This is a genomic window from Pseudomonas sp. ASL9 (genome assembly GCF_056680335.1).
In genome coordinates, this window is sequence record NZ_CM155277.1 from 755,172 (window position 1) to 865,078 (window position 109,907).

Consider the following 109,907-nt stretch of genomic DNA (forward strand, 5'->3'; position numbering starts at 1 on the left):
TTCTCGACAATCGCAGCAAACGCAGATTTTTCGTTCACTGCCAGATCAGCCAGAACCTTACGGTCGATCTCAATGGACGCTTTTTTCAAACCGGCGATGAAACGGCTGTAGGACAGACCGTTAATACGAGCACCAGCGTTGATACGAGCGATCCACAAAGCGCGGAACTGACGTTTTTTCTGACGACGGTCACGGTAGGCATACTGGCCTGCCTTGATTACCGCTTGCTTGGCTACACGGAATACGCGTGAACGCGCGCCGTAGTAACCTTTAGCCAGTTTCAGAATTTTTTTGTGACGTTTACGGGCAACTACGCCACGCTTTACACGAGCCATGAGTTATTTCCTCTATTCTTGACCAAAATTAGCAAAGGCGCAGCATGCGCTTCACTTTTTTAACGTCCGACGGATGCAGCAAGCTGCTACCGCGCAATTGACGCTTACGCTTGGTGGACATTTTGGTCAGGATGTGGCTCTTGAAAGCGTGCTTGTGCTTGATGCCATTAGCGGTTTTCAAAAACCGTTTAGCTGCACCACTCTTCGTTTTCATCTTTGGCATGTTCGGTACTCCGCATTCAGTTGATAAACATAACCGTAAGGCCTGCCGTGCCCTGGTGGTTACTTCTTCTTTTTCGGGGCGATGACCATAATCAGTTGGCGTCCTTCCATCTTAGGATGCTGTTCGACCGAACCGTATTCAAGCAAGTCACCTTCAACCCGCTTCAACAGTTCCATCCCCAGCTCCTGGTGGGCCATCTCACGACCACGGAATCTTAACGATACCTTGGCCCTGTCCCCATCACTCAGGAAACGTACCAGGTTGCGCAGTTTTACCTGGTAATCCCCTTCCTCCGTCCCTGGACGAAACTTAATTTCTTTGACCTGAATTTGCTTCTGGTTTTTCTTCGCCGCAGCCACCTGCTTCTTCTTTTCGAAGATAGATTTGCCGTAGTCCATCACGCGGCAAACAGGCGGTATTGCGTCGGCAGAAATCTCCACCAAATCCAGTTTGGCTTCTTCAGCAATACGAAGCGCTTCATCAATCGAGACGATGCCAATCTGCTCGCCGTCAGCGCCAATTAACCGAACCTCGCGTGCCGAGATATTCTCGTTGATCGGGGCCTTCGGTGCAGCTCGTTTATCTTGTCTCATTTCACGCTTAATAATAATTACTCCGAATCATGGCGACCACGCCGGGAAACCGCTTGAGCGAGAAATTCAGCGAATTGTGCAACCGGCATCGAGCCTAGGTCAGCACCTTCACGTGTACGCACAGCGACAGTCTGCATTTCGACTTCCCGATCTCCGATAACCAAGAGATAAGGAACCTTGAGCAAAGTATGCTCGCGGATTTTAAAGCCGATCTTTTCATTTCTCAAGTCAGACTTGGCACGAAACCCGCTTTGAGAGAGAGTTTTTTCCACTTCAAGGGCAAAATCTGCCTGTTTATCAGTGATATTGAGGATCACTGCCTGAGTGGGCGCCAACCAGGCCGGGAAAGCGCCTTCGTAATGCTCGATCAAAATACCGATGAAACGCTCAAAAGAACCGAGAATTGCACGGTGCAGCATGACCGGATGCTTGCGGCTGTTATCTTCCGAGACGTACTCGGCGCCCAAGCGGATCGGCAGGTTGAAATCGAGTTGCAATGTACCGCATTGCCATACCCGACCCAGACAATCTTTTAGCGAAAATTCAATCTTGGGACCATAAAAGGCACCCTCGCCCGGCTGCAGATCATACGCCAATCCGGCGCTGTCGAGTGCGGCAGCCAATGCGCTTTCTGCGCGATCCCACAATTCGTCGGAACCTACGCGCTTCTCGGGACGAGTCGACAGCTTGAGCTCGATGTCCTTGAAGCCAAAATCAGCGTACACAGCCAGCGTCAGCTTGATGAACGCGGCGGACTCAGCCTGCATCTGCTCTTCAGTGCAGAAGATGTGGGCATCGTCCTGAGTGAAAGCACGTACACGCATGATCCCGTGCAATGCACCTGATGGCTCATTGCGGTGACAGGCACCGAACTCCGCCAGACGCATCGGCAACTCGCGATAGCTTTTCAGGCCCTGATTGAACACCTGCACGTGACACGGGCAGTTCATCGGCTTGATGGCGTAGTCGCGGTTCTCGGACTCGGTGGTGAACATGTTGTCGGCATAGTTAGCCCAGTGACCGGATTTTTCCCACAGGGAACGATCGACCACTTGTGGAGTTTTGATCTCCAGATACCCGTTCTCATGCTGAACCTTGCGCATGTACTGCTCAAGCACCTGATACAGGGTCCAGCCATTCGGATGCCAGAATACCATGCCCGGCGCTTCTTCCTGGGTGTGGAACAGCCCCAGACGCTTGCCAAGCTTGCGATGATCGCGCTTTTCAGCTTCTTCGATCCGCTGGATATAGGCAGCCAATTGTTTCTTGTCTGCCCAGGCAGTGCCGTAGATCCGCTGCAACTGCTCGTTCTTCGCATCACCGCGCCAGTAAGCGCCAGACAGCTTGGTCAGCTTGAACGATTTGAGGAAGCGAGTATTGGGCACGTGCGGGCCGCGGCACATGTCGACGTATTCTTCGTGGTAGTACAGGCCCATGGTCTGTTGATCGGGCATGTCCTCGACCAGACGCAGCTTATAGTCTTCATGGCGAGCAGTGAACACTTCGATCACTTCGGCGCGCGGAGTGACTTTCTTGATGACGTCGTAATCTTTTTCGATCAGCTGCTGCATGCGCTGTTCGATCGCCGACAAATCGTCGAGCGTGAACGGCCGCTCATAAGCGATATCGTAATAAAAGCCTTCGTCAATGACTGGCCCGATGACCATTTTGGCGGTCGGAAACAGCTGCTTGACGGCATGACCGACCACGTGAGCGCAAGAATGGCGAATGATCTCCAGCCCTTCTTGATCCTTGGGCGTGATGATTTGCAGGCTGACGTCGCCTTCGATCAGATCACTGGCATCGACCAGTTGACCATTGACCTTGCCGGCCACGGTGGCTTTGGCCAGGCCCGCACCAATGGATAGTGCGACATCGGCTACGGAAACCGGATGATCGAATGAACGCTGACTGCCGTCGGGAAGAGTAATGGTGGGCATGGCGCCTCCTCTCCTAGTGGTGACCCCTACCAAAGGTCACGTGGGTTGGGATGAGCCAGTACAAGATCCGGTGGTATGCCTGCCTCACAGTGGCAGGAGCCCTAGGGCCAACCGTTTAACCGAACCAGAGTGACTGGAGTGAAAATAAAATAGCTACTGGCGCGAACGTTCGAGAACTGCTCGACAGCATCGCTGATGCTCAGGCGCCGCATGCTATCACAGATGTTCGACAAGGACGCCTCGACTTGAGCCAAATCTGTTACCGCGGACAAATGAAACGGCTCAGTGAACTTGAGACAGCCAATGCCCCTCAAATGGTGAGTGGAAGTTGTGACACAGCCCCCTCATCACAAGGAGCATTCAAACATGCGTCTCTATCGCTTACTCACTCTGGCTGCCCCCATCGCACTGCTGTTACCCCTGAGCGCCCAAGCCGCTTGGCCCGCCGGTGCGCGCGACCAGTACATGAACGAGTGCGTCGCTACTGCGAGTCAAAATGTTGATCAGGCCACTGCCCAGGCGCACTGCACCTGCGGCGCGAATGTCATCGCGAAAAAATTCAGTACGGCGGAGACACAGGATCTGAACAGCCAGACTGCAGAAGGCGGCGCCCTGCGTGCAAGGCTGCTGAAAGAAATCGATGCGTCCTGTCGAGCAAAAAAATAAGCCGGACGCTCGGGCAAAATTCAAAATACTCGGTCGATTTTCGGTCTTTTCTCACAATCCAAACGGCAAAAATGGATTTTTTTAAGAGCGCCTTAAAATGGCTGTAAGCAAGACAAATCAAGGCCTTCGGGCACGTTGGCGGGTGGTGGGGGTGTATTGTTTTCGCAAACAGTCTTGCGAAACACTTCTACATCCAAACATTTCGACTATGATAGCTCGGTGTGCCCAGTTGGCCTGAGCAGCACAGTACTACTGAAAAATTATGTTCTTGGAGATACACCATGTCTAATCGCCAAACCGGCACCGTAAAATGGTTCAACGATGAAAAAGGCTTCGGCTTTATCACTCCTAATGGTGGCGGTGACGACCTGTTCGTACACTTTAAAGCTATCGAAAGCGACGGTTTCAAAAGCCTGAAAGAAGGCCAAGCCGTTTCCTTCGTAGCCGAGAAAGGCCAGAAGGGCATGCAAGCTGCTCAGGTTCGCGCGGAGTAATTTCCCCGAACTAAAAAAACCCCGTCCATGTGACGGGGTTTTTTATGGGCGAGACAAAAGTCTCGGCGCTCTCAGCCGCAGTTGATGCGGGTGATGGTCAAGCTGTCATCTGTGTTCAAATTCAAGCGATCCGATCGGTATTCCATTGTCACCATGTCGCTGGGTTTGAGAACGCGCGCATTGTGTGCGCCCGATTTGACGCGAGCCTGCTCCAGCAGCGCTGCGGAGGCCTTCTGACCAATGGCAAATGCTGCCGCGGCCGCGTTACAACGGCCATACCCTGCGTCGGCCACCGGAGCTACAGGCGTCTTGGGCTCAGAGGTACTGGTGCATCCAGCCAGCACGAGTGCAGCTACAACGGAACCCAATGATGCAAACTTCCAAGGCATATACTGCCTCCTCACTAAATAAACATTAACCAGAACATATGCGACAACGGTGCGATGCTTTTGTTGCAACGGTTACCTGCCGCCCCGCTCCGGCGCTAGGGCATCAGGAGTCTGCCCCAGGCCATTGACAGGCGCGCAGCCAAATCGTGTCAAAACGTTTTCAGTACACATCTACATAATCAAAGCGTGGGTTAGCCCAGTTCTCGCTAAGTGCGTTGAATATCTGCATGACCCAGACGCTGTCGCTGGCGGCTACAGGACCGACGCAACCCGAGCCTGCCGACCAGGTTTCCAAACGAAACAGCAGACCGTCGATGGCAACGCCGCCCACGTGCGCAGAAGAAATCCAGGCGATACCCGCTTTGGTCACGCGCAACTGGTTGTGGACATCATCGTCGGCCGACGCGATCAGTTGGCGCACGGCATCAAGGGTGAAACTAATAGGGTTGTTCAGATCAATTTGCACGTCAGCATCCTCGGGAAATGGCGGGCAAGTTTGGCATGAGCGCGGTGTCATGCCTAAGTAGCAGTGCCAAATGATGGCCAAAATGGTTTACTACTCTCGCTCAGCGCAACCGCTCAACGGCGGACATCAAACGCGCGTGGGCTTTTTTTTCGGACAAGACGAGACAGGAATGGCAACCGTATCCATTGATGCTGACATCAAGGCCAAGTGGCCTCAAGGACACTGCTCTTACAGCCCTGGGAGCCCGGAAGAACTGGCAATCATTGCTATAGACTTGCTGTTCAAGGAATTGGGCACTGCAGGCGCCCAGGCATTCATCAGCCAGGTTTTCGAAAGATACCCGCATGATCATTCCGTTGCCGATAGCAGCAAGTGAAGCCGTAGGGTTGCCCACGAACACCGCCTGTTGTGGCGAACAATCCTGGCAAAGCGACGGCCTCACCAGGATGGAATGACACTGGCGGGATTTACTTCAAGCGACCCAAACGCTCGGTCAGCAGGTCGAAGAATCCTTGGGCATCGCCGTTTTCGATCCAGAACACGTTCTTGTCTTGCTTGAGCGTGCCGTACCAATCGGCAACGGTCTGACCGAACGTGACACCTTCGCGACTATCAACGACCACGTTGATCTGCTTGCCGGTAAACAGTGCGGGCTTGAGCAGGTAAGCGATCACACTGGCATCATGTACTGGCCCGCCGGGCAGGCCGTAATTCACCATATCCGCCTTGACATACTCATTGAGAATGTCACCGACCAGCTTGCCCGCCTGATTATTCAAGCCCTCAATCTGCTTGAGCCGTTGCTCGCTGGTGAGGATTTTATGGGTCACATCCAGCGGAACGTAGGTTAGTTTGACGCCACTGGCCAGTACTACTTGAGCGGCATGGGGATCGGCGTAGATGTTGAACTCGGCCACGGGGGTTATGTTGCCGCCGTTGAAATGCGCGCCCCCCATGACAACGACTTCTTTGATGCCTTGAGTGATTTCTGGCGCCTGCACCAGTGCCAACGCCAGGTTAGTCTGCGGTCCAAGCAGCGCAAGGGTGATGCTGTGCGGAGCGGCCTTGCTCAACGTTTCGATCAGATAATCCACCGCATTACCCTTGGCCAAGCCCACCTTGGGTTCATGCACGGCAATACCCGGCAAACCCTCTTGGCCGTGCACGCTCTCGGCATAAATCGGGGTACGCACCAAAGGCTTTGGCGCCCCGGCGTATACCGGCACTTCTTCACGCCCTGCCCATTCACGGGCCAGCCGGGCGTTGCGCGAGGTTTTATCAAGGCGCACATTGCCGGCCACGGTCGTGATTGCCAGCACGTTCAGCTCTTCAGGTGACGCAAGGGCCAGCAGCAGCGCCACCACGTCATCAGCTCCCGGATCGGTGTCGATGATCAGATCACGCTTTTCGCCGGCCTGAACGACAGTGGCACTGAGTAAAGACACAAGCATCACGCTCCGAAGTAGTTGTAGGTAATAGGTATAGCCGTGCATGGAAAATTCCCTGTTCCGAAAGTGATGCCTTTAAAAAGTCACGCCGGCGATCAAAGCAATATTGGTGTAGGGCTGACATTCGCCCGTACGCACAATGGCTCGGGCCTTGCGGCTCAGGCGCTTGAGCTCGTCATGACTGACAAGGCGCTGCTGGCCCAGCTCGCCTTGCAAGCTCAAACCTTCAATGGCCACCAATGCAGGGGGCTGTTTGAGCAGCATTTCCTCCGCCAGCACATAACTCTCGACTTGCATTTCCGTGAGCACCACGCGAAGCACGCTGATGAAGTCTGGGGTTCCCTGTGTGAGCGCAAGATCAATTAGCTCGACGCCGGGCGGCACGGGCATTCCGGCGTCGACGATCATGACGATATCGCCATGCCCAAGGGAGGCAATCACGCGTGACAGGGCGATATTAAGCAACGGTGTCTTTTTCATGGCTGATGGAAGCCCCGCACATCGTTAAGAGTAGGAATAGAGGGCTGAGCACCGGCACGCGTGACGGATAACGCGCCTGCAATCTGACCAAACCGAATCGCTTCAACCTCACTCTTGCCTTGCGCCAAGGCTGCGGCAAACCCACCCACAAAGGTATCTCCGGCAGCCGTGGTATCCACCGGCTGAACCTTGGGTGCAGGAAAATGCTCGACGCGCTGACCGTCAGCGAACAGCGAACCCTGGGCACCCAGCGTAATGATGATTTTTGCGGCGCCCGCTGCCAGCAGCTTGGTCGCGGCCGCTTCTGCCGAAGCCAGCGAATCGACAGGCAAACCGCTCAAGGTGGCCGCTTCGCTTTCGTTGGGAATCAGATAGTCGATCAGCGCATACCAGGCGGCCGGCAACGGTGCATTGGCGGGCGCAGGGTTAAGGATGACAATTTTACCCAGCTCGCGACCGCGCTTGAGGGTGTAAGCGACGGTGTCCATCGGCACCTCGAGCTGACAGATGATCACATCGGCTTCAGCCAGTTTCGTATCAAACGCTGCAACGACGTCAGGCGTCAGCCGACCATTGCCCCCCGCCACGATGACAATCGCGTTCTGACTGCTGGCGTCCACCACGATCAGCGCAACACCGCTGGAAACGCCGGCCACCGTGGTCACGGCCTGACAATCAATGTGCTCGGCCAACAGGCCAGCACGCAATTGCTCGCCATAAGCGTCATCGCCAACGCAACCGATCATGGCAACACTCGCCCCCAGACGCGCGGCAGCCACGGCCTGATTAGCGCCCTTGCCTCCAGGCACGGTCGCGAACGAGTCGCCTGCCAACGTTTCTCCGGCCCGAGGCAAACGCTCGGCACGGGTGACCAGGTCCATATTCAAGCTGCCCACTACCACTACTGTTGCTTGCATATCTCAGTACTCTTTAATCTGTTTCAGCGAAAAGCATTGAATACAGTGGTCGGGGGCGCAGTGGATTCGCGCAGGACAATACTGGGCTTGACGATCCGTTGCTCGACAGCCCTGCCAGCGGGTGCAGCGATGCGTCGTAACAACACCTCGGCGGCCATTTCGCCCAGTTGCAGGATCGACTGACCCACCGTGGTCAGCGCCGGATACACGTAGCGACTCATCTGGATATCGTCGAAGCCAATGACCGACAAGTCGCTGGGTACGCGGATGTTACGCTCGGCGGCGGCGCGCAAAACGCCGATACCAATCATGTCATTACCAGCAAATATCGCAGTCGGTGCGTCCTGCTCAAGCAGCCCTATTGCAGCCTGATAACCACCGGGGCTGGTGAAATCACTTTCTACCACCCACTCAGCCGGCACAGGTACCTGAGCCTCGCGCATGGCGCGGCGATAACCTGCCAAACGCATCTGGGCGACGCTCGTTTTTGCCGGCCCGCAAATGCAGGCGATATGCCGATGACCCAGCGCAAGCAAGTGACAGGTCGCCAGATACGCGCCCAGTTCGTGGTCGATACGCACCAAATCGGCAACGATACCTTCCAGATCGCGGTCGACAATGACCATCGGCGTACGCACGGCGGCCAACCCACCCGCCAACCCAACATCGCCGCCCACTGACGAGACGATCAGGCCATCGACACGTTTCTCCAGGAGCACGCGCAAGTAGCTGCGCTGTTTTTCCGGGTTGTCATCGGAGTTGCACAAAATCACGCAAAACCCGTTGCGCTCGCAGTAGTCCTCGATGCCCCGCGCCAACTCGGCAAAATACGGGTTGATGCCGTTGGGAATCAGGAGGCCGATGGTTGAGGTCGCCTTGGCTTTAAGGGATCGCGCCACAGCACTGGGCACATAGTCGAGCTGAATGATCGCAGCCTCGACCTTTCGCCGCACTTCGTCACTGACTGGGCGCGTCTTGTTCAATACATGGGACACCGTCGTGTAGGAGATCCCTGCCAACGCGGCTACATCCTTGATCGTGGACATATCAAGCCTTCCGACGCGCGCGATTGCTGCGATAGGTGTCGAGCACCACTGCGACAACGATTACCGCGCCGGTGATGATGCGTTTGGTCGGTTCAGTCGCCCCGATCTGTGCCAGTCCGGCGGCGAGTACCGAAATAATCAGGACACCAAAAAATGTACTGATCACTGAGCCACGCCCGCCCATCAGGCTGGTACCCCCGATAACGACCGCCGCGATCACCTGCAATTCCAGACCAGAGCCGGCGTTAGGATCTGCCGCCTCCAGGCGCGAGATCTGAAACAGTGCCGCGACCCCGGCCAACAGCCCCATCAGCGAAAACACCAGAATCTTGTAAGGCTTGGGATTGATGCCAGCCAGACGAACCGCTTCTTCATTGGTGCCAATGCCAATCAGGTAACGACCGAATACGGTGCGGGTCAGTACGGCTTGGGCAATGAAGATGATCAGCAGCGCAATGATGAAGGATGGCGATATCCCAAAAGCAATGGGGTCCGATAACCACGCGAAAGCGTCACCGATATAAGCGGTGCGCGATCCGGTCATCTGATAGGCCACACCCCGGGCCATTTCCAGCACGCCCAGGGAAACGATGAACGAGGGAATACGCCAGGCTACCGTGATCGAACCTGTGATGGTGCCGGCCACGGCCGCGCAGCCCATGCCAAGCAAAGAGGCCGGCACGATGCCCCAGCCCCAGCCCAGGATCGCCACGCTGACCCCCGACGCTGCCAGCGCCAGAACAGAACCCACCGACAAGTCGATGCCGCCGATGATCAGGACGAAGGTCATGCCCACCGCCAGCACCATCAAGTCTGGAATCTGGTTGGCCAGGGTGCTGAACGTTTCGTAGGACAGGAAGTGGTCACTGAGCGCAGAAAACAACGCAATCATTGCGAGTAATGTACCGGCAAGTCCCAGATAGGTGCCAAGGCCGAAATAATTGCTGCTGCGCTTGCCCGATGCAGGCAAGGTTTGAGCGGTGACGGTTTTCATGAGTCGTTCCTGGGCGCGGCAGCAGTCAGCAGCGCATCACGTTTTTGGTAGCCGGCAAACGCGGCGGCAAGCAATTCATCCTGGGTCCAGGTGTCGCGCTCGAAGGTGTCGATCAAGCGCCCGGCCGATAACACGCCGATGCGATCGCAGATCAACATCAGTTCACGCAGATCACTGGACACAACGACCAGCGCCCTGCCCTGGCGCGTCAACTCACCAAGCAGTGCATAAATATCGAATTTTGCGCCGACATCAATACCTCGGGTCGGCTCATCGAACAGCATCACCGTGCAGTCACGCTCGAGCCAACGGCCGATGACGACTTTTTGCTGATTGCCACCGGACAGTTCGGAGACACATTGCGTAGGGCTGGAACTGCGAATGCGCATGGCATCGACTTGGCGTTGGGCCAGGCGCATTTCATCACGGCCATTGACTACGCCGCCTTTGGAAATCGCCGACATATTGCCCAGCGCGATATTGGCGCTGATCGATTGCGTCAGGAGCAACCCTTCGCCCTTGCGGTCCTCGGTGATCAGCGCAATCCCATGACTGACCGCATCGACTGGCGAGCGAATGGTCACTGGCCGCAACGGACTGCCCATCTCGATGCCGCCCGTATCGGCGATGTCGGCACCATAGATCAGGCGCAGAAGCTCGGTGCGCCCGGCACCGATCAATCCGGAAATCCCAAAAATCTCGCCGCTACGCACCTCGAACGAAACATCACACACCTTATCTGTGCGGCCCAGCCCTTTGACCGCCAGGGAAACGTCGCCAATCTGACGTGGACCGAGGTCGATCTGCTCGCCCAATTCGCGTCCGACCATCAGCGTGACCAGTTGCTCGCTGTTGTAATTGGCCATCGGCTCGACGCACACCAACTGACCATCCCGCAGCACAGCAATGCGCTGCGCGACCCGGGCCAGCTCTTCCAGCCGGTGGGAGATATAAATGATCGACACCCCACGGGCTTGCAGGCGAGTGATCTGCTCGAACAGCATCTCGACTTCCCGCGACGTCAACATCGCGGTGGGTTCGTCGAGAATCAGTACATGGCAGTCGCCGATCAGGTTACGAGCAATCTCAATCATCTGTTGATGCCCGATCCCCAGTTCGCTGACCAGTGTGTCTGGGTCAATAGCATCCAGACCGACCTGGGCCATGGCCCTGATCGCATCAGCGCGCAGTTGCTTACGATTGATCCAGCCCGCGCGACTGGGCAGGTTATCCAGGAACAGATTTTCCGCCACCGACAACGTGGGCAGTAGATTCAACTCCTGCATGACCATGCGAATACCCAGTTTTTCTGCCTGGGTTCGACTGCCGGGTTCGTAAGCGCTCCCCTGAAATTGCATCTGCCCGGTCGTGGGTGAGACCAGGCCGCCGATAATTTTCGACAGGGTGCTTTTACCTGCGCCATTTTCGCCTGTCAGGGCCAGCACTTCACCGCGCAGAAGCGTCAGGTCGATGCCGCTGAGCACCGGTTGGGCGTAGGTTTTACCGATGCCGCTGACAGATAGAACCGCCGTTTGAGCAGGCACTGACATAACATTCTCCAGGCGCCCGCCGCCATGTGCGGGCACTGCAATACAGAAAAACTACTTCTTGGTGACCAGTTGTACCGGCGTTTCGATCACGCCATTGGCGGCGCCTTCGACAGTTTCACCCTTGAGCATTTTCAGCGCAGTCTGGATACCGAACACGGCCTGCTTGGCCGCGAACTGATCGGCAGTGGCCACTATACGGCCGTCCTGCAGCATGGGCTTGATGGCGTTGATGTTGTCGTAGCCAACCACTTTCACTTTGCCCGCCTTACCTGCCGCACGCACTGCCGAGACCGCGCCCAGCGCCATACTGTCGTTACCGGCCAGCAATGCCTTGAGGTTCGGGTATTCGTTAAGCATGGCCGAGGCTACGGCGTTGCCTTTATCGATTTCCCAATTGCCCGACTGCGTAGAGACAATCTTCATCTGCGCAGCATCCATGGCATCTTTGAAGCCGGCCGTGCGTTGCTGAGCATTAGTGGTGGTCGATACACCTTCGATAATGCCGACCTCATCGCCAGCCACTAACTGCTTGGCCAGGTAATCGCCCACCAGACGTGCACCTTTACGGTTGTCCGGGCCTACGAATGGCACGCTGATACCTTTGCTTTTCAATACATCAGCATCGAGTTGGTTGTCGATGTTAACCACGATAATACCGGCATCCCTGGCCCGCTTGATCACTGTTACCAGAGCCTTCGAGTCCGCAGGTGCAATGACCAGCGCGTTGACCTTCTGCACGATCATCTGATCGACGATGGCAATCTGGGCGCTGGTGTCTGACTCATTCTTGATGCCATTGGAGATGAGATCAAAATCAGCCGAATGCTCTTTCTGGTAGGCCTTGGCGCCGTCTTCCATGGTCAGGAAGAATTCATTGGCCAACGACTTCATCACCAGAGCGACTTTGGGTTTTTCCGTGGTTTGGGCGTGTGCAGCAGAAAGCGGCAGGATGGCAGAGGCAGCGGTGAGCATGGCGACAGCGAGAAGACGTGCAGCAAATGGCAGCTTCATGAGTTCACTCCGATCTTATGATTATTTTTTGCATCGCTTGCAGTCGCGCAAACGTTTGCGTGAAGGAACTATGAGAACGGTCACGGCTTTTGTCAACCGCATGCGCCATCGCCCCATTCATTTGAGCGGGCAACCGCTCTCCCCCCTTCCGGCTTTCGGATAGCCGAACAGCAAAACCGTCGATAGTCGGAAAACCGAATATCGATACGCTCTTTATTATAAATAATTCTATAAAAATCAGTAGGTTGGAGTAATTCAGAAGAATCTATTTTGTTGGTACAGATCATGCTGCTATTGAATGCGGCCAAGGTCAGGTGAGCCTGTCTCTGGTCCTTCAAGGTGTAAGCATTCGGCACCGTCATAACAAGAGAGATCAAAACATTGAGAACTGCATTCCAGAGCTTCGTACCGGGCGCCCTTGCCCTGATGCTGCTGTTGCCGACAGGCGTTTCTGCCAAAGAAGCAGAGCAACAACAAAAGCTGGCTAACGTCGTCATTCTTGCCACAGGCGGCACCATTGCCGGCGCGGGCGCCAGTGCGGCCAATAGTGCAACATACCAGGCGGCCAAGGTCGGCATTGATCAACTGATTGCTGGCGTACCGGAGCTAAGCACATTGGCCAATGTGCGTGGCGAACAAGTCATGCAAATCGCCTCGGAAAGCATCACCAACGACAACTTGCTACAACTGGGCAGACGCGTCGCCGAACTCGCCGACAGCAAAGACGTGGACGGCATCGTGATCACCCACGGCACTGACACCCTGGAAGAAACGGCCTACTTCCTCAATCTGGTAGAGAAGACCGACAAGCCCATCGTCGTCGTAGGCTCCATGCGTCCAGGCACAGCAATGTCTGCTGATGGCATGTTGAACCTGTACAACGCAGTTGCCGTTGCGAGCAGCAAAGAGTCGCGTGGCAAGGGTGTTCTGGTCACCATGAACGACGAGATCCAGTCGGGTCGCGATGTCAGCAAAATGATCAATATCAAGACCGAAGCGTTTAAGAGCCCGTGGGGCCCGTTAGGCATGGTGGTCGAAGGCAAGTCCTACTGGTTCCGCTTGCCCGCCAAGCGTCACACCATGGATTCTGAGTTCGACATCAAGCAGATCAAGACACTGCCTCAGGTGGATATTGCCTACTCGTACGGAAATGTCTCGGACACTGCTTACAAAGCACTGGCTCAGGCAGGTGCAAAAGCAATCATCCATGCTGGCACGGGCAACGGCTCGGTATCGTCTAACGTAGTGCCTACTCTGCAGGCCTTGCGTAAAGAGGGTATTCAGATCATCCGCTCATCCCACGTCAACGCTGGCGGTTTCGTACTGCGCAACGCGGAACAGCCCGATGACAAATACGACTGGGTCGTAGCCCACGACCTGAACCCACAAAAAGCCCGCATTCTTGCGATGGTTGCCTTGACCAAGACCAACGACAGCAAAGAACTGCAGCGGATTTTCTGGGAGTATTGATCGTTCCTGCACCTGCCCACTCTGCTCGCGCGGACCCGCGCAGCACTTAGAGTGAGCAGGTGCTACTCAATCTTGCTGCTTGACTGTGGCGACCTCATCAGGCCGTACGCGCACCTGCTTTCCAGAAATATCCTCGAACTCGTAAAAGCCATCCTTGGTGTGGGTCTTCGGCGCATCTTTGGTCACGTATTGAGTACCATTTTGCAGCGTCACAACCGCCGGTGAGGAACATCCCGCCAACGCCATGAATGCCGCCAGCACCAGCGGAACCCCCACTAATTTGATGCTCATATATGTTCGTCCTTAATCAGCTTCAGCCATAAACAGGGTTGAGGCCCTTGAGCCCATACTGTTCCGACACACCGTCGCGCGCTTCGTTCCGACACATTGGGAACGGCTATTCAACAGACAGTTGCGAAAAATACCACGGTGAAATACTGTATGCACGTACAGCAAACCAAGGATCCCCTCCGTGGCAAAGAATTCTGCAGCAGCACCTTCATCCCCCAGCGCCTATGAACGACTCGGCGTCCGGGTTCAGAAAATCATCAACTCACCTACCGCGCAAAAGGCACGGGCGGCACTGATTTTTCGCTTGGCCGATGAGGTCGAAGACGAATGGAGTCAGTTACTGGAAGAAATAGCCGAGAACGACAACGTCACCCTCGCCTACCGCGATGACGGTGGCGTGCAAATATTCTGGACCGTGCCGCAGGAAGATTGACGGCATGATTGTTCGAGTAATTGCCCTTCTGATCCTGAGCTTCTGCATCACAGCCCAGGCCGGCGCACCCCGCACCTTCAGTGAAGCGAAAAAAGTTGCCTGGGGCCTGTATGCGCCACAGTCGACGGAGTTCTATTGCGGCTGCAAATACCGCGGCAACCAGGTCAATCTCGCTGATTGCGGTTATGTTCCGCGCAAAAATGCCAAGCGCGCCAAGCGTATCGAGTGGGAGCACATCGTACCTGCCTGGCAAATCGGCCACTTACGCCAATGTTGGCAAAACGGCGGCCGTAAAAACTGCACGAGAACCGACCCGATCTACAAACGTGCCGAGGCTGATCTGCATAATCTGGTGCCCAGCATTGGCGAGGTAAATGGTGACCGGAATAACTTCAGTTTTGGCTGGCTTCCGGTTCAGACCGGTCAGTATGGTTCTTGCCTGACGCAGGTGGACTTCAAGGCAAAGAAAGTGATGCCGCGTCCGGCAATTCGCGGAATGATCGCCAGAACCTATTTTTATATGAGCAAGCAATACAACCTGCCTTTGTCCAGGCAGGAGCGCCAGCTCTATGAAGCCTGGAACAAGACTTACCCTGTCGAGGCGTGGGAGAGTCAGCGCAATCAACGCGTATCGTGTGTGATGGGGCGAGGCAATGACTTCGTCGGCCCCGTCAATCTGAAAACCTGCAGATAGCACTTACAACAAAGCCCGGCACGTGCCGGGCTTTGTGCTGGCGCTTGACAACGTTTTATGACGCGTCAGCAGCACTCTCTTCAGCCTGGATACGCAAAGAACGCTGGATCATCAACTCAGACGCATAATCGGCTGCCAGCTCGGCCGCATCAAGCGGCTCGATTGCACCACGACTGATCAACCCGGTCAGAGCGGAGGCCGCAAACATATCCCAAATGTCTTGTTCATCATCAAGCAGTGACATGTGTACTTCCTCATTTGAATGTAGATGACACTGTAACACCGGATGCCCGGCTTCACCGTCTGGCCTCACTCATCGAAATGCCAAGCCCCATCAGCAACGCAACCGATTCAGCAAAGCGCGGGCATAATGCCACTCATCGGAGAGGTGCTCAAAACGATACAAAACAGTGTAATTCTTTTGGCCAAAGCTGGACGCACTCCAGGCAGGACAACCACACACCCAGCACTGGGGAAAATGCGCCATCAAGCAATGGCATCCACGCCGTAGTCGCTTGAAGTTATTTTGCATGCTTACATCGACGTAGAGATGAAAAGTAGTGCGTCACGCCTTCCGCGCTGATGCCCTATGTGTACATGGAAATGTACTTATTTTCAGAGTGACGTAATACGCCCAACGAGCGGAGGGGCAAGATGGATCAGATGAAAGCATATGAAATTAACTATCACTTCAAGGGGCAGCAGCGACACTTCTTTCATGAAGCCCTGCATCTGTGTGACAGCGATGCATTGCACTTCGCGACCTTGCATGCAGGCGTGGGGAGCGTCAATGGCAATATAGCTACCAGACCGGTTCGACTGGCAGCACTGCAAGCCGAAGGTCTGGGCGTTACCAAGGTCCAATGGAAGCAAGCCAAGTAGATGAGATGCCCTCCCTGCGCGATGCGGTTCTGATCATCCATGAGCCGGTCAGAACTGCATCCCATCAGAGGAGCGGAACGCAGGCTACAACGGCTATCAATATTCCGTCATCAACAGATCTGCCGGCACGCATGAAGCCGTGGAGCGGTCAGACAGGCGCATACTCACCCGTGCCTTCAGGCCATGGCGTCAGCAGTTCAAAGCCGGTCTCCGTGACAGCGACCATGTGCTCCCATTGGGCAGAAAGGGATTGATCGCGGGTCAACACCGTCCAGCCATCAGGCAGCACCTTGGTCCCGGGTTTACCGGCATTGATCATCGGCTCGATGGTAAACACCATGCCCGGCTTGAGCTTCAGCCCTTGCCGCGGACTACCGTAATGCAGCACCTGTGGTTCTTCATGATAGGTACGACCAATGCCATGCCCGCAGTACTCACGCACCACGCTGAAACCTTCCCGGTGCGCTACCGTCTGAATGGCATGACCGATATCGCCCAAGGTCGCTCCGGGCCGGACCGCGTGAATCCCTGCAAGGGTTGCCTCGTAAGTGGTGTTTACCAGGCGCTTCGCGGCCGGACTGACATCCCCCACTAAATACATCCGGCTGGTATCACCAAACCAGCCGTCCTTGATCACGGCCACATCGATATTGACGATATCCCCATCTTTGAGAATGTCCGACGCCGATGGAATCCCATGGCAGACCACGGTGTTTGGCGAAATGCAGGTAGATTTGGTAAAACCGTGATAACCGACATTCGCCGGAATGACCTTCAACTCATGAACGATGTAGTCGTGACAAATCTTATCAAGCGCCTCGGTGCTGACGCCGGCTTTGACATGACTGCCAATCATGGCCAGCACATCCGCAGCCAGCCTCCCAGCTATCCGCAGCTTGACCAGGTCTTCTTCCGTCTTAATGCTGACACCCGCCCTCATTGCACCGCCTCCTGCGTATTACCCGCCGAAGGCGAGAGATCGAATGGCATTACCGTCAAAACGGTGCCACCCGCATTCTCGGCGCGAATGAGCAATTGGCAGATGTCACTGTAATTAAGTGCCGGATGCAGCTCAGCCATCATGCCAACCTTCATCCAGTGTTCGGCTTGAGCGTTGATGGAGCGACTTAACGCTACGCTCGCGGCCCGAGCATTGGCGTGCATATGTTCCGAAATTTTCACCAGGCCCACGACTTCACCTCAAAATATTCAATATACGAAGCATATACGTTTCATATATCAACGATCAAGGGCGAGGAGCTAATGGGGAAATAATTGGAAGGGATACGGGAGGTGACGGCAAGGTAAACGACTGAGTAACTATTCGGTCAGGCATTCCGATAACGACAGCGCCAGTTGGCTGATCGCATGCTGGTCTGCTTCTGTCAGTGCACGGTAGTGAATGATCACATTTCTTTCCGCATCAGTCAGGCTTTCGATTCGCAAGGGTGTCCGGCGACCGGAAAGGAGATAAAGCACATCGACGCCCTTGAAACCCAGCGCCGCCAAATAGCTTGAGCGCGGGCTACGCTCACCGCTTTCATACTTACCTTGTGCATTGGCCTCCACACCACCAATTGCAGCAAATTCCTGCTGAGAAAGCCCTAAGGTTTTCCGCTCTTCTTTCAACCGAGAACCAAGATGATTCATTTGGGTTTGCCTAAAGAGGAATTATATTCATAACGATACGCTCACTTTACCTGTGATGTTGGACAATCAGGTCGGCGCGAGTGCGCAGCTATCGGCCAGGCAGACGACATCGCCAGCCAGTACTTGGCCATCCCCCCAAGCCACAGTCAGTGGTCTCCTTGGTATGAGCGCGCAATCAGCGCTGAGCTAACACTCGGCCAGCAATCCGACCAATGGATTTTTTGATTGCCCCCTTGGAGCGACCAGCCCCCCAATAGTCGATTTTCGGCGTTTTGATCGTTTTAACACCCTCACTGTGGCGAATACTGGATCGTCAAGACATAACCAAGTCATTTTCAGAGGAGTCAATCATCGGCACGTCGTTGATATTGACGTGACGCTGCCCTTCGAGCCAACCCCGCGCTTTCTCAACATCAAAGGACTGTTTTCTCGTTTTCATTTCAGCGAAAAATGTCCCATTCACTCGATAGTGGCCGCACCCAGGGCAGCGCAATTCCACCCAATCACTCATGGTCTGGATGCGTTCGACGCCCGCGTTGCAAATCAAGCAATTCATACCGAACATCCTTATTCGTAAACTATTAACTGTAGATGGAAATTACCGACGATGCATCTCAGGGCTTGCGCAAAAAAACGTGCCCCGTCCCCAGAACCCTGCAGTGAGCTGCCTACAGCCTCGCGCTTAAAACGGGACTCTCGGGTTGCCCCCCTTCCCCGCCGCTGGTCCTGGAGCGCGGCACATTCATGTCGAGCGTGGCCAAATTCACCAGCGTGAAATAGCCGCTGTCATCAAAACGCCAACCACCCGTGTCGATGTGAAGAACGTTGCCCAATCGCTCCGGCCGACTCAACGGCGAGTGGCCCACGACTATGGCGCGCACATCAGGGATTGGCCTGCAATCTCCGGAATGAAGGCGCTCACGTGACCATTGGCAATACGCCTCGACGCCCTCCGAACCGGGCAACTGTTCAAGCAGTGTTTTACGAAGCAATTCCCAAGTGGGTGTCGGACAGTCGGCGTGCACCATGCCGATCAACCCAGACGGTGTATCAACCTCGATAGCAATGGGCATATTCGAAAAATGCGAGGCAAACTTCTGCTGTTCGCGTTGAGCAAGTCTGAGGAACCAGCTGCCGCCACTGGCCCTGTACATCCGGTAATCAAGATCCTTGTGCTGGACATGCTGAATCGCCAGTGCTTCATGATTACCCTGCACCGCAAAAAACCAGGGTTTGGCCAGCCAATCGAGGGACCGTTCACTTTCCGGACCACGATCAACCAAATCACCTACGCTGAACAATCGATCGGCCGTCGGATCGAAACCGATACCGTCCAAGGCAGCTTGCAGCCGACTGAAATGCCCATGGATATCGCCCACGGCAAAATCGCGGCCCTGCGTGTTTCTTTCAAAGTGTTTGAGTTTGCTCATGCAACTTCCCTCCCTTCGCCGACCAACATGACCAGGGATCATCAGAAGGGCCTGGATATTCGCGGTGCTTGCACCGCTCCAATCCGAGTTCATAACGACCTTTCAGGGTTTAAGCGGTAACTCTTCATCCAGCTCTGACAGGCTTTTCCCGTCATCTGGATGCTTCCAGTCTTGCGGAGGAGGACTTTCATCCTCCTCAGGGATGTCATCGTCCTGATCGGGCAAATTCGTACCCACATCAGAGGCGTCAGAGCCGGCTATCGGAGCCAACCGATCAGGAAATTGAGCACCGCCCTGGCTTCTTCTATCAGTATCCATACGCACCTCTCTATCGACCATCAAGGTAATGGCCCTGATTGAATATTAGCGCGTTCGACTCGGGGAAGGCCTCATATATAGTGGATGTCCGGTGCCAAGGCTGCGGAACTCATATCCCAGCATTTCGTGCAAACAACCCTCACGGCGCATCTATTTTCGAGACCTCCGTGCGGTAGGCAAGCCGAAAAAAAAATTATGTCGAGACACCATTTGATGATTCGCGCAATGTGTCGCATAACCACGAACGCATCGTGGCCTAATTTTTCATCTGGACGTCAAATGACCCCTAACGCAGAACTCTACAATCCATCCACCGAATACGCTGACAAACTGGTCACGCGCATCGGACAAACCCCCGCATGGATCGCAAAACGCATCGGCGTCACCGATCGGCGCATACGCTACATCCTTGATGGCTCGCGAACCGTCAAAGGGGTAACCAGCCCTATCCAGATGACCTACACAGAACAGTTTGCCCTTGAGTGCCTTGTGGCAGAAGTTAAAGCCAAAAATAAATAGCCTGCTGGTTTCCGGTGAGCTGGAGCCTGCGTTCCAGCCTGGAAAACACAATACCCCTCTAGTCGTAGTGAATATCCGTTGAGTCGCTGATAGCCTCGCCGCACGTTCACCTGGCATTAAGGGATGCAGGAGAAAACAGAAGCCCCGGGGCCGCGAACCTTTGGGGCTTTGCCTTTACTGACCCACAGCACCCACTCAAACCAATACTCGACACACTGCCAGTACTCGGCAAAATCCTCTCCTTTCCTCCGCTTTCGCCCCACCACGTCCGGGCGAGTAGAGGCGCTGTTCAACCAAGAAATACCCCGTGCGCGCCAGATTATTTCAAATTGTTACCGGACGCCCCAGCATGGCGTAAATCCCTGCTTCGGTAACAGCTGCGAGCGCGTCTCAAGAACCTTCGATATATTTTATTTCGCCTCGAAAACCTCGTTCCAGACGGCCTCCAGCTATTTTCAACACTTTCTTGAACACCCAATCAACGAGTTGGCCGCTCGATTGCATATGCTTGTACGTACAAGTAGGCGCGTGTGTATATGCGTCAACATCAGAAGGACATACCAATGCACGGACCTGCTCGAGACTTTGGTTCGGGAATTTCTACTTTCATAGCGTCATACGCGTTCCAGTAAAAGTACTTATGGCGCCACAAGCGCTCTTTTGATTGCGAGGGTCTGACCGATGTTCGAAAACCTGTTACAGACTCTGGGGCTTTCTGTCTTCAGCCTTCAGGGCTTTGGCCCGCTGCTGATGCAAGGCAGCTGGATGACCGTCAAATTGTCGATACTGTCGCTGTTGTTGAGCGTTGTGCTCGGCCTGATCGGCGCCAGTGCCAAGCTGTCCAGCTCGTCTCTGTTGCGCATTCCAGCGCAGCTCTACACCACCCTGATTCGCGGGGTGCCGGATCTGGTGCTGATGCTGCTGATTTTCTACAGCCTGCAAACCTGGCTGACCAATCTCACCGTGGCGCTGGACTGGGACTATATCGAGATCGACCCGTTCAGCGCTGGCATCATTACCCTGGGGTTCATCTACGGCGCGTATTTCACCGAGACCTTTCGCGGCGCGATCCTCGCTGTGCCTCGCGGGCAAATGGAAGCCGCAACAGCCTACGGCTTGAGCCGCAGCCAGCGCTTTCGCTTCGTGGTGTTCCCGCAAATGATGCGCTTCGCCCTGCCAGGCATCGGCAATAACTGGATGGTGATCCTCAAGGCCACCGCACTGGTCTCGATCATCGGCCTGGCCGATCTGGTCAAGGCGGCCCAGGATGCCGGTAAAAGCACCTATCAACTGTTCTACTTTCTGGTACTCGCCGCCTTGATCTATCTGCTGATTACCAGCGCTTCGAACTACATCCTGCGCAGGCTGGAATGCCGTTATGCCGCAGGCTCCAGGGAGGCCGTACGATGATCGAACTTCTGCAGGAATACTGGAAACCTTTCCTTTACAACGACGGTTATCACATCACCGGGCTGGCCATGACCCTCTGGCTGCTCAGCGCCTCGATCTTCATCGGCTTTGTGATGTCGATCCCGCTGTCGATTGCCCGGGTGTCACCCAATGCATGGGTACGCTGGCCGGTTCAGTTCTACACCTATCTGTTTCGCGGTACGCCGCTGTATATCCAACTGCTGATTTGCTATACGGGCATCTATGGCATCGCCGCCGTTCGCGCTCAACCGGTGCTCGACGCGTTCTTTCGCGATGCGATGAACTGCACCATTCTCGCCTTTGCCCTGAACACCTGCGCCTACACCACGGAGATTTTCGCCGGGGCAATCCGCAGCATGTCCCACGGTGAAGTCGAGGCGGCCAAGGCCTATGGTCTGACCGGCTGGAAGCTCTATGCCTACGTGATCATGCCGTCAGCACTGCGCCGTTCGTTGCCGTACTACAGCAACGAAGTGATTCTGATGCTGCACTCGACCACTGTGGCCTTCACCGCCACCGTGCCGGACATACTCAAGGTCGCACGCGATGCCAACTCGGCAACCTTTATGACCTTCCAGTCGTTCGGCATTGCCGCGCTTATCTACCTGACCGTCACCTTTACACTGGTCGGTTTGTTCCGTCTGGCCGAACGCCGTTGGTTGTCTTTCCTTGGCCCGGCTCACTAATTCAGGATTTGCGCACATGTACAAATTGACCGTTGATAACCTGCATAAAAGCTATGGCAACCACGAAGTCCTCAAGGGCGTCTCGCTGAAAGCCAAAACCGGCGATGTGATCAGCCTGATTGGCGCCAGCGGTTCAGGCAAGAGCACCTTTCTGCGCTGCATCAATTTCCTCGAAACACCCAACAACGGCACCATGAGCCTGGACGACAAGCAGATTCGCATGATCAGTGATCGGCACGGCATGCGCGTGGCCGACGACGCTGAACTGCAACGAATCCGCACCCGCTTGGCGATGGTGTTCCAACACTTCAACCTGTGGAGCCACATGACGGTGCTGGAAAACATCACCATGGCCCCGCGCCGGGTGCTGGGTGTCAGCAAGAAAGATGCAGAGGATCGGGCTCGACGCTATCTGGACAAGGTCGGCCTGCCGGCCCGCGTCGCTGATCAATATCCGGCGTTCCTCTCTGGCGGTCAGCAACAGCGCGTGGCGATTGCTCGGGCCTTGTCCATGGAACCGGAAGTCATGCTGTTCGACGAACCGACCTCGGCACTCGACCCAGAACTAGTGGGCGAGGTGCTCAAGGTCATTCAGGGGCTGGCCGAAGAAGGCCGTACCATGATCATGGTCACCCACGAAATGAGCTTCGCTCGCAAAGTGTCAAACCAGGTGCTGTTCCTGCATCAGGGACTGGTCGAAGAACAAGGCGCACCCGAGGACGTACTGGGCAACCCCCAGAGCGGACGGCTGCAGCAGTTCCTCAGTGGCAACCTGAAGTAAGCCCCATCATCCTCGCAACTCACCTGACATGAACGAAGGCTTCGCAAAGAAGTGCACAGTCATTGTTGAAGCGGAGGATCGGTTGGTTTATCTCGTGACGACCTCACCGCCCGAGGTAAACATTACCGCGATAAGCCTTTACTGGTCAGGCATATGAACTCATTTAGATTGCAAATCGATAAAACAGCATCCTTATAGATTGAATTGATCTGTACAACCCTACACGCGACTGAAAATAGCTGTACATGAATATATGTCTTGTACAATATAGAACTATTCTATATGCATGATGCGTCGTACCTATGGGCAGTCTACGTGAAGGTCGGTACAGCCTTGGCGTGATAACGGACAAATCGGTCTTGCATCTGAAGAGCAGGAACACCCGCCATGAACATACCTGTAAGCAGAATCGGTTTTCGACTTCGTAAAGAACGAGAACGTTTACAGATGTCTCAGTACACCTTTGGCCAGATAGGTGGCGTGGAGGTCAACGCTCAAGGCAAATACGAAAGTGGATGCCGTCTCCCTAAAGCCGACTATCTTGTCGCTGTTGCGGCCGCTGGCGTAGACATACTGTTCGTACTCACAGGCACAGCGACCCCGATGCCTCTCAACAATCTCAGTGTGACCGAAGAGGACGTACTGTCTAATTTTAGAGCCCTTCATCCAAGAGATCAGGACACCATCGGGCAACTAACGATCTCCATGGCTGAATTGCAGTCTTCATACCTGACCAACGTCAAGCTGAATGACTCGATCACTCAAAAACACTCCGCGCAGCGCAGACCAGAACATGAACACGAGTGGCAGGCCAACAAATAGTCTAGCGCAAGGTCACTGAGCATGCCGGAGCACGCTCAGATTTTGTAATCCTTGAAAAGCTCTTCTTTGATGATCAGCAACACGTCATCGTAGTAGCGTTCACCGCGAGCCTCACTTAGCGGTACGGATCTGACGCTTCCCTCGCCATCGCGCGGCCGGTGCTCGCAGGTGATGAAGAACTCAGCTGTTTCTGCCTTGAACTCCAAATAGTAGAACAGCTCCCTACCCTCCCGGTCCCAGTAACCAATCTCTCTTCGCATCAGTTGCCACCGCCATTGCTTATGGAAGGCAATCAAGCCAGCTTGATCATATCGCCCTGCAACTCATCTCTGACATGGTGCAGTTCCTCTGCATCCAGATTCAAGCGGCGAACCACTTCAAGCAGGCGCTGGCATAATACTTCATCACCCAACTGATCAATCGTGCGCATCACGTCAAGCGCAGCGGACTGATTATTAGCTGCAACGGAATCCAGGGTTTTGCGTAGGTTTCTTGCTGGTTTTGTCACTTGATGGGTCCTCATGAATCAGGCGAGAACTCTATGACAGCAATGCTTCCTTTTAATTTCAGCCTGGCGAAGCAGTCTTATGCAATATGGCATCCATCCGGGGTAAGCATCCGGCGATCCCGCCGTGCTTGATTAAGCCGGTTGCCACCTGTGCGGCAGCAGTTCCGCAATTTCACTCGCTCGCTGCGCAGGCAGCCGCGTCAGAACATCCTTCAAACAGGCATACGGATCCTGCCCATTGCAAGGACGCCTTCTTACGGCCCAACCCAGCTACATACGACGTGCAATTTATAAAGGAGCCTTTGTAGTTTCCTTTGTACATGCTAAGGTTGCCCGATGAAAAAACAAACTGACGCACGCACGCAAAACCCAAACGCCTCTGCCCTGTCCGGAGAGCTGCGGGTGGTGCTGGGAAAATTAATCCGGCGCCTGCGCGAGCAAGCCGACGTTGGCGACTTATCCTCGTCGCAAAAGTCGGTGCTGCTGCATCTCGAGCAGCAGGGCCCAGGAACGGTAACGAGCCTGGCAGATGCGCTTGGAGTCCGCCCGCAGTCCATGGGCGCTACTGTCGCGGCGCTTGAAGCAATGGGCTTGATCATCCGCACCGCAGACCCAAGTGACGGACGGCGCAAACTTCTGAGCCTCAGTCCCGAGTTCCAGGAATTAGTCCGCGCCGGCAGGGCCGCGCGAGAAGACTGGCTCTCTAGCGCCATCCAGCAAAAATTCTCGACCACGGAGCAGAAACAACTAGCCGCCAGCGTCGAACTGCTCAAGCGCCTGCTCGATTAATTCAATCCCGATAGGACCTTGTCATGCCCATTATGCTTATCGATCCGAGAACCGCGCTTGTTGTCATCGACCTACAACGAGGTATCGCTGCGCTCCCCACGGTGCACCCAATTGCCGCTGTCACTCAGCAGGCGGCACTTCTCGCCGACGCTTTCCGTTGGGCCAGATTACCTGTCGTCTTGGTCAACGTGACTGGCCGGGCAACCGGGCGATGCGACCTCGCTGCGCCATTAGCGACACCGCCCGCAGGTTGGGACGAACCGTTGCCTGAGCTGAATCGCCAGCCCACTGACCACCTCCTCACCAAGCGCGCCTGGGGCGCCTTTACCGATACGAACCTCGGCGAATACTTGGCCTCCCACGGGGTGACCCAGGTGGTGCTCGCTGGGGTCGCCACCAGCATAGGTGTCGAGTCTACTGCTCGTGCAGCGCATGAATTGGGCCTCAACGTCACTCTGGCCATTGACGCCATGACCGACATGACCGACATGAGCGCCGAGGCTCATGGAAACAGTGTCTCCAGGATTTTTCCACGATTGGGCGAGACGGGTACGACGCAGGACATCCTTGACCGCCTCCCGACCTTGCAACCATGAGCGTGAAAGCGCCCAAAGTGCTCGATTCGCGCATCTGGAAAGTCGCCTGCGTGGTGTTCATCGGCCCCTTCATGGCGCAACTTGATTCAACGGTGGTCAACGTGTCGCTGTCGACTATTCGGGACCAGTTGCACGCCTCGATCGGGTCCGCGCAATGGATCATCAGCGGTTACTTGCTCGCTCTAGTACTCATGCTGCCGCTCAATGGCTGGCTAGTTGACCGTTTGGGAGCCAAGCGGCTCTATTTAGGCTGTTTTACACTGTTCACACTGGCCTCAATGCTCTGTGGCGCTTCGAACACCATCAACGAACTAATCATGACGCGGCTGATACAGGGCATGGCCGGAGGATTGATGGCGCCACTGACGCAGATGATGATTGCGCGGGTCGCGGGTGACAATCTAGCAAAGGTCATGGGGTACATGGCCGTGCCCGTGCTGATCGCTCCGATCCTCGGTCCGGTGGTGGCCGGCGCAATAGTGACGTACGCAAGCTGGCCATGGTTGTTCTACCTCAACTTGCCGACCGGGATCATCGGTGTCGGGCTTGCCTTTTTCCTGCTTCCGCCTGACAACGACATTGGCACCAGGAGGCCTTTCGACTTGCTGGGCTTCCTGCTCATCTCTCCTTCTTTGACGCTACTGCTGTATGGCTTGCAGAACACGACCGATCAGTATGGTGTCACGGCGTTGTCCATCGGCATCCTGTTGATGGCTGGCTATCTACTCCATGCGCGGCTCAAGGGCAGTGACGCCCTGCTAGACCTACGGCTGTTCGGTAACCGTGTTTTCGCGACGTCGGCGATGACCCAATTTCTCTCCAACGGGGTCTTTTACGCCCGACAATTCGTTATCCCGCTGTTTTTGGTGATCTGTTGTCATTTGTCTGCTAACAGGGTCGGCTGGCTGATGGCATGCATGGGCGTCGGCATGATGTGCACCTTTCCACTAATGGGCTTTCTCACTGAGCGCTTCGGTTGCCGCAAGGTATCGGCCGGCGGTGCACTGCTGGCGCTACTGGGCATGCTCCCCTTCGTGTTGATGGACCCGGACTCCGCCCCTACGCCACTGATACTGGTGAGCCTGTTAGCCATGGGCGCCGGTCAAGGGGCCATCAACATCCCGTCCATGGCGGCTGCCTACGCCACGGTATCCCGTGAACATCTAGCGCTCGCGACCACCGCGATCAATATCGCCCAGCGACTCGGCGGCCCCTTGATGACCACACTGGTTGCCATGAGCATGGCCATCGCCGCTTCCCAGCCATCGCTTCCCGAACCCCGCTCGTTCACAACGGCCTTTGTGTTGCTAATCGTCCTGCAGGCGCTGACGCTGGGCTCTGCGTTGCGCCTTCCGCTACGAATCGCGACCAAACGGGCTGGTCTCTGAGCCCCCACAGCGGCGTCTAAGGATTCTCCGAACACGTCCTCAAATGCGCTGAAATACACTGGCAACAGGCGACTGTGGATTTGAGGATGTTGTCGAAATGACGACTTATCACATCGATTTGCACCGCTATATGCCACTGTTCAGAAGCGTGAAGGATAAAGTCTTTCCAAGGAACACCTGTGCATGGACATGCGTAGGAGTCAGCGAACTCGCCAAGCCGGGCCTGCTTGTAGAGATCAAGTGCATCGCAGTGCAGCGATGAGTGCTTGTAAGCGAGCGGATCTGAGATCTTGCGGAATCAGTCAGGTCGCCACCGCTGCGGTAGCAACGCGCTGATCTGACTCGCTCAGGATTGCTAAGCTGATGAACGCATAAAAGGGATCGGCCGCTCGTCGCCCACCCGGCACGAATCCCCTCAGCGAAGTGCCCAACATAAGGTAACGACTCTACAAATGGAGATAGCCATGATGAAGTCAACACCGATTGCTTTAATGATGGTTGCATTGCTTTCTATAGCGTCAGCACCCGTACTTGCCGCTTCGAACGCACCAGATCCCTATAACACCCCCCCTTTACCCACGGGGACAAACCCAAGCAGCCCAAGTAACGACATCCAGGGCACGAAAGGTTATGACGGCAGTAATAAGAAACCAGCTGCTGGCGTGGAAAAAAAAGGCATCCCGGCTGCTACGGACGGGGCCAACTCCGTGAGCCCTGCGGGGTCAGATATCGACAACTCCGGCTCGTACAACAACTCGAAATCCGGGGGTGAAACACCGAAACCCTAAGCCTGACGTTGCATTGTAATGTTGTTCACTTAAGCGGTAGATCGAACGCTTTCAGTTTCCGGCCCTACCCGATAATCCAAGAAAACACCGCTTTCCCCTATAGGGGTAAGCGGCGTTTTCCTTAGTTAACCAGCATTGGGCTCAGCGCCGGGTTTTCCGTATCTGATTAGACGTGATGATCCAGATACTCGCTCAGCGCCTTTCGGGTCAGGTCATTCAGGGAAATGCTTTGCCGAGTAGTGACAACGCTGGCAGCCAAGTGTAGGTCGTGCCCTACCCTCACGTTGAACGATCCCTTGCATGGGATCTCAGGCTCTTGGCTCAAAGAGGCGCAGGTGCTGAGGTAATCATCCACCGCATCGTGGAATGCCTGGGTTAGCTCGCTCACCGTTTCACCCTCATAGCTCACCAGCGCACGGATGAATTGCAGCTTGCCAAACAGGCAATTATCTTCGGGACTGGCCTCGATGGAGCCGTAATAGCTCCGGTGTTGCAGTAGCGTACTCATTAAATCAATCCTCCTGCCTTCAGGTGCTCGACAACCTGACGTTTGACGTAGGCTTTCAGCTCGTTACCGGGTGCGGCTTGTGCAGGTTGATCATCGCCTGCGGATTGCCGTTGCTGAACTTCACTCGGCGGCCTTCACCCTCGATCTGACCGAATCCCAGCCCCTTTAACAGCGAGACCAATTCCGGCCAAGTGAACCCGGCCTGCTTGCTCAGTAGCTTGGCGAGCAGCTTTTCTTGATTGGACATTTGAGCTCCTTCTATGCGACTAAATTTAGTCGCATAGAATCTGCAGATCAATCACCCTCCCCCTGACCTGATCCATGAGCCCGTCGACTGGGCAGGCTTTTTGTCGCTCAGAACGGTGGCGGCTCCTCCATTACCTCGACGTCAAGCACCTCTATTGGCCGGGCATCATCGGCCTGACTCTCCCACTCCCACTTTAGCGTCACCGTCTCGTCGTCATTGAGCGTCATTTCCAGCTCGTCCGTTTCGGATAGGCCAGCTCGACGTGCTGGCCGAGGAATATCTGGATGGATTCAGCAACAACGCCTACACCAAGCACCGTGGGTTGCTGGTGCAGGTTTTCTCCTTCGCTGTGGCCAAGGGCCTGGCTGAACGCAATGTCGCCGAGTTGACACTGGTGAAGCAGGAGGCAGAAAAGAAGCGCCAGCGGCACACGCTCGAAGGCTTGATGAAGATTGTCGAAGCAAAGACCACGCCGACTGACTGAAACGAGCAATTCGCCTTGGGCTGGCCAGCCTGCAACGTCGGGAGGACATCGTGTCCTGGCTGAAGACATCCGTTGACATGGAGGCCAACACCATCATGGTTTCGCCCGGGAAGACGCAAGGGTACGAAAATCCGATTCACCTGCGCATCAAGATGGGCCAGGCCTTACGGGAAGTTGTGAGCGAGTGCGTTCGATCCCCTATCGCCCCCCCCTACTTGATCCACTACAAGCCAAGGGCACGCCGCCAAGAACAGATCGCCAGCAAAGACCATTGGACGTCTGTTACACCGAACTATCTAACGAAGGAATTCAGCAAGGCCCGCGACCTGGCTAAAGCTTACGAGAGCATTCCGGCGGGTGAGCGCCCCACTTTTCATGAGATCCGCGCTTTAGGCGCTTGGCTTTACGAGCAACAGAAATTCCCACAGGACTACATTCAAGCGCTGACGGGGCACTCTGACGTGAAGATAACGAAGCACTATCAGGAAGGCCATACCGACAAGGTGATTGAGTACGTGGATGTGGGTGCGGATTTGGCATTTTGAGGTGGGGGTTTTGCAAAACTTTTGCAAATCGCCAACCACAAAAAAGGGCCAACCTTTCGGTTGACCCTTCTAGACCGCCCAGCAGAGCGGATTTTGTTTGGTAGGCGCGACTGGACTCGAACCAGCGACCCCCACCATGTCAAGGTGGTGCTCTAACCAACTGAGCTACGTGCCTGCTGTGGATCGGCATTCTACGGATATCTGGAGGTGTGTCAACACCTTATTAGCGCTAACCCCATGAATATGCGTATTTTTTATGAATCGTCCCGGACCCGTGATTTCATAGCTTACTGGTGGAGGTTTTTGTTCTCAGGTAGGATCTTGGCATCCGTAAAGAATATTAAACAGAGGTTGCAGGATGGCGAACACTCCTTACCCACAGTCTTACTACGCTGCGTCTGCGAACGCGGTGCCTGAACGTCCACGGCTGGAGGGTGAGGTGGAAACGGACGTCTGCGTGATCGGCGCAGGTTATACCGGGCTTTCCAGCGCGCTGTTTTTGTTGGAGCACGGGTTTCGTGTAACGGTGCTTGAAGCCGCCAAGGTCGGCTTTGGTGCATCGGGACGCAATGGCGGGCAGATCGTCAACAGTTATAGCCGTGACATTGATGTGATCGAACGCACGGTCGGGCCCAAGCAAGCGCAGTTGCTGGGGCAGATGGCATTTGAAGGTGCCGCGATCATTCGTGATCGGGTGGCCAAGTATCAGATTCAATGCGACCTGAAGGATGGTGGGGTGTTCGCGGCCATCACCAGCAAGCAAATGGGCCATCTGGAAGCCCAGAAAAAACTCTGGGAGCGATACGGACACACTCAACTGGAGCTGATGGACAAGCGCCGTATTCGTGAGGCAGTAGCCTGCGAAGAATATATCGGCGGCATGCTCGATATGAGTGGCGGCCATGTCCATCCGTTGAATCTGGCGCTGGGCGAGGCTGCTGCGGTGGAGTCGCTGGGCGGCGTGATTTATGAGCAGTCTGCAGCGGTGCGAATCGAGCGCGGCGCCAATCCGGTCGTGCATACCGAACACGGTAGGGTTCGGGCCAAATTTGTGATTGTCGCTGGCAACGCGTATCTGGGCAACCTGGTGCCGGAACTGGCCGCCAAGTCGATGCCTTGCGGCACTCAGGTCATCACCACCGAGCCGCTGGGTGAAGCGCTTGCCAAGACGCTGTTACCACAGGATTACTGCGTCGAAGACTGTAACTATCTGCTCGACTACTACCGACTCTCTGCTGACAAACGCCTCATTTTCGGGGGTGGCGTGGTGTACGGCGCACGGGATCCGGCCAACATCGAAGCGATTATTCGCCCGAAGATGCTCAAGGCGTTTCCACAGCTCAAGGACGTGAAGATTGATTACGCCTGGACCGGAAACTTCTTGCTGACGCTGTCGCGCTTGCCACAAGTCGGTCGCCTGGGCGACAACATCTATTACTCGCAAGGCTGCAGCGGCCACGGTGTGACCTATACCCACCTGGCGGGCAAGGTATTGGCCGAAGCATTGCGTGGTCAGGCGGAGCGTTTTGATGCCTTTGCCGACCTGCCCCACTACCCCTTCCCTGGCGGGCAGTTGTTACGCACCCCGCTCACTGCACTGGGTGCGTGGTATTACGCCCTGCGGGACACCTTTGGTTTTTGAGTGCACTCAATAAAAACGGCGCCAAGGGCGCCATTTTTATTGTTTCATTCGGTTGCGATCATTGTGCCTTAAGCGCCTTGGTCGCCTCGCCTGCCGCTTGTTCTTGCCCAGCCCCGACGAGATCATGCGCCGCCTTCAACCAACGCTGCTGATCGACTTGCACGGGGATCTGTCGCGCCCCCTGCACCAACACGGCCCAACTGCCAGCGTCTTTCCAGGCGGAGGTGAAACTGCTGAAACTCATGACTAAACGGCGATTCATGCCCGAGTGCAACAGGACAGTCTGTTTGTTGCGGTTATAACCCACCAGCACCGCATAACGGGGTTGCGCCCACCAAGCCGAGCCTTCGGTGTAACGCAACATGACGGGGTATCCCGCAGAAACCTGAGTCAACAGCGCCTGTAACTCACCGTCCAGGGGGTAGACCACAAATCCGTACTCACGCGCCAAGGCCGGCATGCTTTGCTCAAGCTTGGCTTCGCCGCCCGGCAAATCCAGGGGTTTGTCGAGCAATCCTGGCGTGATGATCACCCCCTGTTGCGACAACATGCTGGCGAGTACACCAGGCCCGCTTTGGTAAATATTGCCCCTGAAGAACGGCACAGAATTGAGTTCAACCCGATCTGGCAAGCGCTGAATCCCTGGCGCCACGCTGCCAGCGCACGCCGTAAGGGTCGATAAAAGAACAAACGCCAGGCACATCCGCTTCGAACGAGAGGCAAGAAATCGAGGTATTACCGGCAGCATTTTCACTCACTTCAACAAGCGCCGGGCAACCCACGACCCAGCTCGGACCCTGATAATAGGTCGGCTCAAGGCTTCGGCATAGCTCATTTAGCGCAGTTTTCTGCTGTGCATAGATCAAATCGATTGTGCACGGCAGGCCACTGGTCAATTGTTGGAAACATGAGCAGTACTAGACTGTCCATTAGCTGGACAGCGACAGCAAGAGCAGCGGAGGCACCTATGAGCCCGGAAATAACCATCATGATGCTGGTAGCCGCTTGGCTGACGGCCGCAGCAGCCATGTTGTGGGGGGTGATGCGCATAGCTCGCCGGCATCATCATCGCGAAGTCGAACACGACACACCCATGAAGACCGAGGCCCAACCCAATCACCCGGCTTCACTGCACTAGCTCATTGCACTGATATTGAAAAAGGCCGGCAATGGATCACTCCATGCCGACCACTGAACGTTCAGACGTCACAAACCTTCACACTCAGGCCGCTACTTTCTTCAGCTTCGCCTTACGCGACAACATGTTCAAACCTTCGATTACCGCTGAGAAGGTCATCGCCGCATAGACATAACCCTTGGGTACATGCACACCAAACCCTTCGGCGATCAGTGTCATACCAATCATGATCAAGAAGCCCAGCGCCAGCATCACCACGGTCGGGTTGTTATTGATGAACCTGGCCAGCGGTTCGGCCGCGACCAGCATCACAACAACGGCAGCTATCACAGCAATCACCATGATCGGCAAGTGTTCCGTCATGCCCACGGCGGTAATAATGCTGTCGATGGAGAACACCATGTCGAGCATCAAAATCTGCCCGATGGCGGCGGCGAAGCCCAGTGTTACGCCTGAAGAGGTCACCTTCTCGTCTTCGCTTCTGGCTTCGACGTTATGGTGAATTTCGGTAGTCGCTTTCCATAACAGGAACAGACCACCCGCAATCAGGATCATGTCTTTCCAGGAGAACACCTGACCGAACAGCTCGATCACTGGCTCAGTCAATTGCACGATATAAGCAATGGTGCTGAGCAAGCCCAGACGCAGGAACAGGGCCATGCTGATCCCCAGACGCCGCGCTTTGGCACGCTGATGCTCCGGCAGTTTATTGGTCAGGATCGAAATAAAGATCAGATTATCGATACCCAGCACGATTTCCATCACCACCAGTGTCGCCAAAGCAATCCAGGCGGTGGGGCTTGCAGCCAGTTGTAGAAGATATTCCATGTGAGCGAACCCTGATTCAGCCTTAAACATTGATTGGATAGCCCGGTACATAAGAAGGCCCGGCGCCTGGGCTGCATTCTAGGGAGACAAACACATCAGAAAAATTCGTATTTTTGCCATGTATACTTCGGTTTTTACGAATCGGCCTTGTCATGCTTAATTATCGACAGCTGCACTACTTCTGGGTCGTGGCCAAAACGGGCAGCATCGTGCGGGCGGGCGAGCAACTGAACCTGACACCGCAAACCATCAGCGGGCAGATCAGCCTGCTGGAGCAAACCTTTGGTGTGGATTTGTTTCGTCGGGTGGGTCGGCAATTGGAGCTGACCGAAGCCGGTCGTCTCGCCCTGCCCTATGCGGAGCAAATGTTTCAGCTCGGCGATGAACTCGAAGCCCTGCTTCGCGCGCAACCCGATGAGCAGCAGATCCTGTTTCGCATCGGGGTCGCGGATGTGGTGCCCAAGTCGATTGTGTACCGGCTGATTGCACCGACCATGGCGCTGGCTGAGCCAATTCGCATCACCTGCCGCGAAGACAAACTTGAGCGTTTGCTGGCCGATCTGGCTATCCAGCGATTGGATCTAGTGATCTCGGACAGCCCGATGCCTCCGCATCTGGATATCAAAGGCTACAGCCAGAAACTGGGGGAATGCGGTATCAGCTTTTTCGCAACCCAGGCACTGGCCGAGCGCTATGGGCAGAATTTCCCACACGGGCTGCAAGGTGCGCCGCTGTTGGTGCCGGGGCAGGAAACGGTAATCCGCAGTCGCCTGATGCGCTGGTTCGCCGAACAAAAAGTGCAGCCACGGATTGTCGGGGAGTTCGATGACAGTGCGCTGATGAAGGCATTCGGAAAATCCGGTAGCGGGATTTTCATCACACCCAGTGTGATTGCCGACGAAGTACAGGCGCAATACGGCGTACAAATGATCGGCCAGACTGATGCCGTCACCGAATATTTTTACGCGATATCCGTCGAACGCAAGATCAAGCACCCTGGCATCGTTGCCATTACCGAAGGCGCTCGACGCGGGCTATTCACCGCACCCGATTAAGCGCAAATGGGCGCAGGCTTGGCGGACATCATCAGCAGCGCCAACAGCACCGACAGCAAAATAATGCCCGCCGCTGCAAACCCCAGGCTACCCAACCCCAGGTGGTCAATTACCCGACCACCGATGATCGCGCCAATGCCAATCCCCAGGTTCGCCCCGGCGATGTTCAACGAGGCCGCAAAAGCTGGCGCCTGGGGGGCCGCCTTCATCAACCGAACATGGCTGACCAGAAACAACGCTGCCTGAGTAATGCCCCAGACGGCCAACGCCAGTGCAAGGCCTAGCGTCGAATGCATGCTTGGCACCACAGCCACCATGCCGGTGATCATGAACGCGCTGAAGAACAAACTGGCAATCAATGGATGGTGGTCAACCATGCGCCCACCCAGCGAGTTACCCAGCAAGCCGACCGCACCAAAGCCCATCAGGCACCAGCCCACCACGGTGCCATTGAACCCCGCCAGACGTTCGAGCATGTCCGCCAGGTAGGTATAGGCCGTAAACATGCCGCTGAACACCAACACTGACAGCAGCACATGACCGAGCATCAATGGGCTGCGCAATATCTTGAACTGCCCCAGCAATGAAACCGGCTCTTTGTGCTTGTGTGTCGCAGGCAGGTAGATCCATAACAGCAGGGCCTTGGCAAATGCCACGACGGCCAGAATGGCAAATGCGCTACGCCACCCCCAGGCATCAGAAATCAATGTTCCGACCGGGATGCCGAATACGGTCGCGCAGACAATGCCAAAACCAATCTTTGAAATAGCGCGTCCAGCGTATTCCGGGCCGACAATATCCACGGCGGTCTCACTGGCCAGTGCCCAGAACACAGGCAACCCAAGGGCTGGAATCAGTCGCGCAACGGCCATCACGGCAATGTTGGGTGCCAATGCTGCTAATACGTTGGAGAAGCCAAACATGACCAAAATGGTGATGAACAGGCGCCTGCGCTCAAAACGCGAAAAATACGCTGTCAAGAAAGGCCCGAAAGCGGCCACGGTGAATGCGAACAAGGTGACCAATAGGCCTGCCTGCGACACCGTGATATCCAGGTCACGGGCTATCGCGGGCAACAGGCCGACGATAATGAACTCTGTCGTCAGCACCGTAAAACCGGCAGCCGACAACAGCAAAATAGGCAACAACATGAAAACTCCAGAACGACGACACAGATCAGTCCGCAAGGAAAGATCTGTCGGGAAATACATACGAGTGGGGAAAGAATACTAACAGAGAGTCGCGCAAGCTGAAGCGTTAAAGCAACCGACCCTTACGCTGCAGAACGCAGAGACGGCATGACGCAACATCAAAAAAGCCGCTGCACGAAACCTCTCATGCGGCGGCTGGGTGTCAATCAGACAGGTCGTTCAGGGGATCAGTACGCACCCATGTAGTCGCGCTTGCCGACTTCAACGCCGTTGTGACGCAGGATGGCGTAAGCCGTGGTGACGTGGAAGAAGAACTGCGGCAGGCCATAGGCCAGCAAGTAGGTTTGCGCGTCGAAGCGCTTCTCTTTGGGCGTACCTGGACGCGTGATGATCTCGCGATCTTCCTGGCCGTTGATCTGCTCAGGGCTGATGGTGGCGATGAAAGCCAGAGTTTTGGCGATCAAGGCTTGCAACTCGGCGAAGGTTTTTTCGGAGTCGTCATATTTCGGTGCTTCTATGCCCGCCAGGCGGGACGAGACGCCCTTGGCGAAATCAACGGCGATTTGTACCTGACGTATCAGTTGGAACATGTCCGGGAACAGGCGAGCCTGCAACAAAGCGTCAGGTTCGATGTTTTTTGCCGTGGCATGGGCTTCAGCCTTGGCCAGTACGTCGCTCAAAGCGCTGAGCATTTGTTTGAAAACCGGAACGGAAGTGGCGTATAGGGAAATAGTCATGGCAGATCCTGGATTGAAGGTGGCGTGATTATAGTCATGGGGGGCGCACGAAAGCGGCTTGTCTTTTATATCCCCGAGCCCATAGGCTAGTTGCCTTCAAACGCCCAGGGAAAGCGCTATGTCTACCGAGACCGTGTCTACCGACTCCGCCGATAAGCTACAACTCAACAGTGTAGAAGTTCGCATTCTAGGCTGCTTGATCGAAAAAAAAGCTACCAGCCCCGAAACCTATCCTTTAACCCTCAATGCGTTGGTCACTGCCTGTAATCAAAAAACCAGCCGTGAACCGGTGATGAACCTGACCCAGGGCCAGGTCGGCCAAAGTCTGCGCGCGCTCGAAGGCCGTGGCCTGACACGGCTGGTAATGGGCAGTCGTGCCGATCGCTGGGAACATCGCGTCGATAAAGCCCTGGAACTGGTGCCGGCACAGGTCATTTTGAGTGGTTTGCTGTTTCTGCGTGGCCCGCAAACCGTCAATGAGTTGCTCACCCGCAGCAACCGCATGCATGACTTCGAAGATATCGAGCAGGTCACTCATCAACTTGATCGATTGATCGCCCGAGGGCTGGCGACGCTATTGCCACGTCAGTCCGGCCAACGCGAAGATCGCTACATGCATTCATTGGGCGATCCAGACGACATCATGGCTATTCTTGCGGCCCGACAGAATCCGCCAGACCGCGCCATTGGCGGGCCGACCTCGGCAGAGCGCCTGGATGAGCTCGAAGCTAGGATTGCGGCCCTGGAAGAGCGCTTGGCAGCGCTGGAGTAAGCTATAATCGGCGGGTCGTCGACTGTCCGTTGCCAACTCGGCCACGACCGCGATAATAGACACCAGACACACTTACACAATATTTACTCATGCGCTTCGCAGATTTCTACGAAACCGCTGTCATAGTAGTATCCCGTGGCAGTGCTTGAGAGTAATGCAGGCTCGCGACAACGGGATTGAAAGTCGAGGAATAGTCATGATTCGTCATATCCCCAAGGTTGCCTTGTTGTTGGGTGCCCTAGCCATTGCAAGCCAAGCGTCAGCCGACGGGCGTGGTTGGGGCGGTCCAGGTCTAGTGGTTGGCGCTGTGGTTGGGGCCGTCGTGGCTGGCGCCGTGATGTCCTCCAACCAACCCCGGACAGTCTATGTGCAGCCGCAACCGGTCTATGCACCACAACCTGTCTATTATCAGGCACCACCGCCACCGGTCTACTACCAGCCGGTCGTAGTGGCTCCAGCCCCGGTTTATTACGGCGCACCAGGTTACTACGGTCGTCCGCATGGCTATTACGGTCATGACCATGACCGGGAAGAAGGTCGTGGGCGCTGGTAACATTCTAAAAAACAGCCCCGCCTCCAAAAAGGCGGGGCTGTTTTTTTAGCGTCTACATCAGTTCGATGGAGGTCGCTGGCGAGACAGCGTGTTTGCTTGAGTCCGTCATTATTGATGACATCGTCGTGGAGCAGATGCGCTTCAAGCGACGAACAACCGAACAACTCCTGACGACTGATCGGCCACTATCGTTCAGCGACATCAGACTTCATAAAAAGAAGGACGCCCTTATGCCAACTCAGCATCCTCATCGTGCGGAGGGATTGTGCACATCGAGCAAAGTGTATTGCGCACTGACCGAACTCAAGAGCCTGGAAGGCCATCGCAGCGCAAAACTTTTGTCCTTGCTGGCACAGAATCTGGTTGAAAAAGGTCTTCTAAACGATCACGAGGTGATGGCGATACTCGATCAAGTCGTCGATTGATCAGCCCACAAACGCCACCGGCATTAAACGAAACGAACCTCGCTACCATCAATGTCCACTATCGAGAGCAGTGATTATCACTCGCGCCCATGGCGCCGTAGAGTAGCTCCATAGATTGATGGAGGTACGTATGGGCAAGGTTCAAATCATGTCGGTAGTGGGTAGCGCAGTTCCAGCCCAGCTCAGAGAACACGGACTGCTTGCCTGCTGGTACCTGGTACAGAACGGCGAGCCCATCAGTGGACCTTTTACCTCCCTACCCGCGGCCCAGGCCCTGTCCGAGAAGTTCGATACCCGTCAGATGCTTGCCTGATACTGCTTCGCCAGTTTTCACCCTGACATAGTGCGTTGCTCCGCACATCCCCTTGTCCACATCTCTGATGTGGACTTTTTTATGCGCAGTAAAAGGGGTCAGAGACGCTCAGCCATCACCGCACCGACCTGAGTCCGGTGCGCCAGCTTTTGCAGGCGTTTTTCCAGGTTCATCAACACCACTCGATCTGCACGGCCGCTTTCAAGCTCATCGACCAGTTCATTAACCACCTGCCGCAGCTCATGGGCGATTACCACGCGGTCATCGTTCAGATCATGCTTGTGCGATTCGAACAAGCGATGCAGGAAGTCCTGAAGGGTATGTTGCAGGCGATGCCTGTCGGTGGCGCGAAGATGAATCAGGTTCATGCTGATTTTTGCCAACAGCTCATTGAGCTCGGCGCACAGGTACTGCAGGCGGCGAGCGTAACCCACCTCCCGTTCACGCATTTGCTTGTGTTGGCTCTTCGCTTCCTGACTTTTCTGAATGCCCGGCACAGCAATCGCCACCATTAAGCCCACGATCAGACCGATCGCCTGAATCCAGCCGGCCCAATCCGCAGACTTCTGAAAAAAACCAATCCCAAGCAAGAGCACCGCAACCACAGCCGCCACAACCACCAGTGCGACGTAATCCTTGCTGATAAAACCCTTGGGCATTGCGCGACTCCTGAGTCGTTTGAGAGCACTTGGCATTAATTGCGTAGGATGCTAATCGGTGTGCCCGTCAGACACCATGTCTATTGACGATTCTGATCAGCAATTGTGGTTTTTTTTCCCATGAAAGCGCTTAGCTGCTGCTAACCTCAATTCAATGGACAAGACCCATCGACAGTACTCGGAGCATACCCATAAAATGCAGTGTTTTCGTAGAAACCCGTGTTAAACGGCATATTCCATTATTAGTGAGCCCAGCTCGTGAAAATTCGTCATTCCATCCTGAGCCTATTATTTGTATGTACAGGCGCTGCACTCTCACAGAGCGCGTTAGCACGCGACCCCGCCACTCTTGATCGCGACCCTTCTAAACTTCACTTGGCTTCAGGCAGCTCCATGGTGGTCGACCTGCAGACTGACAAAGTACTGTATTCCAGCAATCCGGATGTCATTGTTCCCATCGCCTCGGTCACCAAACTTATGACGGCCATGGTGACGCTGGACGCAAAATTGCCAATGGATGAAATGATTACAGTGTCGATCGCCGACACCAAGGAAATGAAAGGCGTGTTCTCCCGGGTCAAGCTCGGCAGCGAGCTGGACCGCAAGCACATGCTGCTGATCGCCCTGATGTCCTCGGAAAACCGCGCCGCCGCGAGCCTCGCCCACAGCTATCCGGGTGGCTATAACGCATTCATTATGGCGATGAACGCGAAGGCCAAGTCGCTGGGCATGAAGCACACGGTCTATGTCGAGCCCACTGGTTTGTCCATCTATAACGTGTCCACCGCTCGGGACCTGACCAAGCTGGTACTCGCCGCACGCAAATACCCAATGCTGAGCGAGCTGAGCACCACCCCTGAAAAAACCGTGACGTTCCATAAACCCACCTACAGCCTGGGCTTCAGCAACACCGATCACCTGATCAGAAACGCCAGCTGGAACATCACGCTGACCAAAACCGGCTTTACCAATCAAGCGGGCCACTGCCTGGTGTTGTTGACCACCATGGGCAACAGACCGGTATCGGTGGTGATTCTCGATGCATTCGGCAAATACACTCACTTCGCTGACGCGACTCGTTTGCGCAACTGGGTAGAAACCGGCAAAAGCACCTCAGCGCCGGAAGTTGCCGTGCAATACAAAAATCAGAAGAACCTGACAATGAGACAGGCCGGGCTTCAGGGGAAAGAGTAAGCCTCGGTCACTTGCGAATTCGCCGAGCGTACCTGTTTCCTCTATAAAGCTCAGGTCCACGAATGGCACTCCGATGCACTGTTTCAAAAACACGCTGCAGGCGTGTTCAGACATAGAAGAGCCCGGAACAGCGAAAACTCACGCTATTCCGGGCTTTTGTCGATTAGGTCCGCCACTTAAAATACCTTTTATGCCCACACCATTACCCAAACGCCCACCGGGTGCGTATAAACGGTCATCGGACGGCATCAAAATATTAACCTGTGATCTTTTCCGGGGTTCGGGCAAAATCTCGAACAGCGAGCCTGCACTCAATTGCCCGCTCTTCGATGGGCTACTTTTTTATCGTTCATGATTGGAGACTCACAACCATGCTCTTCAAATGGTTCCTGGCGACACTGCACCTATTGGCATACGGCGTTGCACTGGGAGCGGTACTGAGCCGTGGAAGGTCTTTACGGCGGCTGAACAAAACCAATCCTTCCACACTTCGGGATGTATTTGTAGCAGACAACTTCTGGGGCATTGCTACCGCAGTGCTGCTGGTGACGGGGGCTTTGCGCGCATTTGGCGGGTTTGAAAAGGGAACCTTTTACTACCTGCACCAACCGCTGTTCCATCTTAAGATGGCTACATTCATCGCAATCATACTGCTTGAGATCGCGCCCATGGTTGCGCTGATCAAGTGGCGCAATGCGTTCAAAAGCGGCACCCCGATCGATACCCGCCACGCCTTGCTGTACTCCCGAATAAGCCACATCGAAGTGGCGCTGATCATCGTCATACTCGTTGCTGCGTCGGGCATGGCGCGCGGGATGTTTGTCAGTTAGCCATAAATAGGAAAAGAGAAGAAAATAGCTGCCTTTCCACCTATAACAGGCAGCTACATGAAAATCTGCGGTATCGAAATCAAAGGCAGCGAAGCCATTTTCGCTGTCGCCTCGCTTCAAGATAACGCTCTTGAACACCTGCCTCTGTCCACGAAAAAAATCGCCCTCGAGGACGATGATGAATCGTCGAACGTCAAAGCGTTCGCGGCCCTCGTCGAGGCGTTTGTTCGTGACAACCGTATTGACCACATCGCAATCAAAAAACGCAGCAAAAAAGGCGAGTTCGCGGGCGGTCCGACCACCTTTAAAATCGAAGGGATTTTACAGCTGATGACTCAGTGCGAGGTGATTCTCGTGTCGCCGCAAACAGTCAGCGCTCAGTATAAAAAACATGACTTTCTGCTGGCCACTTCGTTGAATAAATATCAGCACGAAGCCTATAAAACCGCGTGTTCGGCGCTAATGAAAGCAGCTTGAACAACGGGCGAGCGGTGTGTTGGCACCAGGTTAAAACCTGCACGACTTCCCAGCGGTCCGATAAAACTCCTGTCAATCATCCAACGGCTTGGGTGGTCCTGCCGGCTTGGTGGACTTGACGAGTTTGCCCGCCTTACCAGCATGGGCCGGCGTCGCCTCAGGCGCTGGTTGCGGGGGTGGCGCAGCGGCCTCTTTTTCCTGTGCGGGCAACTGGTCGATGGTGCTGAAAATCTCCTTGGGGTCGATGGGACCGGAGTGTTCGATTTTCTTCTCCCCGTCCTTGCCTACCAGGATGACCTTGGTTTGGGCACTCGCACCGAGCTTGAGCTCGCGGATCAGCGCCATGGTGGTTTGTGCGTCCAGATCCTTGCCGTTGCGCTGGCCAATGGTGTTGACCACGGTGTAGAGCACCATGTTGCGTTCGGCGAAGGCTGCGTGGTTAGCCGGTTCATCCAGGGCTTTCTTCAGGTTGACCAGGGCCGGGTCCATGGCGTTGGGGGCGATGATAATCAGCGGACGAAATTGTCCGCGATCCTGTGACAAGGGGGCATCGCTGTCTGCGGCCTGCAGGGCGCCGACGGTGGCAAGCAGAGTGACGAGGGTCAATGACCGAATGAGCATGCGCAGCTCCTTTTCATGTCCATGCATTGTTCATGAGCGTTTCATCCGTTTGGTTTCAAGCTCACAAAACGCACCTGTTGTGCTGCCTTGAAGCTTAGGTCAGTGTGCTCATCGCGCAACCAGCACCTTGAAAGGTGCATCTACCTGGATGCTGCACCCCATCCATAAGCATGACGCATCAATGAATGCGAACTATGCATTTATCAACTCAGTCTCTCTCAGCCACTATTCGCTTCTATAAAAATCATGCACGCCAGATGCATGCATAAAAGCGTCGGGAGACAAGTAGATGGCCTCAACTCAAAGCGTGACAGCGTCCCCCCGTTCCAAAGCAAGCGCGGTTTTCCGGGTAACGTCAGGCAACTTTCTCGAGCAGTTCGATTTCTTCCTCTTTGGCTTTTACGCCACCTATATCGCAGCGGCATTTTTCCCGGCGAGCAGTGAATTTGCGTCGTTGATGATGACCTTTGCCGTGTTCGGTGCGGGGTTTCTCATGCGCCCACTGGGCGCGGTCATCCTGGGCGCCTATATCGATGATGTTGGCCGCCGCAAGGGGCTGATCGTCACGCTATCAATCATGGCCAGCGGCACCATTCTGATCGTGGTGGTACCGGGCTACGAGAGCATCGGCTTGCTGGCACCGGCGCTGGTGTTGATCGGGCGGTTGCTTCAGGGCTTTTCCGCAGGCGCGGAACTGGGCGGCGTTTCGGTGTATCTGGCCGAGATGGCGACGCCTGGTAAAAAAGGCTTCTTCACCAGTTGGCAGTCGGCCAGCCAGCAGGTCGCGATCATCATCGCCGCAGGATTGGGCTTCGCCCTGAATCAGTGGATGCCTCCATCAGTGATCGCTGATTGGGGCTGGCGCGTGCCTTTCCTGGTAGGTTGCCTCATCGTCCCATTCCTCTTCATCCTGCGTCGCAAGCTTGAGGAAACCGAGGAGTTCTCTAAGCGCAAGCACCGTCCAACCATGCGTGAAGTGTTCAATACCTTGATGCAGAACTGGGTGATCGTCGTCGCCGGCATGCTGATGGTCGCGATGACCACCACCGCTTTTTACCTGATCACCGTCTATGCGCCGACGTTCGGCAAGACCGTACTCAACCTGAGCACCGCCGACGCCTTGATGGTGACGCTATTGGTGGGGGTATCCAACTTCATCTGGCTGCCCATTGGCGGTGCTCTGTCTGACCGCATCGGGCGGCGGCCGGTGCTTGTGACCATGGCCGCGCTGGCCATTGCAACGTCCTACCCTGCCCTGTCATTGCTGGCCCAGGCGCCCAGTTTCGGCCACATGCTGGAAACGCTGTTGTGGCTGTCCTTTCTATACGGCATGTACAACGGCGCGATGGTCGCGGCCCTGACCGAAATCATGCCCGCTGAAGTCCGCGTCGCTGGTTTCTCTCTGGCCTACAGCCTTGCCACTGCGGTGTTCGGCGGTTTCACTCCGGTCATTTCTACGGCACTTATTCACCTCACCGGCGACAAGGCCGCACCCGGTTACTGGATGAGTTTCGCGGCAGCCTGCGCGCTGTCCGCGACCCTGTTTCTGTACCGTGGCAAGGCCGTGCAGCTGCGCCTTGCGGTGTAACCACCCTTACGCCCTGGCGCTGGAGAAATAAGCCATGAAAGCACTGTGCATGAAGTTCGCCGCATTCGTATTGCTCGGCAGCCTGAGTCTGAGCACGGCTGCGCAAGCCGCCGAAATCCACGTAATGACGTCCGGTGGGTTTACCGCTGCCTATAAGGCACTGGGGCCCAAATTTACCGCAGACACCGGCAATACGTTGGACACCACTCTGGGTCCATCCATGGGCAAGGCGCCTGAAGCCATTCCCAACAGGCTGGAGCGCGGAGAGAAAGCCGACGTTGTGATCATGGTCGGTTATGCACTCGATGACTTGATCAAGCAAGGCAAGGTCATCCCTGGTTCACGTGTGGAGCTTGCAGATTCGAGGATCGGTGTCGTCGTGCGTGCCGGTGCGGACACGCCGAAAATAGCGTCTGTCGACGAGCTCAAAGCGGCCTTGCTCAAGGCTCGCTCAGTGGCTTACTCCGACAGTGCTAGCGGGGTGTATATCCAGGATCAATTGTTCAAGCGCCTTGGAATCGAACGCCAACTGCAACCCAAGTCCACGATGATTCCGAAAATCCCGGTAGCCTCTGTGGTCGCAACGGGCGACTACGAGCTGGGTTTCCAGCAGGTCAGCGAACTGCTGCCGGTTTCCGGCGTGACCTTCGTCGGCAAGATTCCAGAGTCAGTGCAATCGATCACTCGCTTCGCCGCTGGGATACCTGTGAATGCCCAGCACCCACAGGAGGCTAAGGTGTTGCTCGACTACCTGGCATCACCTGCGGCCCAGCCAGAAGTGCGTGCGACCGGGCTTGATTCCGTCAGCCCTAACTGACGGCCCACGCTACTAATGCACAACCGTCGGCCCCTCCGCCGACGGTTGCTGCGTTTTCATCTCGACAATCAGCCGCTCCAGCTCCAACGCCGCCGGCGTCAGCGTACGCCCCCGACGTTTGATCAAGCCGACGCTACGTATCACCTGCGGATCAGTCAGCGGCACACTGCTCAAAATTGGGTGCCCCGTGGTGGGCATTGCCATCGCGGGCGCCGCAGCGATACCCAGGCCGGCCTCGACCAACCCCAACATCGTCACCACATGCCGTGTGTCGCAGATACTCGGCCGCGCCGGTTTAATGTGGATCAATGCCTGATCGAGCAGGAAGCGATTGCCTGAGGTCTTGTCCACCGCAATGTAGTCGTGCTCAAAAAACTCGCGCCAGGTCACACTCTCTCTGCTCGCCAATACATGGTCGCGGCGGCAGGCCAGCACGTACGCCTCCTGAACCAGCAACTCAAATTCAAGCCCTGCATCCAGATTGCCCATAAAACTGAGGCCCAGATCGGCTTCCCCGCTGACCACCGCACCGTGTACGTCGTGGGCGCTGGCGTCGAGCACCTTCACTCTGATTTTCGGGTAGAGCTGGTGATAGCGAGCAATCACCCGCGGCATGAAGTAATAAGCCGCCGATGGCACACACGCGATCGTGACATGGCCCAGCCGTGTCGAAGCGACATCGCTGATACCCAGCAATGCGTCATCGAGGTCGTCGAGCAGACGTTCGGCACGCGGTGCAAACGCCCGCCCTACCATGGTCAGGCTGACGCGGCGAGTAGTGCGGTCGAACAGCTTGACGCCCAACGCGTCCTCAAGTTTTTCGATACGTCGGCTAAGGGCAGGCTGAGAAATATGGATCGATTCGGCAGCCTTGCCAAAGCTGCCTTTTTCCACCACGGCGCGGAAGGCCTGGAGATCGTTCAGGTCGAAATTGATAGCCATGGAAAACACGCCGAGGGCAATGAATAGGTTGAATACGTCGCGGCTAGGAACAGGGTATCAAGCACTGCATCCGGCTTTCTGCGTGCGTCATTGTCCGTCCGCCCACCCCGGCTGTCGCTCAAACTCGTCGAAAAGCTCAAAAATGATGGCTTTGACCTTTTGCACCGCGTTGCTCTGTACGACCGTGTCATGCCAGCACAGCGACAGATCACGCGTGAACAATCGATGATCGATCCTGGCCAGCTTGAGCTTATGTTGTTCAAGTTCAACACGGGCAGCCGCCCCAGGCAGGATGGTGACGCCTAGCTTTGCCAGAACGGCCGCGAACAACAAGTCCGTGGAGTTGGCTTCGAACTGAATGTCACATTGCAGACCGGCCTCGCGCACTGCCGACTCGACCCGACTGCGAATCGTGTTCGGTGCACAGGGCAGAACCAACGGCATCTTCGCCAAAGCATCAATCGACACCGGCTCATCCGGCAGCGAAAACTCCGGCCACGCCACCAGAAACAGCGTTTCAGTGAATAGCCGTTGGGAGACCACTCCACGGGTTTCGACCGCATCGACATTCACAGCCAATGCCACCCGCCCAACCGTGATCAGGCGTTCCAGGTCGGCGCTTGGGGCGTCGATCAACTCCAGTTTGATACCCGGATAGCGACTGCGGATCGTGCGCGCGAGCGGAATCGCCAACATGCGAGCCGTACTCGACGGCATGCCGACCGATACCTTGCCTTGCGGAAATTCGGCGTCCTGACGCAGTAGTTCCTGGGTGCCGTCGGCTTGGCGCAGCAGTTCGATGGCATGCCGGTACAGCGTCTGCCCAGCCGCAGTGGGAACCACCCCATGCACGCTGCGCACGAGCAGTTGCATGCCCATATCAAGCTCCAGGTTGCGCATTTGCTGGCTGATAGCGGGCTGGGCGATATGCAGCGCTTCACTGGCACGCGTGATATTGCCGCACTCAACCACCTTGATGAAATACCGCAACTGGCGCAGGTCCATGGGGACGCTTCCAAAGCGTTTGACTCTATACAAAATTACGATGGGACCAAAGGAATTTCATATTTGTAGGTTATGAGATGCGCTGCCTAGACTGATTTCACAATAAACGAAGCGCTGGCGGCCGCAACAGCTGGCAGCGCTTCTATAGGCCTGATCAAGGTCAATGGGAGACGTTAATGTTTAGAGCATCAACTGCATCAGCAGCATCAATACCGAGCATGAAGCCTATCAAAACGTCCTTGAGCCGCGAGCAGATCCGCGGCTTCTGGACGGTCTACGTGGGATGGGTTCTGGATGGCGTGGATTCGGTGATCTTCGCGCTGGTTTTGATTCCTGCCCTGACCGAACTGCTTCCCGTCTCGGGAATTGACCCCTCACCCAGCAATATCGCCATGTACGGTTCGATGATGTTTGGCCTGTTTCTGATCGGCTGGGGCCTGTCGTTCATATGGGGGCCACTCGCCGACCGCTTTGGCCGGGTGAAAATGCTGGCGGCCAGCATTCTGGTCTACTCACTCTTTACCGGGGCAGCGGCTTTCTCAGAGAATATTTGGCAGTTGGCGGCATTTCGGCTGATCGCCGGGATCGGCGTCGGCGGCGAGTGGGCGCTCGCCGGCACCTATGTGGCCGAGAGCTGGCCAGAAGACCGGCGCAAGATGGGCGCGGGCTATCTGCAGACGGGCTACTACTTTGGCTTCTTCATTGCCGCGCTGCTGAACTACACCGTCGGCGCAACGTATGGCTGGCGCGTCATGTTTCTATGCGGCCTCTTCCCGGCGGTCATTGCGATCTATACCGCGCTGAAGGTGAAAGAGCCTGGCCAGGTGCGCAAGGCTGCGCACAACGTCAAACGTCCCGACTCGACGACTGCCCCCCGCACGTCATGGTGGGAAATCTTTGCACCCGCCTTCCGACGACGCACGCTGACCAGCTCCTGCCTGGTCGGGGTCGCTATCGTCGGTTTGTGGGCTGGCTCGGTTTACCAAGCGACTGCCGTCGTAACACTGGCGACTCGCGCCGGTATCGACCACGTTGGGGCGGTGCACCTTGCGTCTATTGGCGCCGCAGTCCTGTCGCTCAGCACCATCCTCGGCTGCCTCGTGGCGCCATGGCTGGCCGAACGACTGGGACGACGGGTTGCGCTGGGCATCTATTTTGCCGGCATGGCGGTGTCGATCGCGGTCGCTTTCGGCTGGGTTTTCTACATGGAAAACGGCCTTGATCTATTCATGGTGTCGCTGGTATTCCTCGGCTTCTTCGGCGGTAACTTCGCGATTTTCTCACTCTGGCTGCCCGAGCAGTATCCAACCCGGATACGCGCCACGGCCTTCGCCTTCAATGCATCGGTCGGCCGCTTCATTGGCGCTGGCGTCAACTTCCTGTTGGCCGCTGCAATCCACTGGTACGGCTCGCTGGGCGCACCCATCGCATGGACGGCAGCGGCCTTCGTGATCGGCATTCTGATCCTGCCGTTTGCCGTTGAAACCCGTGATCAGCCTTTGCCGCAATAGCGCGCACATAAAACAGCATCAATCCAAACATTCACTGGAGAACTGTATGCAAGCTTTGCAAGGCGTGAAGATCGTCGACCTGAGTCGCGCACTGTCGGGGCCGTTCTGCACGATGGTGCTGGCGGACCTCGGGGCCGATGTGATCAAGATTGAACCCGGCCCGACCGGCGACATGAGCCGCACCTGGGGCCCGTTCGACCAAGGCGTGAGCACCTACTACCTATCATGCAATCGCAATAAACGCGGCATGTGCATCGACTTCCGCAATCCCCAGGGGTTGGCCACGATCCATCGGCTGATCGATGAGGCCGACGTCGTCATCGAGAACTTCAAGCCCGGCACCCTTGAGAGCATGGGGCTCGGCTATGACAGGCTCAGAGCCCGCAATCCGCGGCTGATTATGGGCAGCATCAACGCCTTTGGCGCCGACGGACCGATGAGCAGTTGGCCGGGCTTCGACCAAATCGCACAGGGGTACTCGGGGCTGATGAGCCTGACAGGGTTTGTCGATGGCGACCCAACCCGCACCGGCACGGCGATCGGCGACCTGACGTCGGGCATGTGGCTGGTGACGGCGGTATTGTCCGCCCTGCTGGAGCGAGAGCGCACCGGGCGCGGTCAGCACGTCAGCACTTCGTTGCTGGCCAGCCTGGTCGGGCTGTTAAGTGTGCACGGCCAGCGTTATCTCAGCCTGGGTGATGTCACCCCACGCACCGGCAACGCCCATTCGGTCATTTCGCCTTACGGGGTATTCCAGACGATGGACGGTCCGCTCAATCTAGCGCCGATTACTTCGGCCATGTGGGGGCGTTTGTGCGTATTGCTCGACTTACCCACGCTACCGGACGATCCGCGCTTCGCGACCAATGAGGTCCGGGTCGCGCACCGTGACGAGTTGAAGGTGATCTTAGAGAGCCGCTTAAAAACTCGCGGCAAGCGAGAGTGGACTGAGCTGTTCATCGGTGCAGGGTTGCCGGCTGGCCCGATCAATACACTCGACGAGGTGTTCGACGACCCACAAGTGTTGCATTGCCAACTGGTAGAGACGCTCATGCACCCAACACTCGGCGCACTGCGGCAGGTGGTGACCCCCGTGTTCAGCGCCACTGTCGGCGCGGAACCGACACTGGGCGTTAGCCGCCCACCGCCCCTCTTGGGTGAGCACACCGTCGAGGTGCTGCGCGAGGCTGGTTTCGACGCCGCATCGATCAACGCGCTGCTGACCACAAAGGTTGCGTACCAGAACACCGACGATTCGCCAGCAATGGCCTCTGGACAATCAACAGGAACCGCACAATGACCCCGACGCAAACCTCTTCCGCCACCGTGACAGTCAACATGATCGATGACCGAATCGGACGACTAGTCTTCAGCAACCCCACCCACCGCAACGCCCTCAGCGTACAACTGCTACAGGCACTCGACGAAAGCCTTGCCGCACTGACATCACAACGCATACCGGTCGTGATACTGGGCAGCGAAGTGGGCCAACCTGTCTGGAGCGCCGGCCACGACCTCCGCGAACTGCAAGATGACCGCGACCCGGTTGCCTACGGCAAACCCCTCGAGCAAGTATTGCGCCGCATCCGCGCCTACCCCGGCGTGGTGATCGCCCTGGTCTCCGGCTCGGTGTGGGGCGGCGCGGTCGACCTGGCGATGAGCTGCGACCTCGTCATAGCGGACCGCAGCGCAAGCTTCGCGATGACCCCGGTCAACATCGGCCTCCCCTACACCACCAGCGGTCTGCTGCGTTTCTTCAATAACCTGCCGATTCACGTACTGAAGGAGATGTTTTTCACCGCACAGAAGCTAGATGCGGAACGGGCTGAACGCTTCGGCGTGATCAATAGACTGGTCGACAGTGACGCACTGGAAGCGACTGCACTTGAGCTGGCACGCGGCATCGCCAGCAAGGCGCCGCTGGCCATTCAGGCGATCAAGGAGCAGATGCGGATTCTTGAAGACCTGCAACCGATGCCCGTCCAGGCGATGGAGCAAATTGCGGAGCTGCGTCGACAGGCGTGTGAGAGCAGCGATTTTGGTGAAGGGTTGGCCGCCTTTGCGGAGCGTAGGCCGGCAGTGTTCTGCGGTAGGTAAGACGGGCTGAAAACAACGTTAAATTGCCTTCACTCATGCGACTCGACACCCATAGATACTCGCAAGGGCCGAAACCTCCCTTTCACCTGCTCCTGCGGATCCAACCCTATTTACCGACAATTCCACCAGAGAAATCATCACCTGAATCTCCAGTGCCCTATTTCACTCCGCGCTATTTAAGTAGTTCGAGGGGAAAAGCGCACGCTGCGCCTGTTCATCCAACGCCTTCTTGAACACATGGTCCTTGCCGGCAATGAAAAAGTTGTCCCCTTAAGGGGACATCGCTTGGGACCAGACGACGTAAAGTCGTCTCCACATCCAAGGGCCTTGAGCTCGAACAAAAACAATCAGGAGACGCATTACTATGCATCAGCCCGACAGCGAGCCACGACGCTCGATCTATTACAACTATCAAGTCTTCCCCGCCTACACTGCCAGCGTCGGATCCTCGCACATCGAGCGAAAACCCGTCGTGGTGGTTGGTGCAGGGCCGATTGGCCTGACCACTGCATTGGATTTGGCCCGCTACGGCATCCCCTGCGTGGTGCTGGAGTCAGAACTGCAAGTAAGCGAAGGCAGCCGCGCGATCGTTTTCACTCGCCGCTCGATGGAAATTCTCCAACAGGTGGGCGTGGCCGAGCGTGTTAGTGAAGCGGGACTGCCGTGGGGCTGCGGTAATTCGTTCTACCGCAACCAACTGGTGTTTCGTATGGAAACCCCGCAGGACCCGGATGATCGCTACGCGCCAATGACCAACCTTCAACAACCTTACCTAGAGCAGTTCCTCGCAGAGGCGGCCGAGGCTAACCCACTGGTGGAAATCCGCTGGGGTAACCGCGTCACAGCACTGGAACAGCAAGCTGATTTCGCCCGCCTGGAGATCGATACCCCAGCTGGCAGCTACCACCTGGATGCTGACTGGGTGGTGGCCGCCGACGGCGCCCGCTCGGCGATCCGCTCGCTACTCGATCTGAAACTCGAGGGTGCCTCCTATGAGGGGCACTTTGTGATTGCCGACATCAAGATCGACCTAGGCCTGCCCACCGAACGCCTGGCCTATTTCGACCCAGTCTGGAACCCCGGCAATACCGTATTGATGCACCGCGAGCCCGGCAATATCTGGCGCATCGACTACCAATTACCAGCCAATGAAACCCCTGAGCAAGCGCTGCAGCCTGAATCGTTGCGCGAGCGAATCAACGCTCAGCTGGAGATGGTTGGGATCAAAGAGCCACAATGGGAAATGGACTGGAGCTCGGTGTACTCAGCTCGTGCCCTGACCCTACCGGAATACATCCACAATCGAGTGATATTCACGGGAGACGCCGCGCACCTGCTGCCGATTTTCGGCGTGCGTGGAGCCAATACCGGCTTCCAGGACTGCCACGATCTGGTGTGGAAACTGGCCTTAACCATCAAAGGGCTGACAGGGTCGAAGCTGCTCGGCTCGTACACAGAGGAACGGGTCCGCGCCGCGAGGGAAATCATCAGCGAGGCTGGCAAAAGCACGCGATTTATGGCCCCGCCGACGCCCGGCCACCGCCTGGTGCGTGATGCCGTGCTGTCGCTGTCGCTGACCCAGGAGTTCGTCCGTCCGCTGTACCACTGGCGCACCTCGCGGCCGCACGACTACGCCGAATCGGTGCTCAACAGCCAGACTGACGACAATGATCGTTTCAGTGCAGGGCCACGCAACGGCGCACCGCTGCTCAACATCAAACTGGCCGAAAACGATTACCTGTTCGACCGCCTTGGCGCTTCCTTCTATCTCCTCTACTTCACCGATGGCACGTCCATTCCGGACGATCTCCTGGCGCAGGCACAAGCCATTCGCAGCAGCGGCGTGCCATTCCAGATCATCGCTGTTGCGCAAAACGTGCAGACCAGCATCAGTGGTGCAGACCAGCTGATCGAAGATACCTCCGGCCATATCCGCAGTAAGTACGGTGTCTCGCGCAACGGAGCCTATCTGGTTCGTCCCGACCAGCACATCTGCGCCCGCTGGCAGCAGCTGTCTGCCGAGCAACTGCACACCGCCGTCGAAACCGCCCTGGGCAAGAACTGAGAGGAAAAGCAATGAACACACTGACCGTACACGATCTGGAGCAGGTCTACGACGTGCTGGCGGATGCTCTGGATCAGGCCACCCCGGCCAAGGCTGAGCTTTTTCTGGTCAAGCTGGCGCTGCTAAGCGCCCAGGCACTCGGCAATGCCCACACATTTACCGAGCTGACCCAGTCGGCACTACAAGACCTGTAACAGCATGACGAGCAGCGGCCTGCCGAGAACTCCCAGGCTGCTATACAAACATGGATAGCCGGCGCTGATACAACGACTTGCATAGCTCTACCTAATAATAACCAGGAGCTAAAATGCATCAGAATTCTGCACATACTCCAATGATCGAAATCGCCAGCAGCGCCCAGCAACAGGTAATAAGCAAGGTGTCCAGGCACCTGCTTTGGTTCCTGTTCCTGTGCTTTGTGCTGTCCTTTCTCGACCGCATCAATATCGGCTTTGCCGGCCTGACCATGATGGGCGATCTGGGGCTTAGCAGCACACAGTTCGGCATGGCCACCACGCTTTTCTACATCGCCTATATCACCTGCGGCATTCCCAGCAATATTGCCTTGGCAAGGGTTGGCGCGCGCAAATGGATAGGAAGCCTGATGATCGCCTGGGGCCTGGCCTCCACCGCGACACTGTTCGCTACCGATGCCAACAGCCTGTACCTGCTGCGGGTTCTGGTCGGCATCACCGAAGCCGGCTTCCTACCCGGCGTGCTGCTGTATCTGACTTTCTGGTTCCCGGCCGCATACCGCGCACGAGCCAATGCCCTGTTCATGATAGCCATGCCCTTTACAGCTGGCTTCGGCTCGGCCATCTCGGGACAGATGCTGAGTCTGAATGGTACATGGGGCCTGCACGGCTGGCAGTGGCTGTTCTTGCTCGAAGGCATGCCCTCGATGATCATGGGCTTTGTGGTGTTCTACTACCTGAACGACAAGCCTCATCAGGCCAGTTGGCTGGACGCCGAGGAAAAACACCATCTACAGCGGGCTCTGGCCGCGGACATCCCGGCGGCAAGCAATGCTGCGCAGGAAAACTCCGTCAGTCTGCTGCGCGAAATGTTCTCGCCCACTGTGCTGCTGTTCAGTCTGGTGTATTTCTGCCTGGTCAACACCCTGGCCATGATCGCCGTCTGGACCCCGCTGATTATCAAGAGCATCAGTGCCGTCGGCACCAGCAACAGCACCATCGGTTTTCTGGCCACCGTTCCGCAGGTATGCACCATCGTCGGAATGATTCTCTGGGGACTGCACTCGGATCGTACCCAGGAACGCAAATGGCATCTGGTACTGCCCATGCTGCTCGCCGCAGCCGGCTGGATGTTCGCCGCCTATGCCGGTAACCCGCTAGTCCAGTTGCTCGGCGTATGCATGGCCGCCACCGGCTCCTACACCGCCATGTCGATCTTCTGGACCACCCCGGACCAGGCCATGAGCTTCAAGGCACGCGCCATCGGCATTGCCATGATCAACGCCGTCGGCAACATCGGCTCGGCACTCAACCCGCTGGTGGTGGGTTGGCTCAAGGACTTGACCCAGAGTTTCACCGCCGGCATTGGCTACGCCACGGTTCTGCTGGTAGTCGGCTCGCTGCTGATCTTCCTGCTACCCATCCCCGCACCAGCCAAGAGCACCACCCGCCCGCCTACTAGACGGTGAAGCCGGCCGATTTGTTGCCAGTGCTGGAGGACCAGGGGCAGATCCTCACCCAGTCACTGGCCATCATCGAATACCTGGAGAAAAGCGATCCGCAGGGTGCCACTGCGGGCGAGCAATACCAGCGATCGCGCAAGCATTCGCGCCATTACCCTGACCATTCTGCGCGTCCTGTAGTGCCTCAGCTCACTGCGGGGCCTGGACGACGCACAGAAAAACAACCGGATGCAAGCTGAGTCACTGAGCTTCTTGTCCCAGGCAAAAGCCGCTACAGTGCCTGCTCCAGTCCATTCTCTGGATGGACTGGAGCAGGCTGATAAATACAAGAAAGCGCCCATCCAAGTGAGCTTCAGGAGTGCACGATGCAATATTGGCCCTTGCGAGTATCCAATACCGATTTCCGCCTGAATGTCGACCAGACGGTCAGCTTGCTGACCCGCGTGGGTGAGCGACAAGGCAAGATGCTGGCAGGGGACATGCTCAAGCTGGTCAGTGCCAAGGTGCCATTGGCCCAGTGCACCATTTTCGCTTATGCCCCCAATCGCAGCCCGCAAATCATCTCCTTCGCTGACCGCGCCCGCATGATGCCGCTGTCGAAAATCTCCAACAATTACGCTGAACGCTTCTACAGTCTGGATGGCAACCAACAAGCCATGGCAACGCGCACTACCGCCTCGCCTTCCGAGCGCATCCTGGTGCAACGCCAGTCGGTCGAGGATATCGTCCATCAGGACTATCGGCGCATCTGCTACGAGCTGCCACAGATCTCCGAGCGGGTCGCCCTGCTCACCCACTGCGACGGTGACCGCTGGCTGTCAGTCAATTTCTATCGTGGTCGCGAACATGGCCACTTTTCTGTCAACGAGATCGACTTCGTTGAAGCCGCGGCGCCGCTGGTAATGCAGATCGTCCGATTGCATTACCGTGCCTATCTCGAAGCCAATGAGATGCCGGCACTCCTCAGCGAACGGGTGATAAAAATGCACCAGGAACTGACCCGACGCGATCAGGAGTTGCTGCAGTTAATGCTCGCCGGTTGCGACGTCGAGACCATAAGCTCGAGCATGGGCATTCAAGGCTCCAGTACCGCCACCTACATCAAGCGCCTGTACCGCAAGCTGGGCATTTCTGGTCAACGCGAATTGCTCGCGCTGGCCAGCCAGCCCAAGTGGCCGATTGTGCTTCACTGACGCCCTCGGCAGTTCCACCCGTTTGAGCCCGTCATCGGTGACATCCAGCACGGCAAGGTCGGTGATGATGCGGTGACAACATGCCTGCATAGCCACCAGGATCGACAGGTTGATATGGCCGCCGCTGATCATAGCGAAGCTGGCCGCGCTGTCGAAGAAACTGCTGCCTGCCTGTGAACACCGCCTTGACGGTAGTGGCGTTGTCAGGATCATGAGCACTCATACAGCTGTGCAGCGGATAGCCGCCCGGCAAAAAGCCTCTACAGATTGATGTGCATGCATGGACATATCGCACTAACTTCATCATTTGCGTATTCATGCGAACCAAGTTGCGTCAAGCACTCTGGCTCGCCTTTTCTCGCTGACCGACGGTCTTACTGGAACATCGTCCGGTAGCTGCCATCGTGCATCCAGGCCGCATGCTTGGGCGCACGTTTGGTCTGCGCCCACTCCTCGAGCATGTCCCACTTCACTTTGTCGAGCGCCTCGAGCATCTTCGGCGAGCCGGTATTGACAGCCAGCTCCAGACGATGGCCGCTGGGATCAAAAAAGTAGATCGACTGGAACAGGGCATGATCGGTCGGCCCTATGACCTTAATACCAGCTGCATCCAAGCGCTCCTTGGTGGTAAGCAGTACCTCCATGGACTCGACCTCCAAGGCCAGATGCTGGGTCCATCGCGGAGTGTTAAGGTCATACCCCATCTCCGGACGGGTGGGCAGTTCGAAGAAAGCCAGCACGTTGCCCATACCGGCATCCAGGAAGATATGCATGTAGGGATCGGCTTCGCCGGTCGAAGGCACGGCATCTTCAGCAATCGACAGCACCAGCTTCATGCCCAGGTGCTTTTCATACCAGCGGGCGGTTTCAAATGCGTCCTTGCAGCGATAGGCCACGTGATGGACTTTCTGCACGATCGGAGTCATCAATTTCTCTCTTGCTCAGTGGTCGGTGAGGGCTCTCTAACTCGAAAAAGAGCTCTGCGGCGAACGCAAAGTTTTGCTATTCGTAATCAAATTACGCTAACCGTAACTTTCGTATCATGGAGCGTCAAGCGCTAAAATTCGCCTCCCGACACGACGGCAGGAGCAGCCATGACCTGCGAAACCGAGCGCCAAGGTGGGTACCGACATACTCAAGGAGCTGCCGAACTGGCACCGGACATCTCGCTATCGCGGTCCCGCCAGCATCGTCACCGCGCCGCTGCTGACCAGTGAGTGGTCGAGCAGTCCCGGGCGCGGATAAACCCTCGCAACGTTTGCATCTCAGAATCAAGGGTGAGCTCACCGTCATCCTCACACCATTGGTGATGTGCTCACTACCCGTAACGCGAGACCTTCATAAGCGTCCAGAGTGATGGTGAATTCGCCTTGCTCGGTCAGATCCCCTTCGACGCGTTCATTGATGATGTCAACGACCGGGCCGGAGGCGATGTCGGGCAGGTGCAAGGTCTCGACGACGGGTTCAGCACTGAAGTTCAGTGCCGTAATTTGGGTGCCCTTCCCGGCCGGCAGTTCGTGAACCATGATCAACAGACCCGAATGCTGTACATCGGGGATCAAAATCTGGCGACTGGCGGCGATGTCATACGCGCGGCGCACGGCCAGTATTTTTTTGAGCTGTGAAGCGAAGGAGTCAGGGCGCTGCAATTGACTGACCAGGCTGCCGTACAGCGTCTTCGGACGCGGCATATTACCGGCGGAAAACGCTGCTTCCGGGTCGAGATCAGCCAGGTCGTAAGCACCCCGATGAATCCAGCGCGTATCGCCGTCCTGCATCAAATGCTGGACCTGTTCGGCCGGCAGCGTCAGCGCACCCACCAGATCCCAGCCGGACAACGCGAAAACACCGGGCTGCATAGCGTTGTACATCACCAACAGCAAATGAATGTGCTGGATCTGCTGAATATCGGCCGCAGTAATCGCGTCCAGATCGCGAATGCCCAAGGCCGCCGTAATAATACTGGCCGTCGTGCAGGAAACGCCGTTCGTGACGAACTTGAGATTGTAGGGTGCGTGCTCCCCGGCCAGCCGTTCGTACATTTCTTCGCGGATGTGTTCGCGCAAGATATTTCCTGGGAAGGTCTGCCCCTGATAGTGGTAGGTGTCGTGAGCGTGCAGCGTCCAGAAATGCACCAGTTCAAGGGTCAACTCATCATGGTTTTGCAGCGCGTGGATCAGCGAAGCAGGATCGATCCCAAACACGTGAACCTGACGCAGCATCAGGCGCAGGAATTCCGTAGTACCGGTCAGCAGCGCGTGTTGGTAAGCCGGCCGGGTAATGAAGTCATAGGACAGATCGGCACCGCCGTGGGACATGGCGGCAATGTCATCCAGGGTCAGGTTCAGTTCCTGAAAGCTGAACCCTCCGGCTTTACGGATTGCCCCACCCAGCAGCTGATTACCGGTGATCGACAGCGGGTGGCTCTCTGACCAGGCATTGCCTTCAGCCTTGCGCTCGACCCCGAGAAAACCATTGGCGTCGAGACGTAATACCCGTGCGCCCATGACATCGATTGCATGCAACGCATCGCCGATGATCATCTGTTGTGCGGCAAAGCTTGGGTCCAGCCAATTGAGTGATGGCTGCCCTTCTTTGAAATAGTGCAGATAAACCCAGCGCCGATCCTTTCCGTCCACGCCCTGAACCACAGGTGTGGCACTCCAATCGGTGTCCTTGATGCCCGGCTCGAAGAAGATTACCCGCTGCAATTGCCCAACGATGTAATGCTTGTCTTTGAGGCAATCGACGATTTCCGGCGAGAGGTTAACCGCATCCCGACCGTGCGGGATGTCAGGTAACAGGTGCCAGTCTTCTTCCCTGATGTCGACCATGTGGTAAAGGCCCGGGTAGTCTTCATAGGCCATTTCAGCCAGACGAAAATCGGCGCCCTTGCCGGTGTGAGAAGGGATCACATCGTCAATGATGACGGCGTTATGCGCTGCGGCGATGCGACTCAAACGTTGAAACTGCGCGTCGGTTCCCAGCGCTGGATCGATCTCGAAACTGATCCGGTCGAAGTTGCCATCGATGCTCGGCGTGCGCACGCGTCCTTGCAAGCCACCGGAGGTTTTGAGCGGTCCGTTGTGAATGCCCTGAATACCGATTTCAGACAAGGCGTGCCACAGCGTTTCATCGCCCAGCGCCTCCAGTACAGATCCGCCCTCGCGGGTCACAATCGACGCCGGGTAAGCGGTGAACCAGACCGACGCAATGGCCGTGGCATCTCGAGGGCGAGCCTGCGCATAAGGCCTCTGCCAGAGTCTGCCCTGCCCCGAATACAACTTGGCGCGCTGCTTGGCGGCATTTAGCATCGATTGCTCAACCAACCACTCCACATACTGCTTGTCCGGGGTCGTCATCTGTTCAGTCACTCCCTCTTAAAGGTGGATTGGAGAAGGACGCCTAAAGCGATATGAGCATCCCTGAGCCAATCCTGCCTGCGCTACTGCCTACTTCTATGAGCGCCTACAGCAGCAAACGTTGCATCGCTTGTGGTATTGCACACGCAGATCGCGATGCAGCACGTGATGTGCTAAAGCTGTGCCTTTGCTTTGTTTATCGGATTGCCGTATGAAGTTCCGACTGCAAAAAATAGCCACCGCACCGTTTTGTCCGCCCGAAGTGGCGGGCTCGGTTGCTGTCGATTCCAGCGCATCCTTCTGGAAGCGCGCGTTAAAGTTTGCCGGGCCGGGATTGCTGATCTCAATCGGCTATATGGACCCTGGCAATTGGGCGACGGACATCGAGGCCGGTTCGCGATACGGCTACACTTTGTTGTTCGTGGTCTTGCTGGCGAGTCTGGCGGGCATGGCCGTGCAGTGCCTGTGTTCACGGCTAGGGATCGCCACCGGACGTGACTTGGCGCAACTGTGCCGCGAGCGCTACAGCACGCGCTCGGCGCGCACCCAATGGGCGCTGGCGGAAATATCGATTATTGCGACCGATCTGGCAGAAGTGCTTGGCTGCGCCTTGGCCTTTCACCTGTTGCTGGGCTGTTCACTGACCGTCGGCATCGCCATCACGGCGTTCGACACGGTGTTGGTCCTGGCGTTACAGAACCGTGGTTTCCGGCGTCTGGAGGCCATTATGCTGGTACTGGTGTTGACCATCGGCGCCTGTTTCTTCGTTGAACTGATGCTGATCAAACCTTACTGGCCTGACGTGTATCGCGGGTTCACACCGTCGATGTCGGCCCTCAGCGGCGTAGCCCCGTTGTACCTGGCCATCGGTATTATCGGCGCGACGGTGATGCCCCATAACCTGTACTTGCATACCTCAGTGGTGCAAACCCGGCTGATTGGCAAGGACCTGGCCAGCCGCCAGGATGCCGTGCGCCTGGCGCGGATCGACACCCTCGGTTCACTGGCACTGGCGTTTCTGGTCAACGCGGCGATTCTGATTCTGGCAGCGGCTGCGTTCAATCAGACCGGGCACACCGAGGTCGTGGAGATTCAAGATGCCTACCACCTGCTTGACCCGTTGGTCGGCGGCGGTCTTGCCAGCATGCTGTTCGGTATCGCGTTGCTGGCGTCGGGGCAAAGTTCGACCTTTACCGGCACCATCGCCGGACAGGTGATCATGGAGGGCTATTTGAACCTGAGGATTCCCTGCTGGCAGCGTCGCTTGATTACCCGAGGGCTGGCGCTGATCCCGGCGTTCATCGGCGTCTGGCTGATGGGCGACGATGCGATCGGCAAGTTGCTGATCCTGAGCCAGGTGGTCCTCAGTCTACAATTGCCTTTTGCCTTGTATCCGTTGATTCGAATGACCAACGATGAACGCCTGATGGGGCCCTTCGTCAATCGCCTGCCCACGCGCCTGCTGGCCTGGGGTCTGTTCGGCGTGATCAGCGCGGCGAACACCTGGCTGATCGCGCAACTGCTGGCCTGAAGATAAGCGCCACATTCCGCAACGTTCCGGGCAGCCCACAGCGCCGCTGTGAATAACGGTTGTCGAATAAATAACCCCGGAGGCGCCCTTGCACGGATGGCCAAGAAACCGGCACTCTTGCGTCTCAACGGCGCGCAACCGTTTGCCTGCCAGGTAAACCAGAATGCCTGATTTAATCAGTTGTACCCGGAGCGTAGTCGGTAATGGCCCACCCCAGCCCCCTGAAATCCCCCAGCGCCAGTCATAAGCTCTCATCCCTTGAGGCGCGCGGCATGGTCGCCATCCTGCTGGCCATTGCCTTGGCCACCCTCGATACCGCGATTGCCAATACCGCCCTGCCCGCCATCGCCGCCGACCTGAACGCCTCGCCTGCGGCGTCTGTGTGGGTAATCAATGCTTATCAACTTGCCGCAGTGGCGACGCTGCTACCGTTTGCCGCGCTCGGCAGCATTGTCGGGCACCGACGGGTATTTATCGGAGGGTTGATACTGTTCATCATTGCATCGGCGCTGTGCACCTTGTCCTGGTCATTGCCGAGCCTGACCATCGCCCGGGTTTTCCAGGGCCTCGGCGCCAGCGCGATCATGAGCGTCAATGCTGCGTTGATCAGCGCGATTTTCTCCCCTGGGCACCTGGGCCGAGGCTTGGGCATGAACGCCCTGGTCGTGGGCGTGTCATTTGCAGCGGGCCCCACCGTGGCATCCATGGTGCTCTCTGTCGCGAACTGGCCCTGGCTGTTTGCGATCAACTTGCCCATCGGCGGATTCGCGCTGTACTTCGCCTGGTCTGCCCTGCCGGCAACCCGACTCAGCGACCAACCCTTCGATCGGGTGACGGCGATGTTGAACGTCATCACCTTCGGCGCCTTGATCTTCGCCCTCAGCCAGGCGGCGCAACTTGAGTCGATGAGCAGCGTGCTGATCGCCCTGTGCATCTTTATCGTTGGCGGCGCCACGATGCTGCGGCGCGAAGCCGGCCATCCAGCACCAATGTTTCCGCTGGACCTGCTTAAACGCCCGCTATTTGCCCTGTCCGCGCTGACAGCGGTCTGCTCGTTCGCCACCCAGGGATTAGCGTTCGTGTCCCTGCCGTTCTACTTCGAAAACGTCCTCGGACGCGACCCGGTACAGACCGGCTTCCTGATGACGCCCTGGTCAGTCGTGGTCGCGCTGATCGCACCTTTCGCCGGCAGGCTCTCTGATCGCTACCCACCCGGCCTGCTCGGTGGCATTGGCCTGGCGATGCTGTGTGGGGGCATGATTTCACTGACGATGCTGCCTGCCAACCCCAATGCCTGGGACATTGGCGTGCGTATGATGCTCTGCGGCCTGGGCTTCGGCTTCTTCCAGGCACCGAACCAAAAAGCCCTGCTCACCAGCGCGCCGCCTCAACGCAGCAGCGGTGCCAGCGGCACCATCGCGACCGCGCGATTGATCGGCCAGGCGACGGGGGCGGCACTGGTCGCCCTGAGTTACGGGATATCCGGCGCGCACGGGCCCGTGCTGGCATTAACCATCGGGGCCTGCTTTGCGGCAGTGGGGAGCATCGCCAGCAGCCTGCGCCTGATAACACCCAACACCGTTAGCCTGAACGTCGAGCGCCATAACGATCTATAACGCCATTTAGCGCCGGGTTTATTGCGCGGGTGACCCGGTAAGCCTCACTACAACACAAAGCGCTGCACCATCCTGTTCAAATCAGTCGCCAGCATCGACAGCGCCTCGCTGGCGACGGTCGTCTGCTGTGCCCCTGAGGCTGTTTGCGTCGACAAGTCACGAATGCTGCTCAGGTTGCGGTCCACTTCGTGGGCAACGTGCGCCTGTTGTTCGGCGGCGCCGGCGATCAATACGTTGCGTTCGCTGATGGTCGAGGTCGAGGTGATGATTGCTGCCAGCGCCTCGCCGGTGGCTGCCGCCTGTTCCAGGGTCACGCTGGCTTGAGTAGCGGTAAGGCGCAATGCCTCGGCGGTCTCCTGGGTGCTTTTTTGCACGCCGTTGATCAGTCCTTCAATTTCGCTGGTGGAGGCGCTGGTGCGTTGCGCCAGAGAGCGCACTTCATCGGCAACTACAGCAAAACCGCGACCTGCTTCGCCTGCACGCGCCGCTTCGATGGCGGCATTGAGCGCCAGCAAATTGGTCTGATTAGCAATCGCCCGGATGACGTCAAGAATCTTGCCGATGCTCAGGGTACGCTCGGCCAGCCCTTCGGCCTGGTGCGATGAATCCAGCACATTACCGGTCAGTTGTTTGATCGAGGCGATGGTATCGGACAGTCGCAGCTGACCCTGGGCCGCCGCCTGATTCGATGCCTGGGATTCGGTCGAGGTATCACTGGCGTTGCCCGCCACTTCCACGGCCGCCTGGCTCATCTGATTGATGGCAACGGCAGCCTGCTCGATTTCATCGTTTTGCAGTTGCAGATTCTGCGCGCTGGTTTGGGCGATGGAACCCATCTCGATCACGGACTGCGCCAGTTGCGTTGCCGCTGCACCTATCTGGCCAATGGTGCCATGAAGGTTGCTGCGCATGCGCCCCAGCATACTGAGTAATTGTGCGGTTTCATCTTGACCGTCGGGAATGGACTGCGGGCTGAGGTCGCCCTCAGCAATGGTGCTGGCGATGTGCAGTGCGTGGCGTACCGGTCGGATAATGCTCACGCTCAGGCGCCAGGCTAAAAACAGAGTGAGGACCAGCGCCAATGCGATCGCGCTCAGGGTGATGATCCAGGCCTGACGGTAGCTATTGCCTGCTGCCTCGACTGCCGCTGCCGCGCTTTGTTTATTGAGCTCGCGCAGCAGTTGCACCTGCATGTCCATCAGGTCGCCCTGCATCGACAAGGTGGTATTGACCAAGAGGCGCGCCTCGTCCATTTTCCGTTGTTCGACCAGGACTATTTCATCCTGTAGGCCCGGGGCGAAGGCCTTGTAGGCATCCTGCAACGCGGTGATTGAATCGCGCTCGGTGCTGTCGGTCACGTGTGCAATATAATCGCCGAAACCCTTTTCGACTTCATTCTTGAGTTGCTCGACGTTGATCTTACTGGTGACCACCTCACTGGGATCGTCCGCGTTGGCGAGCACGTGTGACGTCTCGCCGCGCAGCTTGACCAGATCGATGGCAAGGGCATCGGCCATGGCGATGCTCGGTAGCGCGCCGCTTTCAACCGCTTCGCCCTGACTGCGAATGCCCTGCATCTGCCACAGACAAAACGCCCCCACGGCCACCAACAGCACCGCCGTAATGCCGAAGCAGCCGACTAATCGTTGAGTGATATTGAAACGACGCAGCACAGCCGTCTGAGATTGCTGGCGGGAAAATCGAGGCAACAACTTATTCACGGCTGATCAAACCTCATCAACGGATACACCGGAGAGACGGTTATAAGGCCGTTATGTGATGCCTTTATGACATCGACCAGAAATATATTTTGAGCAGTAGACCAGTCATACGCTTGAGGGAGGGATGAGGGATTCATGGCTGCGGAGTGCTACAGTCGGCATTTTCAGGATGAGGAAACATTATGCGGATGTTGATAGGCGCCTTGACCTTGGGGTTGTTGGCTGGATGTACGGCTCCGGCCATGAATGAAGCCAGGTCCCAAGGCCCGTACAAAACGTTTTCATCCCAGAAAGCAGACCAACTCGTTGCCCAATGCATTCAATTCGCCTGGCAGGATGAGTCGGTCTTTGGCATAGACGGTGATGCGTTTCTCCATTCAGGCAGCAAGGGAAGCATCACGGTCTACACGAGAGAGTCGGAGTATTTCGTTGATGTGCTGAGTGGCGCGTCCGGTACGACCGTCAACTATTACCAAGCAGTGAGTAATTCGATTGCTGACCGCAGGCTTAGCGCGCTGGCGACCTGTCTCTAACCCTCGAAATCAGGTTAAAGGGGCTCTGATTTATTGAAACCCATGGCAAAAAATCAAAAGAGTTTCGCCCCTTTCCTTCGGAAAACCTCTCAAGATCGCTTTAATTAAAAAGTCAATTAGACCTTCGTACTGGTTTCTTGTCACGCGACTGTCATGTCCTTGTTTCCTAATACGTTTCAAAATATTGCACAGCTAAAGGCGTTAACCGCCAGCATCGCAATACTGCCGCTTCAGTATCTGATCGGCAGGTTGAATACCCCTGTGAACGAGACCCATGATGATCAAGAAACTGCACAAACCCATTATCGGCGCCTTACTGGGCAGCGTAGTGATGTCTGCTCACGCGGATTTCATCGACGACAGCCATGCCGACCTGACATTGCTCAATCGTTACCTCAATCAGCAGGGCCGCGGTATAGATGGCAATAACAATCCTAATAAAGCAGCCAAAAGCTACCGTGACTGGGGACAGGGCTTTCAGCTCAACTTCAAGTCTGGCTACACTGAAGGCGCCGTTGGCGTGGGTCTTGATGTGGAGGGCTTCTATGGCCTCAAACTCGACTCTGGCGGCGACCTGAACGACAAAAGCAATCAAAGTCGTTACCCTGGCAGCATGTTCCCGCTGGATAACGGCAAGTCCGCAAACGACTTCGCCGTTCTGACCCCCACCCTCAAAATGCGCTTCCTTAAGGATGAGCTGCGTGTGGGTGGCCTCTATCAAAACAACCCGATGCTGGCCAATACCGATGGGCGTCTGTACCACCAGACCAATACCGGGGCGCAGTTGGTGTCCAAGGATTTGTCGGACTTTACCTTCACCGGTGGCGATATCGTACGGACGAAAATCCGCAACGAAACCAACGACAGTGACATGACTACCGGTGGAGGCCTCAAGCTCAGCGATCGCTTCCTCTATGGCGGTGCCGATTACACGGGTCTTGCCAACACAACGTTGAGCCTGTGGTACTCCAACCTACAGGATTACTATCAGCAAGCCTTTATCGGTGCCAAAAACACCACTCAGCTGCCTGTTGGTAGCCTCGCCAGCGATTTTCGCGCTTACCGCAGCTTGGGCATAGGCGGCAACTCAGCCGGTGACAGTGAGTATGCAACCAGTGGTTACTACGGTGGCTCCCAGAAAATGGGCCGGATCAACCAGTCGACCATTAGCTTGATGGAAAGCTATAGCCTGGCAGGCCATACCCTGGGCCTGGGCCTGCAGAAAAACACCGGCGAAAGCGACTTCCCCTACCTGGACTCAGGCCTGAACAGCGGTGACGCCCGTCAGGGACCAGGTGCGGGCGCTGACACCCCGGCATTGACCAACCTGCAATTGAACAAGTTCCAGCACGCCGGCGAGCGTACCTGGCTTGCGCAATACAAATATGATTTTGGCCGATTGGGTATCAACGGTTTGGGCTTCGCGGCCACTTATGCCCACGGTGATCAGGTCAGGGTGGCCAGTGGTGGTAGCAGCGAATGGGAGCGCGACCTTGCGTTGAGCTACCAAGTGCCTGAGGGAACATTTAAGGGGCTGGGTGTCACCTGGAAGAACGCCCGGGCCAACCCGAGTCTTACCGGGCAGACCCTGCAGGACGAAAATCGCTTCTATGTGAGCTATATCGTTCCGCTGTGGTAGTACTCCGCCGGACTTGAACGGTATTAGCGTGAAGTAAGCAAGCTTGCCCAGGCGTTGCCTGGGCAAGCTTGCTTCAAATGAACTGATTCACCAACGTACCTATAACGCGACCTGGAGCAACTCCAAGGGACGCTGGAAGGCAAGGAATCCTTGACGAGGCATTCGTCGAATTCAAATCCCCCGAGCTTTGCCCCATACTCAGCAGTGAGTTATGAAGACCCTCATACCTTGATCTCCCCCAGAATCACCCCTGGCACACTGCACGTGAAAATATTCTGATGCTGCCTTCTCCCCTTAAGACCCTTACCAATCCCGCGCGGCTGCACACGCAAAAATGGCGAGGCCGCATAGGCCTTTGTCTGGTCGCCGGTCTCTCGGTATTGGCAGGCATGACGGATGCTATCGGCTTCATGGCAACCGGCGACTTCGTGTCGTTCATGAGCGGCAACACGACCCGCCTGGCCGTGGCCATCAGCAACGGCGACTTTGGCCTTACGCTGCGCCTGCTTTTGCTCGTTGCCACGTTTATCGGTGGCAATACACTGGGCATTGTCGTGAGCCGAATGAGTGGTCGACGCGCCCTTCCCTTGCTGCTGTGCATCGCTGGGCTACTGTGCGCAGCTGCGGCCTTACCGCTGGATGCTCAGCTGCCAGCGCTGATGGCAGCCATCATTGCCATGGGCATGCTCAACGCCGCCGTCGAAGAGGTAAACGGCTTTCCCATTGGCCTCACCTACGTGACAGGCGCCCTCTCACGATTTGGTCGAGGATTAGGCCGATGGATGCTGGGTGAACGAAGAAATGGATGGCGGGTTCAGTTGATCCCCTGGACCGGCATGTTTGCAGGCGCGGTGATCGGCGCCCTTCTTGAGCAGCGCCTCGGCATGAAAGCCCTCTTGTTCAGTGGCTTGCTTGCTGCCGTTCTGGGGTTTGCCGCGCTAAAAATCCCACGCCGCTGGCAACTGGCTTACATGCCCAAATAAGGGCAGGCAGCACTTTCCCGCTTCCAGCCCGAGCCCACCCGGTCGTACCTGTCAGCAAAAATCCACTTTGCCCCAAATAAGGGAGCTGGAAAGCTTACCCGCACCCTTCTGGTTCAATACACGACAGTGATCAGTACCCAAAAGAAGGTTCTGATAATCGTAAACAGCGCTCCAAAAGCCCACCGAGCGACGCTTTAATCCTCCCTCCCCGCCCACAGCCCCCTGAGTCGAAAGACGTCCGACCGACACTGGCATGAAACCTGCTCTAGTTCTTACAAACCTGTCGACATCTCCGACAGGTTGTCCTCATGTGGTCACCGACGACCACTTGCCTGCATAGGCACAGGACGGGTGAACCAGGCAGCGCGGCCTCGGGCAATCACCCCACACATCCATGAATACCAGGCAAAGGCGCCTGGAGCTGCTAGACGGCTCCAGGCGTTTTTTTTGCTTTTTTTTCAGGCCATGCCCCGGCAGCGGCTTCGACTGAGGAAAGGTTATGAACGCTACCGTCACCCCGATCAAGAGCGAAACGCTGGTCGTCATCGGCAACGGCATGGTCGGCCACCATTGTGTCGAGCAATTGATCGAGCATGGCGCGCTCGCCCACTATCACGTGCATGTGTTCGGTGAAGAGCGGCAGCGTGCCTACGACCGCGTACACCTTTCCGAGTACTTTGGTGGCCGTGATGCCGAGTCACTGGCACTTGGCGAGGCAGATCTGTATGCCCGCCATGGCGTGCAACTGCACCTCGGCGTGCAGGTGCTCGACATCGACCGCGAGCGTAAGGAAGTGGTCACCAGTGCCGGACGCCAGGCTTATGACCGCTTGGTATTGGCCACCGGTTCCTACCCCTTCGTGCCGCCAATCCCAGGTGCCGAAGGCCGCTCCCGGTTGGTCTACCGTACCTTGGACGACCTCGACGCGATCCGCGAGGCGGCCACCAACGCCCGACGCGGCGTGGTGGTAGGCGGCGGTCTGCTCGGCCTTGAAGCCGCCAACGCGCTGAAGTCCCTTGGGCTGGAAGCCCATGTCGTGGAGTTCGCCCCACAGCTGATGCCGGTGCAACTGGACGCCTCTGGTGGCGAAGCACTGCGGGCACGGATTGAGGCCTTGGGCGTCGGCGTGCACCTTTCGCGAGCGACCCAAGAGATCGTCATCGGTGAAGAGTATGCCTATCGCATGAACTTCAACGGTGGCGAGTTCCTTGAAACCGACCTGATCGTATTCTCTGCTGGTATCCGCCCGCAGGACGCCGTTGGCCGCAGCGCCGGGCTGGACGTAGCACCGCGTGGCGGCCTGGTCGTGGACAATCATTGCCGCACCAGCGACCCGGACATCTTCGCCATCGGCGAGTGTGCATCCTGGAACGGCAGCATTTTTGGTCTGGTCGCGCCGGGCTACAGCATGGCGCGTAACGTTGCCGCGCAACTCGCAGGTGAGCATTACGAGCCCTTTACCGGCGCAGACATGTCGACCAAGCTCAAGCTGCTGGGCGTCGATGTCGGTTCAATCGGTGACGCTCACGCGGCGACGCCCGGCGCCAAGAGCTACCGCTTCATCGATGAAGCCAGCGCCAGTTATCGCCGCCTGGTGGTTTCTGCCGATGGCAAGCACGTGCTGGGCGCGGTGCTGATCGGCGATAACAGCTATTACGACACCCTGCTGCAATACGCACAAAACGGCATCGCGCTACCCAAGGACCCGTCCAGCCTGATCCTGCCGCTGTCAGACGGCGCACCAACACTCGGTGCCGATGCGCTGCCGGACACCGCCACTATTTGCTCCTGCCATAACGTCACCAAGGGCGCGGTGTGCTGTGCAGTTGACGCAGGTTGCACCGACCTCGGCGAGCTCAAGGGCAAGACCAAGGCTGGCACTGGCTGCGGCGGTTGCAGCGCACTGCTCAAGCAGGTCTTCGAGCACGAACTCAGCGCCCGTGGCGTCGCCGTCGACAAAAGCCTCTGCGAGCACTTCGCCCACACCCGTCAGGAGCTGTATGCCCTGGTTCGCGTGGAGGGGATCATCAGTTTCGACGAAATGCTGGCCAAGCACGGTCGCGGCCACACCGGCTGCGATATCTGCAAGCCTGCGGTGGGATCAATTCTCGCCTCCTGCTGGAACCAGCCGATCATGGACCCGTCGCTGGTGCACCTGCAGGACACCAACGACACGTTCATGGCCAACATGCAGAAGAACGGCACGTATTCGATTATCCCGCGCATCGCCGCTGGCGAAATCACCCCGGACAAGTTGATTGCCCTGGGCGCCGTCGCCAAGAAATACGACCTCTACACCAAGATCACTGGTGGTCAGCGCATCGACCTGTTCGGCGCCCAACTGCATCAGCTGCCAGACATCTGGGGCGAACTGATCGAGGCCGGTTTCGAGACCGGACACGGCTACGGCAAGTCGTTACGCACGGTCAAATCTTGCGTCGGCAGCACGTGGTGTCGCTATGGCGTTCAGGACAGCGTGGCCATGGCTCTGCTCCTGGAGAACCGCTACAAGGGCCTGCGCGCGCCGCATAAATTCAAACTTGCGGTTTCCGGCTGCACCCGCGAGTGCGCCGAGGCGCAGAGCAAGGACGTTGGGGTAATCGCCACCGAAAAAGGCTGGAACCTCTATGTCTGTGGCAACGGCGGCATGCGCCCGCGTCACGCCGAGCTATTAGCCACGGACCTGGATGACGAAACCCTATTGCGCTACGTCGACCGGTTCCTGATGTTCTACATCCGCACGGCCGACAAACTGCAGCGCACCTCTGTCTGGCGTGAAAGCCTGGACGGCGGCCTAGACTACCTCAAAGACGTCATCATCAACGACAGTCTGGGGCTTGGGGCTGAGCTGGAGTCGCAAATGCAGCTGGTGATAAACCGGTACGAATGCGAATGGGCCAACGCCATCAACGACCCGGAAAAGCTCAAGCGCTTCCGCACATTCGTCAATGACGAACGCGGCGATCCGGACATCCATTTCGTCAAGGAGCGAGGCCAGCGCCGCCCGGTTCACGCCACCGAACTCCACCTGATCCCCGTCACCCAGGAGGTGCTCTGATGAGCCAGTCAAACGTCGTCCGTATCGAACCCCGCCACGCCATTGAAAGCCCTGCCCAATGGCAGACGCTGTGCCGCCGCCAAGACCTGGTGGCCAACTCCGGCGTCGTCGCCTGGCTCGATGGCGCCCAGGTCGCGTTATTCCACCTGCCCGACAGTCAGGGCAAGACCCTCTACGCCATCGACAACCGCGACCCGAAATCAGGCGCCAACGTCATTGGCCGTGGCATCGTCGGTAACCTTAAGGGCGAACTGGTGATTGCCTCGCCGCTGTACAAACAGCACTTCCGTCTTGAGGACGGCAGCTGCCTGGAGTATCCAGAACAGAACCTGCGCGTCTGGCCCGTGCGTTTGAACGGGGATGCCGTAGAGATTGGAGTGAGTGCCGCGCTTTAGCTTTAAACAGTGAGAACAGTCCTGACCCTACGACCCGTGCCGTAGCGTCAGGGCTGTTCGCGGCCGCCTTTAAGAATAGAAGAGAAACCCGCATGAAGACCGTTGCGCAACTGCTCAAGTTAAAAGCCATCCACAATCAACATGTCCACACCATCGCTCCAGATCAAATGGTGCTGGAAGCGCTGAAGGTGATGGCTGAGAAGAATATTGGCGCTCTGCCGGTAATAGAGAATGGTCAAGTGGTAGGCGTTATCAGCGAGCGCGACTACGCACGCAAGATCGTTCTCCAGGGACGTTCGTCCATTGGCACGTCTGTCAGAGCCATCATGAGCTCTCCCGTCGTGACCGTGAACTCCCATCAAAGTATCGAGACGTGCATGGGGGTTATGACCGATAGCCACCTGCGCCATTTGCCAGTCGTAGAAGACGGACAACTGCTGGGCTTACTGTCCATTGGTGACTTGATTAAAGAGGCGATAGCCGAGCAGGCGGACCTGATCCGGAAACTGGAACAGTATATTCGCGGGCATTAAACTGACCGTTATTCCGACAGATCAAAAAAAAGCATTCAACCAACCTCACCGGATAACCGGGCCCTCATAGGCATGAGATCATCATTGGCTAATGTTTGTAGATCACATACCGGCCTCGGCCGGTTTTTTTGGCTTGATACATCACTCGATCTGCAGCCTGCAGGAGATTATCCGAAGAGCCTTCTCCGTCCCACAGGGCTACCCCAATCGAAACGCCCACGATGCACGATGTACCAAAGATGAAAAATGGAGTTTTCAATGCGTCGATGCATTTAGTGGCGACGGTACTGACTGTCTCTTCGGCATTGTCCCCAAGGTCACTGAGCAGTAAAACAAACTCGTCACCCCCAATACGCGCCAAGGTATCCGACTCCCGTATGATCTTGGAGAAGCGCTTCGCTACCTGGCGCAACACTTCGTCACCGGCCTCGTGCCCGAGGGTGTCATTGATATTCTTGAAACCATCAAGATCCATAAACAATAGACCAACCTGTGTCTCTTTACGGCGTGCGAGTGCCAATACCTGGCGAAGCCGGTCAGAAAGATAGGCCCTATTGGGCAAGCCTGTCAGCGTATCGTGATGGGCAATGCGAGTCAGTTCAGCTTGATGGTCATTGAGTTTGACCAACAAACGATTGAACGCCGAGATCAAATGCCCGACTTCATCATCATGAACAACAGGCAACGGTTCGAGCGGCAGCTCATCCCGCGTCATACGATCGGCATGCTCGGCGGCATAAAACAAATGGCGGAGAACAAAATACAGCCCAATCGAGGAGAGAATAGCGAACAGTGAAAGAGCGAAGAGTCCATTTTTAATCAAAAAATGCTGCATCCGCCCCACTGTCGCAAACGCCTCGCTGCTCGGCACTCGGCCGACGACGAACCAGCCCGTGCTCGGGACTGACACCATTGCAGCGACCTCTTCAACGCCTTGGGCATTGACCGTGACCCCGGTGCCGCGAAACCCTGCCATGGCCCGATCATGAAGTAGATTGACGCCGGGGGGCGGTGTTGGTGTGAGCACCATATCAAGTTGAGAGGAGGCGACAAACAACTTATCTCTTGGCGAAACCAGCAGGAATCCGCCCGTTGCATTACCAATTCGACTCTGGAGTAACGAATCAAGAAACCCGGGGGCGGCCAGCGCTGTCACGCCAACCAAAACAGCTTGAACCTCACCGTTTGCGTTCTTTATCGGAACAGAGATGGGCAGCATCGGCTCTTTTGTAGCACGACCCACCACAGGGCGACCGACAAATGACACACCGGCTAATCCAGCTTGGATATAGTCACGGTCCGCATAATTGAGGGTCCGCGGATCCCGCAGAACAGGATAATCCGCGAGGGGAACCCCATGAGTATCCACCACGAATAAACCCGCAGAAAACAACGTTTGATAGTTGTAACGTTGTTTCAGCCACACACGAAGTCTTTCGGGCTGCGCAAGCAAACGAATCGGTAGGGAGGCGGCAAGGCGCTCAAGCAAGATCTGGCGTTGAACAATCTTCCCATCAATATCGTGGGCAACATAGGTCGCCAACGCTAATTGCTGGTTTTCCACTATTGCGCTCAAATCCTCACGCAGGAAGTGGGTCAACACGTAATAGCGCATCACAGAACCCGAGATGACAATGCACAGCGCCAGCACCAGCAGCCGAGTAACAACGCTATTGAAAATACGGGGAAAGCTTATGCGCGCATAATATTTTTTTGGCATCCCGGGAGTGTACCCGAGAGGCCGCATTTTTTGTGCGTTCGAATAAGCGCAAAAACATAGTCTGCACGGTATCGCGCCAAGGAGAACTGGCGCGATACCGTGCAGAACCGTAGAGAGGTTCTTGTGGGTTCAGCGGTATCGCAGATTAGAACGCATTGCCGGGAACGCGAACCCATCCTTCCATCAACACGCGAGCGCTGCGACTCATGATGGCCTTGGTCACCGTCCATTCGCCACTCACCTGACCGGCTTCAGCACCCACGCGCAGAGTGCCCGAGGGATGGCCGAAGCGCACAGCACTGCGCGCACCACCGCCCGCAGCAAGGTTCACGAGCGTGCCCGGAATCGCCGCTGCGGCACCGATGGCCACGGCGGCCGTGCCCATCATCGCGTGATGCAGCTTGCCCATTGATAGCGCGCGCACGAGCAGGTCGACGTCACCGGCAGCCACTTGCTTGCCGCTGGAGGAGACGTACTCGGCCGGTTTGGCGACGAAGGCAACCTTTGGCGTGTGCTGACGTGTGGCGGCTTCATCAATGTTCTGAATAAGGCCCATACGCAGCGCGCCATAAGCGCGAATCGTCTCGAACATCGCCAGTGCCTTGGGATCGCTGTTGATGGCGTCCTGCAGTTCGGTGCCCGTGTAGCCGATGTCTTGCGCGTTGACAAAAATCGTCGGGATGCCCGCATTGATCATGGTGGCCTTGAACGTGCCAACACCGGGCACCTCAAGATCGTCCACGAGGTTGCCGGTGGGGAACATCGAGCCGCCCGCGCCCTCTTCATCTGCGGCCGGGTCCATGAACTCCACCTGCACTTCGGCGGCGGGAAAGGTCACCCCGTCGAGCTCAAAATCACCGGTTTCCTGCACTGCGCCGTCGGTGACGGTCAGGTGCGCGATGATGGTCTTGCTGATGTTGGCCTGCCAGATGCGCACGGTCGCCATACCGTTGTGGGGGACGCGACTGGCATCGACCAGACCGCTGCTGATGGCGAACGCGCCGACGGCGGCAGACAGGTTGCCGCAGTTGCCGCTCCAGTCAACGAACGGCTTATCGATGGACACCTGACCGAACAGGTAATCCACGTCATGGTCGGGCTTTGTGCTCTTGGACAGGATGACCGTCTTGCTGGTGCTCGAGGTCGCCCCACCCATGCCGTCAATTTGTTTGCCGTAAGGATCGGGGCTGCCAATCACGCGCAACAATAGGGCATCGCGCGCCGCGCCCGGAACCTGTGCAGACACGGGAAGGTCTTGCAGGTTGAAAAACACACCTTTGCTGGTGCCGCCACGCATGTAGGTGGCGGGGATTTTGATCTGGGGTACGTAAGCCATGGAAATGGTGTCCTGAATCTTGTCCTGAAAGAACGCTCAAGCGCAACGTTGCCGTCGCGCCTGAGTACGTGGTTTAGACCGCCGCAGTCGATTCAAGAAAGTCCTGGGCGAAACGCTGCAGAACACCGCCAGCCTCGTAGATCGACACTTCTTCGGCGGTGTCGAGACGGCAGGTGACTGGCACCTCGACACGTTCGCCGTTTTTGCGGTTGATCACCAGGGTCAGCGTGTTACGCGGGGTACGCTCGCCAATGACGTCGTAGGTTTCGCTGCCATCGATAGCCAGGGTGTGGCGGTCGGTGCCCGGCTTGAACTCCAGCGGCAACACGCCCATGCCTACCAGGTTGGTACGGTGAATGCGCTCGAAGCCTTCGGCCGCGATGGCTTCCACGCCAGCCAGACGCACGCCTTTGGCAGCCCAGTCACGCGAGGAACCCTGACCGTAGTCAGCACCGGCGATGATGATCAGCGGCTGCTTGCGTTCCATGTAGGTTTCGATGGCTTCCCACATGCGCATGACTTGGCCTTCCGGCTCGACGCGGGCCAGGGAACCCTGTTTCACCTTGCCGTTTTCCAGCACCATCTCGTTGAACAGTTTCGGGTTGGCGAAGGTGGCGCGTTGCGCGGTCAAGTGGTCGCCGCGGTGGGTGGCGTAAGAGTTGAAGTCCACCTCTGGCAGGCCCATTTTGAACAGGTACTCACCGGCCGCACTGTCGAGCATGATCGCGTTCGACGGCGACAAGTGGTCAGTGGTGATGTTATCCGGCAGCACCGCCAGAGGGCGCATTCCCTTGAGCGGACGAGCGCCAGCCAACGCGCCTTCCCAGTACGGCGGACGGCGGATATAGGTGCTCATCTCGCGCCAGTCGTACAGCGGCGCGACCTTGGGACCGGTGTCTTCGTGGATGGCGAACATCGGGATGTAGACCTGGCGGAACTGCTCCGGTTTTACCGAGGCCTTGACCACCGCATCGATCTCTTCATCGCTTGGCCAGATGTCCTTCAGGCGAATTTCCTTGCCGTCGGCATCCAGGCCCAGCACATCTTTCTCGATGTCAAAGCGGATGGTCCCGGCAATGGCGTAGGCCACCACCAGTGGCGGCGATGCGAGGAACGCTTGCTTGGCGTACGGGTGGATTCGACCGTCAAAGTTGCGGTTGCCCGAGAGTACTGCGGTGGCATACAGGTCGCGATCGATGATTTCCTGCTGGATCACCGGATCCAGCGCCCCGGACATGCCGTTACAGGTGGTGCAGGCGAAGGCCACGATACCGAAGCCTAATTGCTCCAGTTCGTTAGTCAGACCGGCTTCATCCAGGTACAACGCAACGGTCTTCGAACCGGGTGCCAGGGAAGTTTTGACCCAAGGTTTACGGGTCAGCCCCAGCGTGTTGGCGTTACGCGCCAGCAGGCCAGCGGCGATGACATTGCGTGGGTTGCTGGTGTTGGTGCAACTGGTGATAGCCGCGATGATTACCGCACCGTCCGGCATCTGGCCGGGAACGTCGTCCCACTGGCCGGCAATGCCTTGGGCCGCGAGGTCCGAGGTGGCCACACGGGCGTGGGGATTGCTCGGGCCCGCCATGTTGCGCACCACCGAGGACAGATCAAAGGTCAGCCCACGTTCGTATTGGGCGCCCTTCAGGCTGTCGGCCCAAAGGCCGGTCAATTTTGCGTAACTCTCGACCAGTTTCACCTGCTCGTCTTCACGACCGGTGAGCTTGAGGTAGTCGATGGTCTGCTGGTCGATATAGAACATCGCTGCGGTGGCGCCGTATTCCGGGGCCATGTTGGAGATGGTCGCGCGATCACCCAGGGTCAGTGCCGAGGCACCTTCACCGAAGAACTCCAGCCAGGCGCCGACCACCTTTTGCTGGCGCAGGAACTGGGTCAGCGCCAGCACCATGTCGGTGGCGGTGATGCCTGGCTGCAACTTGCCGGTGAGTTCGACGCCGACGCTTTCCGGCAGACGCATCCAGGAGGCGCGGCCGAGCATGACGCTTTCGGCTTCAAGGCCACCGACACCGATGGCGATCACGCCCAACGCATCGACGTGCGGGGTGTGGCTGTCGGTGCCGACGCAGGTGTCGGGGAACGCCACGCCATCACGCACCTGGATCACCGGAGACATTTTCTCCAGGTTGATCTGGTGCATGATGCCGTTGCCCGGCGGGATCACGTCGACGTTCTTGAAGGCTTTTTTGGTCCAGTTGATGAAGTGGAAGCGGTCTTCGTTGCGACGGTCTTCGATGGCGCGGTTCTTTTCGAACGCCTCAGGATCGAAGCCGCCCGACTCAACGGCCAGGGAGTGGTCAACGATCAATTGGGTCGGCACTACCGGGTTCACTTGCGCAGGATCACCACCTTGCAGGGCTATGGCGTCACGCAGGCCAGCGAGGTCGACCAGCGCGGTCTGACCGAGAATATCGTGACACACCACACGGGCCGGGAACCACGGAAAGTCGAGATCGCGCTTACGCTCGATGAGCTGGTTCAGCGATGCGATCAGAGTAGCCGGATCGCAACGGCGCACCAGGTTCTCGGCCAGCACGCGCGAGGTATAAGGAAGTGTATCGAAGGCCCCAGGCTTGATTCCGTCCACCGCCGCGCGCGTGTCGAAATAATCCAATCGGGTGCCGGGTAAGGGTTTGCGGTATTCAGTGTTCATAGCGTAGGGACTCAATCACGGAGTGTTCAGAGGAATGGGTGGGGAGCACCGCAGATCACGGTCCGCTCCCCCTTTCCCAATCAGCGTTGCTCGATTGGCACGAACTTGCGCTGTTCGACGCCGATGTACTCGGCACTCGGGCGGATGATGCGGTTATTGCCACGCTGTTCGAACACGTGAGCGGCCCAGCCGGTCAGGCGTGAGCAGACAAAAATCGGTGTAAACAACTTGGTCGGGATACCCATGAAGTGGTACGCCGAGGCATGGTAGAAGTCAGCATTGGGGAACAGTTTTTTCTGTGCCCACATGGTTTTGTCGATGGCTTCGGACACGGCATACAGCACGGTGTCGCCCACTTCATCGGCCAGTTTTTTCGACCAGCCCTTGATCACTTCGTTACGCGGATCGGACTCTTTGTAGATCGCGTGACCGAAGCCCATGATCTTGTCCTTGCGCTCCAGCATGCTCAGCGTGCCTTTGACGGCGTCTTCGGCAGAACCGAAGCGCTCGATCATTTCCATCGCTGCTTCGTTGGCGCCGCCATGCAACGGGCCGCGCAATGTGCCGATGGCTGCGGTGACACAGGAATACAGGTCCGACAGCGTCGAGGCACAGACCCTTGCGGCGAACGTCGAGGCGTTGAATTCGTGCTCCGCGTACAAAATCAGCGAAACGTCCATCACCTTGCAGTGCAGTTCGCTCGGTTTCTTATCCAGCAGCAAGTGCAGGAAATGCCCACCGATGGATTCTTCGTCAGTCACGCAATTGAGGCGAACGCCGTCATGACTGAAGCGGTACCAGTAGCACATGATCGCAGGGAACGCGGCCAGCAGACGGTCGGTGACATCGTGTTGTTGTTCGAAACTTGCTTCAGGCTCCAGCGTGCCGAGCATCGAGCAGCCGGTACGCATGACGTCCATCGGGTGGGTTTCGGCAGGAATGCGCTCCAGTACTTCTTTCAGGACTTGCGGCAGATCACGCAGGCCTTGCAGTTTTTTCATGTAGGCCGTGAGTTCGGTCTGGGTCGGCAGCTCGCCGTAAAGCAGCAGATAAGCCACTTCTTCAAAACGAGCATCGGCGGCCAATTCACGCACGTCGTAACCACGATAGGTCAGGCCGGCACCGGCTTGCCCAACGGTCGACAGCGCGGTCTGTCCCGCCACCTGGCCACGCAGGCCAGCACCACTCAACACTTTTGCCTCAGCCATTGCTTTCTCCGATCTTGAATTTATTTGGGAAACGGCAATCCGGTCCAGACGACGTTACGCCTGGACCGGGCACCCAGAATCACTTCTTCTGCGCGAACAACGCATCGAGTTTCTGCTCGAAGATGTGGTAATCAATGGCGTCGTACAGCTCCATGCGCGTCTGCATGGTGTCGATGACATTCTTCTGCGTGCCGTCGCGACGGATCGCGGTGTAGACGTTCTCTGCGGCCTTGTTCATGGCGCGGAACGCTGACAATGGGTATAGCACCAGAGAGACATCGGCCGAGGCCAACTCGTCAGTGGTATACAACGGCGTAGCACCGAACTCGGTGATGTTGGCCAGGATCGGCGCGCCAACCTGAGCAGCAAACAGCTTGTACATCGCCAGTTCAGTGATGGCTTCCGGGAACACCATGTCAGCGCCGGCTTCTACGCAGGCTGCGGCCCTTTCCAGTGCCGACTCCAGGCCTTCGACTGCCAGTGCATCGGTACGCGCCATGATCACGAAGCTGTCATCGGTGCGCGCATCGACGGCGGCCTTGATACGGTCGACCATTTCTTGCAGGGAAACGATTTCTTTGTTCGGGCGATGGCCACAACGCTTGGCGCCGACCTGATCTTCGATATGAATCGCTGCCGCGCCGAACTTGATCATCGACTTGACTGTGCGTGCCACGTTGAACGCGGAAGAACCAAAACCGGTGTCCACATCCACCAGCAATGGCAGGTCGCAGACGTCGGTGATACGACGCACGTCAGTCAGCACGTCATCCAGGCCCGTGATGCCCAGGTCCGGCAAGCCAAGCGAACCTGCTGCTACACCGCCACCCGAGAGATAGATCGCCTTGAACCCGGCACGTTTGGCCAGCAGTGCATGGTTGGCATTGATCGCGCCAACGACTTGCAGTGGATGTTCGCTGGCAACGGCATCACGGAAACGTTGACCGGGAGTACGTTTGTCGGAACTCATTTTTCACCTCGGGCTGTCGGTTGAGGAGCGGCCTGATAATGGCGCTCGATGTTGCGTTTGGACGCACTGATATGACGGCGCATTAACAATTCGGCCAGTTCGCCATCACGCTCGGCAATGGCATCAAGAATACGGTGGTGTTCGGCAAATGCCTGACGCGGACGATTGGGCGTCGCGGAGAACTGGATGCGGTACATGCGCACCAGTTGATAAAGCTCGCCACAGAGCATTTGGCTCAGCGTGCGGTTGCCGCTGCCTTGAATGATCCGGTAGTGGAAGTCGAAATCGCCTTCTTGCTGGTAGTAACCCACGCCCGCCTGAAAAGCGGCATCTTGCTCATGGGTATCGAGGACGCGGCGCAATTCGTCGATCTCTTCGACGGTCATGCGTTCGGCGGCCAGACGACAGGCCATGCCTTCCAGCGATTCGCGAATTTCATACAGCTCGATGAGCTCGGCATGGCTCAGGGAAACCACACGCGCACCCACATGGGGAATACGCACCAGCAAGCGCTGCCCTTCCAGGCGATGGATCGCTTCACGCAGCGGGCCCCGGCTGATGCCGTAGGCCCGTGCCAGCTCGGGCTCGGAAATTTTGCTGCCGGGCGCGATCTCGCCACGCACGATGGCCGACTGGATGCGCCGGAACACATGCTCAGAGAGGGTACCGGACTCCTCGCCTACAACTTGGGTTTCTGCAAGATCTTCCATTATATTGTCGACACATTGACAGTTAGATGGCGGAAAATTACGACCATTCCCCCTAAATGTCAAACATCATTAGACTATTGTCGACAATGACCCGAATTACCCACGTCTACACCCTGAGACCGATATCAGATCATGTCCCGCTTGCCGAGCAGCCCCATCTGCACCACTTTCGCGCCGTTCCAGACGAGGCCGGGGTAAGATGCGGAAACAACTCATCGGCCTTTAGTTGCCGCTTCCTTCGTGAGGTAAAAGCATTCGCCCCCGAAGGATTTCACCGCGACGTTTGCTTTCCCGCCTGGCAGCCGGAAAAATACCCGCCGCGCGCGACTGCGTTTGGCACTCATTGTTCTGATGCAACTGACCCTCACTGGCTCGGCGGCATCGCCTTCAGGGAATATAGAATGGCCCCAAGACTTGTAATTAACGCTTCAGTCAGCCCAAAGGGCAGCCTGGAGACCCTGTCCCAACGCGAAGTACAGCAATTGAGCGAGGCCGGGTCGGGCAGCATCTACACGCTATTCCGCCAATGCGCCTTGGCGATCCTCAACACCGGCGCCCACATCGACAACGCCAAGACTATTCTTGAGGCCTACCAGAGTTTCGAAGTTCGCATCCACCAGCAGGATCGTGGTGTCCGCCTGGAACTGCTCAACGCGCCAGCAGATGCCTTCGTCGACGGCGAAATGATCGCCAGCACCCGCGAGATGCTGTTCAGCGCCCTGCGCGACATCGTCTATACCGAGAGCGAGCTGGACAGCCAACGCATCGACCTGAGCAGCTCTCAGGGGATCACCGACTACGTCTTTCACCTGCTGCGCAACGCCCGCACCCTGCGTCCCGGTCTGGAGCCGAAGATGGTGGTGTGCTGGGGCGGCCATTCGATCAACACCGAAGAGTACAAGTACACCAAGAAGGTCGGTCACGAGCTGGGTCTGCGCAGCCTGGATATCTGCACCGGTTGCGGGCCTGGTGTAATGAAAGGACCGATGAAGGGCGCCACCATTGCCCACGCCAAACAGCGGATCAGCGCCGGTCGCTACCTGGGCCTGACCGAGCCGGGAATCATCGCTGCCGAGGCACCTAACCCAATCGTCAACGAACTGGTGATCCTGCCAGACATAGAGAAGCGTCTTGAGGCCTTCGTGCGCGTTGGCCACGGCATCATCATTTTCCCCGGTGGTGCCGGCACCGCCGAGGAATTCCTCTACCTGCTCGGCATCCTGATGCACCCTGACAACAAGGGCCTGCCGTTCCCCGTCATCCTGACCGGGCCAAAAAGTGCGGCGCCCTACTTGCATCAGTTGCACGCATTCGTCGGCGCGACGCTGGGCGAAGGCGCACAGCGCCACTACGAAATCATCATCGATGATCCCGCTCAAGTGGCAAGGCAAATGACCCTGGGGCTGAAGGCTGTCAGGCAGTTCCGCCGAGACCGCAACGACGCCTTCCATTTCAACTGGTTGCTAAGGATCGAGGAAGGCTTTCAGCGCCCGTTCGACCCTACCCATGCCAACATGGCCAACCTCCAGCTGAGCCGCGACCTGCCGCCTCATGAGCTGGCGGCCAACCTGCGGCGTGCCTTTTCCGGCATCGTTGCCGGCAACGTGAAAGACAAGGGCATTCGCCTGATCGAGCAGCATGGCCCTTACCAGATCCATGGCGACGCGGCCGTCATGCAGCCGCTGGACCGTTTGCTGCAATCGTTCGTCGAGCAGCACCGCATGAAGCTGCCAGGCGGCGCGGCCTATGTACCGTGCTATCAGGTGGTCACCTGAAAACCAGATCGTGACCTGTCCGTCGCGGTCGGCAACGCGTTGAGAGCGTCGAAAGTCACGGAGCTGTCATGGCTCCGTGCCTTGCCCTGGAGCGGAACCCGGCGTGACGCCAACGCCCAATAGGTGTCGTTGAGTGCCGGCTATGGGCCTTGGCTGGGCAAAACTGTTATTGAGTGCTTATGACTGTTCAGTGATGGGCGATTTGCAATCAGGATCGAAACCCGCAGTCTCCGAAAGGTCAAACCAATAGGTGTTGCGGCCGGAGTTCTTGGCCGCGTACATGGCGTGGTCAGCGTGCTGCACCAGGGCTTCGATGGTGCTGCCATCGCGCGGGAACAGGCTGACACCCATGCTCGCATTAATGTTCACTTCATGACCGTCGATGAACAGAGGAAGCTGAAAGCGGTTATGCAGCTTATCCAGGAGAGTGACAATGTGTTGGGTATCCTCAACCGCCTCGAAGAAGATAACGAATTCGTCTCCCCCCAAGCGCGCCACCGAATCGCTTTCACTGATCGCAGAACGCAGCAGGTTGGCCACCGCTTTCAGCACATGGTCGCCGAGGCTGTGGCCGTGCCTGTCGTTGATGTGCTTGAAGTGATCGAGATCGACAAACAGCACCGCCAGTTGCTTGCCGCTGCTCTGCGAATTGACCAAGGCACACTCGAGCCGTTCGAAGAACACCCTACGGTTAGGCAGACCGGTCAGCGGATCGTGCCGAGACAAGTGTTCGAAGGCGGTGCGGCTGTGCGTCAGATCGTCCAGTTGACCGAGTATCTCCTCCTCCATCTCGCGAAAGCTCTGGGCCAATACCCCTAGTTCGTCCTGACGCGCAGGCAGTTCGCTGATCTTCCGCTCGCGGGAAAATAGCTGCACGGCCTGGGTCATGCTTTTCAACGGCCGAACGAGGGTACGCGAGGTGATGATGGCCGTCAGCAAGGCCAGCAGACTGACCAGGAGAACAATCTGGACGATCTTCTCGCCTGCACGCGAGGCCTCGGCCAGCACATAGCTTTGCGGCTGGCCGAGGCCGAGAACGATGAACGGTTCCGAGGTCTGCGCATTGTTCGAGAGGCGCACGAAGGCTGCGACCAGCTTATCTTGCTGATCTTCCGCGACGCTGCGGCTGATCAGGTGATCCTGATGCGTCTCACCGAGCAGGCCGGCGACTTCCGGGAACTCTTCTTGAATGAACAGACGCCGACCCTGGTCGAATCCGAACGTGCGTCGGTGGTCTGGATGGACCAGCAGGTCGCCCCAGCGATTGCTCAGGTACACCTGATACTGCTTGGGAAAATCACCCTGAAGTTGAGTGAAGAGCTGATCGAGATCGACGTTGATCACCAGCAGGGCGACTACCTTACCGCTGGCGTCGGCCACTGGCGTGGACACGTGTAGCGTTGGTTTGCCCAGACCGGAGTGGGCGCCTTGCTCATGATTGATCACGATCGGTGACAAGCGCGTTTCACCGGGCCTCAAGCGCAGGGTGTCGAACACGTAAGCGTAATGACCCTTCTCCTGAAGGTCGGCACCACTGACGCGTGACAGGCGTTCGCCATCGCGGTCCACCCGTACCTGTTCAAGACCGTGATCGGCAGCGCTGATCAGGCGGATTTGCATGTAATCGGGGTGCACCTGAAGCATGGCGCGGAACAACTCAGCGAGGTTATCTTGCGCATGCAAGAGCACGCTCGGGCTACTGGCTTCCGCCAATTCGCGCACCTCCGGCCCATTCGCCAGCACACGCGCATTGTGGGAGATCGTCTCTAGACTTCCGTGCAGGTTGCGCCCGAGCATCTGGACGGACGTGAGCAGGTCAGTTTCTGCAGCCTCGAGCAAAATGTCGCGACTACTGCTGTACGAGTAGTAACCCGCCAGACCGGTAGGCAGGATGCCGAACAGGGCCATCAGGCAACCGAGTTTGAGGGCGATACCAAACCTCATAGTGCCTCCTTCAGCGGCGGCCGCTCGCCGGACATAATGTGCTGCCAGAGCGCCTCGCGATGTGCATCGTCCTCAACCGGCCGCAGCCAGATCAGCTGTACCGATTTGTCCATGCCAACCGGCTCCTCCAAGGTATTGGACAAGCCCTGACGCTCGCTCAGGGCGTGACTAAAATGGGGCTCCAGGGTGAAGTCGATCCAGGCTTGGGCCAGCATCGGATCGCGCGCCCCGCGGCTGATTGCCCAGCAGTCGAGCCACGCCAAAGCACCCTCTCGTGGAATCACGTAACCCACATCGGCGCCAGCGTCCTGCAACTGCTTGAGCTGTTGCCGACCGTAGTTGGCGAAAAGCAGGGCCACCGAGTGTTTACGGAACAGTTCGGCAGCTTCCTCCGGCAGAGAATAGAAGGTCAGCACATTGCGGCGCAGTGCGATCAACTGATCAGTGACCAGGGGGAAATCAGCGGCGGTAATGTGGAACGGGTCGCCACCGCGTGCCAGGTTAGCCAGGGAGAAGTTGTGGCTACTGGTGTTGAACGCCAAAACGCGGCCCTGGAATTTTGGGTCCCATAGGCTGGTGATCGACTGTGGCGGCTGGCTGAACTGCTGACGGTCGTAGATCAGCCCCATGTCCGAATAGGTGTAGGGGATCGCGTAGACATGGCCGTCGGCCATGATCCCGGGAATCTTCGCGTAGTCGCGAAAGCGCAAGAGTTGACGCAAGGTATTGGCGATATGTGCGGGTTGCAGGGGCTGTAGCAGTTGCTGGCCGATGTAGTACTCGATTTCCGCCGTGTTGGCAGCGATCAGGTCGTAGTTGCCACCCTGATTTTCCGCCAGCTTACTGCGCAGCACTTCGTCGCTGCCGACCAAGGTGACTTCGACCTTCACCTCGTAACGCGCCTCAAATTCCGCGACCAGATCGCTGTCGGCATAACCGGGCCACGCAAGCACGCGGAGTGTCTGGTCGCTGGCCTGGGCCAGTACAGGGCCCAGGATGGAGAGCAGGACAATCACCAAAGAACGTAAGCACTTCATCGACTAAGGCCAACAGCAAGTGAAGTGGCCACTATATAGCTGGCGATGCGCCTTCGTCTTCCACACCACGCTCAATCTTCGCCATCAACTCGGTATTCCGAGGCCTGATACGTCCATGCGCCAAGGTTTTCACCCACCTTCAGGGATGACTGCCTGGCTGAAAATCCGCCAGAAACGATATTATTATTTTCATAAAATTGATTTATGAAATAAAACGTGTCATTTATGGCTCGGCAAAATTATAAAACCCGACCGACCGTGCATACCGGACGTTTCTGGGTATATCACCCCCAACACCCCACAAAAGGAGTCAACAATATGAACAAGACAGCACTTCTAGGTGCTATGGCACTTTGCGCCTTCAGCTTCCTGGCCCACGCCGACGAAGACCGTTTGCGTATCGGTATCGAAGCCGCCTACCCGCCCTTCTCCTTCAAGACCCCAGAAGGCAACGTCAGCGGTTTCGACTACGACATCGGCAACGCCCTGTGCGATGAGATGAAGGTCAAATGCCAATGGGTCATCCAGGAATTCGACGGCATGATCCCTTCGCTGAAAGTGCGCAAGATCGATGCTGTACTGTCGTCGATGTCGATCACTGACGACCGTATGAAATCCGTCGACTTCAGTAAAAAGTACTACCACACCCCAGGCAAGTTCGCGATGAAGGCTGGCAACGTGATCAACGACCCTTTGGTTGATCTCAAAGGCAAGAAAGTCGGCGTGCAACGTTCGTCGACTTACGACCGCTTCGCCACCGAGCAGCTTGAAAAAGCGGGGGTCGAAGTCGTGCGCTACTCCGCACAAAGTGAAGCCTTCCTTGATCTGGCTTCGGGTCGTCTGGACGCCACGCTCGCAGACATCATCAACACCGATGAGAGCTTTATCAAAACGCCCGCGGGCAAAGGTTTCGCACTGGTAGGGCCGGACATCAACGACCCTAAATACTTCGGCAGAGGCGCAGGAATCGCCGTGCGCAAAGGCGACAGTGCGAACGCTGCACGTCTGAATGCAGCGATTGACGCCATCCGCGCCAATGGTAAGTACCAACAGGTGATGGCCAAGTACTTCGCGTTCGATATCTACGGCGAATAACCGTCTACCGACAACCCGGGCGCCTGCCCATTGCAGGCGTCACCCTTGGCTTGTCCCGCGCGCCTCCGGCGCTCGTTTGAGGAACTTCATCATGCTTCACGGCTACGGATCGAGCATTCTCGATGGCGCCTGGCTGACTATTAATCTGGCCCTGACGTCCATGGCGCTGGCCATTACCCTAGGGCTGATCGGCGCAGCCTTTCGTTTGTCGCCGCTCAAATGGCTGGCAATCCTGGGCGAAGGTTACACAACCCTGATTCGCGGCATTCCTGACCTGGTGTTGATCCTGCTGATCTTCTATGGCGGCCAGGATCTGGTGAACCGCATTGCCCTTGTGCTTGGTTACACACGCTATATCGATATCAATCCCTTTATCGCGGGCGTCTGCACCATGGGCTTCATTTTTGGTGCCTATCTCTCGGAAACCTTTCGCGGTGCCTTTATGGCGATCCCTAAAGGTCAGGGCGAGGCAGGCACGGCTTACGGCATGAGTGGCGCGCAAGTGTTCTGGCGGATTCTGGTGCCGCAGATGATTCGTTTCGCCATTCCGGGGTTCACCAACAATTGGCTGGTGCTGACCAAGTCCACTGCGCTGATCTCGGTAATCGGCTTGCAGGACATGATGTTCAAGGCCAAGAACGCAGCGGATGCGACCCATGAACCGTTTACCTTTTTCCTCGCGGTTGCGGCGCTTTATCTGATGCTGACCAGCCTGTCATTGCTGGTGCTGCGCTGTCTGGAAAAACACTACTCGGCCGGCATCAAAGCCGCCGATCTGTGATTGGGAGCGAACATGATTTTCGACTACAACGTGATCTGGGACAGCCTGCCGCTGTATTTCAATGGCGCCTTGCTGACCCTGAGAGTTCTGCTGATTTCCCTGGCCTTTGGCCTGGCGCTGGCCGTTCCTTTGGCGCTGATGCGGGTGTCCCGATCACCACTGATCAACTTCCCGGCGTGGCTGTACACCTACGTTATTCGCGGCACACCGATGCTGGTGCAATTGTTCCTGATCTATTACGGGTTGGCACAGTTTGAAGCGGTACGCCAAAGCGCGCTCTGGCCTTACCTGTCCAGCGCGACGTTTTGTGCCTGCCTGGCCTTTGCGATCAATACCAGTGCCTACAGCGCGGAACTCCTCGCCGGCAGCTTGAAGTCCACGGCCCCCGGCGAGATCGAAGCGGCCAAGGCCATGGGCATGTCACGCATCACCCTGTACCGGCGAATTCTTCTGCCATCGGCCTTGCGCCGGGCGTTGCCGCAATACAGCAACGAAGTGCTGATGATGCTGCAAACCACCAGCCTGGCGTCCATCGTCACCCTGGTCGACATCACCGGGGCCGCGCGTACGGTCAGTGCGCGGTTCTATCTGCCGTTCGAGGCGTTCATCACTGCCGGACTCATCTACCTGGCCCTGACCTTCATCCTGGTTCGTCTGTTCAAGTTGGCCGAGCGCCGCTGGCTGGCGTACCTGGCACCGCGCAAGCACTAAGGAATTTTATGAAGCACATTCAATACCTCTTGCCGTGGAGTGCCTCGGGCACTGAACGACACCTGTCGCTGTTTCGTTTTGGCAGCGGACCGCGCAAGGCCTATATCCAGGCCTCGCTGCATGCTGACGAGTTGCCGGGGATGCGCGTCGCCGTTGAACTCAAACGCCGCCTGCGCGAACTTGAAGAGCAAGGCCGCCTGACCGGGGTAATCGAACTGGTACCGATGGCCAATCCGATTGGCATCGCGCAGATGTTCCAGGCCACCCATCAGGGCCGCTTCGAGTTCTCCAGCGGGAAGAACTTCAATCGCGACTTTCCGGAGCTGACCGACGCCGTGGCGCTGCTGCTGAAAGATCAACTGAGCGAGGATGCCAGCGCCAACATCGCACTCATCCGCAGTGCAATGACCAATGCCCTCGCAGACATGCCTGCACCCATCTCTGAACTCGATGGCCTGCGCCGCTTGCTGTTGCAGCATGCCTGCGATGCCGACGTGGTACTGGATCTGCACTGCGACTTCGAGTCGATCATGCTGCTTTACGCCCTGCCACAAAACTGGCCACGCTTGCGTTCATTGGCCGCACGCCTGGGCGCTGGCGCAGCCCTGTTGGCCGAGAATGCAGGCGGCAATGCCTTCGACGAAGCCTGCGCGATCCCCTGGTTATACCTGGCTGAACGCTTCCCTAAAGCCAATATCCCGCTGGCGTGCGTGGCCACCACCGTCGAATTGCGCGGCATGGCCGACACCGAGCGCGAGCAATGCGTTGACAGCGCTGACGGCATTCTCGGATTTCTAGCCGAACAGGGGCTGATCAGCGGCGACTGGCCCGCCGCTCCGCCGACCTGCTGTGAAGCAACACCGTTCTCCGGTGCGCAGTACGCCTATGCGCCCCACCCGGGTGTGGTGAGTTTTCTGCAAGCGTTGGGTGCCCGGGTCAAGGTTGGCGACCCACTGTTCGAAGTGCTTGATCCGCTGACCGATCGCCATAGCGTGGTGCTGGCCAGCACCGATGGGATCCTCTATGCCCGCGAACGCCTGCGCTTTGCCCAGCCCGGATTGTGGCTGGCCAAGGTCGCCGGCAGCACCCCTATTCGCCAGGGTCGCTTACTCAGCGACTGATTCAAGAGAGTGGAAACCATGTACAAACTTGAAGTTCAGGATCTACACAAACGCTACGGGACTCACGAAGTGCTCAAGGGCGTGTCCCTGGAGGCGAAAGCGGGTGATGTGATCAGCATCATTGGCTCCAGTGGCTCGGGCAAAAGCACTTTCCTGCGTTGCATCAACCTGCTGGAGCAACCCAACGCGGGCAAAATCCTGCTTAACGGCGAACAATTGAAACTGGTGACCAACACGTCAGGCGGGCTCAAAGCCGCCGAGCCCAAGCAGTTACAACGCATGCGTTCGCGGCTGGCGATGGTGTTCCAGCACTTCAACCTCTGGTCGCACATGAGCGCCCTCGAAAACGTCATGGAAGCCCCCGTGCATGTCCTGGGCATGGACAAAAAACACGCGAGGGAAAAGGCCGAGCACTATCTGAACAAGGTGGGCGTGGCGCACCGTATGGACGCCTACCCAGCGCACATGTCGGGTGGCGAGCAGCAGCGCGTGGCCATTGCCCGCGCGTTGGCCATGGAACCAGAAGTGATGCTCTTCGATGAGCCCACTTCAGCACTCGACCCTGAACTGGTCGGCGAGGTGCTTAAAGTGATGCAGGACCTCGCTCTGGAAGGACGCACCATGGTGGTAGTGACCCATGAAATGGGTTTCGCTCGCGAGGTATCGAACCAACTGGTGTTCCTCCACAAGGGCCTGGTCGAAGAACGCGGCAACCCGCGCGAAGTGCTGGTCAAGCCACAGTCCGAGCGCCTGCAGCAGTTCCTTGCCGGCAGTTTGAAATAACCCGGTACGCCGACCTACCGACCGTTGGCTTGGCACCGCACGCCGACGGTTGGCTTCGGATACACTTCAGCCAACCTTATGCCAGGGCACCAGGCACAGTCCCTTCTAACCCTCAGGAAATGTTGAGCCGGATATGCCGACCCCATCGAAAAACACGACTGTCTATGCCGCGCCGGTGATGCGCAAACTGGCGGAAATCGTTGCCGATTTACAGCCGTCACTGCGCAAGGTGGCGGACTTTATCCTGCGTCACCCGCTGAAAGCCGCCACCCTGACCATCGAAGAACTGGCACACGAAACGTCCACGTCACCCGCCGCAGTCAATCGCCTGGCCAAGGCCCTGAATCTAGGGGGTTACACCGGCATGAAGGCCGAACTGGTGGCCACCTTGCAGCAAATGGTGTCCCCGGTCGACAAACTGCGCAATGAACTGGTGCACCGTACCGGTGGCGCGTTTGGCCTGCATGAGCAAATCCAGAGTGCTACCAGTAACCTTGGCACCACCGGCACCAACAACCACGCAGACACGTTTGAAGCGTTTGTCACCTGCCTGGCCAAGGCGCGCAAAATCTACATCCTGGGATTCGGCAACAGCGTCTACATGGCAGGCCTGGCAGCATCGACCCTGATGCCCTTCTGCGCCGACGCCACCGCCATCAGCATGGAGGGCGGCAACGAAAACGCTGCTTACCGTCTGGCCGCGATCACCGATCAGGATGTGCTGTTGGCGATCTCGCTCCCGCGCTATTCGCTCGACACCCTGCAGCTCTCACGCTTTGCTCATGAGCGTGGCGCTACAGTGCTGGCGATCACCGACTCACCCGCCTCGCCCCTGACTAATATTGCCCAGCACGTGCTATTTGCCCCCGCCGACCACCCGGTATTAACCAGCTCCAACATCGCCGTGCTCGCACTGATCGAAGGCTTGGTGGCGGGAGTCATGGCGCGCAATAAAGAAGCCGTGAAGCTGGCGACCGAACTGACCGAAAGCGTGATGGCTTACCTGCATATGCCCACCAGCAGTAAATCACCCAAAAAGTGATGACGCGTTGCCGTAACCGAGTCATAAGCGCCCGAACCGCTGCCTGTACTCCAAGGGCGTCAGCGTCGTCAGCTCCTTGAACATGCGCCGCATGTTCGAATCGCTGCTGAATCCCAACTCAGCGCAAATGGTGCTGACCGACGATGAGGTCAGAATCAGACGTTCGCTGGCCTGATTCAATTTGATACGCCGCGCATAGGTTGCAATCGGAATCCCGGTTTGGCCCATTACCTTGCGCGCAAGGGTGCGTTGAGCAATGCCGAGTCGCTCAGCCAAGCGTTGCACCGTAATCTCTTCCGCTGGCAATTCCTCGACCAGCCCATGCAATTTGCGCAACAACACAGAGGACTGCTCAATCGGGCTCATGGTGTGAAAGATGCTGTGGGTCTGCACGGGCCGTGGGAGCACCATTAACTTGATCAGTTGATGCAGCGCGTCCGGGCCGACATACCGTTCTACCAATGCCTGGGCGATGGGCTGGTGGCCATTCACTCCCGATGCCGTGGCGGTACGTTCGTTAACAATGCAGTTCTGCTCCGTCTGCCACTTCACCTTTTTATAGCGCTGGGCCATTGTCTCTGCCAGCCACCAGGTCACGGTTGCAGACTGCCCGTTGAGGCAACCGCTCGCAGCCAACAGACTGACGCCACTGCAATAGCTCCAGAGCATCAACCTATTGGCACGTATCGCCAACGCCGATATCAGGGCCCCGTTTTCGCCAATCATCGCCTCTACCTGCGCTGCCGATTCAGCCCAGAAACCGGGTACCAGAATCGCGTCCAGCTGAGCATGCTCAAGCGTTTCGTTCACGTGCAATGAGACGCCATGAGCGCACTCGACCATCCCTGCCTGCAACGCGACAAAGCGAGTTTCAAAAAGCGGGCGACCCACTTGCCGGTTGGCCGCGTTCAGCAAGTCTGCAAATGCAAACAACCCTGCTGGCATGCAGCGCGGAAATAGCAGCAAGCCAATTCGATGTAGTTTGGTCATGGCATAAAATGAACTGATTATGTCTGAATGCGCCATTCTCCGCCGTTGAGCGTGCAGACACAATCAAGCCTCTTCCAAGAGGCCACGCCATGCAAATCCATCAACTTCGTAACGCGACAATCATCGTGGAATTCGGACCCACTCGAATACTGATCGACCCTATGCTCGCCCCGAAAAATGGACTGCCTCCCTTGCGTCTGTCCGGCGCAAGGCAACGCAACCCCATTGTCGAGTTGCCGAAATCGGCAGAACAAGCACTCGGATCAGTCACGCATTGTTTGATCACCCATTGCCAGAAAGGCCACTTCGACCATCTCGACCGGGCAGCGGAAAAATGGTTACGCGAGACCCGAATCCCGGTGATCTGCACACCCCACGATGCCGGCTATCTGACCAATCGCGGATTGAACGTCCACTCGTTGCCGAAACATCATGAGCAGCCGAATTCATTTTTCGGCGGCCAGATCCGAACCGTCCGTTGCACCCATGGACGTGGGCTGGTCGGCAAACTGATGGAACATGGTGTGGGGTATTTGATTGAAGTCCCGGGCGAACCCAGTCTGTACCTCAGCGGAGATACGTTATTAACGTCCACTGTCAGGGAGTTCGTGGCGCGGCATCAGCCGCAGATTTGCGTCATTCCTGCCGGCGGCGCCCGATTCGATCTGGGAGGCGACATCATCATGGGCATCGACGAAGCCATTGAGTTCACCCGGCTCGCGCCGGGCCTGGTCATCGCCAACCATCTGCAAGCGCTTAGCCATTGCCCTGTGACCCGCTTGGCGCTGGCCGATGCAGCACAACAAGCGGGTATTGAGTCACGCCTGCGCATTCCCGCAGATGGCGAGCGATTGAACTTCACGCTTGCCGACTGTGAGACGGATCAGTATTCCGCCAACAATTTAGCGCAATGAAACGCACCCGGCGCCTTATGATGCATGTCTTGAAACCCACGCAGAAACGTCATGAACGACAACGCCCCGAGCTTTATCCAACCCACCTTGGTGGGTAAGACAGTCGAGCTCCTGCCCCTTCAGCAGGAACATGCATCGGGGCTGCTAAACGCTGCGGCAGATGGTCAATTGTGGAACATGAAGGTGACGGTCATACCGGGACCAAAGACCGTCGACACGTACATCGCCAACGCATTGGAAGGACGGCGGGCCGGGACGGTGATGCCTTTTGTGATTGTCAGACGGGATACCGGGGTGCTCGTTGGCAGCACGCGCTTCTGGAGAATCGACCACGCGAACAGAAAGATGGAAATTGGCCACACATGGTTGAGTGAGTCGGCCCAGAGGTCGGGGGCTAATACTGAAGCCAAGTACCTTCTTTTGGCCTACGCATTCGAGGTCATGAAGTGTGTTCGCGTGCAGTTCACCACCGACGAACTTAACGAGAAATCGAGAGCAGCCATTCTGCGCATTGGCGCACAACAAGAAGGCATTGTTCGTCACGAACGAATCATGCCGGATGGACGCAAACGCAACTCCGTACGGTTCAGCATCATCGACGATGAGTGGCCAGACGTGAAGGCGATGCTGCTGCAGAAGATCGCACGGTAAAGCGTGCGTTGGTTACACGCTATGATTAGCGCTTCTTCGCCCGCTCGTACACGGCACTACGCTCTCGCTTGCCCACTGCTACAACAGACACGACGACTCGCTCATCAATTACTTGGTAAACCAGCCTGTAGCCTGAAGCTTTCAACTTGATCTTGTAACAATCGGGCATTCCATACAGTGAATCTGCCTGCACCCGAGGCAGCACCATACGCTCAGCCAACTTCTTCTTGAATTGCTCGCGCAGGGTATGCCCAAGCTTGTCCCACTCCTTACGCGCGGACGGCAAGAACTCAAGCTTATAGGTCATCCAGGCTTACCGGCTCAGGGGTCTCATGGCTACGAGCACGAACCAGCTCTGCTAAATCCATATCATCCAGACGCTCCATCATTGCCTCAAACACGTCTGCCGGCACCATGTATCCCATAACCCGGTTGTGATTCAGCACCGCAACCGGACCACCATGGGCTCCACTCATTACTGCAGAAGGGTTTTTCTTCAATTCGGACACACTGACGGCCATATCGGCCAATATGCTCTGCATCATTAAGACTCCTATTTAGGTCTTAATTCTGGTCTTTTACTTACGAAGCGGCAACCCTGCCCTGCATGATTTTTAGGGGTTCATTGATGGTGGATTGGAGCTACTGACGCCGGAGGCCACGGTTATAAAGGCCTTCAGAAGCCAACAGCTTTCCATGTACCAGTTTCGTACCAACGCTACTGGTTACACGGCCTGAAACCGATATCAGACCCTTTGCACGGGACCAGGATATTGAGCGACCAAAGCATCGATGGTTAACAACGTAATGCCCTCGACGGTGGCCTGAGCCACAAGGATGCGATCAAAGGGGTCTTTGTGGATGGGTGGCAGACTGTCGATGGCGACAGCGTGTTCACTGCCAATTGGCAGTTCGCTGTAGCCGTTGTCCAGCAACCCACGGCGTAATACGCGGGCATCCACCTTGAAATCCGAACGCCCCAAACCGCGCTTGATGGCAATCTCCCAAAGACTGGCGGCACTGAAAAACAGTTCGTTCTCAGGTGCGCTGATCAAAGCACTGGCCGTATCAGACAAACGACCAGGATCACCTGCAGCCCACAGCAGCAGGTGCGTATCTAGCAGTAGCTTCATGCTTCGCCACCAAACATGTGCTCGATTTCATCGCTGCCCATCTGGTCAAAGTCATCGGGTACGGTGATCTGACCCACCATGAAGCCCAAGCGTTTTATCTGGCCGGGCTCGGGCGACGTTAACGCCATAACCTTGACCAACGGCTTGCCCGCTTTCGCAATGATAAACGGTTCACCTTTGACGGCCTGATCTATCAGACGCGATAAATGTGTCTTGGCTTCGTGAATGTTGATGGTGAGCATGATGACGCCAAAGTAAACTAAGTCCGGTTAGTTTGGTTCAAAAAATAAAAACCGGCAAGCGTCCGCTTGAACGCTCAATCCCACAACTGCACCGACTCAACCACCGGCTCCGCGATGTAGGGAAAGGTTCCAGCGGCACTTCCCCCGGCTAGCTGAAATAGCGTGGCAAAATATGATCCCGCGTCAGCGGCGCTAACACCAAGCCCGCATGGCCGTGTCGATTGATCCACACCACCTCTTCAATTTCCGCGGCGGGTTCAACGGTGGCTCTTGTTAAAACCCGGAAAAGCTCACAACGCACTTCGAAGCCAGGCTCGTTAGCTGCGGGTGCGCTGAACCGGCCCAAAAAATCAGCGTGTTGAGGATCAAGTATCACGCCCAGCTCTTCTTGCAACTCTCTCGCTAAAGCGTCAGCAGGCGTTTCATGAGGTTCGATCTTACCGCCCGGCTGCATGAAAGCCACAGTTCCGCGCTTACGTACCAATAGCGTACGACCCTGTGCGTCGAGCAGCAGAGCGGCCGCAATATAAATTATCCTGGACATGTCAGAGCATCGTTTGGCTGGGATAGCGGCTTAGGATCTCAGGCGATGGCTAACCTTGCAATGCAACAGGTATCGCCTGACAAGACGACATCAATTGACCGTAACGTCATCGCTTTACGCCGCCGCAGACTCATCTCGATATGCTTCGGCACACGGGCTGCTCAAATTTCTTCAAATCGATCAGCAGTTATGACGAGTTGGAGCTACTGACGCCGGAGGCCACGGTTTTAAAGGCCTTCAGAGGCAGACAGCTTTCCATGTACCAGTTTCGTACCAGTGTTATTTGCTCGACACCTTCACATTTCTGTTCGAGCAGATGATGGTCATGTTGATACCGAGTTTTGCGATGCCATGACGCGCCATCCTATCAGCCTGGACTGCACGACTCATCCCGAGCACCAGTCAAAAGCACCGAGGGAATCCAACTATTTCGCGGAGCGGCTGGCCCTGTTCGCCTCCAACAGCCGGAGTCTGATGTCAAGCAAATTGTGATATGGTTGCCACTCATAAAGGAGCTTTATCGTGATCAAGCCAGTGGTTATCTCAAATCTCAGCCAGCCTAAAAAAGGCCGTCTTTGGGTGCGCGATGACAACGGGCGCATCAAGGCCTTGTCATCGCAGGCTGGTGATGTTGTTGAGCGCAGCGCCTCGAAAGCGTTGGCTGGCGGCTGGCTGACCCATACTTTTGTGATGAAAAAGCCTCGGGCTGCACGTGCTCCACAACTCTCAAATCTTGAGCGTGAGCTCCGTGAGCTGAAGCTGGTTGTTGAAGCCTTGGCAATTCGCTCTGTCGTCCACGACCATGAAACTCAGATTGTTGATTTCGAGGGTATGACCCTGCTCGATGCCAACACTGCTTATCAGTTGCTCGATAATCCTGGCGAGCCAAACGAGGCGCTCAGCGCGATTCTGGCACTTCGATAAGGCCCAGCTTGAATGGATTTCATCACTGTAGGCTACGACAAGTCGATAAATCGCTCTGCGTTCGATTGCGAGAAGCATCAGGCCCTCAACACTTACATTGCCCAGCACGCGAGCCAGGATGAAAAGAGAAACGTCTCCAGGACGTTTCTCTTTCTGGAAGATGGCGTGCTCTGTGGCTATTACACGCTCGCAAACAGCGCTGTCGCACTGACAGAACTCAGCGACGAAATCGCAAAAAAGATGCCACGGTACCCGATGCCTGCAGTGCTTTTGAGCCGTCTAGCTGTTGATAAGGGCATGCAAGGCAATGGGCTTGGCAAAAGGCTTATGGCAGACTTCTTCCGACGTGTGCACGCAATATCAAAGCATTCTGGGGTGGCCTTCATGGTCGTCGACGCAAAAGATCGGGATGCGGCAGACTTCTATGAGAAGAAGCTTGGCTTTACCCCTTCCCCACTCAATCCGCTCCGCTTGGTAATGCCAACGGCGAAGATTTTTCCGGCCCTGTTACTACAGGAAAGGGTGAATGCCTAGGCTAGGGCTCGCTGCGAGATTTCATCCCGCATGACCACCCGTTTTCGTTCGCACCGACCAGCCAGTCGCACGTTGGCGCTATCAGCGTTTGCATCCGGCATATACCAGTGTCCACCGAAGAAATGATTGTAAGCGCACCATGAACCCCACATTCCAAGCCGCCAGTGTCGGGCATCGAAATCATGCCGCGTATTATACCAACTATGCGACAAATCGCGGCGTCAAAACTTGATGAGGAAGGTTGCGCCACAGGTCAAAACCGTCGAGCAACCAGTTCAGTTCCTGAACGGTCAGCACGATAGCCTCGTCCGTGATATCGGGCGATGTTTTGAAGCGTTCAGACTCCAGGCGCTTAAGCCAAAGGCAAAAGCCGTTGCGCTCCCAATAGAGGATTTTCACTCGATTACGGTAGCGATTCAGAAAGACGAAAAGCACCGGGTCGAATACGGCGACTTTGATATCCAGCTCGACCAGGGCGGCCAGGCCGTCGATGGACTTTCGAAAGTCTACCGGCTTGGGGTAGAGATACACTTTTTCAACTTTGGCGTCGGGACGCATCATGACGGTGCTGGCGCCAGAGAGAGATCGGAAGCACAGCATCGGCGATCAGAGTGCGGCTTTGAATGTGGGGTTTATGGCGCGGTTACGAAAGCCCCGTCATCCACTGCGATGAAACCCGCGTGCAAGTCCTGAAAGAGCCGGATCGAGACCCGACCAGTCAGTCCTGGATGTGGGTACAGGCCAGTGGGCCGCCGGATCGAAAAGTGGTGTTGTTTGACTACACGACCAGCCGTGCGCAGGAGGTGCCTTTATGACTACATTGACAGACAGAGAAATAAAGCGGCACAAGAGCAGAATAAATTAATGGGTAGAAATCAATAACCCACACCAAGGAGAAGTACCTACTCGAATACTTCTCCTTGAATCAGCTATTCTGCATTCATTGCGATTTCCGCACGCAAATTATTTGCAGTAATAAATCCTCGCAGCCGAACCACAATCACAACTAATGTGATCAGCAAACATGCACCACGCAGAGATAACCCACCCCAGACCCAGTAATCGGACAACCCCCACCCTTGTATAGAAACCATTTCACCTATCGCACCTACAACGAATGAAAATATCAACAAAAAAACCACCAAAATGACATTAACAACAACCTCTCTCTTTAAGTCGGTCAGTGTACTTATCACAACGACGTAAGCTTTTGGTTTTTGGAGTTTCAGTTTTTTTGGCACATCCTTAATAACGCCCTCTACATAATTAAAAAACGCAAATGACAGCGCTCCAAACAACGCACTCAAGGGAAGAGCCACTGTATTAACACTATTAAATAATGGACTAATAACCCCATCCGTCATCCACAACGACAGAAACGAAATCCCGAAGGAAACAACAAAAACCAAAAACAGGCGAAACATACTAACGCCCCAGTGAAGTCCCTATGGCAGAATACACATCAGCGACCATTCGAGCATCGCTATCAGAACGCCCAGGGGCAGGTTGTCCAGTTTCAAGCTCTAACTGCCGCTCATTCATCACAACCTCATCTGAAGGAACATCCAAGTCGATTGTAACTACAGCAGAAAAGCTTTTATGCGTCTTTTTACCACCATGATCCCCCTCCGTTGTTACGCTCCACTTCCCTTCGCCCTCCTCAATATAGTCTACGTAATCAGCAATGGGCGCCTTAGGAATTTTGAGATCTCCATACTCATTGGTCAACGTAATCTTGACCTCATCCTGCTCAAAAAGCTCTTTCATTGCCTTAAGAGCATCGCGAGCTTTAACGTTAGTTTCTAGAATATTAGGCGATATAAGATCCAACTCCACCTTATATATTTTCCTATGATTCTTTACTACATTCCAAAACTCCCCCTTTATCGTCTTCGGCTCAATAAACAGCAAATGATTATATTCATCCAATACAGGCTCCCTCAACCCCGCCTGAATGGCATTTGCGATTTGCTCCTCAGTACCAAATCGCCAATCCCGCTGTACAAAAATATATTGCCCCACAAGATCAATAATTGTAATTATGGGAATCCAGTCGTCAGCATCATGAGAAATAATATCCCCCGGTATCTTCTCGCCCATCTGAGCGACGTGAAATTTTGCTGTTTTCCCTACTAAAAATCTCTCACTTGGAAACTCATTTTCATTAGTTGGCTCAGCAAACGAAAAACCTACGAAACTATAACGTACGCCGTTTCTAAAAAACTCGCGATCATCCAAAACAGCTGGGACGACTACTGCCCCTTTAGGAATTGGCAGTGGTTTCGGAACAAGAGCCCCTTGTTTATTTTCAATCAATGAATATCGCAATACCAAAAACGGCTTAAATCCCTTCACTAACACGCTCCCTCAAAAATCTCAAAAATATATAGCAGATAAGACGCTAGGAACGCACCTCCTTTTCGAGATGATATCAATATGCAACTGCCGACAATTCAGCTCGCCATTCAAAGTCCACGATCACGGCGAATGTGTACACCTTACCAGCCTAAGAAACCTTGCCCACCCACTGCAACTCTTTGCAGCAATCACCACGTCCCCGTAGATGGGTTTAGCGTCGTAGCGAATTCCAGTCTCGATACCCCGAAACGCTCGAAACCCTCGGGATATCCCAATCCATCTCGAACAACCGACTCACCCCATCATGACGCAGATCATGAAAATGCCGATCCTCAATCCCCTTGAACAGGCATCCTCGGGTAAAGGACGCTGAGACCTGGCGTCATAGGGGAAAATCTCCTTGGCGTCGTATGGAGGATTGCCCAGGCTTCGTCAGGAAGATGGCATCAGACATTATTGCCAATCTTCTGCCCCGGGCTCTTCATATCCCGGACCAATACCGCCTGCAGCGCTACACCCAGATCCTCCCAATGAATCCGCTTGATTTCCTCCAGTTGGCGGGTGGAGAAAATCGCAAAGGCGATCACTTTCGGCATATGGATCGAGTCTGGTCTGCGCTCCTGCATCTCAAAGAAATGCTCCATCAGTTTGTCCAGCTCATCCAGCGCAAGACGGCGATTACACTCCCTGCTCTTGCTGACCATACCCAGCTTGCGCAGCACTCTCCAAGTATCCGGCATAGCCAAAAGATCGACCTCATAGCCCCAGGTCGGCCGAGCCACGGACAACACAGCACCCAAGTGCGACAGATCATTGCCGACTGTCTGCGCCTGCACACCACCGCCCTCCTCACTCATGCGTCATTGAGCGAACTCAACAAGGTTTTGACTGGAGAGCGATGAGTCATCCTCTGCACCCAACCAGGTCTCACCAATAGCCATGAGTGTGGCTCGCTTGGTCTTGCCCAGTGGACGCAGCTTTTCGTATTCGCCAGGTACTGCTCAATTATTTGTTTGATCGTGACGCCCTTGCGGTTCGCCCGCTCAATTGCACCTAACTGCGCCAGCTCGGTCTCACGTCGCTTGATCCAGCCCTGGGCGACCTGCTTCCGGTCGAAGGTTTGGCTTTCCTGATAAACTGTCTTCCCGTCCCGATTGATCCGTATCTGCGCCGTGTAGGCCGTCGAGTGGTCCTTGCGCTTACGTGATGTGATCGTGCCCATTTCCAGTTGCTACATCGCTTATTTCGCTTGCTACATTGTAGTAACCGACTTCGAAAACAAGGAAAAATGGGTAAAAACCGCTGTATAAAAGATTAGTACCAATGAATTTCGAAAAACCTGAAGCCCCAGTAAACGCGAGCCATTCCAGCTCTGAGCCATCCCACCGCTTCAGCGTGGCGCCGATGATGGATTGGACCGATCATCATTGCCGTTTTTTCCTACGGCTTTTGTCGAAAAACGCCCTGCTCTACACGGAGATGGTCACGACCGGCGCGCTTCTTAATGGGGATCACGCTCGTTTCCTGCAGCATGATGAAGCAGAGCATCCGCTGGCGCTTCAATTGGGCGGCAGTGTTCCTGTTGACTTGGCGGCGTGTGCACGTATGGCTGAAGCCGCAGGCTATGACGAGGTCAATCTGAATGTGGGCTGTCCGAGTGATCGGGTGCAGAACAATTTGATTGGTGCGGTGTTGATGGCGCATCCGGGGTTGGTGGCGGATTGTGTCAAGGCGATGCTGGATGCGGTGTCGATCCCGGTGACGGTGAAGCATCGGATCGGGATCAATGGCCGGGACAGTTACGCAGAGCTGTGTGATTTTGTCGGGCAGGTGCATGAAGCGGGGTGCACTAGTTTTACGGTGCACGCACGGATTGCGATTCTTGAGGGGTTGTCACCCAAGGAGAACCGCGATATTCCGCCCCTGCGGTATGACGTAGCAGCGCAGTTGAAGACGGATTTTCCTGATCTGGAGATCATCCTCAATGGCGGGATCAAGACGCTTGAGCAGTGCAGTGAGCACTTGCAGGTGTTTGACGGGGTGATGTTGGGGCGCGAGGCTTATCACAACCCGTATATGTTGGCCGAGGTCGATCAGCAGCTGTTTGCCAGCACTGCGCCTGTCATTTCCAGGGCAGAGTCGCTGGCGGCGTTGCGGCCTTATATAGCGGCGCATATTGCCAGCGGCGGTTCGATGCATCACATCACTCGGCATGTACTGGGACTCGGCACGGGCTTTCCAGGCGCACGGCGCTTTCGGCAATTGCTGTCGGTCGATATCCATAAGGCAAAAGACCCCTTGGCGCTGCTGGATCAGGCCGCGCAGTTGCTGGAAGGTCGCTAGTTATCGCGTCGTTTGGGGAACAACCTGTGCCGATCAGGCTCAAATGATTCTGCATCGCTTATCGGTCTCTTGAGGCAACGATAAGGATGCACCCTTGAGTGGCTGGCAGCGCTCGGGTAATGTCTTCTAACCGCACAGGACAGAGCACGCTCATGACTTCCAAGCTGGATCAACTCAAACAAATGACCACTGTGGTCGCTGATACTGGCGATTTCGATGCCATCGCCCGCCTCAAGCCAGTGGACGCGACGACAAACCCTTCCTTGCTGCTAAAAGCCGCTTCCAGCGCGAACAATGCCGAACTGCTCGCGGGTGCTTTCAGCGGTAGCAAAAATGATATCGGGCTTGCTTGCGACCGATTCGCCGTCGCCATCGGGCAGAAGATTCTCAACGTGGTGCCTGGCCGCGTGTCCACTGAAGTGGATTCCCGGCTGTCATTCGACACTGATGCCATGATCAAACGCGCCGAGCGATTGGTCGGCCTTTACGATGATGCCGGCATTGGCCGCGACCGGATTTTGATCAAGCTGGCGTCGACCTGGGAAGGCATTCGTGCCGCCGAGAAGCTCGAGCGTGATGGCATCCAGACCAACCTCACGCTATTGTTCTCGTTCGCTCAGGCGGTTGCCTGTGCCGAGGCTGGCGTGTTCTTGATTTCGCCGTTCGTAGGGCGGATTTACGACTGGTACAAAAAGTCGGCCGGCCATGACTTTGTCGGTGCTGATGACCCAGGCGTGCAGTCGGTTACCCGGATCTACAACTACTACAAGTCCAATGACTACAAAACCGTGGTTATGGGCGCGAGCTTCCGCAATCTCAGCCAGATCGAGCTGCTGGCTGGCTGTGATCGCTTGACCATCAGCCCGGACTTGCTGGAGCAGCTGTCGAAGGACAACGGCACGCTGGAGCGCAAACTGGCGCCAGGCAGTGCCGGGGAAAAACGTCAGAGCTTGAGCGAAAACCAGTTCCGCTGGGCGTCGAACGAAGACGCGATGGCCACCGAGAAGCTGGCCGAAGGTATTCGTCAGTTTGCTCGCGACCAGGAAAAACTCGAAGCATTGCTTGCCGCCAAGGCCTGAATGCGTCAAAGGGCGGCACCTTCACAGGTCCGCCCTTTTTAATTACCGCGCAGCTATCGTCTCAGCAGTGCCGCTATCAGTGCCGCTCGAGGGCATTGACCAGGTCATGAAACGCTTCGCGATTCGAGTCGTTCAACCCCATCAAAATTTTGTGCGCCTCCAACACTTTGGCCTTCACCACGTCTTCGGACTGATCCTGCGATGGCAAGTCGGTCAGGCACTCAGGGCATGGGATCGGTCGATCCACAATGTTGAACACCTGATCAAAGCCCATCGACTGCAACAACCGAGTGATGTCTTCGTGGGTCGTGACAACCGTCGGCAATAGCCCTACTTTTTGACGCGACAAAATGGACAGTTTGGCCAACAAACCAAGCGTCGTGCTGTCAATGCTACGGGTTTCGGTCAAATCGATCACGATTGCCGAAAAGTTCCGCGCAGTGAAGATGCGTTCAATAGTTGCATCCAAAGCCGAACACAGCGTCAGGCGCACTTCACCCACGAACTTAAGAACAAAAGTGCCTGCTTGCTCGGCGAACTGGATTCTACCGGTACTCATTCAATATTCCTGCTCAACACCAACAAGGCGATATCATCCGGCATTTCCCCTAGCGTGGCCAATCCAAAAACTTGACGCAGACCATCCAGGCTGCCGCCTGCCGTTTTTACCATTTGAGGTAAGACGGCCTCTTTCTCTTTGAGTGTATCACCTGGCAAAAGGTCCAAAATCCCGTCAGAAAGTAAAGTCAGGCTGAAGGTCTCAGGCAAGTCTAATACGTGATCCTGATAGGTCGCCTCATTGAACAGTCCGACCGGTAGACCGCGGCCTTCCAGGTAGTGGACATCAGTGGGCGTGTACAAGATCGGCAACGGTAAATGGCCGCCGATGCTGTAGGTCAATTTTCCGGTTTCTTCGTCGATGACACCGCCCACCATGGTCACATGCTTGCCCAGGTTGCAGTTGATCAGCCCACGGTTGATATGACCCAGCACTTCCGACGGTTTGAACTCCGGCAATGTGCCGTTACGCTTGAACTCGAACAACAAGCGTGTGGTCATGAATTTCAGCAACACCGTGACAAAGGCTGACGAAGCACCATGCCCGGACACGTCGGCGAGATAAAACGCCACACGGCGCTCATCGACCCGAAAGTAATCCACGAAATCGCCAGACAGGTACAACGACGGGATGATCTCATGGGCAAACTGGAAGTGGTCGACCACCCATGGATTGACCGGCAGCATGTTCATCTGTACCTGGCGACCCGCGTTCTGGTCTTCCTGGAGCAAATGCAGGCTGGCTTCGAGTTCGCGATTGGCGGTTTCGAGCTTCTGGCGATAACGCTGGTTTTCCAGCAGCAGTCGCGCACGATCCAGAGCTCGACGCACCGAGTGCTCGAGCACCGCGAGGTCTTCCAGAGGCTTGACCAGATAATCGGCTGCGCCCAAACGCAACGCCTCGACGGCATCACTCATGACCCCTGCCCCGGAAACGACGATCACCGGTGTTTCAGGTGAAAGGTTGGTTACCTGGCGGATCAGCTCGAGGCCGCCCACCTGAGGCATGCGCAGGTCGCAGATCACAAGGTCGGGCTTTTTTTGCTCGAAGAGCTGAAGACCCTGCAAGCCATTGCTCGCTTGCAGGACGCTGAAGCCACTGTCTTCCAAATAGGCGGCGATGCTCGCTCGCACTACTTCGTCGTCGTCGATTATCAGCAACGTGGCACTGGTTTTCTGCATGTGGGCAAACGGCGCCAGAGTAGGTTGGCGTAGGCGGCTCGGTTTTTACCGGACTCGCGTACTGGATTCGCTTCTAGCCTCTCTAAAACAGCAACGACACTTTTGGTCGCGCACATCACCGTTCAGAGGTGCCCTTCAAGGCGCAGACGGTACTCCCATCCGCCGGGCGTTTCAAGCTCACGCAGACGGTCACTGGATGTCTTTACATCGCAAATCACCGGGAGTTATAAGAACAGGTAAATCAGCAACGAAATCGAAGGACATGTCATGAGCCAAAATGATCGGAACTACGCGGAAAAAAGAGATTACATCCGCATGCGTGTGGATGCCGACGTGACCCTGTTATATGCCGGCCAAGTCATCCCGGCAGTCTGCGTGGACCTGTCAAGCTCGGGCATGCAGGTGGCAGCGCCGCGCTCGTTCAAGATCGGAGACAAGCTGAGCGTGCGCATCGATTCCGACCACACGGCACTCAAAGGACTGGAGGCCGAAACCGAGGTGGTGTGGTTGACCGATCAGGATGAAGGGGGTCAGAAACTGGGCCTGACTATTCTCTCCATGAATTGAAACGATTTCTTTCAAAACGTCTGGCCAAAAAAAAGGCGACCCGAAGGTCGCCTTTTTTTACAGATCGGAAGACTAGAAATCGTCTTTGACTTTGCCGTCTTTCACCTTGAACTCGCGGTTCTGCAAGTAGGCGTTACGAATGAATGTGTATTTGTCGCCCATGATCAACTTCTCGGCAGACAGCAGGCTCGCACGGGTATCGACAATACCCACGCCCTGAATCGTGTTACGGGCCGGTATGTCATTCATGTAACGGTACGGTGCATCATAAGTGTCGGGGTACAGGGCGAGGCCATCGCGCACGGTGCTAGGCCCAAGCAACGGCAGGACCACATACGGGCCGCTAGGTATACCCCAATGACCCAGGGTCTGACCGAAGTCTTCGTCGTTGCGCTGCAAGCCCATTTTGGTACCGACGTCGAAGAAGCCGACCACACCAAGGGTGGTGTTCAAGAGCAGACGCGTTGTGTCGACGCCCGCGGCATACGGCTTGGCCTGCAATACATCGTTGGCAAGGTTGCGAACATCCCCAACGTTTCTGAACATGTTATGGATGCCGTCTTCAAGGAACTGCGGCGTGACGAACTGATAACCTTGGGCCAATGGCTTCAGGGCATAGGTATCGAGCGTGTCGTTGAAGCGAAAAATGACTCGGTTGACCCCTTCCCACGGGTCGTCATCAGCGGCTTGAGCAACCATGGGAACCAGCGCAATACCGGCACACACACACAGCCGAGCCAGACGATCGATAAAGCCTGCACCAGTCACGGGCATCGCAGACACTCCTAGTGATAATAATGGGGAGGGCGCTATGCCCTGCAACTCATGGCGCGCAGTATAAAGCCTTCTACGACGATTTAGGCAGCTTACTAACAATCAGTAACGCCAAGCCCCTGAATTGGCGACCCACCCTCCTCATCTGGCCGTCACGCGACTGTCATCTACCCGCCGTAGCGTATGAAGATATTTCAGGGACGTTGCCATGCCTGCGCCAAACGTCACACCGATACCCGTGCCCTCTCCAGCCTTCACTGCACTGCTCTTCGGCCTCAGTGGCTGTCTGGTCGATTTTGGCGCTCGCGCTCGATCCGTGCAGGATCGAGGCACACTTGGCACGCTGCCGCAGGATGCTCAACCCGAGATGAGTGAACCGTCCTGCGTCACACCCGGCGCGCTGGATATTCTGCAAAACCTGCGTCGACAAGGCGTGCCCTGCGCCTGGCTGGACGAGTTGCCCGGCAATGTCAGCCAGCGCCTGGCCGCGCCACTGCCCGAATGGGTTCAACCGATCGATCGCTCCACCCCCTGCGCCGCGTGGCCCGCGCCTGATGCGTGCTGGCAAGCATTGATGGCCTTGAATGTGAACCAACTCGATGGCTGTGTGCTGGTCAGCGGTGAGCCGCGCCTGTTGCAGTCCGGACTCAACGCCGGGCTCTGGACGGTGGGTCTGGCGTCCTGTGGTCCACTCTGCGGATTGTCACCCGATGAATGGCAAGCGCTGAACAGCGCCGAACGCGAATACCGACGCGGCCAAGCCACCCTGCAACTGTATGGCCTTGGCGTGCACTCAGTGATCGATCACCTCGGGGAACTCGCCTCCTGCCTCGCCGATATCAGCCTGCGCCGCACCAAAGGCGAGAAGCCGTGATCGCGCGCCGTTGATCAAGATCATGTATGCAGCTTCGAAGTGGATTAGTCTTATACTTATCAAGGACCTTTAGCTCAGCGCCAAGGTCCATGCCAGAGACTATCCATAAAGGGAGCACGCTATGCCTGCCCGCGAATTGCAAGAACAACTCAACACCCTGCGCGAGCAACTGGAGCAGAACCCACCGCTGTCTGAATCGGAACGCGAGAACCTGCATGAGTTGATGCAGAAGATCGAACTGGAGCTTCAATTGGAAACCGCGACTCAGGACTCGAGCCTGGCCGACGGCGTTAATCTGGCCGTCGAACGCTTTGAGCTGGAACATCCAGCCATTGCCGGAACACTGCGCAGCATTGTTCAGACCTTGGGTAACATCGGGATTTAAGCCCACCCGCGAAACACACAGAAAGCCCGTCTGATTAGACGGGCTTTTTCGTTTACTGACGTGCCAGCCTGCGGTTCTCCAGGCTGATTACCTCGGTGCTGCGATAGGGATTGATGTCCAACCCGCCGCGCCGTACGTACCGCGCATAGACCGTCAACTTCTCTGGTTTGAGCAAGCGTTGCAGGTCGAGAAAAATCCGCTCGACACATTGCTCGTGAAAATCCGAATGCTGACGAAAGCTGACGATATAGGCCAGCAAACTGGCATGATCCAGCGCTGCACCGCGATATTCCACCGCAACGCTGCCCCAATCGGGCTGACTGGTAACCGGACAATTGGATTTGAGCAGATGGCTGTGCAGGCTTTCTTCGATCACCCGCGAGTCATCGCAGCGCAGCAACTCGGGGCGCGGCGCCTCATAGCTGTCGATGCTAATGTCCAGCTCATCGATGCAAACGCCAGGCAGTACCGCGACACCCTCAGCTTCAACGTCGCTCAGGCTGCGAATGCGCACCCCCACCGGCTTGCCGGCTGCGGCAGACAGATCCGCCTGCAACGTCGCCATCAGGCTGGCGCGATCCGGGAACGCGGTCTGGTTCAGCGAGTTGAGGTAGAGCTTGAACGATTTGGACTCAATGATATTCGGCGAGTCTGCCGGGATGGTGAACTCACCAATGGCCACCACCGGTTTGCCCGACGGCAGCAACCAGGACAGCTCGAAGCAGTTCCAGAAATCGACACCTTGATAGGGCAGCGTTTCAGCCGTGAGCCCAAGCTCGGCCCATTTCGCCGCACGCGGGATAGGGAACAGCAGGGACGGCGTGTAAGTGGCAATGTATTCACTGGACTTGCCCAGCGGCGAATGTTCGGCTGCGGGATGCATGGCGGGGACCTGGCTAAATAATCCCCGCAAGTTTATAGGGTTTGCCCGCAGCTTTCAGCGCCTAGTCGACGATGTTGATTTTGCCGACCATACCTGCCTGATAATGCCCGGGAATATTGCAGGCAAATTCGAGGTTGCTGACCTTGCTGAAGGTCCATGTCAACTCGGCGGTTTTGCCCGGCTCGACCATCACGCTGTTGGGATCGTCATGTTGCATGAGCGTGCTACCGCTCATTGCACCATGATCCATGCCGGTCGGCATGCGCATGCCGCTTTGCTGCATCGCCAGCATTTCCTTCTGATGCCTGGCGTGCATGGCCGCGTCACCGAGATTGAACTCATGCAACAACTTGCCTTTGTTGACGAGCACGAAACGCACTGTTTCACCGGCTTTGACCTGCACAGCCTTGGGCTCGAAAAACATATCGCCCAAGGTCAACTCCACTGTGCGTGTGGCCTGAGCCGCTGGGGCCGCGTGACCGAAGCTCAGCGTATGGGCAGACGAAGCCATCAGCGGCAGGCTCAACCCCAGCAACCCCACGACCACCACTAGACGAACAAGCGAAACCATAAGACTTCTCCAAAATAGGCGACAATCGATCGTCTGACTGTAGAGCGGCGCCACTGGCAGTTAGCTGACCGAAAGATTACAACTTTGTCAGCTTCGACCCCGAGCCCGCCACTCGCGCTATAAAAGTACCGCTGCATAAAGCCCCGCTGCGTTCGCCACGAGTCGCCCATGAAATTACTGATCATCGAAGATCAACCCAAAACCGGTCATTACTTGCGCCAAGGCCTGAGTGAGGCAGGCTTTATCACCGAACTGGTGGCGGATGGCACCACAGGCCAACACTTGGCGCTGAGCGGTGATTATGCGCTACTGATTCTTGATGTGATGCTGCCCGGTCGCGACGGCTGGCAGATACTCCAGGCAGTGCGCACTGCCGGACTGGACACGCCGGTGTTGTTTCTCACCGCACGCGATGCGGTGGAGGATCGGGTTCGTGGCCTGGAGTTGGGGGCCGATGATTACCTGGTCAAGCCCTTCGCATTTTCCGAACTGCTCGCCCGGGTGCGCAGCCTGCTTCGACGGGGCAGCAGCGCCCCTCAGGAAACCCACCTGCAACTGGCCGACCTGCGCCTGGACCTTTTGCGTCGGCGTGTCGAACGAAATGGCCAACGCGTCGACCTGACGGCCAAGGAGTTCTCGCTTCTGGAGCTTCTATTGCGCCGCCAGGGCGAAGTGCTGCCCAAGTCGCTGATCGCTTCGCAGGTCTGGGACATAAACTTCGACAGCGACACCAACGTGATCGAAGTCGCGATCCGCCGCTTGCGCCTGAAGGTCGATGACGATTACCCGAACAAGCTTATTCATACCGTGCGCGGCATGGGCTACGTCCTTGAAGAGCGCGACCTATGATGAGGCGCCTGTCCCTCAGCAGCCGCCTGGCCTTGCTGTTCGCCGCCTGCACTGCCGTGGTTTCGTTGACCGCTGGCGTGCTGTTCAGTCGAGCCAGCGAAGCGCATTTCATCGAGCTGGACCAGCAATTACTCGACAGCACGCTGGTAACGTTGCGCACCGTGCTGAAGGGTGTTGCCAGCCAAAACGATGTCAGTGCTCGACAAGCGCCGCTGCAGAGCGAACTCGGCCGTCAGCAGGATATGGCGCTGCGTATCCGCGGCAACGACGGACTCATTTGGTACGACAGTCGGCCGACGCTACCGGCAACACCGCCGACACCGCCGGGCCTGCAAACGTTACGTAGCGCAGGGACTGATTATCGGGTGTACAGCGTTTTGCTGGAGCCGGAAAACACTGATTCAGCACACCTTACGCTGCTGCTGGACATTACCCATCACCAACACTTTCTTCAGCGCATGCAACACTTGATCTGGCTCACGGTGGGGCTCTGCGCGCTAGCCACGGCGCTGCTAGGCGCATGGGCGGCACGCAGCGGCTTGCGTCCACTCAGGCAGATGAGCAAAATCGCTGCCAGCGTCTCAGCCAGTTCGCTGACCATGCGCTTGCCGCAAACGGAAATGCCGACTGAGCTGGAGGAACTGACGCACGCTTTCAACGCCATGTTTGGGCGCCTCGACGAGGCCTTTCAGCGGCTCTCGGCGTTTTCCGCCGACATCGCCCATGAGCTACGCACGCCCCTGTCAAACCTGCTGACCCACACCCAAGTCACCCTCACCCGCCCGCGCACGGCCGAGGACTATCGCGAGGCCCTGCTCAGTAATCTTGAGGAACTGCAGTGGATGGCGCAGATGGTCAACGACATGCTGTATCTGGCCAAGGCCGAACACGGCCTGCTCAATCCGGCACGGGAAACGCTGCAACTGGAAGAGGAAGCGGACACCGTACTGGAGTTTTTCGCGCCTCTGGCCGAGGACGCACAGGTGCGGCTGTCACGCGAAGGGCACGCCACACTGGCCGGTGATCGCAACATGCTGCGCCGCGCCCTCTCCAACCTGCTGGACAACGCGCTGCGCTTCACTCCGGCAGGCGGACAGGTGGCAATGCGTATATCTCACTCGGCTCAAGGCGTGCAACTGAGCATCGAAAACAACGGCACAACCATTCCTGCGCAAACATTACCGCGAGTATTCGATCGCTTTTTCCGTGCGGACCCTGCACGCAGCCAAGGCAGTAACGAACACGCGGGGTTGGGGCTGGCGATCACTCAGTCAATCATCCGAGCCCATGGCGGGCAGATTCGTTGCGAATCGGCGGACGGTTTGACGCGCTTTGTGATTGAGTTGCCGGCTTAAGTTAAACCGTGAATCACTGGACGCCTTCGCGAATAAATTCGCTCCCACAACAGATCGCATAATTCTATGGGAGCGAATTCATTGGCGAATGACCCGACGCGGTGCACCTGACACACCGCAAAGCAATCACTCGTAACGCAGCGCATAGGCCGGCTGGATCTGTGCCGCACGCCAGGCCGGGTAGAGCGTCGCGAGGAAACTCAGGATAAACCCGGCGCTGCAGATCAGCCCAACATCCGCCCATTGCAGTTGGGACGGCAGATTGTTGACGAAGTACACATCGGAACTGAAGATATGCTGCCCGGTGACGCGCTCCAGCCAGCCTACCATCTCGCTGACATTGAACGCCGCGATAACGCCGAGAACGCCGCCGATCAGGGTGCCAACGATCCCGATGACAGTACCCTGGACCATGAAAATCATCATGATCTGCCCAGGCGTGGCACCGATGGTGCGCAAGATGGCGATGTCAGCGCCTTTGTCGTTAACCACCATGATCAAGGTGGCGATGATGTTGAACGCCGCCACCGCGACAATCATCAACAGCAGCAGGCCGATCATGGTTTTTTCCATTTTCATCGCACTGAACAGGCTGCCCTGGGTGTGAGTCCAGTCATCAGCGCGGTAATCAGCGCCCAGACTGGCAACGATGGCCGCCGAGACCTGTGGGGCGGTGTATAGGTCCTTAAGCGCCAGACGCACACCTTGCACCTGACCCGGCTGCCAGCGCTGCATTTGCGCGGCGTCAGCGACGTTGATCAGGGCCATGGAGCCATCAAGCTCCGCACCGACCTTGAACACGCCAACCACGGTCAGCCGTTGCAGGCGCGGGGTAATACCGCC

Annotated in this window: 122 protein-coding genes, 1 tRNA gene and 8 pseudogenes (2 of these 131 cut by a window edge); 67 read left to right on the plus strand and 64 right to left on the minus strand. The window is 56.7% G+C overall.

The window, feature by feature from the left end; all coding sequences use genetic code 11:
- The 4 genes in view from rplT to thrS are tightly spaced (at most 59 nt apart) and all read right to left on the minus strand, a layout consistent with a single transcriptional unit that may run on beyond the window.
- Positions 1–335 carry the 5' portion of a 50S ribosomal protein L20 gene (gene rplT / locus AC1ME2_RS03440; protein WP_480439336.1) on the minus strand. Its footprint begins 22 nt before the window's first position, so only the first 335 of its 357 coding nucleotides appear in the window; it begins with the start codon at positions 333–335; the stop codon falls past the left edge of the window.
- Between the two features lie 28 nt (positions 336–363).
- On the minus strand, positions 364–558 hold the full coding sequence (gene rpmI, locus AC1ME2_RS03445; protein WP_480439338.1) for a 50S ribosomal protein L35: 195 nt from the start codon (positions 556–558) through the stop codon (positions 364–366).
- Between the two features lie 59 nt (positions 559–617).
- The gene (gene infC, locus AC1ME2_RS03450; protein ID WP_480441972.1) at positions 618–1,169 is read right to left on the minus strand and encodes a translation initiation factor IF-3; all 552 of its coding nucleotides are present in this window, start codon (positions 1,167–1,169) and stop codon (positions 618–620) included.
- Entirely contained in the window at positions 1,169–3,091 is a 1,923-nt protein-coding gene (gene thrS, locus AC1ME2_RS03455) for a threonine--tRNA ligase (RefSeq protein ID WP_480439340.1), read from the minus strand. Before thrS ends, infC begins: the two co-directional genes overlap by 1 nt.
- A 366-nt stretch (positions 3,092–3,457) precedes the next feature.
- On the opposite strand from thrS, the gene AC1ME2_RS03460 reads away from it, so the two are divergent.
- Together AC1ME2_RS03460 and AC1ME2_RS03465 are read left to right on the plus strand one after the other, a co-directional pair.
- Positions 3,458–3,757, plus strand: coding sequence for a hypothetical protein (locus tag AC1ME2_RS03460; RefSeq protein WP_480439343.1), 300 nt, complete (start codon positions 3,458–3,460; stop codon positions 3,755–3,757).
- 281 nt (positions 3,758–4,038) lie between these two features.
- On the plus strand, positions 4,039–4,251 hold the full coding sequence (locus AC1ME2_RS03465) for a cold-shock protein (protein WP_219061990.1): 213 nt from the start codon (positions 4,039–4,041) through the stop codon (positions 4,249–4,251).
- 71 nt (positions 4,252–4,322) lie between these two features.
- Here the strand turns inward: AC1ME2_RS03465 and AC1ME2_RS03470 are convergent, their stop codons facing one another.
- Both AC1ME2_RS03470 and AC1ME2_RS03475 read right to left on the minus strand, forming a co-directional pair.
- Positions 4,323–4,640 carry an I78 family peptidase inhibitor gene (locus tag AC1ME2_RS03470; protein WP_480439344.1) on the minus strand — a complete coding sequence of 106 codons (318 nt, stop codon included), beginning with the start codon at positions 4,638–4,640 and terminating at the stop codon, positions 4,323–4,325.
- 160 nt (positions 4,641–4,800) lie between these two features.
- Positions 4,801–5,106: a hypothetical protein gene (locus AC1ME2_RS03475; RefSeq protein WP_480439345.1), complete on the minus strand. Its 306-nt coding sequence runs from the start codon at positions 5,104–5,106 to the stop codon at positions 4,801–4,803.
- A gap of 169 nt (positions 5,107–5,275) precedes the next feature.
- Here AC1ME2_RS03475 and AC1ME2_RS03480 point away from each other — a divergent pair, with 169 nt between their 5' ends.
- Positions 5,276–5,482 (plus strand): hypothetical protein, encoded by a 207-nt coding sequence (locus tag AC1ME2_RS03480; RefSeq protein WP_480439346.1) that lies wholly within the window; start codon positions 5,276–5,278, stop codon positions 5,480–5,482.
- A 91-nt stretch (positions 5,483–5,573) separates the two neighbouring features.
- Here AC1ME2_RS03480 and AC1ME2_RS03485 read toward each other — a convergent pair whose 3' ends face one another.
- Genes AC1ME2_RS03485 through AC1ME2_RS03515 form a run of 7 tightly spaced genes read right to left on the minus strand, consistent with a single transcriptional unit; the run spans position 5,574 to position 12,552 of the window.
- Positions 5,574–6,599, minus strand: coding sequence for a nucleoside hydrolase (locus tag AC1ME2_RS03485; RefSeq protein ID WP_480439347.1), 1,026 nt, complete (start codon positions 6,597–6,599; stop codon positions 5,574–5,576).
- A 30-nt stretch (positions 6,600–6,629) separates the two neighbouring features.
- Positions 6,630–7,034, minus strand: a complete 405-nt coding sequence (rbsD, locus tag AC1ME2_RS03490) for a D-ribose pyranase (protein ID WP_480439349.1) — start codon at positions 7,032–7,034, stop codon at positions 6,630–6,632.
- Positions 7,031–7,951, minus strand: coding sequence for a ribokinase (gene rbsK / locus AC1ME2_RS03495; protein ID WP_480439350.1), 921 nt, complete (start codon positions 7,949–7,951; stop codon positions 7,031–7,033). The genes rbsD and rbsK overlap by 4 nt, the downstream gene beginning before the upstream one ends.
- 23 nt (positions 7,952–7,974) lie before the next feature.
- Positions 7,975–8,997 carry a LacI family DNA-binding transcriptional regulator gene (locus AC1ME2_RS03500; protein WP_480439351.1) on the minus strand — a complete coding sequence of 341 codons (1,023 nt, stop codon included), beginning with the start codon at positions 8,995–8,997 and terminating at the stop codon, positions 7,975–7,977.
- Position 8,998: 1 nt separating this feature from the next.
- Positions 8,999–9,991, minus strand: coding sequence for an ABC transporter permease (locus AC1ME2_RS03505; protein ID WP_480439352.1), 993 nt, complete (start codon positions 9,989–9,991; stop codon positions 8,999–9,001).
- Positions 9,988–11,541 (minus strand): sugar ABC transporter ATP-binding protein, encoded by a 1,554-nt coding sequence (locus AC1ME2_RS03510; protein ID WP_480439353.1) that lies wholly within the window; start codon positions 11,539–11,541, stop codon positions 9,988–9,990. Before AC1ME2_RS03510 ends, AC1ME2_RS03505 begins: the two co-directional genes overlap by 4 nt.
- Before the next feature lie 51 nt (positions 11,542–11,592).
- Positions 11,593–12,552: a substrate-binding domain-containing protein gene (locus tag AC1ME2_RS03515; RefSeq protein ID WP_480439354.1), complete on the minus strand. Its 960-nt coding sequence runs from the start codon at positions 12,550–12,552 to the stop codon at positions 11,593–11,595.
- Positions 12,553–12,978: 426 nt separating this feature from the next.
- Here AC1ME2_RS03515 and AC1ME2_RS03520 point away from each other — a divergent pair, with 426 nt between their 5' ends.
- Positions 12,979–14,022, plus strand: a complete 1,044-nt coding sequence (locus tag AC1ME2_RS03520) for an asparaginase (protein WP_480441974.1) — start codon at positions 12,979–12,981, stop codon at positions 14,020–14,022.
- 66 nt (positions 14,023–14,088) lie between these two features.
- On the opposite strand, the gene AC1ME2_RS03525 is transcribed toward AC1ME2_RS03520, so the two are convergent.
- Positions 14,089–14,313 carry a YgdI/YgdR family lipoprotein gene (locus AC1ME2_RS03525; protein ID WP_480439355.1) on the minus strand — a complete coding sequence of 75 codons (225 nt, stop codon included), beginning with the start codon at positions 14,311–14,313 and terminating at the stop codon, positions 14,089–14,091.
- Between the two features lie 181 nt (positions 14,314–14,494).
- Here AC1ME2_RS03525 and AC1ME2_RS03530 point away from each other — a divergent pair, with 181 nt between their 5' ends.
- Both AC1ME2_RS03530 and AC1ME2_RS03535 read left to right on the plus strand, forming a co-directional pair.
- Complete coding sequence (locus tag AC1ME2_RS03530; RefSeq protein WP_480439356.1) at positions 14,495–14,746, plus strand: DUF1654 domain-containing protein; 252 nt, start codon at positions 14,495–14,497, stop codon at positions 14,744–14,746.
- Positions 14,747–14,750: 4 nt separating this feature from the next.
- On the plus strand, positions 14,751–15,440 hold the full coding sequence (locus AC1ME2_RS03535; protein WP_480439357.1) for an endonuclease: 690 nt from the start codon (positions 14,751–14,753) through the stop codon (positions 15,438–15,440).
- A gap of 55 nt (positions 15,441–15,495) precedes the next feature.
- Here AC1ME2_RS03535 and AC1ME2_RS03540 read toward each other — a convergent pair whose 3' ends face one another.
- Complete coding sequence (locus AC1ME2_RS03540; protein WP_480439358.1) at positions 15,496–15,684, minus strand: hypothetical protein; 189 nt, start codon at positions 15,682–15,684, stop codon at positions 15,496–15,498.
- Positions 15,685–16,094: 410 nt separating this feature from the next.
- Between AC1ME2_RS03540 and AC1ME2_RS03545 the strand changes: the two genes are divergently transcribed.
- On the plus strand, positions 16,095–16,322 hold the full coding sequence (locus AC1ME2_RS03545; RefSeq protein ID WP_480439359.1) for a DUF6555 family protein: 228 nt from the start codon (positions 16,095–16,097) through the stop codon (positions 16,320–16,322).
- Positions 16,323–16,470: 148 nt separating this feature from the next.
- Here the strand turns inward: AC1ME2_RS03545 and map are convergent, their stop codons facing one another.
- The 6 genes from map to AC1ME2_RS03575 all read right to left on the minus strand — a co-directional run bounded on the left by map (position 16,471) and on the right by AC1ME2_RS03575 (position 19,720).
- Positions 16,471–17,262 (minus strand): type I methionyl aminopeptidase, encoded by a 792-nt coding sequence (gene map, locus AC1ME2_RS03550; RefSeq protein ID WP_480439361.1) that lies wholly within the window; start codon positions 17,260–17,262, stop codon positions 16,471–16,473.
- Positions 17,259–17,513 (minus strand): ParD-like family protein, encoded by a 255-nt coding sequence (locus AC1ME2_RS03555; RefSeq protein ID WP_480439362.1) that lies wholly within the window; start codon positions 17,511–17,513, stop codon positions 17,259–17,261. The genes map and AC1ME2_RS03555 overlap by 4 nt, the downstream gene beginning before the upstream one ends.
- Positions 17,514–17,642: 129 nt before the next feature.
- Positions 17,643–17,972 carry a helix-turn-helix domain-containing protein gene (locus AC1ME2_RS03560; RefSeq protein ID WP_480439364.1) on the minus strand — a complete coding sequence of 110 codons (330 nt, stop codon included), beginning with the start codon at positions 17,970–17,972 and terminating at the stop codon, positions 17,643–17,645.
- 313 nt (positions 17,973–18,285) lie between these two features.
- Positions 18,286–18,528 carry an FmdB family zinc ribbon protein gene (locus AC1ME2_RS03565; protein WP_480439365.1) on the minus strand — a complete coding sequence of 81 codons (243 nt, stop codon included), beginning with the start codon at positions 18,526–18,528 and terminating at the stop codon, positions 18,286–18,288.
- 112 nt (positions 18,529–18,640) lie between these two features.
- A complete protein-coding gene (locus AC1ME2_RS03570; RefSeq protein WP_480439366.1) occupies positions 18,641–19,402 on the minus strand; it encodes a metallophosphoesterase in 762 nt (253 codons plus the stop codon).
- Positions 19,403–19,504: 102 nt separating this feature from the next.
- Positions 19,505–19,720, minus strand: a complete 216-nt coding sequence (locus tag AC1ME2_RS03575; RefSeq protein WP_480439368.1) for a hypothetical protein — start codon at positions 19,718–19,720, stop codon at positions 19,505–19,507.
- Positions 19,721–19,999: 279 nt separating this feature from the next.
- On the opposite strand from AC1ME2_RS03575, the gene AC1ME2_RS03580 reads away from it, so the two are divergent.
- The 5 genes from AC1ME2_RS03580 to AC1ME2_RS03600 all read left to right on the plus strand — a co-directional run bounded on the left by AC1ME2_RS03580 (position 20,000) and on the right by AC1ME2_RS03600 (position 23,959).
- Positions 20,000–20,239, plus strand: a complete 240-nt coding sequence (locus AC1ME2_RS03580; protein WP_480439370.1) for a hypothetical protein — start codon at positions 20,000–20,002, stop codon at positions 20,237–20,239.
- A gap of 681 nt (positions 20,240–20,920) precedes the next feature.
- A complete protein-coding gene (locus AC1ME2_RS03585; RefSeq protein ID WP_480438795.1) occupies positions 20,921–21,649 on the plus strand; it encodes an ABC transporter permease in 729 nt (242 codons plus the stop codon).
- Positions 21,646–22,356 (plus strand): ABC transporter permease, encoded by a 711-nt coding sequence (locus AC1ME2_RS03590; protein WP_480438796.1) that lies wholly within the window; start codon positions 21,646–21,648, stop codon positions 22,354–22,356. Before AC1ME2_RS03585 ends, AC1ME2_RS03590 begins: the two co-directional genes overlap by 4 nt.
- A gap of 16 nt (positions 22,357–22,372) precedes the next feature.
- Entirely contained in the window at positions 22,373–23,137 is a 765-nt protein-coding gene (locus AC1ME2_RS03595) for an ABC transporter ATP-binding protein (protein ID WP_480438798.1), read from the plus strand.
- A 387-nt stretch (positions 23,138–23,524) separates the two neighbouring features.
- Positions 23,525–23,959: a helix-turn-helix domain-containing protein gene (locus AC1ME2_RS03600; RefSeq protein ID WP_480439372.1), complete on the plus strand. Its 435-nt coding sequence runs from the start codon at positions 23,525–23,527 to the stop codon at positions 23,957–23,959.
- 35 nt (positions 23,960–23,994) lie between these two features.
- Here the strand turns inward: AC1ME2_RS03600 and AC1ME2_RS03605 are convergent, their stop codons facing one another.
- The 3 genes and pseudogenes from AC1ME2_RS03605 to AC1ME2_RS03615 form a co-directional block, all read right to left on the minus strand.
- Positions 23,995–24,219: a hypothetical protein gene (locus AC1ME2_RS03605; protein WP_480439373.1), complete on the minus strand. Its 225-nt coding sequence runs from the start codon at positions 24,217–24,219 to the stop codon at positions 23,995–23,997.
- Positions 24,220–24,251: 32 nt separating this feature from the next.
- Positions 24,252–24,467 (minus strand): hypothetical protein, encoded by a 216-nt coding sequence (locus AC1ME2_RS03610; RefSeq protein WP_480439374.1) that lies wholly within the window; start codon positions 24,465–24,467, stop codon positions 24,252–24,254.
- Positions 24,468–24,599: 132 nt separating this feature from the next.
- A pseudogene (locus AC1ME2_RS03615) lies at positions 24,600–24,707 on the minus strand (transposase domain-containing protein); the annotation flags it as partial.
- A gap of 96 nt (positions 24,708–24,803) precedes the next feature.
- Between AC1ME2_RS03615 and AC1ME2_RS03620 the strand changes: the two are divergent.
- From AC1ME2_RS03620 to AC1ME2_RS03640, 5 genes and pseudogenes are all read left to right on the plus strand, one after another.
- Positions 24,804–25,256, plus strand: a complete 453-nt coding sequence (locus AC1ME2_RS03620; protein WP_480439376.1) for a MarR family winged helix-turn-helix transcriptional regulator — start codon at positions 24,804–24,806, stop codon at positions 25,254–25,256.
- Between the two features lie 23 nt (positions 25,257–25,279).
- Entirely contained in the window at positions 25,280–25,852 is a 573-nt protein-coding gene (locus tag AC1ME2_RS03625) for an isochorismatase family protein (RefSeq protein WP_480439377.1), read from the plus strand.
- Positions 25,849–27,240, plus strand: coding sequence for a DHA2 family efflux MFS transporter permease subunit (locus tag AC1ME2_RS03630; protein ID WP_480439378.1), 1,392 nt, complete (start codon positions 25,849–25,851; stop codon positions 27,238–27,240). Before AC1ME2_RS03625 ends, AC1ME2_RS03630 begins: the two co-directional genes overlap by 4 nt.
- Before the next feature lie 58 nt (positions 27,241–27,298).
- Positions 27,299–27,502, plus strand: a pseudogene (locus AC1ME2_RS03635) (Rid family hydrolase); the annotation flags it as partial.
- 202 nt (positions 27,503–27,704) lie between these two features.
- Entirely contained in the window at positions 27,705–28,028 is a 324-nt protein-coding gene (locus AC1ME2_RS03640) for a hypothetical protein (RefSeq protein ID WP_480439379.1), read from the plus strand.
- A 166-nt stretch (positions 28,029–28,194) separates the two neighbouring features.
- Here the strand turns inward: AC1ME2_RS03640 and AC1ME2_RS03645 are convergent, their stop codons facing one another.
- Both AC1ME2_RS03645 and AC1ME2_RS03650 read right to left on the minus strand, forming a co-directional pair.
- Entirely contained in the window at positions 28,195–28,536 is a 342-nt protein-coding gene (locus tag AC1ME2_RS03645; RefSeq protein WP_480439380.1) for a type II toxin-antitoxin system HicB family antitoxin, read from the minus strand.
- Positions 28,536–28,783, minus strand: a pseudogene (locus tag AC1ME2_RS03650) (type II toxin-antitoxin system HicA family toxin). Before AC1ME2_RS03650 ends, AC1ME2_RS03645 begins: the two are co-directional and overlap by 1 nt.
- A 262-nt stretch (positions 28,784–29,045) precedes the next feature.
- Here AC1ME2_RS03650 and AC1ME2_RS03655 point away from each other — a divergent pair.
- Positions 29,046–29,267, plus strand: a complete 222-nt coding sequence (locus AC1ME2_RS03655; RefSeq protein WP_480439382.1) for a hypothetical protein — start codon at positions 29,046–29,048, stop codon at positions 29,265–29,267.
- A 50-nt stretch (positions 29,268–29,317) separates the two neighbouring features.
- Complete coding sequence (locus AC1ME2_RS03660; protein ID WP_480439383.1) at positions 29,318–29,812, plus strand: tyrosine-type recombinase/integrase; 495 nt, start codon at positions 29,318–29,320, stop codon at positions 29,810–29,812.
- A 98-nt stretch (positions 29,813–29,910) separates the two neighbouring features.
- Here AC1ME2_RS03660 and AC1ME2_RS03665 read toward each other — a convergent pair.
- Positions 29,911–29,987 (minus strand) — tRNA-Val (locus AC1ME2_RS03665).
- Positions 29,988–30,170: 183 nt separating this feature from the next.
- Here AC1ME2_RS03665 and AC1ME2_RS03670 point away from each other — a divergent pair.
- Complete coding sequence (locus AC1ME2_RS03670) at positions 30,171–31,454, plus strand: NAD(P)/FAD-dependent oxidoreductase (RefSeq protein ID WP_480439384.1); 1,284 nt, start codon at positions 30,171–30,173, stop codon at positions 31,452–31,454.
- Between the two features lie 58 nt (positions 31,455–31,512).
- Here the strand turns inward: AC1ME2_RS03670 and AC1ME2_RS03675 are convergent, their stop codons facing one another.
- On the minus strand, positions 31,513–32,157 hold the full coding sequence (locus tag AC1ME2_RS03675; protein ID WP_480441975.1) for a peptidase C39 family protein: 645 nt from the start codon (positions 32,155–32,157) through the stop codon (positions 31,513–31,515).
- Between the two features lie 264 nt (positions 32,158–32,421).
- Here AC1ME2_RS03675 and AC1ME2_RS03680 point away from each other — a divergent pair, with 264 nt between their 5' ends.
- Positions 32,422–32,592, plus strand: a complete 171-nt coding sequence (locus AC1ME2_RS03680; protein WP_480439386.1) for a hypothetical protein — start codon at positions 32,422–32,424, stop codon at positions 32,590–32,592.
- An 84-nt stretch (positions 32,593–32,676) separates the two neighbouring features.
- Here AC1ME2_RS03680 and AC1ME2_RS03685 read toward each other — a convergent pair whose 3' ends face one another.
- Positions 32,677–33,420, minus strand: a complete 744-nt coding sequence (locus tag AC1ME2_RS03685; protein ID WP_480439387.1) for a TerC family protein — start codon at positions 33,418–33,420, stop codon at positions 32,677–32,679.
- 152 nt (positions 33,421–33,572) lie between these two features.
- Here AC1ME2_RS03685 and nhaR point away from each other — a divergent pair, with 152 nt between their 5' ends.
- A complete protein-coding gene (gene nhaR / locus AC1ME2_RS03690) occupies positions 33,573–34,475 on the plus strand; it encodes a transcriptional activator NhaR (protein ID WP_480439389.1) in 903 nt (300 codons plus the stop codon).
- Here the strand turns inward: nhaR and AC1ME2_RS03695 are convergent.
- Positions 34,472–35,626: an MFS transporter gene (locus tag AC1ME2_RS03695; protein ID WP_480439391.1), complete on the minus strand. Its 1,155-nt coding sequence runs from the start codon at positions 35,624–35,626 to the stop codon at positions 34,472–34,474. The genes nhaR and AC1ME2_RS03695 overlap by 4 nt on opposite strands.
- 227 nt (positions 35,627–35,853) lie before the next feature.
- A complete protein-coding gene (locus AC1ME2_RS03700) occupies positions 35,854–36,363 on the minus strand; it encodes a DUF1993 domain-containing protein (protein ID WP_480439392.1) in 510 nt (169 codons plus the stop codon).
- A 118-nt stretch (positions 36,364–36,481) separates the two neighbouring features.
- Between AC1ME2_RS03700 and AC1ME2_RS03705 the strand changes: the two genes are divergently transcribed.
- From AC1ME2_RS03705 to AC1ME2_RS03720, 4 genes are all read left to right on the plus strand, one after another.
- A complete protein-coding gene (locus tag AC1ME2_RS03705; protein WP_480439393.1) occupies positions 36,482–37,135 on the plus strand; it encodes a YceH family protein in 654 nt (217 codons plus the stop codon).
- Between the two features lie 190 nt (positions 37,136–37,325).
- Entirely contained in the window at positions 37,326–37,688 is a 363-nt protein-coding gene (locus AC1ME2_RS03710) for a hypothetical protein (protein ID WP_480441977.1), read from the plus strand.
- A gap of 230 nt (positions 37,689–37,918) precedes the next feature.
- The gene (locus tag AC1ME2_RS03715; RefSeq protein WP_480441978.1) at positions 37,919–38,113 is read left to right on the plus strand and encodes a hypothetical protein; all 195 of its coding nucleotides are present in this window, start codon (positions 37,919–37,921) and stop codon (positions 38,111–38,113) included.
- 130 nt (positions 38,114–38,243) lie between these two features.
- A complete protein-coding gene (locus tag AC1ME2_RS03720; protein ID WP_480439394.1) occupies positions 38,244–38,426 on the plus strand; it encodes a hypothetical protein in 183 nt (60 codons plus the stop codon).
- A gap of 98 nt (positions 38,427–38,524) precedes the next feature.
- On the opposite strand, the gene AC1ME2_RS03725 is transcribed toward AC1ME2_RS03720, so the two are convergent.
- The gene (locus AC1ME2_RS03725; protein ID WP_480439396.1) at positions 38,525–39,085 is read right to left on the minus strand and encodes a hypothetical protein; all 561 of its coding nucleotides are present in this window, start codon (positions 39,083–39,085) and stop codon (positions 38,525–38,527) included.
- Between the two features lie 258 nt (positions 39,086–39,343).
- On the opposite strand from AC1ME2_RS03725, the gene pbpG reads away from it, so the two are divergent.
- The 3 genes from pbpG to AC1ME2_RS03740 all read left to right on the plus strand — a co-directional run bounded on the left by pbpG (position 39,344) and on the right by AC1ME2_RS03740 (position 41,586).
- A complete protein-coding gene (gene pbpG / locus AC1ME2_RS03730) occupies positions 39,344–40,279 on the plus strand; it encodes a D-alanyl-D-alanine endopeptidase (protein WP_480439397.1) in 936 nt (311 codons plus the stop codon).
- A gap of 371 nt (positions 40,280–40,650) precedes the next feature.
- Positions 40,651–41,109, plus strand: a complete 459-nt coding sequence (locus tag AC1ME2_RS03735) for a DUF2214 family protein (protein ID WP_480439398.1) — start codon at positions 40,651–40,653, stop codon at positions 41,107–41,109.
- Between the two features lie 57 nt (positions 41,110–41,166).
- Complete coding sequence (locus tag AC1ME2_RS03740) at positions 41,167–41,586, plus strand: DUF3010 family protein (RefSeq protein WP_480439400.1); 420 nt, start codon at positions 41,167–41,169, stop codon at positions 41,584–41,586.
- Positions 41,587–41,658: 72 nt separating this feature from the next.
- Here AC1ME2_RS03740 and AC1ME2_RS03745 read toward each other — a convergent pair whose 3' ends face one another.
- The gene (locus tag AC1ME2_RS03745) at positions 41,659–42,207 is read right to left on the minus strand and encodes a DUF4174 domain-containing protein (protein ID WP_480439401.1); all 549 of its coding nucleotides are present in this window, start codon (positions 42,205–42,207) and stop codon (positions 41,659–41,661) included.
- 289 nt (positions 42,208–42,496) lie between these two features.
- Between AC1ME2_RS03745 and tcuC the strand changes: the two genes are divergently transcribed.
- On the plus strand, positions 42,497–43,795 hold the full coding sequence (gene tcuC / locus AC1ME2_RS03750) for a tricarballylate/proton symporter TcuC (protein ID WP_480439403.1): 1,299 nt from the start codon (positions 42,497–42,499) through the stop codon (positions 43,793–43,795).
- A gap of 34 nt (positions 43,796–43,829) precedes the next feature.
- A complete protein-coding gene (locus AC1ME2_RS03755; RefSeq protein WP_480439405.1) occupies positions 43,830–44,612 on the plus strand; it encodes a substrate-binding domain-containing protein in 783 nt (260 codons plus the stop codon).
- Between the two features lie 12 nt (positions 44,613–44,624).
- On the opposite strand, the gene AC1ME2_RS03760 is transcribed toward AC1ME2_RS03755, so the two are convergent.
- Entirely contained in the window at positions 44,625–45,554 is a 930-nt protein-coding gene (locus AC1ME2_RS03760; RefSeq protein ID WP_480439406.1) for a LysR family transcriptional regulator, read from the minus strand.
- An 87-nt stretch (positions 45,555–45,641) separates the two neighbouring features.
- Positions 45,642–46,559, minus strand: coding sequence for a LysR substrate-binding domain-containing protein (locus AC1ME2_RS03765; protein ID WP_480439407.1), 918 nt, complete (start codon positions 46,557–46,559; stop codon positions 45,642–45,644).
- A 218-nt stretch (positions 46,560–46,777) separates the two neighbouring features.
- Here AC1ME2_RS03765 and AC1ME2_RS03770 point away from each other — a divergent pair, with 218 nt between their 5' ends.
- The 8 genes from AC1ME2_RS03770 to AC1ME2_RS03805 all read left to right on the plus strand — a co-directional run bounded on the left by AC1ME2_RS03770 (position 46,778) and on the right by AC1ME2_RS03805 (position 55,082).
- The gene (locus AC1ME2_RS03770) at positions 46,778–48,070 is read left to right on the plus strand and encodes an MFS transporter (protein ID WP_480439408.1); all 1,293 of its coding nucleotides are present in this window, start codon (positions 46,778–46,780) and stop codon (positions 48,068–48,070) included.
- Positions 48,071–48,116: 46 nt separating this feature from the next.
- Complete coding sequence (locus tag AC1ME2_RS03775; protein ID WP_480439409.1) at positions 48,117–49,370, plus strand: CaiB/BaiF CoA transferase family protein; 1,254 nt, start codon at positions 48,117–48,119, stop codon at positions 49,368–49,370.
- Complete coding sequence (gene scpB / locus AC1ME2_RS03780; protein WP_480439411.1) at positions 49,367–50,167, plus strand: methylmalonyl-CoA decarboxylase; 801 nt, start codon at positions 49,367–49,369, stop codon at positions 50,165–50,167. The genes AC1ME2_RS03775 and scpB overlap by 4 nt, the downstream gene beginning before the upstream one ends.
- Positions 50,168–50,531: 364 nt before the next feature.
- Positions 50,532–52,232 carry an FAD-dependent monooxygenase gene (locus tag AC1ME2_RS03785; protein ID WP_480439412.1) on the plus strand — a complete coding sequence of 567 codons (1,701 nt, stop codon included), beginning with the start codon at positions 50,532–50,534 and terminating at the stop codon, positions 52,230–52,232.
- Between the two features lie 11 nt (positions 52,233–52,243).
- Positions 52,244–52,426: a DUF2783 domain-containing protein gene (locus AC1ME2_RS03790; RefSeq protein ID WP_480439413.1), complete on the plus strand. Its 183-nt coding sequence runs from the start codon at positions 52,244–52,246 to the stop codon at positions 52,424–52,426.
- Positions 52,427–52,539: 113 nt separating this feature from the next.
- Positions 52,540–53,895 carry an MFS transporter gene (locus tag AC1ME2_RS03795; protein ID WP_480439415.1) on the plus strand — a complete coding sequence of 452 codons (1,356 nt, stop codon included), beginning with the start codon at positions 52,540–52,542 and terminating at the stop codon, positions 53,893–53,895.
- Complete coding sequence (locus tag AC1ME2_RS03800; RefSeq protein ID WP_480439417.1) at positions 53,892–54,128, plus strand: glutathione S-transferase N-terminal domain-containing protein; 237 nt, start codon at positions 53,892–53,894, stop codon at positions 54,126–54,128. The genes AC1ME2_RS03795 and AC1ME2_RS03800 overlap by 4 nt, the downstream gene beginning before the upstream one ends.
- Positions 54,129–54,254: 126 nt before the next feature.
- The gene (locus AC1ME2_RS03805) at positions 54,255–55,082 is read left to right on the plus strand and encodes a helix-turn-helix transcriptional regulator (RefSeq protein WP_480439418.1); all 828 of its coding nucleotides are present in this window, start codon (positions 54,255–54,257) and stop codon (positions 55,080–55,082) included.
- Here AC1ME2_RS03805 and AC1ME2_RS03810 read toward each other — a convergent pair.
- The 4 genes and pseudogenes from AC1ME2_RS03810 to treS all read right to left on the minus strand — a co-directional run.
- Positions 54,991–55,250 (minus strand): annotated as a pseudogene (locus AC1ME2_RS03810) (hypothetical protein); the annotation flags it as partial. The gene AC1ME2_RS03805 and the pseudogene AC1ME2_RS03810 sit on opposite strands and share 92 nt — an antisense overlap.
- 22 nt (positions 55,251–55,272) lie before the next feature.
- Positions 55,273–55,401 (minus strand): annotated as a pseudogene (locus AC1ME2_RS03815) (homogentisate 1,2-dioxygenase domain-containing protein); the annotation flags it as partial.
- A gap of 55 nt (positions 55,402–55,456) precedes the next feature.
- The gene (locus tag AC1ME2_RS03820) at positions 55,457–56,008 is read right to left on the minus strand and encodes a VOC family protein (RefSeq protein ID WP_480441980.1); all 552 of its coding nucleotides are present in this window, start codon (positions 56,006–56,008) and stop codon (positions 55,457–55,459) included.
- Between the two features lie 369 nt (positions 56,009–56,377).
- Positions 56,378–58,444: a maltose alpha-D-glucosyltransferase gene (treS, locus tag AC1ME2_RS03825; protein ID WP_480439419.1), complete on the minus strand. Its 2,067-nt coding sequence runs from the start codon at positions 58,442–58,444 to the stop codon at positions 56,378–56,380.
- Between the two features lie 211 nt (positions 58,445–58,655).
- Here treS and AC1ME2_RS03830 point away from each other — a divergent pair, with 211 nt between their 5' ends.
- Both AC1ME2_RS03830 and AC1ME2_RS03835 read left to right on the plus strand, forming a co-directional pair.
- On the plus strand, positions 58,656–59,975 hold the full coding sequence (locus tag AC1ME2_RS03830; protein ID WP_480439420.1) for an Nramp family divalent metal transporter: 1,320 nt from the start codon (positions 58,656–58,658) through the stop codon (positions 59,973–59,975).
- A 272-nt stretch (positions 59,976–60,247) separates the two neighbouring features.
- Positions 60,248–61,591 carry an MFS transporter gene (locus AC1ME2_RS03835; protein ID WP_480441982.1) on the plus strand — a complete coding sequence of 448 codons (1,344 nt, stop codon included), beginning with the start codon at positions 60,248–60,250 and terminating at the stop codon, positions 61,589–61,591.
- Between the two features lie 47 nt (positions 61,592–61,638).
- Here AC1ME2_RS03835 and AC1ME2_RS03840 read toward each other — a convergent pair whose 3' ends face one another.
- Positions 61,639–63,264: a methyl-accepting chemotaxis protein gene (locus AC1ME2_RS03840; protein ID WP_480441984.1), complete on the minus strand. Its 1,626-nt coding sequence runs from the start codon at positions 63,262–63,264 to the stop codon at positions 61,639–61,641.
- Positions 63,265–63,494: 230 nt separating this feature from the next.
- Here AC1ME2_RS03840 and AC1ME2_RS03845 point away from each other — a divergent pair, with 230 nt between their 5' ends.
- The 6 genes from AC1ME2_RS03845 (at position 63,495) to AC1ME2_RS03870 (ending at position 70,453) form a co-directional block, all read left to right on the plus strand.
- A complete protein-coding gene (locus AC1ME2_RS03845) occupies positions 63,495–63,845 on the plus strand; it encodes a hypothetical protein (RefSeq protein ID WP_480439422.1) in 351 nt (116 codons plus the stop codon).
- 277 nt (positions 63,846–64,122) lie between these two features.
- Complete coding sequence (locus tag AC1ME2_RS03850; protein WP_480441986.1) at positions 64,123–65,484, plus strand: OprD family outer membrane porin; 1,362 nt, start codon at positions 64,123–64,125, stop codon at positions 65,482–65,484.
- Positions 65,485–65,762: 278 nt separating this feature from the next.
- Positions 65,763–66,467: a YoaK family protein gene (locus AC1ME2_RS03855; protein ID WP_480439423.1), complete on the plus strand. Its 705-nt coding sequence runs from the start codon at positions 65,763–65,765 to the stop codon at positions 66,465–66,467.
- A gap of 499 nt (positions 66,468–66,966) precedes the next feature.
- Positions 66,967–69,525 (plus strand): nitrite reductase large subunit NirB, encoded by a 2,559-nt coding sequence (gene nirB / locus AC1ME2_RS03860; protein WP_480439424.1) that lies wholly within the window; start codon positions 66,967–66,969, stop codon positions 69,523–69,525.
- The gene (gene nirD, locus AC1ME2_RS03865; protein WP_480439425.1) at positions 69,525–69,920 is read left to right on the plus strand and encodes a nitrite reductase small subunit NirD; all 396 of its coding nucleotides are present in this window, start codon (positions 69,525–69,527) and stop codon (positions 69,918–69,920) included. Before nirB ends, nirD begins: the two co-directional genes overlap by 1 nt.
- Positions 69,921–70,012: 92 nt before the next feature.
- Positions 70,013–70,453, plus strand: a complete 441-nt coding sequence (locus AC1ME2_RS03870; RefSeq protein WP_480439426.1) for a CBS domain-containing protein — start codon at positions 70,013–70,015, stop codon at positions 70,451–70,453.
- Between the two features lie 88 nt (positions 70,454–70,541).
- Here AC1ME2_RS03870 and AC1ME2_RS03875 read toward each other — a convergent pair whose 3' ends face one another.
- From AC1ME2_RS03875 to AC1ME2_RS03900, 6 genes are all read right to left on the minus strand, one after another.
- The gene (locus tag AC1ME2_RS03875; protein WP_480439427.1) at positions 70,542–72,173 is read right to left on the minus strand and encodes a diguanylate cyclase domain-containing protein; all 1,632 of its coding nucleotides are present in this window, start codon (positions 72,171–72,173) and stop codon (positions 70,542–70,544) included.
- Positions 72,174–72,318: 145 nt separating this feature from the next.
- Entirely contained in the window at positions 72,319–73,509 is a 1,191-nt protein-coding gene (gene prpF / locus AC1ME2_RS03880; protein WP_480439429.1) for a 2-methylaconitate cis-trans isomerase PrpF, read from the minus strand.
- A gap of 73 nt (positions 73,510–73,582) precedes the next feature.
- Positions 73,583–76,177, minus strand: coding sequence for a Fe/S-dependent 2-methylisocitrate dehydratase AcnD (acnD, locus tag AC1ME2_RS03885; RefSeq protein WP_480439430.1), 2,595 nt, complete (start codon positions 76,175–76,177; stop codon positions 73,583–73,585).
- Between the two features lie 80 nt (positions 76,178–76,257).
- Entirely contained in the window at positions 76,258–77,385 is a 1,128-nt protein-coding gene (prpC, locus tag AC1ME2_RS03890) for a bifunctional 2-methylcitrate synthase/citrate synthase (protein ID WP_480439431.1), read from the minus strand.
- A gap of 79 nt (positions 77,386–77,464) precedes the next feature.
- On the minus strand, positions 77,465–78,355 hold the full coding sequence (gene prpB, locus AC1ME2_RS03895; RefSeq protein WP_480439433.1) for a methylisocitrate lyase: 891 nt from the start codon (positions 78,353–78,355) through the stop codon (positions 77,465–77,467).
- On the minus strand, positions 78,352–79,065 hold the full coding sequence (locus tag AC1ME2_RS03900; protein WP_480439435.1) for a GntR family transcriptional regulator: 714 nt from the start codon (positions 79,063–79,065) through the stop codon (positions 78,352–78,354). Before AC1ME2_RS03900 ends, prpB begins: the two co-directional genes overlap by 4 nt.
- A gap of 401 nt (positions 79,066–79,466) precedes the next feature.
- Between AC1ME2_RS03900 and ppnN the strand changes: the two genes are divergently transcribed.
- Positions 79,467–80,840 carry a nucleotide 5'-monophosphate nucleosidase PpnN gene (gene ppnN / locus AC1ME2_RS03905; protein WP_480439437.1) on the plus strand — a complete coding sequence of 458 codons (1,374 nt, stop codon included), beginning with the start codon at positions 79,467–79,469 and terminating at the stop codon, positions 80,838–80,840.
- A gap of 177 nt (positions 80,841–81,017) precedes the next feature.
- Here the strand turns inward: ppnN and AC1ME2_RS03910 are convergent, their stop codons facing one another.
- Both AC1ME2_RS03910 and AC1ME2_RS03915 read right to left on the minus strand, forming a co-directional pair.
- Positions 81,018–82,784: a diguanylate cyclase domain-containing protein gene (locus AC1ME2_RS03910; protein ID WP_480439438.1), complete on the minus strand. Its 1,767-nt coding sequence runs from the start codon at positions 82,782–82,784 to the stop codon at positions 81,018–81,020.
- Complete coding sequence (locus AC1ME2_RS03915) at positions 82,781–83,821, minus strand: ABC transporter substrate-binding protein (RefSeq protein WP_480439439.1); 1,041 nt, start codon at positions 83,819–83,821, stop codon at positions 82,781–82,783. The genes AC1ME2_RS03910 and AC1ME2_RS03915 overlap by 4 nt, the downstream gene beginning before the upstream one ends.
- A 318-nt stretch (positions 83,822–84,139) precedes the next feature.
- Between AC1ME2_RS03915 and AC1ME2_RS03920 the strand changes: the two genes are divergently transcribed.
- The 6 genes from AC1ME2_RS03920 to AC1ME2_RS03945 all read left to right on the plus strand — a co-directional run bounded on the left by AC1ME2_RS03920 (position 84,140) and on the right by AC1ME2_RS03945 (position 89,354).
- On the plus strand, positions 84,140–84,916 hold the full coding sequence (locus AC1ME2_RS03920) for an ABC transporter substrate-binding protein (protein ID WP_480439441.1): 777 nt from the start codon (positions 84,140–84,142) through the stop codon (positions 84,914–84,916).
- 91 nt (positions 84,917–85,007) lie between these two features.
- Complete coding sequence (locus AC1ME2_RS03925) at positions 85,008–85,697, plus strand: ABC transporter permease (protein WP_480439443.1); 690 nt, start codon at positions 85,008–85,010, stop codon at positions 85,695–85,697.
- A gap of 12 nt (positions 85,698–85,709) precedes the next feature.
- Positions 85,710–86,408, plus strand: coding sequence for an ABC transporter permease (locus AC1ME2_RS03930; protein ID WP_480439444.1), 699 nt, complete (start codon positions 85,710–85,712; stop codon positions 86,406–86,408).
- 8 nt (positions 86,409–86,416) lie between these two features.
- Positions 86,417–87,529, plus strand: coding sequence for a succinylglutamate desuccinylase/aspartoacylase family protein (locus tag AC1ME2_RS03935; protein ID WP_480439446.1), 1,113 nt, complete (start codon positions 86,417–86,419; stop codon positions 87,527–87,529).
- Positions 87,530–87,547: 18 nt separating this feature from the next.
- Positions 87,548–88,312, plus strand: coding sequence for an ABC transporter ATP-binding protein (locus AC1ME2_RS03940; protein WP_480439448.1), 765 nt, complete (start codon positions 87,548–87,550; stop codon positions 88,310–88,312).
- Positions 88,313–88,445: 133 nt separating this feature from the next.
- Positions 88,446–89,354, plus strand: coding sequence for a MurR/RpiR family transcriptional regulator (locus tag AC1ME2_RS03945; RefSeq protein ID WP_480439450.1), 909 nt, complete (start codon positions 88,446–88,448; stop codon positions 89,352–89,354).
- A 21-nt stretch (positions 89,355–89,375) separates the two neighbouring features.
- Here the strand turns inward: AC1ME2_RS03945 and AC1ME2_RS03950 are convergent, their stop codons facing one another.
- Complete coding sequence (locus AC1ME2_RS03950; RefSeq protein WP_480439451.1) at positions 89,376–90,344, minus strand: GlxA family transcriptional regulator; 969 nt, start codon at positions 90,342–90,344, stop codon at positions 89,376–89,378.
- A gap of 89 nt (positions 90,345–90,433) precedes the next feature.
- Here AC1ME2_RS03950 and AC1ME2_RS03955 point away from each other — a divergent pair, with 89 nt between their 5' ends.
- On the plus strand, positions 90,434–91,258 hold the full coding sequence (locus AC1ME2_RS03955) for an MBL fold metallo-hydrolase (protein ID WP_480439452.1): 825 nt from the start codon (positions 90,434–90,436) through the stop codon (positions 91,256–91,258).
- Positions 91,259–91,309: 51 nt separating this feature from the next.
- A complete protein-coding gene (locus AC1ME2_RS03960) occupies positions 91,310–91,909 on the plus strand; it encodes a GNAT family N-acetyltransferase (protein ID WP_480439454.1) in 600 nt (199 codons plus the stop codon).
- Positions 91,910–91,934: 25 nt separating this feature from the next.
- On the opposite strand, the gene AC1ME2_RS03965 is transcribed toward AC1ME2_RS03960, so the two are convergent.
- The 5 genes from AC1ME2_RS03965 to AC1ME2_RS03985 form a co-directional block, all read right to left on the minus strand.
- The gene (locus AC1ME2_RS03965) at positions 91,935–92,216 is read right to left on the minus strand and encodes a type II toxin-antitoxin system RelE family toxin (RefSeq protein WP_480439456.1); all 282 of its coding nucleotides are present in this window, start codon (positions 92,214–92,216) and stop codon (positions 91,935–91,937) included.
- Positions 92,206–92,451, minus strand: coding sequence for a type II toxin-antitoxin system Phd/YefM family antitoxin (locus AC1ME2_RS03970; protein WP_480441987.1), 246 nt, complete (start codon positions 92,449–92,451; stop codon positions 92,206–92,208). Before AC1ME2_RS03970 ends, AC1ME2_RS03965 begins: the two co-directional genes overlap by 11 nt.
- A 204-nt stretch (positions 92,452–92,655) precedes the next feature.
- A complete protein-coding gene (locus tag AC1ME2_RS03975; RefSeq protein ID WP_480439457.1) occupies positions 92,656–93,042 on the minus strand; it encodes a type II toxin-antitoxin system VapC family toxin in 387 nt (128 codons plus the stop codon).
- Positions 93,039–93,284 (minus strand): type II toxin-antitoxin system Phd/YefM family antitoxin, encoded by a 246-nt coding sequence (locus AC1ME2_RS03980; RefSeq protein WP_480439459.1) that lies wholly within the window; start codon positions 93,282–93,284, stop codon positions 93,039–93,041. The genes AC1ME2_RS03975 and AC1ME2_RS03980 overlap by 4 nt, the downstream gene beginning before the upstream one ends.
- A 148-nt stretch (positions 93,285–93,432) precedes the next feature.
- On the minus strand, positions 93,433–93,828 hold the full coding sequence (locus AC1ME2_RS03985; protein ID WP_480439461.1) for an NUDIX hydrolase: 396 nt from the start codon (positions 93,826–93,828) through the stop codon (positions 93,433–93,435).
- Positions 93,829–94,350: 522 nt separating this feature from the next.
- Here AC1ME2_RS03985 and AC1ME2_RS03990 point away from each other — a divergent pair.
- The gene (locus tag AC1ME2_RS03990) at positions 94,351–94,752 is read left to right on the plus strand and encodes a hypothetical protein (protein ID WP_480439462.1); all 402 of its coding nucleotides are present in this window, start codon (positions 94,351–94,353) and stop codon (positions 94,750–94,752) included.
- 12 nt (positions 94,753–94,764) lie between these two features.
- The gene (locus AC1ME2_RS03995; RefSeq protein ID WP_480439463.1) at positions 94,765–95,286 is read left to right on the plus strand and encodes a GNAT family N-acetyltransferase; all 522 of its coding nucleotides are present in this window, start codon (positions 94,765–94,767) and stop codon (positions 95,284–95,286) included.
- 201 nt (positions 95,287–95,487) lie between these two features.
- Here the strand turns inward: AC1ME2_RS03995 and tnpB are convergent, their stop codons facing one another.
- Positions 95,488–95,847 carry an IS66 family insertion sequence element accessory protein TnpB gene (tnpB, locus tag AC1ME2_RS04000; protein ID WP_480439464.1) on the minus strand — a complete coding sequence of 120 codons (360 nt, stop codon included), beginning with the start codon at positions 95,845–95,847 and terminating at the stop codon, positions 95,488–95,490.
- Between the two features lie 86 nt (positions 95,848–95,933).
- Here tnpB and AC1ME2_RS04005 point away from each other — a divergent pair.
- Positions 95,934–96,098, plus strand: a pseudogene (locus tag AC1ME2_RS04005) (IS66 family transposase); the annotation flags it as partial.
- Between the two features lie 117 nt (positions 96,099–96,215).
- Here the strand turns inward: AC1ME2_RS04005 and AC1ME2_RS04010 are convergent.
- The 3 genes and pseudogenes from AC1ME2_RS04010 to AC1ME2_RS04020 all read right to left on the minus strand — a co-directional run.
- A complete protein-coding gene (locus AC1ME2_RS04010; RefSeq protein WP_480439465.1) occupies positions 96,216–96,710 on the minus strand; it encodes a hypothetical protein in 495 nt (164 codons plus the stop codon).
- Position 96,711: 1 nt separating this feature from the next.
- Positions 96,712–97,641, minus strand: a complete 930-nt coding sequence (locus AC1ME2_RS04015; RefSeq protein WP_480439466.1) for a hypothetical protein — start codon at positions 97,639–97,641, stop codon at positions 96,712–96,714.
- Between the two features lie 217 nt (positions 97,642–97,858).
- Positions 97,859–98,866, minus strand: a pseudogene (locus AC1ME2_RS04020) (site-specific integrase); the annotation flags it as partial.
- A 101-nt stretch (positions 98,867–98,967) separates the two neighbouring features.
- Between AC1ME2_RS04020 and dusA the strand changes: the two are divergent.
- Positions 98,968–99,987: a tRNA dihydrouridine(20/20a) synthase DusA gene (gene dusA / locus AC1ME2_RS04025; protein ID WP_480439468.1), complete on the plus strand. Its 1,020-nt coding sequence runs from the start codon at positions 98,968–98,970 to the stop codon at positions 99,985–99,987.
- Positions 99,988–100,139: 152 nt separating this feature from the next.
- Positions 100,140–101,066 (plus strand): transaldolase, encoded by a 927-nt coding sequence (tal, locus tag AC1ME2_RS04030; protein WP_480439469.1) that lies wholly within the window; start codon positions 100,140–100,142, stop codon positions 101,064–101,066.
- Between the two features lie 76 nt (positions 101,067–101,142).
- Here the strand turns inward: tal and rssC are convergent, their stop codons facing one another.
- Positions 101,143–101,625: an anti-sigma factor antagonist RssC gene (gene rssC, locus AC1ME2_RS04035; protein ID WP_480439471.1), complete on the minus strand. Its 483-nt coding sequence runs from the start codon at positions 101,623–101,625 to the stop codon at positions 101,143–101,145.
- Complete coding sequence (gene rssB, locus AC1ME2_RS04040) at positions 101,622–102,806, minus strand: two-component system response regulator RssB (RefSeq protein ID WP_480439472.1); 1,185 nt, start codon at positions 102,804–102,806, stop codon at positions 101,622–101,624. Before rssB ends, rssC begins: the two co-directional genes overlap by 4 nt.
- A gap of 267 nt (positions 102,807–103,073) precedes the next feature.
- Between rssB and AC1ME2_RS04045 the strand changes: the two genes are divergently transcribed.
- Positions 103,074–103,373 (plus strand): PilZ domain-containing protein, encoded by a 300-nt coding sequence (locus tag AC1ME2_RS04045; RefSeq protein ID WP_480439473.1) that lies wholly within the window; start codon positions 103,074–103,076, stop codon positions 103,371–103,373.
- A 72-nt stretch (positions 103,374–103,445) separates the two neighbouring features.
- Here the strand turns inward: AC1ME2_RS04045 and AC1ME2_RS04050 are convergent, their stop codons facing one another.
- Positions 103,446–104,147: an MlaA family lipoprotein gene (locus AC1ME2_RS04050; protein WP_480439474.1), complete on the minus strand. Its 702-nt coding sequence runs from the start codon at positions 104,145–104,147 to the stop codon at positions 103,446–103,448.
- Between the two features lie 208 nt (positions 104,148–104,355).
- On the opposite strand from AC1ME2_RS04050, the pseudogene AC1ME2_RS04055 reads away from it, so the two are divergent.
- The 3 genes and pseudogenes from AC1ME2_RS04055 to AC1ME2_RS04065 form a co-directional block, all read left to right on the plus strand.
- Positions 104,356–104,458, plus strand: a pseudogene (locus AC1ME2_RS04055) (HAD family phosphatase); the annotation flags it as partial.
- A 5-nt stretch (positions 104,459–104,463) separates the two neighbouring features.
- Positions 104,464–105,021 (plus strand): HAD superfamily inactivated hydrolase PcrP, encoded by a 558-nt coding sequence (pcrP, locus tag AC1ME2_RS04060; protein ID WP_480441989.1) that lies wholly within the window; start codon positions 104,464–104,466, stop codon positions 105,019–105,021.
- A gap of 121 nt (positions 105,022–105,142) precedes the next feature.
- A complete protein-coding gene (locus AC1ME2_RS04065; protein WP_480439476.1) occupies positions 105,143–105,406 on the plus strand; it encodes a DUF4404 family protein in 264 nt (87 codons plus the stop codon).
- Positions 105,407–105,458: 52 nt separating this feature from the next.
- Here AC1ME2_RS04065 and queF read toward each other — a convergent pair whose 3' ends face one another.
- Both queF and AC1ME2_RS04075 read right to left on the minus strand, forming a co-directional pair.
- Entirely contained in the window at positions 105,459–106,289 is an 831-nt protein-coding gene (queF, locus tag AC1ME2_RS04070) for an NADPH-dependent 7-cyano-7-deazaguanine reductase QueF (protein ID WP_480439477.1), read from the minus strand.
- A gap of 61 nt (positions 106,290–106,350) precedes the next feature.
- A complete protein-coding gene (locus AC1ME2_RS04075) occupies positions 106,351–106,860 on the minus strand; it encodes a cupredoxin domain-containing protein (RefSeq protein WP_480439478.1) in 510 nt (169 codons plus the stop codon).
- A 168-nt stretch (positions 106,861–107,028) separates the two neighbouring features.
- Here AC1ME2_RS04075 and AC1ME2_RS04080 point away from each other — a divergent pair, with 168 nt between their 5' ends.
- Both AC1ME2_RS04080 and AC1ME2_RS04085 read left to right on the plus strand, forming a co-directional pair.
- Positions 107,029–107,709: a heavy metal response regulator transcription factor gene (locus AC1ME2_RS04080; protein WP_480439479.1), complete on the plus strand. Its 681-nt coding sequence runs from the start codon at positions 107,029–107,031 to the stop codon at positions 107,707–107,709.
- On the plus strand, positions 107,709–109,064 hold the full coding sequence (locus tag AC1ME2_RS04085; RefSeq protein WP_480441991.1) for a heavy metal sensor histidine kinase: 1,356 nt from the start codon (positions 107,709–107,711) through the stop codon (positions 109,062–109,064). The genes AC1ME2_RS04080 and AC1ME2_RS04085 overlap by 1 nt, the downstream gene beginning before the upstream one ends.
- Before the next feature lie 126 nt (positions 109,065–109,190).
- Here the strand turns inward: AC1ME2_RS04085 and AC1ME2_RS04090 are convergent, their stop codons facing one another.
- Positions 109,191–109,907: the 3' portion of a lipoprotein-releasing ABC transporter permease subunit gene (locus tag AC1ME2_RS04090; protein ID WP_480439480.1), read on the minus strand. The gene runs 528 nt beyond the window's last position; the window shows 717 of its 1,245 coding nt (coding positions 529–1,245); its start codon lies beyond the right edge, outside the window — the gene reads right to left on this strand; it ends in the stop codon at positions 109,191–109,193.

Coding starts and splice junctions, on each gene's coding strand:
- AC1ME2_RS03980 (WP_480439459.1), bottom strand. CDS start 93,284: ATGCTCACCATCAACATTCACGAAGCCAAGACACATTTATCGCGTCTG.
- ppnN (WP_480439437.1), top strand. CDS start 79,467: ATGGCCCCAAGACTTGTAATTAACGCTTCAGTCAGCCCAAAGGGCAGC.
- AC1ME2_RS03625 (WP_480439377.1), top strand. CDS start 25,280: ATGCCCATTATGCTTATCGATCCGAGAACCGCGCTTGTTGTCATCGAC.
- queF (WP_480439477.1), bottom strand. CDS start 106,289: ATGCATCCCGCAGCCGAACATTCGCCGCTGGGCAAGTCCAGTGAATAC.
- nirB (WP_480439424.1), top strand. CDS start 66,967: ATGAACGCTACCGTCACCCCGATCAAGAGCGAAACGCTGGTCGTCATC.
- AC1ME2_RS03975 (WP_480439457.1), bottom strand. CDS start 93,042: ATGAAGCTACTGCTAGATACGCACCTGCTGCTGTGGGCTGCAGGTGAT.
- AC1ME2_RS03830 (WP_480439420.1), top strand. CDS start 58,656: ATGAAGTTCCGACTGCAAAAAATAGCCACCGCACCGTTTTGTCCGCCC.
- AC1ME2_RS03845 (WP_480439422.1), top strand. CDS start 63,495: ATGCGGATGTTGATAGGCGCCTTGACCTTGGGGTTGTTGGCTGGATGT.
- AC1ME2_RS03640 (WP_480439379.1), top strand. CDS start 27,705: ATGATGAAGTCAACACCGATTGCTTTAATGATGGTTGCATTGCTTTCT.
- AC1ME2_RS04080 (WP_480439479.1), top strand. CDS start 107,029: ATGAAATTACTGATCATCGAAGATCAACCCAAAACCGGTCATTACTTG.
- AC1ME2_RS03565 (WP_480439365.1), bottom strand. CDS start 18,528: ATGAATTGCTTGATTTGCAACGCGGGCGTCGAACGCATCCAGACCATG.
- AC1ME2_RS03630 (WP_480439378.1), top strand. CDS start 25,849: ATGAGCGTGAAAGCGCCCAAAGTGCTCGATTCGCGCATCTGGAAAGTC.
- AC1ME2_RS03855 (WP_480439423.1), top strand. CDS start 65,763: ATGCTGCCTTCTCCCCTTAAGACCCTTACCAATCCCGCGCGGCTGCAC.
- thrS (WP_480439340.1), bottom strand. CDS start 3,091: ATGCCCACCATTACTCTTCCCGACGGCAGTCAGCGTTCATTCGATCAT.
- AC1ME2_RS03870 (WP_480439426.1), top strand. CDS start 70,013: ATGAAGACCGTTGCGCAACTGCTCAAGTTAAAAGCCATCCACAATCAA.
- AC1ME2_RS03995 (WP_480439463.1), top strand. CDS start 94,765: ATGGATTTCATCACTGTAGGCTACGACAAGTCGATAAATCGCTCTGCG.
- AC1ME2_RS04085 (WP_480441991.1), top strand. CDS start 107,709: ATGAGGCGCCTGTCCCTCAGCAGCCGCCTGGCCTTGCTGTTCGCCGCC.
- AC1ME2_RS03820 (WP_480441980.1), bottom strand. CDS start 56,008: ATGACTCCGATCGTGCAGAAAGTCCATCACGTGGCCTATCGCTGCAAG.
- AC1ME2_RS03965 (WP_480439456.1), bottom strand. CDS start 92,216: ATGACCTATAAGCTTGAGTTCTTGCCGTCCGCGCGTAAGGAGTGGGAC.
- AC1ME2_RS04045 (WP_480439473.1), top strand. CDS start 103,074: ATGAGCCAAAATGATCGGAACTACGCGGAAAAAAGAGATTACATCCGC.
- AC1ME2_RS04075 (WP_480439478.1), bottom strand. CDS start 106,860: ATGGTTTCGCTTGTTCGTCTAGTGGTGGTCGTGGGGTTGCTGGGGTTG.
- AC1ME2_RS03935 (WP_480439446.1), top strand. CDS start 86,417: ATGAAGCACATTCAATACCTCTTGCCGTGGAGTGCCTCGGGCACTGAA.
- AC1ME2_RS03605 (WP_480439373.1), bottom strand. CDS start 24,219: ATGCGAAGAGAGATTGGTTACTGGGACCGGGAGGGTAGGGAGCTGTTC.
- AC1ME2_RS03805 (WP_480439418.1), top strand. CDS start 54,255: ATGCAATATTGGCCCTTGCGAGTATCCAATACCGATTTCCGCCTGAAT.
- AC1ME2_RS03570 (WP_480439366.1), bottom strand. CDS start 19,402: ATGAGCAAACTCAAACACTTTGAAAGAAACACGCAGGGCCGCGATTTT.
- rssB (WP_480439472.1), bottom strand. CDS start 102,806: ATGCAGAAAACCAGTGCCACGTTGCTGATAATCGACGACGACGAAGTA.
- AC1ME2_RS03645 (WP_480439380.1), bottom strand. CDS start 28,536: ATGAGTACGCTACTGCAACACCGGAGCTATTACGGCTCCATCGAGGCC.
- AC1ME2_RS04065 (WP_480439476.1), top strand. CDS start 105,143: ATGCCTGCCCGCGAATTGCAAGAACAACTCAACACCCTGCGCGAGCAA.
- AC1ME2_RS03535 (WP_480439357.1), top strand. CDS start 14,751: ATGATTGTTCGAGTAATTGCCCTTCTGATCCTGAGCTTCTGCATCACA.
- AC1ME2_RS03620 (WP_480439376.1), top strand. CDS start 24,804: ATGAAAAAACAAACTGACGCACGCACGCAAAACCCAAACGCCTCTGCC.
- nhaR (WP_480439389.1), top strand. CDS start 33,573: ATGCTTAATTATCGACAGCTGCACTACTTCTGGGTCGTGGCCAAAACG.
- AC1ME2_RS03775 (WP_480439409.1), top strand. CDS start 48,117: ATGCAAGCTTTGCAAGGCGTGAAGATCGTCGACCTGAGTCGCGCACTG.
- AC1ME2_RS03940 (WP_480439448.1), top strand. CDS start 87,548: ATGTACAAACTTGAAGTTCAGGATCTACACAAACGCTACGGGACTCAC.
- scpB (WP_480439411.1), top strand. CDS start 49,367: ATGACCCCGACGCAAACCTCTTCCGCCACCGTGACAGTCAACATGATC.
- AC1ME2_RS03670 (WP_480439384.1), top strand. CDS start 30,171: ATGGCGAACACTCCTTACCCACAGTCTTACTACGCTGCGTCTGCGAAC.
- AC1ME2_RS03480 (WP_480439346.1), top strand. CDS start 5,276: ATGGCAACCGTATCCATTGATGCTGACATCAAGGCCAAGTGGCCTCAA.
- AC1ME2_RS03580 (WP_480439370.1), top strand. CDS start 20,000: ATGACCCCTAACGCAGAACTCTACAATCCATCCACCGAATACGCTGAC.
- AC1ME2_RS03915 (WP_480439439.1), bottom strand. CDS start 83,821: ATGAAGTGCTTACGTTCTTTGGTGATTGTCCTGCTCTCCATCCTGGGC.
- AC1ME2_RS03685 (WP_480439387.1), bottom strand. CDS start 33,420: ATGGAATATCTTCTACAACTGGCTGCAAGCCCCACCGCCTGGATTGCT.
- AC1ME2_RS03540 (WP_480439358.1), bottom strand. CDS start 15,684: ATGTCACTGCTTGATGATGAACAAGACATTTGGGATATGTTTGCGGCC.
- dusA (WP_480439468.1), top strand. CDS start 98,968: ATGAATTTCGAAAAACCTGAAGCCCCAGTAAACGCGAGCCATTCCAGC.
- AC1ME2_RS03930 (WP_480439444.1), top strand. CDS start 85,710: ATGATTTTCGACTACAACGTGATCTGGGACAGCCTGCCGCTGTATTTC.
- AC1ME2_RS03700 (WP_480439392.1), bottom strand. CDS start 36,363: ATGACTATTTCCCTATACGCCACTTCCGTTCCGGTTTTCAAACAAATG.
- prpB (WP_480439433.1), bottom strand. CDS start 78,355: ATGAGTTCCGACAAACGTACTCCCGGTCAACGTTTCCGTGATGCCGTT.
- AC1ME2_RS03790 (WP_480439413.1), top strand. CDS start 52,244: ATGAACACACTGACCGTACACGATCTGGAGCAGGTCTACGACGTGCTG.
- AC1ME2_RS03720 (WP_480439394.1), top strand. CDS start 38,244: ATGGGCAAGGTTCAAATCATGTCGGTAGTGGGTAGCGCAGTTCCAGCC.
- tcuC (WP_480439403.1), top strand. CDS start 42,497: ATGGCCTCAACTCAAAGCGTGACAGCGTCCCCCCGTTCCAAAGCAAGC.
- tal (WP_480439469.1), top strand. CDS start 100,140: ATGACTTCCAAGCTGGATCAACTCAAACAAATGACCACTGTGGTCGCT.
- AC1ME2_RS03525 (WP_480439355.1), bottom strand. CDS start 14,313: ATGAGCATCAAATTAGTGGGGGTTCCGCTGGTGCTGGCGGCATTCATG.
- AC1ME2_RS03485 (WP_480439347.1), bottom strand. CDS start 6,599: ATGCACGGCTATACCTATTACCTACAACTACTTCGGAGCGTGATGCTT.
- AC1ME2_RS03515 (WP_480439354.1), bottom strand. CDS start 12,552: ATGAAGCTGCCATTTGCTGCACGTCTTCTCGCTGTCGCCATGCTCACC.
- AC1ME2_RS04050 (WP_480439474.1), bottom strand. CDS start 104,147: ATGCCCGTGACTGGTGCAGGCTTTATCGATCGTCTGGCTCGGCTGTGT.
- AC1ME2_RS03560 (WP_480439364.1), bottom strand. CDS start 17,972: ATGAATCATCTTGGTTCTCGGTTGAAAGAAGAGCGGAAAACCTTAGGG.
- AC1ME2_RS03505 (WP_480439352.1), bottom strand. CDS start 9,991: ATGAAAACCGTCACCGCTCAAACCTTGCCTGCATCGGGCAAGCGCAGC.
- AC1ME2_RS03950 (WP_480439451.1), bottom strand. CDS start 90,344: ATGACCAAACTACATCGAATTGGCTTGCTGCTATTTCCGCGCTGCATG.
- AC1ME2_RS03985 (WP_480439461.1), bottom strand. CDS start 93,828: ATGTCCAGGATAATTTATATTGCGGCCGCTCTGCTGCTCGACGCACAG.
- AC1ME2_RS03795 (WP_480439415.1), top strand. CDS start 52,540: ATGCATCAGAATTCTGCACATACTCCAATGATCGAAATCGCCAGCAGC.
- acnD (WP_480439430.1), bottom strand. CDS start 76,177: ATGAACACTGAATACCGCAAACCCTTACCCGGCACCCGATTGGATTAT.
- rssC (WP_480439471.1), bottom strand. CDS start 101,625: ATGAGTACCGGTAGAATCCAGTTCGCCGAGCAAGCAGGCACTTTTGTT.
- AC1ME2_RS03745 (WP_480439401.1), bottom strand. CDS start 42,207: ATGCTCATTCGGTCATTGACCCTCGTCACTCTGCTTGCCACCGTCGGC.
- AC1ME2_RS04010 (WP_480439465.1), bottom strand. CDS start 96,710: ATGTTTCGCCTGTTTTTGGTTTTTGTTGTTTCCTTCGGGATTTCGTTT.
- AC1ME2_RS03510 (WP_480439353.1), bottom strand. CDS start 11,541: ATGTCAGTGCCTGCTCAAACGGCGGTTCTATCTGTCAGCGGCATCGGT.
- AC1ME2_RS03900 (WP_480439435.1), bottom strand. CDS start 79,065: ATGGAAGATCTTGCAGAAACCCAAGTTGTAGGCGAGGAGTCCGGTACC.
- AC1ME2_RS03575 (WP_480439368.1), bottom strand. CDS start 19,720: ATGGATACTGATAGAAGAAGCCAGGGCGGTGCTCAATTTCCTGATCGG.
- AC1ME2_RS03760 (WP_480439406.1), bottom strand. CDS start 45,554: ATGGCTATCAATTTCGACCTGAACGATCTCCAGGCCTTCCGCGCCGTG.
- tnpB (WP_480439464.1), bottom strand. CDS start 95,847: ATGATGCGTCCCGACGCCAAAGTTGAAAAAGTGTATCTCTACCCCAAG.
- nirD (WP_480439425.1), top strand. CDS start 69,525: ATGAGCCAGTCAAACGTCGTCCGTATCGAACCCCGCCACGCCATTGAA.
- rpmI (WP_480439338.1), bottom strand. CDS start 558: ATGCCAAAGATGAAAACGAAGAGTGGTGCAGCTAAACGGTTTTTGAAA.
- AC1ME2_RS03545 (WP_480439359.1), top strand. CDS start 16,095: ATGGATCAGATGAAAGCATATGAAATTAACTATCACTTCAAGGGGCAG.
- AC1ME2_RS03755 (WP_480439405.1), top strand. CDS start 43,830: ATGAAAGCACTGTGCATGAAGTTCGCCGCATTCGTATTGCTCGGCAGC.
- AC1ME2_RS03960 (WP_480439454.1), top strand. CDS start 91,310: ATGAACGACAACGCCCCGAGCTTTATCCAACCCACCTTGGTGGGTAAG.
- AC1ME2_RS03925 (WP_480439443.1), top strand. CDS start 85,008: ATGCTTCACGGCTACGGATCGAGCATTCTCGATGGCGCCTGGCTGACT.
- AC1ME2_RS03920 (WP_480439441.1), top strand. CDS start 84,140: ATGAACAAGACAGCACTTCTAGGTGCTATGGCACTTTGCGCCTTCAGC.
- AC1ME2_RS03520 (WP_480441974.1), top strand. CDS start 12,979: ATGCTGCTGTTGCCGACAGGCGTTTCTGCCAAAGAAGCAGAGCAACAA.
- AC1ME2_RS03465 (WP_219061990.1), top strand. CDS start 4,039: ATGTCTAATCGCCAAACCGGCACCGTAAAATGGTTCAACGATGAAAAA.
- AC1ME2_RS03740 (WP_480439400.1), top strand. CDS start 41,167: ATGAAAATCTGCGGTATCGAAATCAAAGGCAGCGAAGCCATTTTCGCT.
- AC1ME2_RS03680 (WP_480439386.1), top strand. CDS start 32,422: ATGAGCCCGGAAATAACCATCATGATGCTGGTAGCCGCTTGGCTGACG.
- AC1ME2_RS03955 (WP_480439452.1), top strand. CDS start 90,434: ATGCAAATCCATCAACTTCGTAACGCGACAATCATCGTGGAATTCGGA.
- rbsK (WP_480439350.1), bottom strand. CDS start 7,951: ATGCAAGCAACAGTAGTGGTAGTGGGCAGCTTGAATATGGACCTGGTC.
- AC1ME2_RS03500 (WP_480439351.1), bottom strand. CDS start 8,997: ATGTCCACGATCAAGGATGTAGCCGCGTTGGCAGGGATCTCCTACACG.
- prpF (WP_480439429.1), bottom strand. CDS start 73,509: ATGGCTTACGTACCCCAGATCAAAATCCCCGCCACCTACATGCGTGGC.
- rbsD (WP_480439349.1), bottom strand. CDS start 7,034: ATGAAAAAGACACCGTTGCTTAATATCGCCCTGTCACGCGTGATTGCC.
- AC1ME2_RS03585 (WP_480438795.1), top strand. CDS start 20,921: ATGTTCGAAAACCTGTTACAGACTCTGGGGCTTTCTGTCTTCAGCCTT.
- AC1ME2_RS03695 (WP_480439391.1), bottom strand. CDS start 35,626: ATGTTGTTGCCTATTTTGCTGTTGTCGGCTGCCGGTTTTACGGTGCTG.
- map (WP_480439361.1), bottom strand. CDS start 17,262: ATGAGGGCGGGTGTCAGCATTAAGACGGAAGAAGACCTGGTCAAGCTG.
- AC1ME2_RS03770 (WP_480439408.1), top strand. CDS start 46,778: ATGAAGCCTATCAAAACGTCCTTGAGCCGCGAGCAGATCCGCGGCTTC.
- AC1ME2_RS03590 (WP_480438796.1), top strand. CDS start 21,646: ATGATCGAACTTCTGCAGGAATACTGGAAACCTTTCCTTTACAACGAC.
- AC1ME2_RS03970 (WP_480441987.1), bottom strand. CDS start 92,451: ATGCAGAGCATATTGGCCGATATGGCCGTCAGTGTGTCCGAATTGAAG.
- AC1ME2_RS03460 (WP_480439343.1), top strand. CDS start 3,458: ATGCGTCTCTATCGCTTACTCACTCTGGCTGCCCCCATCGCACTGCTG.
- AC1ME2_RS03470 (WP_480439344.1), bottom strand. CDS start 4,640: ATGCCTTGGAAGTTTGCATCATTGGGTTCCGTTGTAGCTGCACTCGTG.
- AC1ME2_RS03725 (WP_480439396.1), bottom strand. CDS start 39,085: ATGCCCAAGGGTTTTATCAGCAAGGATTACGTCGCACTGGTGGTTGTG.
- AC1ME2_RS03675 (WP_480441975.1), bottom strand. CDS start 32,157: ATGTGCCTGGCGTTTGTTCTTTTATCGACCCTTACGGCGTGCGCTGGC.
- AC1ME2_RS03735 (WP_480439398.1), top strand. CDS start 40,651: ATGCTCTTCAAATGGTTCCTGGCGACACTGCACCTATTGGCATACGGC.
- prpC (WP_480439431.1), bottom strand. CDS start 77,385: ATGGCTGAGGCAAAAGTGTTGAGTGGTGCTGGCCTGCGTGGCCAGGTG.
- AC1ME2_RS03910 (WP_480439438.1), bottom strand. CDS start 82,784: ATGAGGTTTGGTATCGCCCTCAAACTCGGTTGCCTGATGGCCCTGTTC.
- AC1ME2_RS03850 (WP_480441986.1), top strand. CDS start 64,123: ATGATCAAGAAACTGCACAAACCCATTATCGGCGCCTTACTGGGCAGC.
- AC1ME2_RS03945 (WP_480439450.1), top strand. CDS start 88,446: ATGCCGACCCCATCGAAAAACACGACTGTCTATGCCGCGCCGGTGATG.
- AC1ME2_RS03765 (WP_480439407.1), bottom strand. CDS start 46,559: ATGGACCTGCGCCAGTTGCGGTATTTCATCAAGGTGGTTGAGTGCGGC.
- AC1ME2_RS03835 (WP_480441982.1), top strand. CDS start 60,248: ATGGTCGCCATCCTGCTGGCCATTGCCTTGGCCACCCTCGATACCGCG.
- treS (WP_480439419.1), bottom strand. CDS start 58,444: ATGACGACCCCGGACAAGCAGTATGTGGAGTGGTTGGTTGAGCAATCG.
- AC1ME2_RS03875 (WP_480439427.1), bottom strand. CDS start 72,173: ATGCCAAAAAAATATTATGCGCGCATAAGCTTTCCCCGTATTTTCAAT.
- AC1ME2_RS03705 (WP_480439393.1), top strand. CDS start 36,482: ATGTCTACCGAGACCGTGTCTACCGACTCCGCCGATAAGCTACAACTC.
- AC1ME2_RS03785 (WP_480439412.1), top strand. CDS start 50,532: ATGCATCAGCCCGACAGCGAGCCACGACGCTCGATCTATTACAACTAT.
- AC1ME2_RS03715 (WP_480441978.1), top strand. CDS start 37,919: ATGCCAACTCAGCATCCTCATCGTGCGGAGGGATTGTGCACATCGAGC.
- AC1ME2_RS03600 (WP_480439372.1), top strand. CDS start 23,525: ATGAACATACCTGTAAGCAGAATCGGTTTTCGACTTCGTAAAGAACGA.
- AC1ME2_RS03595 (WP_480438798.1), top strand. CDS start 22,373: ATGTACAAATTGACCGTTGATAACCTGCATAAAAGCTATGGCAACCAC.